This is a genomic window from Olegusella sp. (assembly GCF_057238325.1).
Window position 1 is genome coordinate 1 of record NZ_DBHHGF010000007.1, and the last position, 115,343, is coordinate 115,343.

The window sequence follows — 115,343 nt, forward strand, 5'->3', positions numbered from 1 at the left end:
TGCCTCGACAAGCATTCGATATTCGGCCTGAAAAGGCAACAACTAGAAGATAGGAAATCACATGGGTATCGGCAAGAAAGTCTGTGCAGTGGGCTTTTGCTGTGTCGACGTCTATACAGACCTGAAGAAATTTTATCCTACGGGCAACGGTATTGACTGGGGCATTCATCTCGCCCGCATGGGCGTCGAGGTCTCTGCTGTTTCGGTTGTAGGTACTGATGTGTACGGCGAAAAGATGAAAAAGACACTTTCTGCCGAAGGCATTGATATCTCCCATTTGCGCACAGAAGTTGGGGATACCTGCATTATGCTCATGGGTCTTAAAAATGGCACTGATCGTGTACATCTTGAAGAGGTCGAAGGGGTCATGGCGGACTACAAGCTTACCGAGGAAGAGTTTGAGTTTGTTAAACGCCATGACCTGCTTCATACGGATCTTTTTGGAAATGTACTTGACCATCTAAAGGCATGGCATGACGCAGGTGTTGAGATAGTGATGGACTTCTCCGTTTTCTCACGCGATCCGGAGTATCACTGCGAGGATTATTTCCCTTATGTAGATTACGTTTTTATGAGTTATGACGGCCCTCTTGAGCCCACTCAGGAATGGCTTGCCTATGTGCATTCTTTTGGTCCTAAAATTGTCACCGCCACACGCGGCGAAGATGGTTCTGTGAGCTACGATGGTAAGAATTATTATGAGCATGGCATTATTCCTTGTGAGGTTGTAAACACAGTTGGTGCTGGGGACTCTTATATTGCTGGTTTTACCTATGGACTCCTTAATGGAGAAGATATCCCTCATTGTCAGCGTCGAGGTGCGGAGCTTTCCAGCAAAATAATTACCAAGTTTGAGCCCTATTAGGAGGCGGGCTATGATTGTTGACTCCTACGTTCATCCGCTTTGTTATAACGCGATCTATAACGAGAGAGAGTTTTCGTTCTACAAACGTAATTTTGGGATGGGCCTCATGGGTCCTATGGACTATGATGAAATTTTTGCCGAGATGGACTGTGGGAACATAGACAAAAACTTCCTCATGCCGCTTGATGTGACAACTACTTGTGGTGGATGGTTTGCTACCAATGAACAATGCGCCAAGATTGTCTCTGACTATCCCGACCGCTTTATTAATTTTGCGAGTGTTGATCCGCACAGGGACGATGCTGTAGTGGTTTTAGAGCATGCATTTTCTCAATTGCGTGCTCGAGGTGCTCATTTTCATCCTGCTAAGCAAAGATTTCATGCTGCCGATGCATGCATGGATCCCATTTACGACTTATGTGAACAACTAGATAAACCCATCTACTTTGATGCGGGTCTTTCCTGGGAGCCCAGCGCTCCTATGGAGCCAAATCACCCGCTCTCCATTGAGCTTGCTCTTATGCAGCATCCTCGAATTAAGTTTTGCCTTGCTCATTTTGCATGGCCCTGGGTAAGAGAGATGGTTGCACTGATGATTAAGTATCCCAATGCTTATACCGATACATCGGTTCTCTATCTTGACTCCCCAGAAGAGTCCATGCAACGACTCTTCCAAGTTGATATGGGTCCCTTGTGGTTCCAGCGCAGTTTTATGAATCAGGTCCTATTCGCCTCAAACACCCCGCGTTTCCGTGCTTTCAAAATTAAACGTGGCATTGAGAGACTCGGCCTTCCCGATGATGCGCTTGAAGCGATTCTTGGTGGCAATGCGCTCAGGTTCATTGGAGAGGAGGCGTAGGTGATGGTTAAGCTTGATACGCTGTACTACTTATCTCATAAGGTATGTCAGTTCATCAACATAACTGATGATGTTCATGCCATAGTCGAGGATTCTGGTGTGAAAGACGGATTGGTAGCAGTTATCACGGCTCATACTACCTGTGGCATCATCGTTAACGAAGGCTTATCTTGTGTTGAGAAAGATATTTCAACCATGCTGGAGAATCTAGTTCCACTCAATGCGCCCTATGCGCATGCACACTTTCTGCCAAGCTATGGTGCTACGGGTAACAATTCTCAAGGTCATCTCAAATCAACGCTTGTTGGGAATAGTTGTATGTTCCCCCTTATTAATGGCAAGATTGTTTGTGGTGGCGCCCAAGATATCTATCTCGCTGAGTTTGATGGGCCTCAAAAACGAAAGGTATTTGTAGAGGTAATTGGCGAAAAATAATGCTCAACAATATTTATTACTCTTGCTGTCAGCTACAAAAAACGTTTATAAACGATAATGCGGAAGTATTTAAGAAGCTTTGCAATCACAGTGCAATAGCAATAACTGAGTTTTCGTTTGGGATGTAGTGCCTAGACACAGGTGGAGCGTTATAGTTTCCGGCGCTGATAGAGCCCTGCATCCTCAAAACCGAGACGTCGGTAGTAGGCGCGGGTGCCTACTGAGCTAATGACGTTGATACTGCTGTAGCCTGCGCTGTGGGCAATGTCGCACACGCGTTCAACCAGCTGACGGCCCAAGCCTTTGTGCTGAGTAGCAACATCCGCTTGACCAAGGCGTACTGCTTGACCGTAGACGTGTACCTCACGAATCATTGCTTGTCCTGGTGCGACAGGTAGCTCATCTGCTCTGACATCGGCATTCCCATCACAAAGGAGTTTCCACTTAGGAAGAGACAGACGGCAAAAACCTGCAATTCGGCCCTCGGGGGTAACCCACTGCAAAAAGTGTTCGTTTGTAGCGACGGTTTCATAGGTAAAATCATCCAGCACGAGTTCAGCAAAGTTAATCTTGTCCAGGGAGATTTCTCTAAAACGAATTTCTCGCACGAGACCCGCCCTGCCTGCATTTCGGATCTCGTTTTCCACCATCTGGCGCAGGTTGGTATGCTTGTTTCCCACAAGAATGTCATCGGCACTAATGTCACGAATCATACGAGAAATGCGAATGTAGGGCGGTGTTGCAAGGACATCACTCACGAGCACATCAACAAGCTCTTCTCGACTATACGGACCCCATGAGCCATCCCTGAAATGCTCTACCAGCTGTGTTCCTTCTACCAGCGCACAGGGGTAAAGCTTTATTTCGTCAGGCAAAAAATTGGAATTATTTACAAAGGTTTGAAAGTCCTGCTTGTCTGATTCGGGTGTGGATCCCAACAAATTTACCATCAGATGCGCATGAATTTTGAAACCAAAAAGCCTAATAAGGTTAAAGGCCCGGTAAATCTGTTCCAAGCTGGTGTAACGCTGATTGGCGTTCAGTATGGCTTGCCGGGTGCTCTGTATGCCCATCTGAATCTTCGTGCAGCCCATCTGACGAAAAAGTGTGAGATTTTGCGGGGTAATGGTATCGGGGCGTGTTTCGATAACAAGTCCTACCACCCGATGTTGTGCACGTTCATTGCGTAGTTGTTCGGCTAAAAGCTCATTCATCTGTGCACTCATATACTTTGAAGCACTTTGATGAGCCTCACTTTTTTGATATAAATCATGAAACGCGTCATTGAAGCTTTTCTTGCCTTGATTAACTAAAACTTGCTGTGTCTCTACAAATTGGCTGAGTTGAGCAGGACTATTCTCAAGACCTAACTTACGGTAGTGGTCATAGCGTTGGCGTAAGGTTTCTTTGGCGATAGGCCAGTCGTTAAGAGCGCGGAATAGCTCGCGAATAAACCAAATTTGATAAGCGCGCGGATAGTCGCTCCAGGTTCCACCGAGCACAATGAGTTCGATTTTATCGATGGAATGTCCCATTTGCGATAGTGCGCGTAAACGAGCGGCAACCTGCAGATAGGGGTCAAAAAAGTTATGCTCTGCGCGTTGGCAGGCAGGCTCGTTGGCAAGATAACTTTTGGGCATGCGCAGGTCGCAGGGGCAGTATAAGCAATTGCTCGAGCAAGTTTGAGGGCGCGTAATAACGGTGATGGTCGCAACCCCTGACCCCGTGCGATGAGGCTTCATCTGGATGGTACGAATAAGGCGCTTTTCAAGCGTACTATCAATATTCCAGCGTGCCCAGCGCTCAGGGTTCTCTTGCTTTATTTTTTGATAAAAAGGCAAGATGAAGCGCTTCGAGAGATGTTTTTCGTTGCTGCGCACGCCGCGGTTATGTTTGCGCCACAGAGCATCTAACTCAGACCGCGTTAACGCATCATCCGTGCGCTCTGCTGGCAGCGCACGTAGGTGTTCAAGTATGTCCAGCAAGAGTTCTTCCATGCGTCTCTCCCGTACTTCAGTCTGTTTAGGATGCAATTATAAGCAAGGCAAGATAAACGCAAATTTCGCGCTAGCATGTACCGTACAGTGGATTTGAAAGTTTAGTTTTAATCTGGGGCGGGGATGTGACAGTGAATATCGAAATTGCGCGACGGCTGAACCGCTTAAATACAGAGTTTTACCAGGCTCAGGCTGCTTCATTTTCACAAACGCGCCAGGCGCCTTGGCAGGGGTGGGAAAGAATCGTCGAGTTTGCTGGTATATCTTCTTGTGACTCGCGGACGTTATCCGTGTTGGATGTGGCGTGTGGCAATTTGCGCTTTGGGGATTTTCTTGCGCATACATTAAAGCCCTCCTGCGTGTCTGCAAAAAGTACTGATGTGGTACAAGCTCATATCCCCGTTGCATACTATGCGGTAGACAACTGTATATCCCTTGCACGTCGTAGCGCTTTTTTGCTTCCTTGGGATGTTGAATTTACACACATAGATCTTGTTGAAGAGCTTATAAGCAAGAATACGTCTGGTTTGCTGGATGCAAACTTTCCAGCCGTTGATTTGTCACTTTGTTTTGGGTTTATGCACCACGTGCCCACCCATGCCGCTCGAATTACCCTGATTCGAGAGTTGCTTGGAGCTACGCGTCCAGGTGGCAGCTGTGCGCTCTCATTTTGGCAGTTTATGAATAATCCTAAGCTTGCGAGTCGTGCTCAAGAAACTACTGACGAGGCGTTGGACAAACTGGGTATGGCGAAGGCTGATTTAGAACCTAACGATTTTTTGTTGGGATGGCAGGAGCGTTCTGATGTCTGGCGCTATTGTCATCATTTTGATGTGGCAGAAATTGACGCACTTGTGGATGCTTCTTCTGATCTTGCGGAACTACAAGAGTGTTTTTCAGCTGACGGACATACAGGAAACCTCAATACTTACTTGGTATTTCGAAAGAAGAAACTCTCGTAAGACTCTGGCAGGATTGAATGGTGTGATTACGGTTGCTGCACCGCTCCCCATTCTTGTTTTGGCTATCAGTTTTGCATTGCGATAAGCTGGGATGGACTGGTGGTAGGTGAGGGGGCATGATGTATTGCACAAACTGTGGTGCTCTGCTTGATGAGCAAGCAAAGTTCTGTCCTAACTGTGGCACACGGGTGGCCGTTGATTTTGCTGTTCAGGCTGTGGCAAATCCTGTCAACCCTGCGTCTAAGCCCGCCACGTCCAATGACCTTACTCAACCTTTGTCTAGCGACGAAAGCAAGCAAATGCTTGAGGATAATCGCAAAGCTTTCGCTGCTCAAGAAGCGGTAGACGGGCTGGATGATTCAGGTCTTTTTGTAGATAACACAAGCTTGGATGAGACCTTTTTGACGGCGGATAATGCGCCGACAGAGTATGTACCTGTGGCAGCCAATGCTCCCGTCTCTCCTGTGGTAGCTCGTCAAGCTGCGAATCCGCGTCGTGACCGAAACACGATTATTGCGGCAGTGGCTATAGGTGTGATTGTGCTTGCTACCTGCGCTGTGCTGGCGATTGTATTTTGGCCTAGCGAAAAGTCCGATGGGGGCGTAGTTCAGCCTCCCGTGGAAAAACCTGCTCCTGCTGCACCAAAGACCGATGCTAATGATTCAAAAACTGAGACGCCTGAAATAAAAACTGATACAAAGAAAGACGAGCCTCAGGTGCCCGCCGTCGATTACTACAAGAAACTGAGTGAAATCTATATAAGCATCGGTGGATATGATGATGCAGTTAGGATTTGCTCGAGTGATTTTAACGAAAACTATCTCAAGCCTGACATGAACAAGCGCAATGAGCTTGCAAATTCTGCTGCCACCATTGAGGCAGATTTGATCCAGATGAAAAATGATATAGCGGCATTGGCTGTGCCTAGTGACTCGCCCTATAACGATGATTTTAAGAATATGACTACGCTTGCGGAGGATTTGTACCAGCGTATTCATGTTATAAATCGTGCGTGGTCAAAGGCGAATTCCTACGGTGCCAATTCCAAAGATCACGATGATGAAATTAAAGATGTGCTCAAGTCAGTTTATGACTCTAGTAACAAAAATAAATACTTTGAGGAGTTCAACGCGCTGTATCCCAAGGCGCAACCGACAAAGAAATAAAGAAAGAACCTAGGTAAAAATTTGGCCTGAGTTTAGCGTGAGCTTGGAGTGGGTTTAGAGCGGCCCTAGCGTGTGTAGCCATCGTGAGTACGAGTTGTCTGGAGATTTTTGAGGTATGTTGCGAATTCAGGTGAGGTGTCTGAATTGCCCGAACGCCAAGCCTTGTGGTCGATAATTTTGCTTGGTGTCGTTTGACCTTCTGCAGCAAAATATGCATCGATATAGGCAATGAGCTGGTCAACTGCCACAAGTTGGGCTTCTGGATATTCTTCGCCATGAGTGCTGATGTGTACCATTTCAATGCCAATTGAATACGAATTCATGCCATAGTCTGAAGCCCAAGAACCAATGGGCTGGGCCCCCGCTTTGTCATCACGGCTTTCGTCTGTGGTGCCAAAATGCTCGTTATGTCCTGTGTCGCTAAACCCTGCATGATGCGCAATGCGGTCAAGTGGGACGCATTGGATGATGGAGCCGTCTTTGTTGACAACAAAATGTGCTGCAACGAGGTTGCCACTGGCTGCCCAAGAATTCACGACCCCAGCTGCATCGGTGTCGGTTTCAGTGTCGTGCATCACGATATAGAGTTGGCTGGAGATGGGCTTTGGACCATGGTCAAACGCGCTACGGAAGTCTTCGCTGATGTTGAGTTTTGCACGGAGTTCTGTAGCGCTCGGAACGGCGGGAGAAGGTGCAGTCTGGGCCATGGAGCCCTGTGCTTGCGGTGTGCCGCTTGTAGCTGTTGAGTCATCGGGTGTTTTATGCACGGTGCCGCACCCGATGATAGTGCTGGCAATTGAGATGCTGAGAAGGCAAATAAGGACTGGGTGAAACCAAGAGGTTCTTCTTGTAAAGGGCATGGGCGTACTTTCAGTTGCGGGTTTGCGCTCTGCGATTTTGATGCGTTACCAACTCATCAAAGATTTTAGACCTCGTAGACTACGCCTACAATTGAACATGGTTGCAGCAAGATTGCCCTATTTTAAAATCAACGAAAGGAGATGGCGTGGTTGCGACAAATCTCACGCGGCTTCTCCGGGAATTCGTAAATGTACGCGATGGGCGAGCTAGTTACCAAGTGATTCGTCGCCGCGTGCAGGCTGGCGCGCGAATTGATGGACCCCATCTGTGCTTGTTAATTGTGGCGATGCTGATAGCGTCGGTGGGTCTTAATATGGATTCAACCGAAGCAGTTGTTGGTGCCATGCTTATCTGTCCATTGATGGGTTCAGTTATGGGTTTTGCCTATGCGGTGGCGACCGCTGACTCGCGTATGTTGCGTGAGCTGCTGTTTGGTTTTGTGGTGCAGGTGATTATTTGCCTGATTACGTCAACTTTGTACTTCGTGATCTCTCCTATCTCAAATGAGACTTCTGAGCTGCTGACTAATTCCAATCCAAATATCTGGGATGTGCTGATTGCTTTGGCGGGAGGTTTTGCGGGTGGACTTGGAATTTCGCGCAATCAAGAACCGAGTACGTTGCTTTCGGGTGTGGCTGTAGCGACTGCGCTAATGCCGCCTTTATGTGCTGCTGGCTATGGCATTGCGATGGCAAAGTTCACGCTATTTGCTGGCGCTTTTTATGAGTTTCTGCTGAATGTGGTGTTTATTGCGGTGTCGGCCCAGCTGGTAATGATGTTGTTGAAAGTTCCCCTCAAACGAGATTTAAATGGGGACGAAGCGGTGAGTACTGCAGAGAACGAAGCGGCAATGCACAGGTCAATGGTGTTGCGTCGGCGCGTAGCGATTGGCACGGTAATCTTTCTTATCCCTTGTGTGCTACTGACGGTTCATGCGGTAAATGAGACGATGACACAAAACTCGGGTGAGGCATTTATTGTGCAAGATAGTTATGAGGTAAAACAGACAACGCTGGAGTTGGAGGCCATTTGTCCAGGCTTTGTGTCATATAGGGTTGGTGCGGTTAATGCGTATGACAGCAAATCAGGCGCACTATCTCAGCGTTTGGTTGCGACTCTCAAGACAACGGATGAGTTGGATAGTTTTAAGAAATCTGAGATAAGAGGCTTGGTGCACGTGCATATCAAGCAACTTGATGAGTTGCGATTTGAGGTTGAGGCGAAAGACGGGGAGGCTGCAACTGTTACAGATGCACCCTCAGAGGCTGATGTTGCAAAACCCAATGATGTGGCCTCAGTTCCTTCATCAACAGTCGGCAGCTCAGCCACAAAATGATTCCCAATCTTTTTACAAAATAGGGGTAGTCGGCTGGGCCGGCCACCCCTATTCGCTCTAAATGACGATATGCGCCATTGCCTAGTTTTTAGCAAGTGATGTTTTTGCAGGTAGATTAGCTGAAATACAAGGCAGGCGTTTCCCCGGGTTTTGACGTGCCTTAGGCTGTATGCAAAGCCGCTGGTAGATGGCTGTACTGTGGAGAATATATATCAAATATTAAATAAAAATGACTGCTAAATGGCGCACATCGAACGTTAGAGCGAATAGGGGTCATTAAAGCTCAGGAATGTGGCTTAGTGAGTGAGGCAAAAGAGGACCTAAGTAGGACCGAAGCTGATTTAGATGATAGGGCTGAAACTACTTCTGGTTTGAGTGGCGTGAGTGGAGCAGAATTGGATAGGAAGGTTGAAGCTGTCTTAGATAGAACAGGGTTACCTAAGACAGGCGGTAGCGATGGGAGATGGGCCAAGGATGATCGCTGGCGACAAGACAATTGTCAGCAACAATGGTCGGGTCTTCCTCATCCTCCGGAATCAGCCACACATATTTGAATTCAGCACAAAATGTTTGGCATGTATCCCGCAAATGCCTAGAACCCTTGCCTTCAAGTGGTGCAATAACGTTAGCAAGGTAAATGCCTTGACTCGTCAAATGCTGATGTATTAGTTGTGCGCCTTCAGTCGTTCCAAGAGGACCTAGCGGATGTTTTCCACTAAAGGCATCGTTAACTATTAAGTCAAAACTTCGATTACAGCTCCTCAGCCATACCCAGCCATCATCACAAATGAGCTCGGGTGCGTTATTGGGAAATTCCTCCAGGAGCTCATTAAGAAAAAAATGTTCACGCGCAATCTTGGTAATTGCTGGGTCAATTTCTACAACTACTGTATGCAAACATGGGCAATGCGCAACCAACCATTTGGGAAAGGAGTATCCGCCGCCACCAATAACCACAGCAGTTGGTTTGAGCTCTGAAGAAATCTGGCATGAGCAATCCGAAGGAGACACTTGGTTGAGATAGGGAGAAGAGCAGTGCCCAGAGTTTAAAAGGGACTGACGATCTGCATCATTTTCCGACTGATCTTTACGTTTAGTGACGCATGAGTCCCCAGTTAGATTCAAAATATCGACAATTTCCGCAAAATACTTGTGATAAATGCAAGCTAGCTCCCAGCGCAATTCAGGATCCACATAGCCCACTGACTGGTATTTCCCTCGCACATTTAGCAGGCGCACGGTTGTTCCATCATCATCTTGCGAATCAAATACCAGCGCTGGCCCAAATTTGGTTCGCCACCACAACCAAACCCCACGCTTTTTCAGTAACCATGGCAGACGCAGGATGAATATATCCAACGCGCTCACAACCACAATCAATGCCACAAGCAGCGCCGGCATACAAATTCACCCCCAGAGAAATTGTGAGTATATAAAGATATGCGGTATACTACACGCTTGCAAACACATCGCAAACGCGGTGGTCGCACCCACGGAGGTTAAACATGATACTTGGTATGGGCGTTCCCGAGCTACTTTTGATTCTCATTGTCGCATTGGTTATCTTTGGGCCCAAGAACCTTCCGAAACTTGGTTCTGCACTAGGCAAGACCGTCAAAAATGTCCGCGAGGGCATGGAAGAGGGCGAAAGCTCTGAGGCTGATGCCGAAAAGACTGACGACAAGGATACTAAGGATACCGAGTAAGATATCGGCGGTCAGCCGTCGTGTATGTGCAACTGCTCGGTTGAGGCCGAGCGGCTGCGTTTTGCTCTGTTGAGCTTTATTCCCGTGGTAATCATAAAATATCAGCTAGTACCACCCATTTCGACACATAGAAGGCAGCACATGGCAAAGACTGAGATGACGCTCACCCCCGAGGGCCGCAACAAGCTGGTTGAGGAGCTCGAGTATCGCGAGGGCGACAAGAACACCGAGATCATCGAGGCAATCAAGGAGGCTCGCGCACAGGGAGACCTTTCCGAGAACGCTGAGTATGACGCCGCCAAGGAAGAGCAGGCCAAAAATGCTGCTCGTATCAACGAGATTCGTCAGATTCTTTCGACTGCCCGCGTGGTTGAGATTGGTGCTGGCGAGTTGTCTGTGTCGCTGGGCTGCACGGTTGAGCTCGAGGATTCCAAGGGCAAAAAGACCTCTTTCACCATCGTTGGTACTACCGAGACCAACTCCCTTGAGAATAAGATTTCCAACGAATCCCCTGTTGGTGCAGCTAGTATGGGTCACCTTGTGGGTGACAAGATTAGCTATGTTACCCCCTCCGGTAAGACACGTGATCTTACCATTACCAACATTAGTCGCTAACACATCGACGCATCTTCACGCGCTGGCAGCTCATAGACCTGGGCTGACAGCGCGTTATATACTGCATTAAAGGTAAAGCCAAGGCCTTTGACCTGCATAAATACCACGCAGGTGGGCCTTTATTTTTACGAGAGGAACGCTCACATGGCAGAGCAGGACGCCACCACCGAACAGGCCGCCCCATCCGTAAACGACGAGAGAGCTCAACGCCGCGCACGACGTCAGGCTCTTCTTGATCAGGGTATCAATCCTTATCCTATTCAAAGTCATATCACTGCACATGCTGCTGAGCTTGAGGAGCGTTACGTCGACCTTGAAGATGGTAGCGATACGGATGACGTTGTAACCCTTGGCGGTCGCGTTCGAGCAAAGCGTGGACAAGGTAAAGTTTCCTTCATCGTGATTGAGGATTGCACTGGTCAAATGCAGCTATTTTGCCGCATTAATGTGCTAGGCGAGGATAAGTGGGGCATCCTTGACATGCTCGACTTAGGCGATGTAATCGAGGCTACTGGCACCGTTGTGCGTACCCGTCGTGGTCAGCTCTCTGTCTCGCCGACCAACATCACGATTCTTTCCAAGGCTTGCCGTCCGTTGCCCGAGAAGTTCCACGGTCTTACTGACAAAGAAGTTCGCTATCGTCAGCGCTATGTAGACCTTATCATGAACCCCGGGGTAAAGGATGTTTTTGTCAAGCGTTCGCGCATCCTGTCTGCCTTCCGCAGCTATATGTTGGAGCAGGGCTATCTTGAGGTTGAGACTCCCATCTTGCAGGAAACCCTCGGCGGCGCTAACGCTCGTCCTTTTACCACACATTTCAATGCGCTTGATCAGGAAGTCTACCTGCGCATTGCTACCGAGCTCCACCTCAAGCGCCTCATTGTAGGTGGTATGGAGCGCGTCTGGGAGATGGGTCGCCAGTTCCGCAATGAAGGCATGGACCTCACCCACAACCCTGAGTTCACCAGTATGGAGGCCTACTGCGCTTATAGCGATCTTGAGGGGATGAAGCGTCTCGCGGAAGGCTTCATTAAGGCGGGCAACGCCGCTGTCAACGAGAGTGAGCAAATTCCCTACGGTGATTACACCATCGATCTTTCAGGTGAGTGGCGATCTGCTCCCATGAATGAACTTGTCTCCGAACGCGTGGGCGAGCAGGTCAGCATTGACACACCCATTGAACACTTGCGTGAGCTTCTTGAGAAAAATAGTCTCGAATGGGAGCCAAACTGGGGTGCCGGTAAGCTCATCTTTACTCTTTATGATGAGCTCTGCGAAAGCCAGATTGTCAATCCAACCTTTGTCTGTGATTATCCCGTTGAGGTCTCACCGCTGGCAAAGCGCAAAGATGATGATCCGCGTTTGACCGACCGTTTTGAGCTGGTGATTGCTGGTCACGAGTATGCCAACGCTTTCTCCGAGCTCAATGACCCCATTGATCAGGAAAGTCGCTTCCAGGCGCAGGTGGCGGCAAAAGCCGCGGGTGATGATGAGGCCATGGAGTACGATTACGACTACGTGCGTGCGCTCGAGTATGGCATGCCCCCTGCGGGTGGTATTGGCATTGGTATCGACCGTACGGTTATGCTTTTGACCAATCAGCCTTCGATTCGTGACGTGCTTCTCTTCCCGCATATGAAGCCAGAGAATCGTTAAATTGCCGCAACAGCGCAGCACAGTAGCCTTGTCTGCTCTGCGCTCGCGTTTATACTTAAGCAAAACTAGGAACCTTGTAGCTACCACAAAACGTTAGCTGCAGGGTTCCAAAGTAAAAGGGGGAAGTATGGCAGACAAACTTGAGAGCGGACTGACTCGCGAGCAGGCGTTTGACCTGCTTAAGCAGTACAACGAAGATGAATATCATATTTTGCATGGCCAGCAGGTCGAGGCCCTGATGCGCTATTACGCCGAGAAGTACGATCCTGAAAATGTTGATTTCTGGGGTCAGGTTGGTTTGCTTCATGACCTTGATTGGGAGAAGTGGCAAGACGATATGCTCCACACAATCAAGACGGCCGAGTTGCTTGCCGAGGCCGGTGCTAATCCCGCGTTAGCGCACTCTATTCAGACTCACAACTATGACATTAATCCTGAGTTGCCCGCACCCGAGCTCAAAATGGAACGGGTGCTCTACGCAGTTGACGAGCTAAGCGGTTTGATTAATGCGTGTATCCGCATGCGTCCTTCGGGTTCTGTGACTGATTTTGAAGTGAAGAGTCTCAAGAAGAAATTTAAGAACAAAAAGTTTGCCGCTGGTTGCGATCGTGATGTTATCGCATACGGTGCCGAGCTCAACGACATTACACTCGATGAGCTGTTTGCCAGCGTCATTGCAGCCGAGCAGGAGCTTGTAGAAACTAGCGAGGCCTTTAACTAGGCAGCCAGAATGCACGTATATGGTTGCTAGTATGTGCTGCGTTGCTTTACTACGAAGCGGAATTAAAGACGGACGTCAGGGATGGCGCCCGTCTTTTTGATACAAAGTGCAGAGCAGTGTTTATTCAGCTGCTTATGTGGGTAAACGTGAACAGACTACCAGTAAGAAGCTGACGCTACCATCACGGCAGCATGGCGTTGCGAATGGCGGCGCAGAAGGGCAGTGTGAGCATGTTCGAAAAATTTACCGATCGAGCTCGGAAAGTTATGAGCCTCGCCCAAGACGAAGCTCAACGTCTGGGCAAAATGTATGTTGGCACGGAGCATTTGCTGCTCGCGCTGATTAAAGAGGGCGATGGCATTGCGGCCAAGGCTCTTGCGTCACTAGATGTGACCTATGAGGAAACTTTGGCAACTATTCGTCAGATTTCTAGCGAGGATTTGCAGCCAGGTTCCGGTGGACACATTCCCTTTACCCCGCGTGCCAAGCGCGTGCTAGAAAATGCCTATCGCGAAACCATGGCACACGGACAGACGTATATTGCAACTGAGCATCTCTTGCTGGGTATCGTGAGCGAGGGTGACGGTATTGCGATGATCGCGTTGGGTCGTATGGGTATTTCGGCTGATGCTGTGCGCAATGCAGTGGCAGAGCTCGTTAACAAAGACAAACCTCACGAGTCGCATCATCAGTCTGCTCCCGTGAGTTTTGGACAAATGTTTGCAGGTCAGCGTTCCGATGAGGACGACGATGATTCACTGCTGGAGCGCTTTGGTCGCAATCTTACCAAGCTCGCTGCAGAAGGCAAGCTTGATCCCGTGATTGGTCGCGATCGCGAGACCGAGCGTGTGATGCAGGTACTAGCTCGTCGTCAAAAGAATAATCCTCTTATTTTGGGTGACCCTGGTGTTGGCAAGACTGCTGTCGTTGAAGGTTTAGCTCAGTTAGTTGCTGCGGGCAACGTGCCTGATATTTTGCGTGGCAAGCAAATCTGGACACTTGATATGGCGGCCATGGTTGCAGGCTCAAAATACCGCGGTGAGTTTGAAGATCGCCTCAAGAAGGTCATTGCTGAGGTGGAGTCTTCCGATGATGTAATCTTGTTTATTGATGAGATTCACACAGTGCTGGGCGCTGGTTCAGCTGAGGGATCGATGGATGCAGCGTCCATCATGAAACCGCCTCTGTCACGTGGCGAAATTCAGGTTATTGGTGCCACCACTGCGGAGGAATACCGCAAGCACATTGAGAAGGACTCTGCTTTTGAACGTCGCTTCCAGCCTGTCTACATTGGTGAGCCGAGTATTGCTGATACGTTGGAGATCCTTTCTGGTCTGCGCAGCAGTTATGAAAAACATCATCACGTGCGCTATACGGAGAGTGCCCTCAAAGCTGCGGTAACCTTGTCCGATCGTTATATCCAAGATCGTTTTTTGCCAGACAAGGCGATTGATGTTATTGACGAGGCGGGAGCTCGTACTCGTGTTCACAAGATGTCGTTACCGCCCGAGCTTGCGCGCGTTGATGAAGAGCTAACGCAGCTTGCCGCAAAAAAAGATGAGGCAGCAGATGCGCAGGAGTACGAGGAGGCTGCTCGTCTGCGTGATGAAGAAAAAAGTCTCACTGCCAAGCGCGATCAGCTTGAGGAAGAGTGGCGTGCAAAGCAAGCACTCAATGTGGTGACGGTGGACGAGCAAGCCATCGCTGATGTCGTATCGGATATCACGGGTGTGCCTGTATCCAATCTCACTGAGGCAGAAGCCGCAAAGCTCTTGCGTTGTGAGGATGCCTTGCATCAACGCGTTATTGGTCAGGACGAGGCAATTAGTGCTGTGAGTCGCGCGATTCGTCGTTCACGCTCGCCGCTCAAGGATCCCCGCAGGCCTGGCGGTTCGTTCATCTTCCTTGGCCCTTCGGGTGTAGGTAAGACTGAGTTGGCAAAATCACTCGCCGAGTTTCTCTTTGGCAGCGAAGATGCGCTGATTTCCTTTGACATGAGCGAGTTTATGGAGAAGCATACAGTTTCCAAGTTGGTTGGTGCTCCTCCTGGATATGTAGGCTATGACGAAGGTGGCGAGCTTACCAAAGCAGTGCGCCGTCGTCCATATTCGGTTGTGCTTTTCGATGAGATTGAAAAAGCCCATCCTGACGTCTTTAATGTTTTGCTTCAAATCCTTGATGAAGGTCGTCTAACCGATGGACAAGGGCGTCACGTAGACTTTTCCAATACTGTTATCATCATGACCTCTAACATTGGCGCACGCGAGATTGCTCATACGTCTCCAATGGGCTTTACGAGCCAAGGTGACGATGGACTGTCAGATAAAGAAATTCGCAGCCGCGTGGAAGGTGAGCTCAAGAAGCTTTTCCGTCCTGAATTCCTCAATCGCGTTGACGAAATTGTGGTCTTCAAATCGCTCACGAGCGAGCAATTACGTCAGATTGTTGAGTTGATGGTTGGTGATTTGCGCAGGCGTCTGGTGGGACAGGGTATGTCCATTGAGCTGAGCGATGCAGCGGCTGATTTTGTAGCAGCTAAGGGTACGGACAAGATTTATGGTGCTCGTCCTCTACGTCGTGCGATTCAGACGCTCATCGAAGATCCTTTGGCTGAGGCTTTGCTACAGGGCAATTATGGCGCAGGCGACATTATTTGCGTCGATACTGCCGAGGTTGACGGCGAAGAGAAAGTGGTCTTTTCTAAGCGTCAGGGGGAGATTCCTAAGTTTGAAGAAAGAGTCCACCTAGACGCGCCGCGCGCCCGTGAACGCTGGAATTTAGGCGCGGGCAGTGATGCTGCGAGTCGTACACCTGTAAACGGAGGTAGCCTCGAAGGTTCGGCTGGGTAAGTACTTTTGTGTAAAGCAAAACTAGGGACCTTGGTTTTGCCAGGTCCCTTTTTTGTGGCATGTCATGTATCTGGACAAATCGGCATACGAGAAAACGTGGTATCGACCTGCTTCCATGCCACTCCGTCTGCCAAACGTCACAAACTGTTTCAATTAACATCGTTGCGCTTGCCAAAGACCACGCATTCTTTCAAGCAGCGCAGTTCTGCTTATCAAGTGCTCATCATCCCCATGCGAAAAGGGTTCCTAATTCATCATCTCGTCTGAAAAGGGTTCCTAAAGCATCACAGACGAAAAAATTACCTGCGCATTTGTAGCCCTAAAAGAGAATTAGGAACCCTTTTCGTTATCTGAGAAGAATTAGGAACCTTTTTTGAGTGGAAGACCCCGCAACGATGACCCCTCTTCGCTCTCACGTACGATATACGCCAATTCATAGGTAGTTTTGTTTAATTATTACTACATTTCTTTTGATGTCAGCCCAACTACCAGTGCTTTTATGAATACAAAAAGTCAGGACAAAACCCGGGAAAACACCTGTCTTAAAAATCAGTGCATCTACCAGCATAAATGCTGCAATACAAATTTCAACGAATGGCGCATATCGTGCGTGAGAGCGAAGAGGGGTACAAGAAGGTTAAATGCCACAAGCCACAGATTGTTTCATGCGTCCTTTAGGTTTGTTTGGCACTTGGGGATGATTCAACGCGTTCCTGCTTGTCAAACGTCAAAATTTGAATAGATTTCGATAGATGGTTCATGTTTCGAACTTCGAGAAAAAATGACCTGCCCATTTACGCTTACTTACCTCGAAACTTGAACCATTTGTGGTTTGCGTTCTACTTATACTCGATGGGCAGGGTTCCCAAGCACAAGCGACGGCGTGGGCGGCTCTCAATACCTCCCTTATGCAGTAACCAACAGGTCTCCAAGCGCAAGCGATGGCATGGGCGACTCTTTCTGTAACCGCACGATCTGCGTGCATGAATTGCGTGGGGAAGGCTCCGGCACAAGGACGGCCGCCCTCACACCTTCATGACGGATTGTTCGCGGATCAGCTTCACCTGGCGACGATCCCTCTTGAGGGTACGGCTCGCCTCTCTCAGCTGGTCGCGAACCGTGTCGGGGGCCGTGCCGCCATACGTGGTGCGAGCGGAGACGATCCCTTCGGGATCCAACTCGCCCACAATGTCGTTGCCAAAGAGCGGCGAGGCCGTGCGAAACTCTTCGAGGGTGAGGTCTTCGAGGGCCTTCCCGCTCTTTTCACAATACAGAACGAGCTGGCCAACGACCTCGTGGGCCTTTCGGAAGGGCATGCCGCGCTTCGCCAGGTAGTCGGCAACGTCGGTCGCGGCGGTGAAGCCAAGCCCGGCCTCCGTGCGCATGGCGTCGGCATGGACCTCCCATGTGTCGATCATGCCCTCGACGCAGATCATGCAGTCGCGCAGCGTGTCGGCGGCATCGATGGCGCCCTCCTTGCACTCCTGCAGATCCTTGTTGTATGCAAGCGGCAAGGCCTTCATGGTGACGAGAAGGCCCACCAGGTCGCCCACGACTCGACCCATCTTTCCTCGCGTGAGCTCGGCAAAGTCCGGGTTCTTCTTCTGTGGCATGATCGAGCTGCCGGTGGAATAGGAGTCCGAGAGGGTGATGAAGCCAAACTCCGTGGTGCCCCAGACCACGATTTCCTCGCACAAACGGGAGAGGTGCATCATCGAGACCGAGCAGGCGTACTCAAGGTCAAGGAGGAAGTCGCGATCGGAGACGGCATCCATTGAGTTGGGGATCGGATGGTCGAAGCCAAGAAGCTCGCTCGTGCGATGCCGATCGAGCGGATAGGTGGTGCCGGCGAGCGCGGCGGCACCCAGCGGATTGGCATCCGCAGCGACGAAGGCATTGTGGAGGCGCTTGAAATCGCGCGTGAACATCCAGAAGTATGCGAGCAGGTGGTGCGAGAAGAGCACTGGCTGGGCGTGCTGCATGTGGGTGTAGCCCGGCATGACAACACCCATGTTCTTGCGTGCGGCACGCGTGACCACGCGGCGCAGCGAGAAGTTTTCGGCCATAAGGTCGACGAGCAGGTTCTTTGCGAGCAGACGGGTGTCGGCAGCGACCTGGTCGTTGCGTGAGCGACCGGTGTGGAGACGCGCGCCCGCGATGCCAACGTCCTCGATCAGCTCGCCCTCGACAGCCATGTGGATGTCTTCGTCCTCCGCTCCGTAGCGAAAGCGCTTCTGCCTGATCTGGTTTTCTATCTCAAGCAGACCCACCTCGATGCGCTCGAAGTCTCCACGACTGATGATACCCCGCTCAGAGAGCATGCGGGCATGGGCGATCGACCCATGGATGTCCTCGCGATACATGCGTTTGTCGATGGGCAGGGACGCACCGAATCGCATCGTGAACTCGTCGACGCTCTGCTCGAACCTGCCTGACCACAGTGCCATGTGCTCTCCTCGTCCAAACATTCCTGAAGCCGAGGGACAGCCCCTGTGAGAGCTGTCCGAAAGCGTCTGTCCATTCTATCCTAGAACTGTTCAAAGTCGTGTCCCTCGGCGGCGCGGCGCGCACCCGGCCCCTGCTTCCTGGACCACGTCTTGCTCTGAAGGCTGTGAAGCTCAATGAAGCCATGGGAGCTGGCGCGGTCGAAGGTATCGCCCTCGCTGTAGGTAGCCAGACCATAGTCGTAGATGGCGTAATCGCTCCTGCGGCCAACGACGGTGAGGCTGCCCTTGTACAGCTTGGCGCGAACCTCGCCCGTCACGAATTCCTGCGTGGACTCCACGAAGGCGTCGAGGGCCTCCTTGAGCTGCGAGAACCACAGGCCGTCGTAGACGAGCGTGGCCCAGCGCTGGTCGATCTGATGCTTGAAGTGCTGGGTGTCGCGGTCGAGGCAGAGCTGCTCAAGGGCCTGATGCACCCTTATGAGGGCAAGCGACGCGGGGCACTCGTAGCACTCGTGGCTCTTGATGCCGACGAGGCGATTCTCGACCATGTCGATGCGGCCAAAGCCATGCTTGCCGCAGATCTCGTTTACCTTGATGATGAGCGGCAGGTACTTCATCCTCTCGCCGTTGACGGAAACGGGCACACCCCTCTCGAAGCCGATGGTGAGATACTTGGGCTCGTCGGGGGCGTCCTTGGGATCGACCGTCATGGTCCAGATGTCTGCAGGAGGCTCGTTCCACGGGTCCTCAAGCACTCCGCACTCGATGGCACGCCCCCAGAGGTTGTCATCGATGGAGTAGGGCTTGGCGGCAGTGGTGGGAACAGGGACGTTGTGCTCGGAGGCCCACGCCATCTCCTGCTCGCGCGTCAGCAGGTCCCACTCGCGGACGGGGGCGATGATCTCGATCTCGGGGTCGAGGGCGTGGATGCAGGTTTCGAAGCGCACCTGGTCGTTGCCCTTGCCCGTACAGCCATGGGCGATGTAGCGTGCGCCATGCTTGTGCGCATAATCGACGAGGTACTTGGCGATCATGGGGCGAGACAGCGCGGAGAGCAACGGGTAGGTGTTCTCGTACAGGGCGTTGGCCTGGACGGCCTTCTTGAGGATGCGGCTGGCATAGGGTTTGCGCAGGTCGACAGCATCAGAGTAGATCGCGTCCATGTCGAGGGCCTTCTGCTTGACCCACTCGAGGTCCTCTGCGTCTTGGCCGACGTTCGCGCAGATGGCGATGACGTCGAGGTCCCTCTCCAACTGGAGCCACTTGACCATAACCGACGTGTCGAGGCCGCCCGAATATGCGAGGACGACCCTTTCCTTGGTGGAAGCTGCTGCTGCACTCATGCTCTTCTCCCCTCACACGAGTTGGTAGACGGAGTCACTGCCGCATCCGCGGCAAGAAAAAGCCCGGTCATGCCGGGCGTCGACTGGCTTGATTTCCTGTGGCTCTCTCTTAGCTAACCAGAAGGTACGCACGGCATGCGGGCGAGGTACGTCGATTCTGGCGTCGGAGGCCGAGCATAGCTACGACGATGCTTCCCCTCATGTCTGCCCCCTCCCTACGTGTGTGGCGACTGTGCCGTCCTAGTGTATTGGTATGAGACTTTACCTCTGACGTATGCACTCTCGCGGATATTACTTCTTTTGGAAACAAAAACGCTGTATCTGGGGAGCGGGAAAACTCGATGTGGGGAGATTGTGTGCATGAGGCCGCGTGATGTCTCGCGTAAGGCTCCGGCTGGTTCCATCGGACATCTCTCTCCAATGAACTCAAAGCGCACAGTGCTAGTGCTAGGTTCCGGCTGGTTCCATCGAACATCTCTCCAGAGATGGGCGGGGCGTCGCCTGGTCAATTTTGTGCCAAAAGAGAATCAGGAACCCAATTCAGTAGCCCTAAAAGAGAATGAGGAACCCTTTCGTATGGGATAACCGTTCCTGCTGCTTATCAAAAGCCAAAATTTAGATAAATTTCGATAGATGGTTCATCTTTCTGCTTCTTCTTCCCTAGATGGTTCATGTTTCGAACTTCGAGAAAATCTGACCTGATTTGCAATTTCAAGGATGCTTTTTGAACCCTTAGTAATGAGAGTACTTTTGAACCCTTTAGTGATGAGAGTGCTGTGATGTATACGTTTACAAGCAAAAACCCTGCGAATAATGGGGAATTTAGACGCAGGGCTTTTATATATACGCAGTGTTAGGATGCGCTGGTTTAGCGGGAAGATTGACCAATCATCCACAGGTTCTTGGAGATGGTAGCGACATACTCGTCCATTGCATTAGAGACCAGTACGTTACCCTCCTCTTCTGCAGTGGTCTTAACATCCATAACATCTGCGAGAATTGTCTGATAGTCAGCCTTAACGGTCTCGAATGCTTCGGGAACGCTAATGAAATCAGACTCGCGCTCAACAATGTGTGAAGCGTCGAGAAACTCGCTCATGGTTGAAAGAGGCTTGCCGCCATTCATCAAAATGGTTTCAGCGACCTCATCAACTGCTTCATTTGCCTGATCGTAATACTCCTCAAGTTTGGCATGGACTTGGAAGAAGGCGTGACCCTTTACGTACCAGTGGAGATTTTGAATCTTGCGATGCGCAACTGCCCAATCAGCAAGAAGAGTATTAAGTTTGTCGTTCAGCATGATGATTCCTTTCTTGCAGCTCAATGGCACGTTTAGTGCTTATGAACGGCTGCTTCTCTGTTGTTCTTTGGCGAGACAAGAGGTGCAAATACCGCGGAGTGTCAACTCAAATGAACTCAACTGACCCGGGAGATTTTTTGCCAACAGACTCTGAATCTCCTCCACGTGAGGGGAGTTCACGTCAAAAATCTTCCCGCAGCGAACACAGGTAAAGTGTTGATGAGCAGTGGTATGCCCATCAAAGTGGGTACTCCCATCACTTACATTCACCGTACAAATATCGCCGTTTTCCGCAAGTTGCACGAGGTTACGATAGACTGTTCCGAGACTAATATTGGGAAACTCAGCCTGTACCCCCTGGTACACATCCTGCGCAGTTGGATGATCGTGGCTCTTTATCACAAAAGCTCGAATTGCCTCACGCTGCTTGCTATATCTCATCTCAACTCCTCTCCGATAATAAGTAGTAACAGTTACTGATAAGTGTTATACCCCGAATAGAGGAGAAGATTAATAGGAAGCGTTCTCACTATAGTTTCTCCATAAATAGGAATGTTTACTGTTTATATCTGGGTTGAGATAGAGAAGATATCTGGGTTGAGATGAAGAAGAAAAAATACCGTGACAAGAAAACGAGAAAGAGGAGGAGAAACGAGAAAGACGAGGAGAATACTGTTAGAGACGCGCGACCGCCTTATACTGGTAAGGGTAAGGGTACAGGACAGAATCGACGCAGCCCGTCTTCGCATATGGAGGTAATGCATGGACATACTCGCGCCAGCTGATAACGAAAAAACTACCGCCGAGCGTTTTGAGGAAGCAATACGCCAAGCTGCTCCTGGCACAGCTCTTCGCCATGCGCTTGACATGATTATTGCCGCTCATCTTGGTGCACTTATCTGTATCGGTGACGTGGAAAATGTTATCGCTGCTGGCGATGATGGCTTTAAACTTGATATCTCGTTTACGGCAAACCGTCTCTTTGAACTCTCAAAGATGGACGGCGCCATCGTAGTGGACAAGGATCTCACAAGGATTTTGCGTGCCAATTATCACCTCAATCCCGATCCGTCTCTCCCAACATCCGAGACAGGCATGCGTCACCGCACGGCCGCGCGTATGAGCTTATTGACCAAGGCGCTGGTGATTTCTGTGTCTCAGCGTCGTCAGGTTGTCAACTTTTTTATCGATGGCCGCGGCACTCAAATGCGCACTGTTCCCGAGTTGATGGGTATGGTCAACCAGCTGCTGGTTTCGATGCAAAATACTCGTATGCAGCTTGATCATGGTCTGCTTCGCCTGACAACGCTTGAGCTTGATGATTACGTCACGATACGTGATGTTACTGACGTTCTCTACCTCTTTGAAGTGCTGATGACCGAGTCGCAGGAACTTAGCGGTGTGATCATGGAGCTTGGCTCGGAGGGACGCACCATTGCGATGCAGCGTGACGAGTTTGTGGGCGACATGGACGAGACGTACACGCTGATGATTCGTGACTATGCAGCTGATTCTACTGAGGAAAACGCCCGCGCAATACGTCGCGCTTTCCATGAGATGCGCAATGGAGAAATGCGTTCTGCAAAGACAGTCGCCGCGGCTTTGGGCTTTGAAGATCGTAGCGAAGATTCACCGCTTACGCCTTTGGGCCTGCGCACACTGAGTAATGTTTCGGTTGTGCGTGATGGGGTAGCTGACAAGCTGGTCAATGAGTATGGATCACTGCGTCGCTTGATTGACGCTATTGCAGCGCATCCCGAACATGTTGGTGATTTGGGTGTTCGCAATCCTAATATCTTGCTTGATACGCTGCAGCGTATGCAAGGGAACCGTGTATGAGTTACTGCGATGAGCTTTGCCGTCAGGACGTGCAGGTCGCAAACGCTGCACAGGCGCAGTGCCAAGGCGATTGCAACGCTGATAGGTCTACCTGTGCAATCATCGTTGCGGGAGGTCTAGGTCAGCGCTTTGGTAACCCTGCAGGCAAGCAGTACGTATCGCTGGCTGGTATGCCCGTCTTGTGTTGGTCGGTCCTTGCGGCTGACCGCGCCGCTTCGGTACGCGCACTTGTTGTTGTGGTACCCGAAGGATATATTACACAGACCCAACAGCTCATCGAAGATACGCTGACTCTCATCCATCCCATTTGCTATGTCGCGGGCGGGGCGACTCGTCAGGAGTCGGTTACACATGGCCTGAGCCGTGTTCCTACTAATTGCAAACTGATTGCAGTGCATGATGGGGCACGACCACTTGCGCGGCCTGAGGCATTCGAGGCCTGCATTGACCAGCTGCAGCGAGATGCTACGCTTGCTGGTGCGATTGCTGCCAGCCCTTCAATTGATACGCTCAAGCTTGTGGAGGGAACAACGGTTATCTCGACTCCTGACAGAAGCTTTTATTGGTGCGCTCAAACGCCTCAAATTTTTCATCGGACTGCTCTGCTTGAGGCATATCGCTTGGCAGCACAGGAGGGATTTGTAGGCACCGATGACGCATCCCTTGTTGAGCGACAAGGTGGGCGTGTTGCGTGTGTAAACTGCGGAAATAACAACCTCAAAGTGACGCTTCCCGAAGATGCGCTTTTGGCAGAGGCACTACTTGAGCAGCGCTTGTCACAAGAAGGTTGTGGCTTTTAAGGGAATCGGGCTGGCTTGACGTCGGCTTTGAAAGGACAGTATATGCGTATTGGACATGGCTTTGATGTGCATGCTTTTGCTGATGCTGCGGCAGGACGTCCCTGTATTTTGGGTGGCGTTACAGTGGAGTCTGACCGTGGACTTGCAGGACACTCAGATGCCGATGTATTAACGCATGCCCTGATGGATGCCCTGCTTGGCGCTGCTCGCATCGAGGGCGCCGGCGATATTGGACAGATGTTTCCCGATAACGACCCTGCATATAAAGATGCAGACTCGATTGTGCTGCTCCAACGCGTATGCGCTCTGCTTTGCGACAATGGCTGGCAGATTATGGACGCAGACTGTACGGTTGCTGCCCAAGCGCCGCGCCTGGCGCCTTATCGTCAGACGATGCGCGAACGTCTAGCTACTGCGATGCATCTGGATTTGCAGCAGGTAGGCGTCAAGGCTACCACGACCGAGCACCTGGGTTTTGTGGGCCGAGGTGAAGGAATTGCCGCATGGGCTGTGGTTTTGCTTGAAGAAAAGCAGGTCTTGAATCCGCCTGTTACACAGGCGCGTTAAAATCAGCACACACGACTACTATCGAGGAGTTTTTATGCTCGTCTACAACAGCCAAAATCACCGTAAAGAAGGACTCAAGACTATCGAGCCTGGCAAGCTGCGCATGTATGTTTGTGGTCCTACTGTCTACGATCAGATTCATATTGGTAATGGCCGCACATTTCTTGCTTTTGACGTGATTCGTCGCTATCTCACCTACAAAGGCTACGAAGTTACTTTTGCGCAGAATCTTACTGATGTGGATGACAAGATTATTAATCGGGCAAATGAGCAGGGCCGCACTGCTGCTGAGGTTGCTGAGGAATATTCTTGCGCCTTTATCGAGCAGATGCATCGTTTAGGCGTGCTCGATCCGGATATTCGTCCCCGTGCAACGCGTGAGGTTGCCGCCATGCAGGACATGATTTCAACCTTGATCGAAGGCGGTCATGCCTACGCGGTCGAATCGGGAGATGTGTATTTCTCTGTACGAAGTGACGATCGCTATGGCGTTGTATCTGGTCGCAACATCGATCAACTGCAGGTGGGAGCGCGTGTCGAGGAAAATACCGACAAGCGTGATCCTTTGGATTTTGCACTGTGGAAAGCCGCAAAACCGGGTGAGCCCTCATGGCCATCGCCTTGGGGTGAGGGTCGTCCAGGTTGGCATACCGAATGCTGTGCAATGATTCATCATTACTTGGGCACGCCTATCGATATTCACGGTGGCGGTGCAGACCTCGTGTTCCCGCATCACGAAAACGAGACTGCTCAGGCGTATTGCGCTTGGGGTCAACCCTTGGCAAATACTTGGATGCATACGGGCATGCTGCGCGTTGAGGGCGAAAAAATGTCCAAGAGCTTGGGCAATTTCTACACGCTCAAGGAAGTTTTGGACAAGTATCCCGCAGGCGCAGTGCGTCTATTGATGTTGCAAACTCACTACCGCTCGCCGTTGGACTTTTCTTTTGAGCGCTTGGATGGTGCTGTAGGTACGCTTGAGCGCTTGCAGACTTGCGTTAAAAATCTACGTTGGGCAGCACAGAATGCTCCTCAGGATGGTACGTTGACCCAGCAAGATCGCGCTCTTGGTGCTGCTATTGATGAGGCTCATGGCGAATTTGTCACCCAAATGGATGATGACTTTAACACTGCTGGTGGTTTAGCGGCAATCTTTGCGCTGGTTACAGCCGCAAATAGCTATCTTGATGCTGCGGGTGCTGAGATTTCGACTGCACTGGCGCTGCGTGCTTCCGATGCCATTATCGAGCTTGCCGAGGTGTTGGGTATCGAGCTTTCCCGCGATGAAGAAGAGCTACCTGCAGGTCTCATCGATCTTGCACGTGAGCAGGCGGGCTATGTTGGTGATTCTGCGACTGAGGCAGCTGAAGCGCTGCTGGCTGCTCGCCAAGTTGCACGTGCTCAGAAAAACTGGGGTACCGCTGATGCTATTCGCGATGGTATTGCCGCGCTCGGACTAGCAGTTGAAGACACAGCAGCTGGCGCTCGTCTTCGCACAAAGAATTAATCGACTCTCTGGCGTTATACGCTTAGAGGTGGGGTGTAGATTTTGAATAACAAGCAGCCAAGAAAAGCCGCTGGTCATAGCTCGTCTCGTCCGAACAAGCAGAACGATTCGCGGCGTGGCAATATGCGCAATGCTAGTGGCAGACGTCCCAATGAGCATCGTGGTGACAATCGTCATGCAAGTGCGCGCCGCCCTAGTGAGCGTCGTTCAGGTGCAGACTATATCGAGGGCCGTCGTGCTTGCGCTGAAGCGCTTGAAGCGGGGGTTCCTCTGAAACGGGCGTTGGTTGCTACAGGCGATGCGTCATTAGGAAGTCTTGTCAAGCGATTGTCGGCTGCAGGCATTCCTGTTGAGGAAGTCTCGCGCGACCGCCTGGATGTGGTGTCATCACATGGTGCACATCAGGGCATCGCTTGTCAGGTGGCGCCTTATCGTTATGCCTCATTGTCCGATGTGATTGAACGCGCAGGCGATGGGGACGCTCTTATCGTGGTGCTAGATCATGTCACTGACCAGGGAAATCTTGGCGCTATTGTCCGATCTGCCGAAGTGGTGGGAGCTGCTGGTGTCATCATCCCTAAGGTGCGCGCGGCTGGTGTAGGTGTTGGTGCATATAAAACCTCTGCTGGTGCTGTTATGCATATTCCCGTAGTACAGGTAGCCAATCTGCCTGCAGTGCTCGATAAACTTAAAGAAGTGGGTTTTTGGGCCTGTGCTGCAACCGAACATGCTGAGGATAGTGTGTGGTCGGCTCCTATGGGAGGACGTCTTGCGTTAGTTATGGGATCTGAGGGCAACGGTGTATCCCGTCTCGTGATGGAGCACTGTGATTTTGGCTGCAAATTGCCTCAGCGTGGACATATTGAGTCGCTTAACGTAGCGCAGGCAGCAACTGTGATGTGCTACGAGTGGCTTCGCCGTGTTTCGGAGGCTGAGTAGCGTGGCAAGAAAAGCCCTGCTTGTTGTTGATGGCTACAACGTGTTACGTGCAACTCCCCGCTACGAAGATTTGATAGATGAGGATGACCATCCTGTATACATGTCTGCTGGCGGTAGCGGGCGTGCGTCGGGTGGCGGCTCGATTGACATCGACCCTTTTGAGCGTGCACGTGAAGCTTTGCTTGCCGATGTTGCTGCGTATGCACAGGGTAGCTACGAGGCTGTGATTGTGTATGACGGTGCGCAAAATCTCTCACCCGAACGCCCCATAATGAAGGCTGCTGGTATCAAAATTGTATTTTCCGAGCAAGGTGAAAGTGCTGATTCGGTTATCGAGCGCTATTGCTCACAGGCGCGTCGGGCGGGCAGAGATGTGGCGCTGGTGACTTCCGATAGAGCAATTCGTTCGACGGCTGGGCTAGGGCCCTATGCATCGTCAGTTACCAAGATTTCGAGCGCTCTGCTTGTACAAGAAATGGAACGCGTTGATCATGAAGTTGCGCGTGAACTCGACGCGCGTACGCACGCTCGTATGACTGTTGAAGACCGCTTGGACCCTGAAACGCGTGCCAAACTTAATGCCTTACTCGGTCGCGAGTAGTGTTGTCGCCACTGCTTTCGTGGTTTCCAGGCGCAGTAGTCGTAGGCGGTTCAATAGCGTCGCACGTTCCCGCAAACGGTTCGAAGTGCTGCAATTTTCACAAACGGTTCAATACCGTCGCTCTGCTTCCACAAAAGCACTGCTCACTTTTTTGCTGCGGGTGCTTATTGAACCCTCTGCGAATAAAAGGATGCATTGTGAACCCGTTGTCTTCCATTTAATGCAGACGGTTCAAAAGCGTACCAAGTGCGCGGGAAAAGGCCAGGTAAAAATTGGCGCAAGGGCGCTTTATGAACCCGATGTGGGAAAAGGGTGCATTGTGAACCCGATGCAAGCAAAAGGGTGCTTATTGAACCGTCTGCGAGGAGGGCACAGGCAAAAGGATGCATATTGAACCGCCTGCGGTATGGATTGCCTACTAGGGCACCGTACCAAAAGCGCTATGCCACAATAAGTTGAGCACCTCCATTTTCAGCTGCAGCAGCAATGAGGTCAGCAGGGTCTGCTTCCGTAACGATAGCATCGACATCGCTGACATCTCCAAAACGTAGTAGCCCTGTTGCACCGAGCTTGCTGGAGTCCATCAAAATATAGGTCTTGTCTGCACAGTGGCAGAACGCCTCCTTGAGGGCGGCCATTGCTTGGTTGTTTGTCATAAACCCACGTTGGGGAACAAAGGAAGTAGGACACACAAAAGCAATATCGGGGCGTAGCGAATCGAGCGAGCGTAAAGTAAGAGGGCCGCTGACGTAGCGGTGCCCTTTGCGCAGCAGCCCACCGCATCTTTTGCATCCCAGTTGATGGGGGTGGCTGACGTAGCGGTGCCCTTTGCGCAGCAGCCCACCAAGAAAAATCACATCAGCTGCAGGCATTGAGCGGTCCACCAAATCTGCAACACTGAGATCATTGGTGACCACAGTCAGATCCTTGTGATTGTTCAATGCACGTACAAGTTCAATCGCAGTGGTACCAGAATCAAGCAAAATTGAGCTCCCATTGGGTACGAGCTGTGCCGCTCGGAGAGCAATGCGACGTTTTGCTTCGGCATTAATGTTGATGCGTTGCTCCTGTACTGAAGTGGTTACGGTTTTTGAAAGGGCAACTGCCCCTCCATGTGTGCGCTTGAGACGTCCATCGTGGCTCAGCGCATCAAGATCCCCACGAATAGTCACGCGCGAAACACCAAATAGTTCCGCAAGCTGATCAACGCGAACCTTTCCTTTTTGCTCGATAGTATTCATGATTTCGGCGCGACGGTCTTCGACGAAAGAAAGCCTAGTAGGCGTTGTGTTTTTCGCTAGGTGCTCTGTCATGTGCTTTCCTCTTTACAAGTATGAAGAAGATATGCTTTCGCTTTGCTTTCTCAAAATAAGTTTATAACTTTTCTTTTATTGCATTAAGACAAAAAACTCAGGCAAATCATTCCGCGGTATATAAAAGAAAGCAAATACCTATCAGAGCATTTCAAATATGGCTAAATTAGGCTATATACCTGCATAAATACAGTCAAAAATTAAAAACAAAACATCGTAGAATGGGCTTAGCTCTTAAGAGAAAAGCAATGGTTTTGCTTGTCTATTTCATAAATAAGAAAGCAGATCTTGCGATAGCGAAAGTATAAAGCAAGCTCATTTCGAAAAAGAAAGGTACCCCATGTTTGTTGATACCAAGCAAATGTTGCTCGAGGCACAATCTGGTCATTATGCAGTTGGTGCGTTTAATGTCGAAAATCTCGAGTTTGTTATGGCGGTTGTAGCAGCAGCAGAGGAGATGCACTCACCAGTTATCATGCAGACCACGCCTGGCTCTGTGAAATATGCGAGCCTTGATTACTTTGTTGCCATGGTGCGTACTGCTGCTGAGGCTGCAAGTGTTCCTGTTGCGCTGCATCTTGATCACGGGGATGGCTTTGATCGCTGTGCCCAAGCAATTCGCGCTGGTTATACCTCGGTTATGATTGATGGCAGCCACGTTCCCTTTGAGGACAACATTGCTTTGACTGCTTCTGTTACTAGGATTGCTCAAGCAATCCAGCTTCCTGTTGAAGCAGAACTCGGCAAAGTCGGCGGCAAGGAAGATGATGGTCCCATGGTTGCGGGCGAGAATCCTTATACCGATCCCGACGAGGCTGAGGAGTTTGTTGCGCGCACCCATTGCACAAGCCTTGCGGTAGGGGTGGGTACGGCACATGGTGTTTATCAAGGCATCCCACATATTGAGCAAGATGTGCTCAAGGCCATTCGCAGCCGTTTGGAGATCCCCCTAGTTTTGCACGGCACCTCTGGCGTACCTGATGATCAAGTTGCTGAGGCCATTCAAAACGGCATCTGCAAAGTGAACTATGCTACCGAACTTCGCCAAGCTTACTCCAAAGGCTTTATGGATTACATGGCTACCAATCCAGCCAATTTCGATCCCAAAAAGCCTGCAGCTCCTGGTATGGAAAACATCAAAGCAGTTGTTATGAGTCATATGGACAACTTAGGCTCCACCAACAAAGCGTAGTGTTTGGTGAAGTTATTGCGCGTAGTGCTTGGTGAAGTCCTTGTGCATAGTGTTTTGCGTAGTCCTTACATAGCAACTCGCGCAGCTCTTACGTTGTAAAGAAAACATGAGCCTTGAGCCCTGCGTAATAAAGAAAAGCTCCAATGCAGAAGCATTGGAGCTTTTGGCACGCGACCGCAGAATGGGGGGGAATTATTCCGCGGACACGAGGGTGCCTCACATCATCGGTCGTGCGCTACCGAGCAACCGCACATACTAACGCATCGTCTACTCTACAGGAACAAGTGCGCCACCGATATAGGTTGCATCAAGCGTCATATCTGGATTAAGCGCGATGAAATCAGCATTGCGACCAGGCATGATAAAGCCAACCTTGTGATCTACGCGTGTTGCGCGAGCGGGGACTTCGGATGCCATGCGAATAGCTTGTTCAGCTGTCACCAAATTCCAGTCATATAGATTTTTAACTACATCAATAAGACGAGCCACGCTACCGGCCAAACTACCAGCATTATGGCCTTCAGTGAGATAGCAGGCACCGCCGCGCATTTCAACGGGTAGGCCACCGCTCATATAGTGGCCTTCTGGTAGGCCTCCACAACTCAAGCAGTCGGTAATAAGAGGCGTATGCTGCCAGCCCTTGGTTTCAATCAGCACCTTGATAGAGACAGGGTTCACATGCTTACCGTCACCAATGACCTCGGCAAAAGTATCCGGAGTGGTCATTGCCGCACCTACAACGCCTGGCTCGCGGTGGTGTAGACCTCGCATTCCGTTGTAGGTATGCAAGAAGGTTGTGCAACCCGCATCAACAGCTTGGAGACATTGTTCGTGCGTCGCGTCAGAATGACCGATAGCACAGGTGACGCCTTCGGCAGATAGGCGAGAGATATACTCAACTGAACCCTCACGTTCGGGAGCAAGGCCGCTGCGGACAATAAGACCCTGCGCCTTTTCTTGCCAATCGGCAAAAATCTCGTATTGAGGATCAATAAGATAGTCGGGATTTTGAGCACCTACGTGCTTCATGGTAAAGAAAGGCCCCTCGAGGAAGATGCCAGCAATGCGTGCACCCAAGAAGTTGGTGTCTCGCTTGTGATTGGCTTCGGCAATGGCGGCCACCTCGCGACCGATGGTTTCTACAGGGTTGGTAAAAGTGGTTGGGCACCAAGCCGTCGTACCAAACTTTGCCAAGCCAAGACCGGATTCGTTGATACCATCAGGATCTATATCAGTTGTTGCGTGACCATAAAAACCATGGATATGGATGTCCACAAGACCAGGAGCGATCCACTTGCCCGTCTTGTCCAAAATTTCGCACGCAGGCTTCTCGTAAGTAAAGTTGCCAAATTTGCCTTCAACCACGGGCAAATAACCAGGCCCCACCAGCCTTCCTGCCAACACAAACTTATCAGCGTAAATGGCATAAGTACTCATAACGCCTCATTTCTGTCTCACCAGAGACTAGGGAATTAGTTACATCCACACTAGGGTAAAAGACCCGCGGCTCCGATGCGAGAGCCGAAGCAACGCGGGTCTGCAAACGGTATAAGAGCAAGTTGCTTAGGACTCAAACGGATGAATGCTCACGCCTTTCACGACACGGTTGACAGTGCCAGTAGGGGAAGGTGTATCAGGAGTATTGCCAACCTTGATTGAGGTGTTGAGTGCAACGGTCTGTGCAAACAAGATGTAGGGCAGTCCCAGATATAACTCAGGCATGAGATGGTCGTCTTCGAAGTCAAAAGACTCGCCTGCGTAGTTTGCTTTGCTTTGCTGCTGGATGGCAACAGTGTGTTGCGCGATGTCGTCGCCACCAATCTCGTTGAGAATATCGAGATCATACTGACGGGTGTAAGGTTCGGAGCTGACAAAGTCAAAGACCAATGTTTTTTCGTTAACAAAGGATTTGGGTCCGTGACGATAGCCCATAGAAGTATCAAACGAGGTTGCAATTTTTCCAGCGGTTAGCTCCAAAATCTTGAGCTGGGCTTCACGAGTCATTGCACCAAGCGCACCAGAGCCTAGGTAGGTAATGCGAGTAAAGTCGCCCTCAAGCCAACTGCAAATCTCATCTTCACGCTCGATAACCTCACGACCCATCTTGGCAGCCTGCGCAATCCAAGCAGCCTTGTCCTCATAAGAGGCGGTATCAAAAATCAGGGCAGCAAGCAAAGTCATGCAGCTGTAGCTGCCAGTCATTGCAAAACCCCGGTCGTTGGCGCGAGGAATCAGCAGCGTGAGACCGTCGCTACGTTCTGCAAACTGTACGGCAAGCTTGCCATCAGGTGCGCAGGTGATATTGAGGTAGAGGATGTTCTCAACAACCTGACCAGCACGCTCAATCGCTGCCAGGCTTTCGGGGCTGTTGCCACTACGGGCAAATGAGACAAGCACCGTAGGGTCCTCAGGGCGCAGGAAATCGCGAGGTGCAGAAACAATATCAGTGGTTGCCAATGCTTGGAAGATGAATTTATCGTTGTCACCCTGACGACGCAAATAAGGGACAAGGGTATCACCTGCATAAGCAGAAGTTCCGGCACCTGCAAAGATAACATGAGTGTGACGGTCTCCACCTAGAGTCTTTGCTCTGGCAACAAATTTAGTAATAGCCTCAATGTTGTTGTCATAAATGGAGAGCGTGTCTTCCCACAGTTCGGGCTGTTGCACAATTTCTTGAGTCGTGATGTCGGCCCCGAGAGCGATGAGCTCATCAATCGATTTTTTGTACATGTAAATCACGCTTCCTTTAATCCAGCAAAGCTGGCTATTTTTTCTGTCTTAGGGATTAGGGAGAGGACAAGCAAAACCAAGATTTGTATCGCTTTGAAATCTCAACAACGATTTTGTTTAGCCCGATTTTTGCTTAGCCTCTGAAATGAGTAATGCGGTATTTGAATTGATCAGCACGGGCAACGCTACGGGTAAATTCAATGGGTACGTTCTTCTCATTAAAAGTGATTCGTACGAGCTTTAAAATTGCCGATCCTTCAGGGATGTCTAGGTAGATAGCTGCATCCGAACGAGCAATGCTTGCACTAAAGTCCTCTTGAGCCAGGCGAATTGTCTGGTGGTATTCTTGCTCCATTACTTCGTACAACGCCCTTGTAGAGACCTCATCGTAGCTCAGGCCTATAAACTGTGTTGCAGGCAGATACGTGCGTTCCAGCATCATGGGGATACCATCAGCCAACCTTAGGCGCTGGAGCTGATAGATGTGCTCTCCTAGGCGGAGACCAAGCTTTTCTGCAACCTGCTTGGGCGCCTCTGCCAGCTTGAATTCCAAGATTTTGGTTTGAGGATTACGGCCAGCGCGACGCATCTGGTCGGTGAAGCTGTACGTAGCAGAGAGATTGGTTACCTCAGTTTCGGAATGAGCAACAAAGGTGCCACGCCCGTGCACACGTGTTACCAAGCCTAAGGCCTCAAGTTCGCCCATTGCTTGACGCACTGTTGTGCGAGATAAACCGTAACGTAGGGAAAGCTCACGTTCAGAAGGAAGAAGGTCGCCAGGTTCCAAATCGTTTTCAATCTTCTCTTTGAGGATATCAACTAATTGGTCATAAAGAGGCTGTTTGCGAGAGGCGATAGTCACCTTTCTCCTCCTTTCAAGTGGGCTATGTACAAGTAATAGCAAAAATATTTCGACATGGGTTCAAGAAAAAAGGGGACGCACGAACAAGATATGCTCGTGCGTCCTGCGGGGACGTGCTAGGAAAGCCTAGCCCCAAATGCTTGGCCAGAGGCCAAAGGGACCAGCGCCCAAGATGCCGATGATGAGCACGAGCACGATACCCTTCATAGGCGTGAAGTTCTTCTTGGAGAACAAGTAATAAAGCAGCATAACGATTGCCATTGGGACAAGCTTGGGGCAAATGCTGTCAAGAATGTTTGCAATGTCAATGTTGACGGGGGATTCCACCATCTCCATATAGGTAACTTCGCTCATGCCATTGCCAAGATCAACAGCGCCTGCAGTGGCGGGGTTGCCGTTTGCATCGGTACCAGAGAGGGGATTGCCATCCTTGTCATTCATACCAGAGAGCGTGACACCCTTATCGTTGGTCTTGATGACCTCGAAGTTTGCTACCTCGTCGTTAGCAACGGTTGCGGTGTGCGCAACATATGCTTGAGTGGTGCCATTGGGGATAACAGCATTGATTTGAGTGCCGCCCATGGTGACGGTAAGGCAGCCAACTACAAAAACACCGAGGATGGAAGCCGCGCGGGTGAAGGCCTGCATATTTGCCATGAGGCTATCGAGTGCGGACATGCCCATCTTGTAGGACCAGTTCATCAAACCAAAGCGCAGAGCAAACTGAACCAAGTTAAAGATGATGAGGAAGAGAATAGGACCAAAGACATTGTCGCTAATGGCCATATTGGAGCAAATGCCTGCCGTAATGGGCACAAGAGTCATCCAGAACAAAGCGTCGCCAATGCCACCAAGAGGACCCATAAGAGAAACGTGGACCGCACGGATGGTGGGGATGTCAACCTTCTTTTGTTCCATGGACAGGATGAGGCCCATGGCAAAGGTGACGAGGAATGGGTGGATGTTGAAGAACTCCATGTTGTGAGTCATTGAGGTGGACAGATCATCCTTGTCCGTGTGAATCTTCTCGAGACCAGGAAGAATGGAGTACAGCCAACCAGCCGCCTGCATACGCTCGTAGTTGAAGGAAGCCTGTAGGAAGCAGGAGCGCCAAGCCATCTTGTTTAGGGTCTTCTGATCAAGATCGGGAGCCTGTTCAAGGTTCTTATAGCTGGTGAGTTCCTCATTAGATGCCATCTTCGTCACCTCCGTCAGAGATTGCAGCACCCTTGAGTTCGGTGTTCTGCTGGTAGTCCCAGTAAGCAATACCAAAGCCGATGAGTGCGAGGATGAGCAGGGCGGGGGTTGCGAGGGTAGAGATGCCCGAGACAATCAGTGCCATGCCAAAGCCCAAGAAGTAGAAGCCCCACATGTCGCGGTTCATCATAAACTTCAACAGGATTGCAAAGCCAACAAAACGCATCATGCCACCAGCTGCGGAGAGACCAGCGGAGAGCCAAGCGGGGATTGCGTCGACAACAGCCTGGCCCATTGTGGCACCACCAATAAAGAACAAGGTGACAACGATGCCAAAGATGAGGCCAAGTAGACCCATTGCAAGGTAGTTGATCCTCTCGATGCCCTTGGGGTTGGCATCGGCTGCATACTGGTCGGCTTTGCTCATCAACGGGGACATAAGAGTAAAGATCAGGGTAACGCCGTACTGGCCGAGCAGGGAGAACGGAATTGCAGTAGCAACTGCGATGTTCGGCTCAAGATGAAGAGAAATGGCAAGAACGGTAGCCATAATGCCGCCGACAACTGCATTGGGGGGATGTGCGCCACCGATGGGCATATTGCCGATGGTCATCAGTTGGTAAGTGCCACCAACAATCAGACCAGTTTGAAGATCGCCAAGGATGAGACCGATAACCATGCCAGTCACGAGTGGCTGATACAGCGACTCGAGGAAGCTGAACTGGTCAATTGCTGCGATGAACGTAACAATGAAGACCAGAATGACTTGCAAAGCTGAGTATTCCATCCCTACCTCCCTTTCCTGTGCTAACAAATTGACAAAGTTTGTAGCGCATGTTCATATGCCTGTCGGGGCCCTCGTCAGGCAGAATGACCAAAATAAGTTGTGCACAAGAGCCAACGTGCGGCTAAGTGCAAAAAGCTGTTCGTAAGGCTTGCTTACTTAATGGCAGCCCAGGTGGTATCAAATCTCAAAAAATGTTCGCCATGGGAAATAAGGTTTTGTGATATACGCGCGAGATTGTGTGTGTACGCGATGTGTATGGACGCTGTATGCATGCGGTGCCAATAGACATCACGTATGGCGCAGTGTGTATGGACACAATGCGGTAAGGAGAAGCTTGTAATGATCGCAGCGGTCACACTTAATACTTCAATTGATAAGGCGTATACCCTCGAGGCGCCTATAAGCGTGGGAGAGGTGCAGCGTGTTGCGACGTGTATTGATACTGCAGGTGGAAAGGGGCTTAATGCTGCGCGCTCCGTGCATACATGTGGCGAAAAAGTTATTGCGACAGGGTTTGTAGGGGGTAACAACGGACGCTTGCTTTGTGAGTTGCTTGCGGCAGATGGGGTAGAAGAAGACTTCGTTCGTGTTGAGGCAGAGACTCGTTGCTGTATTAATATTCTTGAGCCTAATATGCGTTCAACCGAGTTTCTCGAGCCTGGGCGTTCTATAAATGTTGCTGAGCTTGAACGCTTAAAAGAGAAACTTCGCGAAATTGCTGCAAAATGCAATGTCATATCATTTTCGGGTTCAGCTCCCGCTGGGGTTGCGGATGACGTGTATGCCGTACTAGTGCGTATTGTGCGCAAAATGGGTGCGCGTGCGGTTTTGGATACCTCAGGGAACTATTTGGTGCGCGGTATTGAAGGGAAGCCCTTCTTGATTAAACCAAACACCGATGAAATTGCAGCTATTTTGGGTCACAAGCCCTGCTCGCTTGACGAGGTGGTTGCAGCTGCGCGCGAGTTACATGCACGAGGAATAGAAGAGGTTGTAGTGTCGTTGGGTTCTCGCGGAGCAGTGATGTGTTCTGATGAGGGCGTGTTTAAGGGTACTCCGCCTGCTATCGAGCTAGTAAACCCGGTGGGTTCTGGTGATACGATGATTGGTGCGTTTGATGTTGCTATTGCACGGGGGGACGTGCCATCCGAACAGCTGCGATTTGCGATGGCCTGCGCTACGGCAAACTGCCTTACGCCCGAGACGGGGCATTTTGAGCTTGCCGTGGCTATGGAGCTGGCAAAGCAAACTCAGATTGAACGTCTTGCGTAGTTTTTCTTGGAATATGGACTCTTCGTTATATCGAGCAACGCGCTGGGGCGGCTTATGGCATAATGTGCGACGCAAGCCAGCATGGCTCAATGGCAGAGCAACGGTTTTGTAAACCGTGGGTTGGGGGTTCGACTCCCTCTGCTGGCTCCAGAAAACACAAGGTCAGGGTTTCGGCTCTGGCCTTTTTTCATGCTGTGAACGATAGCAGCCTTTAGCTGCAGACGGTTTCCAATGTATCCTTCTGCGTGCATCCTTTTCCCGCGCTCTCCCCACAGGCGGTTCACAATGCACCCTTTCGCCCACACCTTTTCCCACATCGGGTTCAATATGCGCCCTTTTACTCACATCGGGTTCAATAAGCATCCTTGTGCCAATTTTTACCTGCCCTTTTCTTGTGCACTTGGTACGGTCTTGAACCCTCTGTGGAAAAATGGCTACAACGGGTTCAAGAAGCACCTTTTAGCCCATATCGGGTTCACAATGCGCCCTTGTAGAAATTTTTATCTGGGATTTCTCGAGCCATTTGGTACGGTTTTGAACCGCCTGTATTAAATGGAAGACAACGGGTTCAAGAAACACCTTTTTGCTTGCAGAGGGTTCATAAAGCACCCGCAGTAAAAAATTGAGCAGGGCTTTGGGGGTACTTTTGCCATCCTCTACGAGGATCCAGTGACGCGTGTGAAGCGTTTACGAGGGCTGGAGGCGTTTTGCATCTGCCGCAGGGGGCTTGGGACCTCGATGTTATTGCGGGTGCCTGCAGAAAGAAGCTTTGTGAACTGCTTGTGAAAGAAATATCTCTATATCCAGATAGGGAACCAACGCCTAGAAGCCTAATGTCTTGGAAGATAAAACTGCAGCTCAAAAGCAATCTTACGAGCATTCATATATCTATGTTGCAATCCCAGCATGGCTCCAATCATCCTATATGGAAACGCCCGGCACCGTGGAATGGATATTTTTTGTTTGACAAGAAAAGCATTGAACCGTAGTATTTCTTCCGCTAACGTGATTAATGCATTCGTGCAAGCACGGAGGCAATTGAAAACGGAATGGGGATGTGGCACAGCGGCAACTGCGGCGGACTGTAAATCCGCTCCCTCTGGGTTCCTTGGTTCGAGTCCAAGCATCCCCACCATACCTGCCCGTGTAGCTCAGTCGGTAGAGCACTTCGTTGGTAACGAAGAGGTCACCGGTTCGAATCCGGTCGCGGGCTCCATTTTCAAGTGGCAATGCCGGTGTAGCTCAGCTGGTTAGAGCACGCGGCTCATACCCGCGATGTCACTGGTTCGAATCCAGTCACCGGTACCAGAGTTCAAGCGGTGGTTTTCTCCCGCCGCATGACATAGGCAGGTCAGGTTTTAGAAGGGCGGCCAAAAGGCTGTTTCCCGAAGGAGGATGGCAATGGCCAAGGAGAAGTTCGATCGTAGTAAGCCACACGTAAACATCGGTACCATCGGTCACGTTGACCACGGTAAGACGACCACCACGGCCGCCATCACCAAGGTCCTCTCCCTCAAGGGCTGGGCTAAGTTTGAGGCCTTCGATCAGATCGACAAGGCTCCCGAGGAGCGCGAGCGTGGTATCACCATTTCTGTTGCTCACGTTGAGTACCAGACCGAGAGCCGTCACTATGCCCACGTTGACTGCCCTGGCCACGCTGACTACATCAAGAACATGATTTCTGGTGCTGCTCAGATGGACGGTGCAATCCTCGTCATCGCAGCAACCGACGGCCCCATGGCTCAGACTCGTGAGCACATCCTGCTCGCCCGTCAGGTCGGCGTTCCTTACATCATCGTCTTCCTGAACAAGTGCGACATGGTTGACGACGACGAGCTCATCGAGCTCGTTGAGATGGAGACACGTGACCTCCTCTCCGAGTATGACTTCCCCGGAGACGATCTGCCCATCGTCCGTGGTTCTGCTCTCAAGGCTCTTGAGTCCACCAGCACCGATCCCGATGCTCCTGAGTACAAGTGCATCTGGGAGCTCATGGATGCAGTCGATTCCTACATCCCCACGCCTGCTCGTGACAACGAGAAGCCCTTCCTGATGGCTATTGAGGACGTCATGACCATTTCTGGTCGTGGTACCGTTGCTACCGGTCGTGTCGAGCGCGGCGAGCTCAAGCTCAACGAGCCTGTTGAGATCGTTGGTATCAAGGAGACCCAGAAGTCTGTTGCTACTGGCATCGAGATGTTCCGCAAGACCATGGACTTCTGCGAGGCTGGCGACAACGTCGGTATCCTGCTCCGTGGTGTTAAGCGCGAGGACATCGAGCGCGGTCAGGTCCTCTGCAAGCCCGGCAGCGTTACTCCTCACCACGCATTCACCGGTGAGATCTACGTTCTGACCAAGGACGAGGGTGGCCGTCACACGCCGTTCTTCTCTGGCTACCGTCCTCAGTTCTACTTCCGTACCACCGACGTCACGGGCGACATCCAGGAGCTCACCGACGCCAACGGCACCAAGGTTGAGATGGCTATGCCTGGCGACCACGTCACCATCAAGGCTGACCTGATTCACCCCATCGCTATGGAGCCCGGCCTCAAGTTCGCTATCCGCGAGGGCGGCCACACCGTCGGCGACGGTCGTGTTTCCACCATCATCGACTAGTACTTTTGTAGATAGTCGCAACCCGGCATCCCAGTGGTGCCGGGTTTTTTTGTGCCAGAGTGGGAAAGCAGATCTATCCGTAGGAAGCAGATCTTAGGGAAGTGGATTTATCCGTAGGAAAGCAGATCTATCTAGGACCCAAAATTTTCCGCGTAAGAGTTCGGCTTAAACCTCATGTGGCCCCCTACAAGGGCATCTGGGCACCTCCAAGCTTTGATAATTCTGTGATGTATGCAAGCAGAGTAATCATTTCTTGACAAAATGCTGCATAAGCTGCTAATGTTTTCAACCGCGTCACTAACGAGTCACGTTTGTGGCTTTGTAATAGGAGGAGTTATGCGTACACTGGTTACTCTCGCCTGCACCGAGTGCAAGCGTCGCAACTACACCACCAAGAAGAACAAGTCGAACAACCCTGATCGTCTTGAGATGAAGAAGTATTGCCCGTGGTGCTACAAGCATACCCTTCACAGGGAGACCCGCTAAAATAGGGTCATACATAGGCCAGTAGTTCAGTTGGTAGAGCGACGGTCTCCAAAACCGTATGTCGAGGGTTCGAGTCCTTCCTGGCCTGCCAGAAACACCACCGGCTATCACCCCTTGGGTGCTAGCCGGTTTGCATGATAAAGACGAAGTTTTACCCATGAGAGCCCGGAAGAGGTTCGCGAATGTCGAACAAGGATCGTAACAAGAGAAGCGCCCGTAAAGCCCGCGCCGCAGAGCGTGAGAGGGTTGCCGAGGCTCAGGCTGCGGCAAGCACCGAGGAGCCCAAGGCAAAGCAGCATCTTGCCAAGTCTTCGTCTTCCAAGGCTGCAAAACCCGCCAAAGCGAAAAAGACCGGTTTCTTTGGTCGTATTCGCAATTACTTTGCCGATGTCAAGTCTGAGATGCATCGCGTTACTTGGCCTTCTAAGGACGAGCTACGCAATTGGTCTCTCGGCGTTATCGTTGCACTAGTCATCTTTGGTATTTGCGTCTGGCTTGTTGATATGGGCTTTGTCTCCATATTGGTTGGCTTTACAGGTCTGAGGGGGTAGTCATGGCAAAGCGTTGGTATGTCGTTCACACCTATTCAGGCTACGAAAACAAAGTCAAAACTGACCTTGAGCATCGTATTGATACCTACAACATGAGGGATCAGATTGTTGATATCCAGATTCCTATGGAGGAGGTTACCAAGCTTAAGGAAGGTGGCGAGCGTATCACCAAGGACGAGAAGGTCTTTCCTGGCTATGTCCTTGTGCGTATGGAGATTGATGACAACACGTGGGCTGTTGTCCGCAATACTCCTGGCGTAACGGGTTTTGCTGGCATTGGCGGCAAGCCTACACCCTTGCGCCGTAGCGAGTACGACAAGATTATGCGCCGCGTCAATCCTCGCAGCGATTCTTCTGCTCCCGCCAAGATTACGACCACCGACATTGAGGTGGGTCAATCCATCCACGTTGTCTCTGGTCCTTTGGCTGATTTTGACGGTACAGTTTCTGAGATTATGCCTGAGTCTGGCAAGATCAAGGTAATGCTTACTATCTTTGGTCGCGAGACGCCCGTCGAGCTCACCATGGATCAGGTTGCTTCGATTAATTAGTAGTTTGGCTTCAATGCGGGTCCGACATCGGTGAGGATTGCTTCTCGGACCCGTTTGCAGATAGCAAGTTCGAGACTTATACAGGAGGCATCCAATGCCCAAGAAGAAGGTTACACACTTTATTAAGCTCCAGATTCCTGCTGGTCAGGCAAACCCTGCACCTCCCGTAGGCCCTGCTCTGGGTGCTGCTCAGGTCAACATTATGCAGTTCTGCCAGGCATTTAATGCACAGACCAAGGACAAGATGGGCGACGTTGTCCCCGTTGAGATTACTGTTTATGAGGATCGCACCTTTGAGTTTGTTCTCAAGACTCCCCCCGCAGCCTTCCTCATCAAGAAGGAGCTTGGTCTCAAGAGCGCATCGGCTGTGCCTCAGCGCGACAAGGTTGGTCAGCTCACCGATGAGCAGGTCACCAAGATCGCTGAGATCAAGATGCCCGACCTCAATGCAAATGACATTGAGGCGGCAAAGAAGATTGTCGCTGGTACCGCTCGTTCCATGGGTGTTACTATCGCTGAGTAGTTCTGCTTGTTAGTTTGTAGTTTTCTCGCATGCGGATTCGCCGCAAAGCGAGCGTAGATGTGGGAGGGCACGCCGCCCGTTGACCACAAGGAGGAACAATGGCAAAGCACGGAAAGAAGTACAACGAGGCCGCAGCAAAGCTCGATCAGAGCAAGCTGTATACCCCCATGCAGGCGATGGAGCTTGTGAAAGAGCTTTCTGTCGCAAAGTTTGATGAGACTGTTGATGTTGCAATCCGTCTGGGCGTTGACACCCGTAAGGCCGACCAGAACGTTCGTGGCTCCATCAGTCTTCCTAACGGCACTGGTAAGACCGTTCGCGTTGCTGTTTTTGCTGAGGGCGAAAAAGCCCGTGAGGCTCAGGAGGCCGGCGCTGATATCGTCGGTGCTGATGACCTTGTTGCTGAGGTTCAAAAGGGCAACATCGATTTTGATGCTGTTATTGCTACCCCCAACATGATGGGTAAAGTCGGTCGTCTTGGTCGTATCCTTGGCCCCCGCGGCCTGATGCCCAACCCCAAGCTTGGCACCGTTACTATGGACGTTGCAAAGATGGTGGGTGAGCTCAAGGCCGGTCGTGTTGAGTACCGTGCAGACCGTTATGGCATCTGCCACGTTGCTATGGGTAAGGTTTCCTTTGATGCCTCCAAGCTTGCAGAGAACTATGGCGCTCTTCTCACCGAGCTCCTGCGCGTGAAGCCCTCTTCTGCAAAGGGTCGTTATGTCAAGTCCGTTGTGGTCTCTTCTACCATGGGACCTGGCGTCAAGATTGACTCTTCCATCACGCGCGACTTCCTCGAGGCCTAAGTCTCAGCTTCGTATTTGCGTCTATTACAACCCCACAGCTTTTAGGGCTGTGGGATTGTTTTTTATGCCCAAGAAAACGGTATATGTTGCGGTGGCCTTAGCGGGTAGATGCCGGGAGCATGATGTTGATGTGGTACACATCGCCCTCAAAGTTGGTGACCACAGTGCCTTCATGGCGCTGTACGAGAGCGACGAGCGCTTTGGCATCTGATTCGGGAATAACGCGATTGCCAGGGAGCTGATAGCCTTCAAGATGCATTATTGCCATACCTGCACGCTGGCGCAAATCAAACTTTATGGCGCGTCTCTCTGGATTTGTAACTGCACTCGTGGCTGCAAGTGCATCATCGAGCAGAGCGGCAACCAGCTGATTGAGGTCGGCAGGGGAGAAGTCTGCAAGTGTCGTACCATCTGCGACACAGGTAAATGTGATATCCGCATGTTCGGCAAGAAGTGATTTTTGAGACAAAATAACGTCGAGAATTTCGTTACCCGTCAAAACGTGCGTGTCGTACACCTTAATCTCGTGAGCTACCTCGCGCAGCAGTTCGCGATTGATGCCAGCTTGGGATTCTGCAAGGAGTCTCAGTATATGATGCCGCATTGCGTGAGTCTTTGCATTAATAGCCGCAACGGTGTCGCGAGAAAGACGCCATTGACGCTCTTGTTCGCCCATGAGTTGATTTACAAGAGCAACTTCGGTTTGCAGGCGGCTTACATAGAGCAGCTGATATTCCATAAGCATGGTAAAAATGCAGGTTAAACCATGAATGATGCGATAAAAAACAATCCAGTGAACTGGTGTCATGATGAGTTCAAGGTACTTGTTGGCAACATCAAAACCAATAACCATCAGTAGCACCACAACACTCATCGCCAGCATGGAATGGTCAGCTATGGGCGAAAGGCCTTCATCTTCAATGTCACGAACAAACACAAGGTAACTAAGGCCATATACCACGATTGTGGTAACAAGTGTCACCATCAGATGGCTCACAATTGAAGGCGGCATAATTCCAACGGTGCGCATGATGAGAAAGAAAAAGTTCTCGGCTCCCGAAGCGATATTTTGCATCGTGTAGCCCATCGTGCAGCAAAAGATAGCAGTTGACGTCGAGGTGTCCCAAATAACCCTCGTGATGAGAATACTAAGCACTAAGAGTGCACTGAAGAGAATCTCTTGTGAAAGAATGGTTTCTTGTGAGTCAGCCGTAAGCTGAGGAAAAGCTACCGCGCCTATCCAAGTACCGATAGCAATGGCAATAACGCTCAACAACGCGATGCCAATCGCACGTAGGCGTGCATGGCCGCGAAGAGGAAGTTTGCGCGCAAACAGCCACACCGCATAGGCCAGCTGCCCGATGGTGGTGAAGGTTTGCACAAAGAGAGCAGCACTATCTAGGATAAGCGGAGGTGTCAAAAAGCTAGGTAGCGGGCCCATTATGCTATGCTGCCTAGATAGGTGGCGATAGTGGCAAGTGCTGCTTTGCGTTTGCCACGGCTAAGGTATAGTAGACTGCCATCAACCATCTCAAGCTTGTAGCCTGAGATATGACGTATCATAGACATGTTTACTAACTCACTGGCAGAAGTGCGCACAAAAGGAGCTCCCAGAGCCGTGAGCTTTTCTTCTACCTCACCGAGCGTACCGCGAGAAACAACGATGGTGCCATCGGTTAGGTGAAATGACAGTTTGTGGTTGCTAATTTCTACCCACGCCAGCGTATTGACCGCAATAATGCGAATGCCATCATGAGTCTGCACAGTCAGCGTACTTTGCGTATTGCGTGTAACAATGCGCATTGCACGATCAACGCAGAGAGAAAAATCGCCATACGAAGACGACTTGACGATAAAGCCTACGGCATTTACGGCGTAGCCATGGATGGCAAATTGGGCAAGATTAGTCACAAAAATGAGGGGCGTACTGCCATCTACCTCGCGTAAAGCCTCGGCAGCCTCCATGCCCGTTTCTCCAGGCAAATCAATATCCATAAAGATGAGGTCAGCCCTATGCGCAGCGGGCTCAAAGGCCATCGCGGACTCTAGATGGGTAATTGCAAAATGTAGTTGGTGCTCATGGGCATAACGCAATAAATAACCCCGCAGGGCATCAGCCTCCATAGCGGAGTCTTCAATGATAAGTACGCGCACAATCTGATTCATAGTACCCCCGCCCAAAGTGTACCACGGCGCTTCGGATTGTCTGTTAATGACAGATTGCGCCATGCTGCGTGCAACCTACGCCAGAGACCCAGCCAATCTTGGTGGCTGTCATAGTCTAGAGGTGAAGTAGTCGGCCGAGGAGGGATTCCATGGCGTACGAGCACATCATTGCAAAAATGACCATTGAAGAAAAATGCGCGCTCCTGTCAGGCGCCACCGCATTCAAGACCCGTGAGATGAAAAAATATGGCATTCCTGCTATGCAATTTTCGGATGGCCCTCACGGCCTGCGTCTGCAAGGGGAGGGCGCCAACCATTTGGGCATTGGTGGATCGTTGCCAGCAACCTGTTTTCCCACGACTGCCACGGTTGCCAATAGCTGGAACCCTGAAGCTGGCGAGCGTTTAGGAAAGGCTCTTGGCGAGGAGTGTCTTGCCGAGAAGGTCGACGTATTGCTTGGCCCTGGCCTCTGCATCAAGCGCAGTCCGTTGTGTGGCCGCAATTTTGAGTACTTCTCCGAAGACCCTTACCTTTCGGGCAAGATGGCTGCTGGCTATGTGCGAGGCATTCAGTCCCAAGGCGTTTCGGCCTGTCCCAAGCACTATGCCGTTAACTCGCAGGAGACTCGTCGTCAGGCATCCGACTCGGTACTTGATGAGCGTACCCTGCGCGAGATTTATGTTCGCGCCTTTGAGATTGTGGTTAAAGAAAGCAACCCCGGCTGCCTCATGAGCAGCTACAACCTCGTCAATGGCACCTACGCCAACGACAACGAGCATCTGCTTAATGAGCTGCTTCGCAAGGAGTGGGGTTACAAGGGTGCGGTGGTAACTGACTGGGGTGGCTCCAACAATCACGCTGCAGGTGTGCGCGCAGGTTCCCATTTTGAGATGCCCAATCCTGGCCTGTCGTCTGTGCGTGACCTTATCACGGCAGTTGAGCGTGGCGAGCTTTCAGAAGAGCTGCTCGACCAGCGCGTGGAAGAGTCGCTTGGCCTCATTCTGCCAACCACTGCAGCTACTCAGGCTGCAGGCAATGACTTTGATCAGGCTGCGCACCATGCTATTGCACGTGATATTGCCGCAGAGTCTATCGTGCTGCTCAAGAATGAGACAGCTGGGGATGGCTCAGCAATCTTGCCGCTTGCATCTGGCACGCGTGTTGCTTTGGTAGGCGATTTTGCAGGCACTCCGCGCTATCAGGGTGCAGGCTCCTCGCTGGTTAATCCCACAAGCCTTGATACGCTGCTGGATTGCATTGAGGGTAGCGGTCTTGCCCTTGCGGGATATGAGCCTGGCTTTGAGCGCCATGGCGGAGACAATCCTGCTAAAGCCGCAGCTGCCATTGAGCTTGCACAAAAGGCTGACGTTGTTCTGATGTGCATGGGGCTTGATGAGCAGGCTGAGTCTGAGGGTGCTGACCGTCTTTCCATGCGCGTCAATCAAAACCAGATTAATCTTTTGCAGCAGATTGCAGAGGTTAACACGCAGATTGTGGTTGTTTTCTCAGGTGGTAGCTCGGTTGAAAGCGAGTGGGCGAGCAACGCATGCGCGTTGGTATATGCCTGTCTCGGTGGCCAGGCTGGTGCTGCTGCCGTACTCGATGTTATCTGTGGTCGCGTGTGTCCCTCGGGTAAGCTCTCCGAGACTTGGGCCAAGAGTCTGGCCGATACTCCCACTGCAAAGACCTTCCCCTCGCAGGAGGTTAATGCTGAGTATCGCGAAGGCCTGTATGTGGGCTATCGCTATTACCAGACAGCTGGCGTACCCGTTGCCTTCCCCTTTGGTTTTGGTCTGTCCTATACAAGCTTTGAGTATTCTGACCTTACGCTTTCAGGCCACAAGGCAACGCTCACCGTCAAAAATACTGGCGCCGTTGCAGGGGCTGAGGTAGTTGAAGCCTATGTTGCAAAGCCTGACGCACAGATTTTCCGTCCTGCTCAGGAGCTCAAAGGCTTTGCCAAGCTCTTCTTGGAGCCTGGTGAATCTCAGGAGGCCATCATCGACCTCGATGACCATGCCTTTGAGTACTTCAATGACAAAACCAATGCATGGGAGTGCGAGGGCGGAGCGTATGAGCTGCGCATTGGAGCCTCCAGTGAGGATATTCGCCTGACAGCTATCGTTACGCTCCAAGGCAGTGGAGCGGTGAATCCCTATGAGGGTCTTACGCTTCCGGCTTATGAGACTGGCAAAGTTGCCTCGGTAGATGATGCACAGTTTGAAGCTTTGCTCGGCCACCCCGTGCCCTCCATGAAAGCCAAAATTGACCGCAACATGTGCTTCTGCGACTTCATTCACACACGCAGTCCTCTGCTGTGGCTCATCTGGGCCGTGCTTTCAGCTCTCAAAAAGTCTGGCGAGAAGAAGGGCACGCCCAACCTCAACGTTTTGTTCATCTGGAATATGCCACTTCGTGCACTAGCCAAAAACGCAGGCGTGGTGTTCTCAATGGCAGCGGTGGATGGTCTCGTCATGGAAGCTAAGGGCTTCTGGATTATTGGCCTTGCGCGCATGTTTGTGGGCATCATTGCCAACCTTATCCAAAACTCCTTGCAGGCAAAGAGGCTCGATCAGCTCAATGCTTAGGACTCAGGTTATAGACGTTTTATCTATATGTATGACAAAGAAGGGGACAGATTATGGCTTTTAAAGAGTGGGCAGACCAACATCAGGCGCTCTGGGAGTTTATTAAGTTCAACATCCTTTCCAATGTTTCAACTATCGCGCGCTTTGCGTTTGGTTGGATTGGTACGGCGGTCTTTGTAAATGCCCTTGCCATGATACAGCCCTTTAGCTTCCTTATCTTTAATTACACAGCTGCAAGCTCTAATGGCTTGGGTGGGTTTTTGACCTTCCTTATTGCCGAGACGGTGGCACAGCTTGTTAACTTCTTTGTTCAGATGAAGTTTGTCTTCAAGAGCGATGCTGCTTTTTCTGAGTCGGGTCCCAAGTACGCCGTACTGGCCATTCTCATCATCGTGGTCAATCTTGTGTTACCCGGCCACCTTACCAACTTCTTTGTAGGCAGCATGGGAATGTCTTCTGAGCTTGCCGCAACCTTGGTTTCTGTGGTCAACACGCTGTTGGCTGTGGTTGTGAGCTTCCCTCTGCTCAAGTTCTGGATTGCTCCCGAAAGCAAGTAAGGGAGATAGCTGCCAAAGCGTGCGAGCAGGTGCAAACTACGCCATGTTTTCGACCGATTGCGCCAAGCTTCGAGGTCGGCACTTTGGGCATTTAGAGTGGTAGTAAGCAAGACTGCGCATAGGTCTCTCTGGGGTTAGATGGCTTGTGTGCGCTGTAAAAAGGGCGGTATGCGCTAGAAGCTAGCGCTGGTCGCAAAAGCCGCTAGTGCGGTAGAGATTGAAGAAGGGGGTAAGAGGATGCTAGGCATCAACATGGAAGATGTCATCACGGTGCTCAATTCCGTTATGACCCAGCTGATCATTGTTGGCGTTGCGCTCGTTGTGGCGATTCTGGTGACCATCTTTACCAGCAAGAAACGTATTGTCAAAAAGGGCACGAGGCGTCTTGTTCATTCCGTCACGTGGCTTGTTGCCATTACTGCCATCGTGATTGCTTTCCAGCAGATGATGTTTGGGCCGCTGCAGACGCTGCTCAACAATGCTTCTGGTTCTGGCCAGCTGAGCCAGGAGAGCATTACGCAGGCAAAGGACCTTGCAACCGATATTGAAGAAGAGGGCATCGTTCTTCTTGAGAACAAAGACGCAGTCCTTCCTCTGCAGAACACCAAGGTTAACGTCTTTGGTTGGAGCTCCACCAACCCTATTTATGGTGGTACTGGTTCTGGCTCCATGAATGCCAACTATGAGACCACCTCTATTTTGCAGGGTCTCACCGAGGCAGGCATCGAGTACAACACCGAGCTCAGCGATTTCTATACGGCATATCGTTCTACTCGTCCTGTCATCGGTATGGTCAATCAGGAGTGGACGCTTCCCGAGCCTCCTGCAGCTACTTACACCGATGAGATGATGGCAAGCGCCAAAAAGTACTCCGACACTGCTGTTGTTGTCATTGGCCGTTCTGGCGGCGAGGGTGCAGACCTTCCTCACAAGATGGGCAACATTCCTGTGAAGGGACCCCAGACTGCAAAAGAGATTGCATCTGACCTAGAGAACTCTGGTTTCATGGGTTCTGTCGAGACCGTGTATCACAACAACTCGGCTGACTACGATGACTTCACCGCTGATCAGGGCTACCTTGAGCTTTCCAAGACCGAAAGCGACATGCTTGACCTCGTGTGCGCAAACTTTGACAACGTTGTCGTAGTTTATAACGGCGCAAACAACCTCAACATGAGCTTTGTTGAGAATCACCCTCAGATCAAGGGCCTCCTCTGGGCTCCTCCTGCAGGTCAGACAGGTTTCTCTGCTCTTGGCTCCATCCTCACCGGTAAGGTCAATCCTTCCGGCAAGACCGCAGATACCTTTGTCCGTGACTTTACCCAGACTCCTTGGTACAACAATATCGGCAGTTTCAAGTATGACAACACCAAGGAGCTCAACGCAAAGCCCAGTCCCAATGATGGTGTCGTAAGCTTCGTTGACTACGTTGAGGGCATCTATGTTGGCTATCGTTACTACGAGACTGCAGCTACTGAGGGCGCAATCGACTATGACAAGCTGGTTCAGTACCCCTTTGGTCATGGCCTGTCCTACACGACCTTTGAGCAGAAGATGGGCGATGTCACCTATGCAGATGACGGCACCATCAGATTTGACGTAACCGTTATCAACACGGGTAAAGTTGCTGGTAAGGACGTCGTTGAGGTTTATTACAACCCGCCTTATACCGATGGTGGTATCGAGAAGGCAAGCGCCAATCTCGTTGAGTTTGCCAAGACCGATACCCTTGAGCCTGGTGCATCTCAGACCATCTCTATCGCTTTTGACGATGATGACATGGCCTCTTACGACTACCTCAACGCCAAGGCATACGTGCTTGAGAAGGGCGACTACATCGTCTCCATCAACAGCGACTCTCACAGCATCATTGACCAGAAGACAGTCAATGTTCCTGAGACCATCACCTACAACACGGCAGACAACACCCACAATGGCGACGAGACCGTTGCAACCAACATCTTTGATGATGCAAACGGTGGCGTTACCTACCTGAGTCGTGCTGGTCACTTTGCCAACTACGCTGAGGCAACCGCAGCTCCCACCAACTTCACCATGTCTGATGAGGTGAAGGCAAGCTTCTACACCAACACCAACTACACTCCTGAGGACAACGAAGACGTTGAGATGCCTACCACGGGCGCCAAGAACGGCATGTCTCTCTATGAGCTGTATGGCAAGGACTATGAGGACGCTGCTTGGGACACCCTGCTTGACGAGCTGACCTATGACGAGATGACCAACCTCGTTGGTATGGCTGGCTATGGCAATGCAGCCGTTGCCTCCATCAACAAGCCTCTTCAGGCTGACGTTGACGGTCCCGCTGCGCTGAACAACAACTTCACCGGTGTTGGTTCCATCGGCTTCCCTGCTTCCACCGCTGTTGCCAATACCTTCAACAAGCAGCTTGCTCTTGAGTACGGCAAGATGATTGGCAAGATGGCACAGGAGATGAACGTCACTGGTTGGTACGCACCTGCTCTGAACGTTCACCGTTCTCCTTACGCTGGTCGTAACTTCGAGTACTTCTCTGAGGATCCTCTGCTTTCTGGTTCCATGGCAGGCCAGCAGATTGCTGGTGCTAAGGAGCTGGGCGTGTATGGCTTCATCAAGCACTACGCAGTCAACGATCAGGAGACCAACCGTAACTCCATGCTCTGCACCTGGTCTAACGAGCAGGCTCTGCGTGAGATTTACACCAAGGGCTTCGAGATTACTGTCAAGGACGGCGGCGCAACCGCAGCAATGAGTGCCTTTAACTACATTGGCAACCGTTATGCTGGTGCGCATCCCGCGCTGCTCCAGACCCTTCTGCGCGACGAGTGGGGCTTCCGCGGCTTCGTGCTGACCGACTACTTTGGTGGTTATGGTTATCAGCTTGCTGATATGGAGATTCGCAACGGTGGTGACGCAATGCTCGCAACCACTGACACAGGCTTCAACTTGATTACCGACAAGAGCGCTTCTACCGTTTCTGCTCTGCGCACGGCTTCCCACAACATCCTCTACACCGCAGTCAACAGCTACGTGTATGAGAATGGTCAGCCCCCGACGCCGACCCCCACTTGGGCCTACATCTTCTACGGTGTTGCTGGCGTTGTCTGCGCAGCCGCAGTTGCTGGTGTGGTCCGCGCATTCATGAAACGCGAAGAGGCATAAGCTCTCCGTTTGTTCGCAGCGCTTCTAGGCTCTACCACAAAGGCTCATGGCATCTTTGGTGCCGTGGGCCTTTTTATGGACGACTGCCAGCCTGATGCCGCTGCTGCCAAATTTGAATTTTCTTGGAAGCACGCGCTGCACCTTGACGTGGATGCTTGTGCGTGCAAGAATGACTAACGGTAAAAAGCACGTCCGCTGCCAGAGACAGCCGGTGCCGCAAGGCTTAAAGGGGAGACCCGCCTGCCGAGGTGGTCATTAGAATGCACTTTCTAAGACCCCGCCTGGCACGCCAGGTGGGGTCTTAGCGCATGCAGGGCCCGCCAGCACCGGCGGCGCGTGCCCGATTGCATGCAAGGGAGGTGTAACTAATGCCAGCTCAGTCCAACAAGGACATGTTCGAGAAGATCAAGGCTGATGTTGAGGCTTCTGAAGGCCTGTTTGTCATTGATTATCGCGGACTGTCCGTCAAGCAGACCCAGCAGTTGCGTCGTAGCCTCACCGAGGTGGGCGCACACATGAAGGTCTACAAGAACAACATTGTCAGGATTGCTCTCGAAGAGGCAGGTCAGCCCGACATCAGCGAGTCGCTGCAGGGTACCTGCGCATATGTTTTCTTTGATAAGGATCCTGTCGACACCGCAAAAGCTTTGAAGGAGCAGGCCCAGAAGCTCGGAAAGATCGAGTTTATCAGCGCTATTGCTGATGGTCAGGCTCTTGATGCTGAGGGTGCCAAGGCTTACGCAGAACTGCCTGGTCGTGATGAACTTATCGCTAAGCTCGTTTACGTTATCGGTAGCCCGCTGTCCGGTATTGCCCAGGTCGCTGCAGGTCCCGCAAGAGGTCTTGCTACTGTCCTTCAGGCTATCGCCGATCAGAAGGACGCTGCATAGCTCGTACGATTGCACGTCGCGTACAAAGCGCATTTGTTGCTAACCAGGGCACCTGCGTGCCCGACATAAAAGGAGAAATGACATGGCTGTCACCAAGGAAGAGATCATTGAGGCCCTGAAGGAGATGCCCGCCCTCGAGCTTTCTGAGCTGGTTCACGAGCTGGAGGACGTATTTGGCGTTTCCGCAGCTGCTCCCGTTGCTGTTGCTGCTGCTCCCGCAGCTGGCGCTGCCGCTCCCGCTGAAGAGGAGAAGACCAACTTTGACGTTGAGCTTACCGCTTTCGGCGACAACAAGATTGCTGTCATCAAGGTTGTCCGCAAGCTCACCGGCCTTGGTCTGAAGGAGGCAAAGGAGAAGGTTGAGTCCGCTCCCGCAGTCCTGCTCGAGGGTGCTAACAAGGACGACGCCGAGGCTGCCAAGAAGGAGCTTGAGGAGTCTGGTGCTACCGTCACCCTGAAGTAAATTTGTCCTTTTGGCAAATTGCTTTTGTTGGTGAAAGCTAGTGGTTTAAACCGCTACGACTTCACAGATAAAAGAGTCTGGGATTCGTCTCGGGCTCTTTTTTGTTATGGGTCATCAACTTGGTCCTACGCGTTCTTTACGTAGGGCAAGGTGTGCCCAACGCAAATGCAAACCGCAAATGGTTCATGTTTCGGAGTGAGTAAGCACAAAGGGCAGGTCAATTTTTTCTAAAGTCCGAGAAACGAACCATCTGTATAAAGGAGAGGCAAGCCAAGCAAACGAGGAGTGGCAAAACAGGCAAACTAACGACACATCGCCTCCACAGTTTACCTGCAAAAACGCCCTTCTAGTATTTTTATCCAATAAAGTCAAGCAAATTCTTGACGAAAGAGGAACTCTTCGGTACTTTATTAGATTGCGAAAAGTGCCATCTTTTACTCTTTTAAGGAGGATACGCCTGGTGTCTACCGCAAAGTCTTCCCAGCACCTGCAGTCCGAGCGTAGCAGGGTTAGCTTCAGTAAGATTCCCGCGTCTATGGAGCTGCCTAACCTCATCGCAGTTCAGAAGGAGTCGTTCGAGCGTTTCATGGGCGATGGTATCGCCGAATCGCTCTCTGAGTTCTCTCCGATTGAGAACTCTGCGGGCACAATGGAGGTCACCTTTGGCGACCACCAGTTTGGTGACGCTCCGGCAACTATTGCCGAGTGCCGTGCCAAGGATATTACCTATCAGGCACCTCTTTTTGTAGATGTGCGCTTCCTCAACAAAGAATCTGGCGAGATTAAAGAGCAGCTCGTCTTCATGGGTGACTTCCCCCTGATGACCGAGCGTGGTACTTTTGTCATCAATGGCACCGAGCGCGTCGTTGTCTCTCAGCTCGTCCGCTCGCCTGGTGTCTACTTCTCTCATGAGGTTGACAATGGCATGGACGTACACCACGTGCAGTTTATTCCTGCTCGCGGCGCATGGCTGGAGTTTGAGATTGACAAGCACGGTCACTTGGTGGTTTCTATCGACCGCAAGCGCCGTCAGTCTGCAACTGTCTTCCTGCGTGCGTTGGGCATCGCGGAGGATGATGACGAGATTTTGAACCTGTTGGGCGATTCTAACGTTGTCCGCAGCACTCTTGAGCGCGACGTCTCTACCAATCGCAATGATGCTCTGCTTGAGATCTATCGTCGTCAGCGCCCCGGTGAGCCTCCTACAGTTGACTCCGCTCGCTCGCTGATTGATGGCCTTTTCTTCAACAACCAGCGCTATGACCTTGCTCGCGTTGGTCGTTACAAGATCAACAAGAAGCTTGGTCTTGATGGCGATTCTCGCGTTATTACTGCAGAGGACATCATTACTGCCCTCAGGTACCTGCTTGCACTGCATGCAGGTGAAGCAGATCACAAACTTGATGATATTGATCACTTTGGCAACCGTCGCGTTCGCACCGTTGGCGAGCTTGTGCAAAACCAATTCCGTATCGGTATGAGCCGTATGGAGCGCGTCATTCGTGAGCGCATGGCTAGCCAGGACCCCAATGACATTACACCTCAGTCGCTGATCAACATCCGTCCCATTGTGGCAGCTATCAAGGAGTTCTATGGTTCTTCTCAGCTGTCGCAGTTTATGGACCAAAATAACCCGCTGTCAGGTCTAACTCACAAGCGTCGTCTGTCGGCTCTAGGACCTGGTGGTCTTGCAGGCCACAAGTCTGGCTCCAGCCGTCGTACCAATGTTCCGACCGCTGTCCGCGACGTTCACAACTCGCACTATTCTCGTATGTGCCCCATCGAGACGCCCGAAGGCCCCAACATTGGTCTGATTGGCTCGCTCGCTCTGTATGCACATGTCAATGAGTATGGTTTTATCGAGGCTCCTTATCGTCGTGTTGTTGATGGCAAGGTTACCGACGAGATTGACTGGATGACGGCAGATGAGGAAGAGAATCACAAGATTGTTCCCGCTGACGTTCCCACCGATCCCAAGACTGGCCGCTTTGTTGCGGTGCACTCTAACGGTGAGCTGTACGAGCCCGATGCGGTAGTTGCTCGTACCCGCAACTTTGACGGCTCCTTTGGCGCGCCCGAGCAGGTGCCTGTCGAGGAGATTGACTACATGGATGTTTCGCCGCGTCAGATGCTTTCTGTCGCAGCAAACCTCATTCCTTTCTTGGAGCATGACGACGCAAAGCGTACCCTGATGGGTGCAAATATGCAGCGTCAGGCTGTGCCTTTGCTGCGCACCACTGCTCCTTTTGTCGGTACTGGTCTTGAGCGCCGTGCTGCTAAAGACTCTGGCGAGCTGGTTGTTGCTGAGCACGCTGGCACCGTTGTTGAGGTCGATGCTTCTCACGTAGTGGTTGATACCGCTCAGGGTCCCGAGACCTACGAGCTGCCTAAGTATCAGCGCTCCAATCAGTCCACATGCATCAATCACCGCCCTGTCGTTCAGGTGGGTCAGCAGGTTAAGGCAGGCGAGGCTCTTTCTGATGGTCCTTCTATCGACCATGGTGAGCTGGCGCTGGGTGCTAACCTTACGGTTGCCTATATGCCTTGGGAAGGCTACAACTATGAGGACGGCATCATTGTTTCTGAGCGTGTTGTCCGTGAAGACCTGCTGACTTCGGTTAACATTTCTCGTCACGAAATTGATGCACGCGATACCAAGCTCGGTCCCGAGGAAATCACCCGCGAGATCCCCAACCTTTCTGAGGACATGCTTGCCAATCTCGATGATGATGGCATCATTCGCATTGGCGCTGAGGTCCGTCCTGGCGATATTTTGGTGGGCAAGGTTACCCCCAAGGGTGAGACTGCACTGACCGCCGAGGAGCGCTTGCTTCGCGCTATCTTTGGTGCTAAAGCTCACGATGTCCGCGATACCTCGCTCAAAATGCCCCACGGCGCTTATGGTCGTGTTGTCGATGTGGTGCGCTTTAGCCGTGAGGCTGGCGATGATCTCCCGCCTGGAGTCAACGAGCTCGTCCGTGTCTTTGTTGCTCAGCGTCGCAAGATTCAGCAGGGCGACAAGATTTCTGGTCGTCACGGCAACAAGGGTGTTGTCTGCAATGTCTTGCCTGTAGAGGATATGCCCTACATGGCAGATGGTACGCCTGTTGATGTCTTGCTTGACCCCTTGGGCGTTCCTTCTCGTATGAATGTTGGTCAGTTGCTCGAGTGCCACCTTGGCTGGGCTGCAGCTCAGGGTTGGGATCTTGAGAACGCTGATTCTGACAAGGTTGTTGACGGCCCCCTCTATCTCTCTACGCCTGTCTTTGATGGCGCATCCGATATTGAGGTTGCCGAGGCTCAGCACCGCGCCAACGTCAATATCATGAACAAAGCCAAGCGCGTTTATGGCGAGCACATGGACGCTGCAGATGCCGAAGATTTGGCCTTTATCCCGCAGCTCAACAACATGGGTAAAATGCCTCTCTACGATGGTCGTACGGGCGAGAAGTTCAAGAGCCCCATTACGGTAGGCACCTCTTATATCCTCAAGCTAGGCCACATGGTAGACGACAAGATTCACGCCCGTTCTACTGGTCCATACAGCTTGGTTACCCAGCAACCTCTGGGTGGCAAGGCTCAGTTTGGTGGTCAGCGCTTTGGTGAGATGGAGGTTTGGGCACTGTACGCTTACGGTGCAGCAAATGTCTTGCGTGAGATTCTCACCGTTAAGTCCGACGATACCAATGGTCGTGTCAAGACTTACGAGTCCATCGTCAAGGGCGAAAACATTCCTGACGCTGGCATTCCCGAGTCCTTCAAGGTTTTGGTGAAGGAGATCCGCTCTTTGGCTCTCAACATCGAACCTATTACCTATAAGAAGCAGGCACCAAGCACCCCGGTTTCCGCCGAGGATCAGGTCAAGTCTGTTGTAGATAGCTTTGCTTCTGCAAACAGCACCGATGACCTCATTGGTGCTCCCGCCGCGGAGCCCGTTATGGCCTCCAACAGCATCGACGATAAGGAGTAGCGAACGTGGCAGATTTCGATACGCCCGATTTCGACGCGATCAGGATCTCCCTTGCCTCTGCAGACCAGGTACGTAGCTGGTCTCATGGTGAGGTAAAGAAGCCAGAGACCATCAACTATCGCACGCTCAAGCCCGAGAAGGACGGTCTTTTCTGTGAGAAGATCTTTGGTCCTGTTAAGGACTGGGAGTGCGCCTGCGGCAAATACAAGGGCATCCGTTTTAAGGGTATTACCTGCGAGCGTTGCGGCGTGGAGGTTACTACCTCCAAAGTTCGTCGCGAGCGCATGGGTCACATCGAGCTTGCAGCTCCTGTGTCTCATATCTGGTATTTCAAGAGCCCCGCGTCCTTCCCCTTGGCTCGTCTTCTCGACGTTAAGAGCAAGGATTTGGAAAACATCCTCTACTTTGCCAGCTATGTGATTACCGAGGTTGATACCGAGGCTCGTGAGGCTGATGCAGAGGATCTTAAAGAAGAGCTGGCTGCTGACCTCGAAGAGCTCGATGCCGAGCGTGACGACGAGATTGCTCGTCTTATCGCTCAGGGCGAGGCAACAGATGATGAGTTCAGCGATGTCGAGCCTCTTTCTGCCGAGGAGGTCAAGGCGGGATGCGCCGACCTTGAGGCTGAGTATGAGGACGAAAAGAAACTTCGTCGCGAGGCATACGACAAGTTCATGCAGCTGGAGCCCCGTGAGCTTATCTCTGATGAGTCGCTCTTCTCTGAGATGAAGCATTACTACTCCATCTACTTCAAGGGAGGCATGGGTGCTGAGGCTGTTCGCGAACTTTTGCGCAACGTTGACCTTGGTACTGAGGCCGAGGAGCTGCGTGCCATCATTGCTGATGAGAATTCTCAAAAGCAAAAGAAGGATCGCGCTGTCAAGCGTCTGGAGATTGTCGATGCCTTCCTCAAGGGTGGTAACGATCCTGCAGACATGATCCTCGACGTTATCCCCGTTATCCCACCTGATCTGCGTCCTATGGTTCAGCTTGACGGCGGTCGCTTTGCTGCATCCGACCTCAACGATTTGTATCGTCGAGTTATCAACCGCAACAATCGCCTCAAGCGTCTGTTGGACCTCGACGCTCCCGCCATCATTGTCAACAATGAGAAGCGCATGCTTCAGGAGTCCGTTGACGCACTCTTTGACAATGGTCGTCGTGGTCGTCCCGTCTCTGGCCGCGGTGGCCGTCCTCTTAAGTCTCTTGCCGAAGCACTTAGGGGCAAGCAGGGTCGCTTCCGTCAGAACCTGCTGGGCAAGCGTGTTGACTACTCTGGCCGTTCGGTCATCGTTGTTGACCCTCAGCTCAAACTACACCAGTGCGGTCTGCCTTCTACCATGGCGCTTGAGTTGTTCAAGCCCTTTGTCATGCGTCGTCTAGTTGAGCTTAACCGCGTTGAAAATATCAAGGGCGCAAAGCGTGCCATCGATCGTAGTGAGTCCATCGTTTGGGACGTACTTGACGAGGTCATTAAAGACCGTCTTGTCCTGCTTAACCGTGCACCAACTCTGCACCGTCTGTCCATCCAGGCTTTCGAGCCCGTCTTGGTGGAGGGCAAAGCAATTCACCTGCACCCGCTAGTCTGCGCACCTTTTAACGCCGACTTCGACGGCGACCAGATGTCTGTCCATGTGCCTCTGTCGACTCAGGCACAGGCTGAGGCTCGCGTCTTGATGCTGTCCTCTAACAACCTGCGCTCACCTGCATCTGGTAAGGTGCTGACCGTTCCTTCTCAGGATATGGTCTTTGGTGTGTACTATCTCACCACCTCAGACGAGCTGCCCGAGGGCGAGCGTCCCCATGTCTATGCCAACTTTGAGGATGTCTTGGCTGCCTATGATGGCAATCCCGAGATGGATCTGCACCGACCCATCGTGGTGCGCATTGATGCCGCGGATGCCAATATCGAGGAGGGCGACAAGGAGATCTTCCGTGTCATGACCTCCAAGAAGAGCTATGAGGAATATGACGTCAGCGAACATGCTGAGCGTTTTGAGACAACGGTTGGTCGTGTTGTCTTCAACCGTCAGTGCCTGCCGCCTGATTATCCTTATATGAACTACAAGATGGCAAAGGGCGACATCTCTGCTTTGGTTAACGATTGCTGCGATCGCTATAGCACCGCTGCTGTTGAGCCAATCCTGGATGCCATTAAGGCCACTGGTTTCCACTACGCAACTCGCGCTGGTTTGACTATTTCCGTTTGGGATGCCGTTATTCCTGATGATAAGCCCGAGGTTTTGGCTGAGACTCAGGAGCGCGTCAACACTATTAATGAGCGCTATGAGGACGGTTTTTTGACCGAGCTCGAGCGACATAATGAGGTTGTCAATGCTTGGACGGCTTGTACGGAACAGCTGGGTACCGAGATGCTTGAGGGCTTCTCTGGTGACAATCCCATCTACATGATGGCTGATTCCGGCGCTCGAGGCTCAAAAACACAGCTGCGCCAGCTTGCTGGTATGCGAGGCCTGATGGCAGATATGTCTGGTGAGACAATCGACCTGCCCATTAAGTCCAATTTTCGTGAGGGTCTGGAACCCCTAGAGTACTTCATTTCTACCTACGGTGCTCGTAAGGGTCTTGTTGACACCGCATCCCATACCTCTGACTCTGGTTACTTGACTCGTCGTTTGATTGACGTCGCTCAGGATGTTATTGTTCGCGAGGAGGACTGCGGCACTGATGAGGCAGTTTCTTATGACCTCATCAAGCCGGGCGAGAGTGCCGTTGACACCGACCTTGTTGGCCGTTGTGTACTCAATGACATCGTTGCCGCTGATACTGGCGAGGTTATTGTTGCTAGTGGCGAATATGTCGAGTCTGTCGATCAGCTCCAGCGTATGTATGACTCTGGCCTGCGCAAGGTTGAGCTCCGCGCTCTGCTTACCTGCAAGTCTAAGTATGGTGTTTGCCAGAAATGCTATGGCTGGGACCTTTCCACCCGTCGTCCCGTCAATATTGGTACAGCAGTTGGTATCATCGCTGCTCAGTCCATTGGTGAGCCTGGTACTCAGCTGACCATGCGTACGATTCACTCCGGTGGCGTTGCCGGTGCTGACGATATTACGCAGGGTCTTCCTACGGTTGCCCGTATGTTTGACGTTGTTGGCAATGTCAACGAGAAAATTCTGGGTCGTGAGGCCGACTTGGCTCCGTACTCTGGCCGCCTGCGCATTACGCCCGAGCAGACCGAATACCTTATCCAGTTATTGGATCTTGATGATGAGACCCGTGTGCTGGAGGAGTGGCGTGTGCCTGCTTCTGTCCGCTTCATGCCTGGCATGGAGGACGGCGTGGCCGTACGTGCTGGTGATCAGATTACTCGCGGCTTTGTCAACTTCCGCAAGCTTCGTGGCCTCACCGATATCGAGGCGACGATGCACACCTTTGTCAAGTCGGTCAAGGATGTCTATACCTCTCAGGGTGTAGATTTGAACGACAAGCATATTGAGGTTATTGCCCGTCAGATGCTGCGTCGCGTCCGCGTTACTAACCCTGGTAGCTCTACTTACTTGCTGGGTCAGTACGTTGATCGCTACGAGTTCGCTGATACCGTACGCAACATTACCCTTGCTGGTGGCGTCGCACCTGAGGCCGAGCCTGTTATTTTGGGTACGCTCAAGGTTGCAAGTACTGTGGATAGCTGGCTGTCCGCCGCATCTTTCTCGCGCACCGCAGGCATTCTGACTGAGGTTGCTATCGAGGGTGCTACCGACCACCTGCTGGATCTCAAGTCCAATGTCATCATTGGTAAGCGTATTCCTGCAGGTACTGGCCTTGCCGCTTATAACGATGTCGAGCTTACCTATCATGGTCAAAAGATCGATGGACCCACCTCTCCCATGGCTAATAGTCTGCCGGAGTGGGCTCCCGATACTCTCAAGGGTATCGAGGAGAAGTTGCCCAAGCAGCTCGATTGGGTGGGCGATGATTACGGCTATGGCGGTGTCTTCTCCAAGAATGGCCGCACGCTTTCTAGCGAGGATGCCAAGCTGTATCTCTACGATGATCTGGGTGTGTCGCAGCGCTGGACCAACAAGTTCTCCGAGGTGGGTATTGAGACCGTTGGTGATTTGATTGGCAAAAACGAGGATGACCTGCTGCACATTGATGGCATCGGCGCCAAGGCTATCGAGGAGCTACGTGAGGGTCTTGAGGCCCGCGGCCTGCTTTATATCCTGGAGCCCGATGAGGACGAGGCTGACAGCGAGGATCTCTCTCAGTTGTTCAACATGGTTTTCTCGCCTGATGCTGATGTGATGTTGGGTACTGCTGCACCTGCCACCCCAGGCGTTCTTTCCCAGGAGGATTTGATTGGCGGCAGTAGCAGCGACCAGGGTGATGAGGAAGTCATCAACGAGGATCTTGGTTCTCTGCACGACCTTCTCTCTCAGGTTGAACGCCGTGAGGATGAAGAGTAAGGCAGATCTGTTTGCCTACTAGGTGAGATTTATAGGCTTCGAGCCTTGTGTGAGGCGCCTCCCATTTCTTGGATACGAGAAGTGGGAGGTTTTTCATGCGAAACGACTAAGGCTGAGATGCGACGAGGACATGAGACGAATGGCTTGCCCAGAGCGCTAGGGGATACTCCTTCAATCAACACAGCTTTGCCTGTCAAACGCCACATTCTGTTTCAAGCGGCATCGTTCTGCTTGCCAAACGCCACGCATCATTTCAAATAACGCAGCTCTACATGCCAAACGCCACATACTCTTTCAATCAACACAGCTTTGTTTGCCAAAAGCCACACATCTCTTCAATCAGCATCGTTCTGCTTGTCAAAAGCCACGTTTCGTTTCAAACAACACGGCTTTGCTTGTCAAAAGCCACGTTCTGTTTCAGAAAAAATGTCAAAAGCCACAGATCTCTTCAATGGCCTTCACGTTTGCGCAGGTAAATTTTTTGGACATGAAGAGATATGTGGCTTTTGGCTAAAAAAGTGAAGTAGAACGTGGCGTTTGGCATTTGGTATGAAACGTAGTGTGGCTTTTGGTACCCAGCATGAAATGGAACGTGGCTTTTGGTGCCTAGTATGATTCGGAGTATTGCCATCGGCCAAACTGAACCTTTTAAACAAGCTGGATCTTTTAAACAAGCAAAACCCTGCCGCCCAGGAATAGATGGGAAAGCAGAACCTACGATGGGAAAGCAAAACCTACAGCTTGTGGAAGCTCGATGGAAGAAGTATACGCCCGGGTGCGTGGCTTTTTGACAACAGCGAGATATCAGCGTAGATTTACACCTTGCGTCAATCCAGGGATGGGGGTGCTGCCCTGCCCTTGAATAAAAACGGCGGCGTATACCACGCCAGCCTAGCAGATTTCGATTGGGTACGAAGGAGAGAGCTTTGCCTACAATCAACCAGCTCGTCCGTCAGGGTCGCGTACAGCAGCATGCTAAGTCCAAGAACGCTGCCCTCCAGCACAACCCCCAGAAGCGCGGCGTTTGCACCCGTGTCTTCACCACCACCCCCAAAAAGCCTAACTCGGCACTTCGTAAGGTGGCTCGTGTCCGTCTTGTCAACGGCATCGAGGTTACGGCTTATATCCCCGGTGAGGGTCACAACCTCCAGGAGCACTCTATCGTGCTAATCCGTGGTGGCCGTGTTCGCGACCTTCCTGGTGTCCGCTACAAGATTGTCCGCGGCGCTTACGACTGCGCAGCTGTTCAGAACCGCAAGAAGGCTCGTTCTCGCTATGGCGCAAAGCGCGCAAAGTAGTTCCGAACCCTCGGCTAGGATCGCGTTATGCATCCAGCCACCTATTAGCATTCGTTTCGTCGCTTAGGAGATTCACATGCCGCGTCGTGCAGCAGCTATTCGTCGTGAGGTTCAGCCTGACGCCGTTTACAACAACCGTCTCGTTACTCAGCTGATCAACAAGGTTCTTCTTGATGGCAAGAAGGCCACTGCTGAGCGCATCGTCTATGGTGCATTTAATCTGGTCCAGGAGAAGACCGGCGAGGATGCCCTTGCAGTCTTCAAGAAGGCTATGGACAACATTCGCCCGACCCTTGAGGTTAAGCCCAAGCGTGTTGGTGGCGCTACCTATCAGGTGCCTATGGAGGTTAACTCCCGCCGCGCAACCACCCTTGCTATCCGCTGGATGGTCAATTTCAGCCGTGCTCGCAAGGAGAAGACCATGGCAGAGCGCCTAGCCTCCGAAATTATCGATGCCTCCAATGGCGTTGGCGCTTCCGTTAAGCGTCGCGAGGACCTCTTCAAGATGGCAGAGGCTAACCGCGCCTTCTCGCACTATCGCTTCTAATCCGCGTCGAGAAGATACTGAGGAGCATTTTTATGGCTAAAAGCAAATATAGCCTCGAGCAGTTGCGCAACATCGGCATCATGGCGCACATCGACGCAGGTAAGACCACCACTACCGAGCGTATTTTGTACTACACGGGCAAGACCCACAAGATTGGCGAGGTCCACGAGGGTGCTGCAACCATGGACTGGATGGCGCAGGAGCAGGAGCGTGGCGTAACCATTACCTCCGCTGCAACTACGTGCTTCTGGAAAGATCACGTCATCCAGATCATCGACACCCCAGGTCACGTTGACTTTACTGCCGAGGTCGAGCGTTCTCTGCGTGTTCTCGACGGTGCTGTTGCTGTCTTTGACGCTGTCGCAGGCGTTCAGCCTCAGTCCGAGACCGTTTGGCGTCAGGCTTCCAACTACGGCGTTCCCCGCATTGCTTTCATCAATAAGTTTGACCGCGTGGGTGCCGACTTCTTCCATGCTATCGATACCATGAAGGAGCGCTTGGGCGCTAATGCAGTTGCAGCTCAGATTCCTATGGGTTCTGAGTCCAACTTCTGGGGCATCATCGACCTGGTCACCATGGAGGCATGGGACTTCAAGGAAGATGCCAAGGGCATGATTTATCCTGAGGTTATGGATGCCATCCCCGAGGAGTTTGTCGAGCTGGCAAATGAGAAGCGCGAAGAGCTGCTTGATGCCGCTTCCAACTACTCCGACGAGCTTATGGAAGCAGTCCTCATGGAAGAGGACATCGACGTTGACATGCTCAAGGCTGCTCTGCGTAAGGGTATCTTGGCAAATGACTTGAACCTTGTTTTTGTTGGCTCTGCTTACAAAAACAAGGGTATTCAGGAGCTGCTCGACGCTGTTGTCGACTACCTGCCCAGCCCGCTTGATATCGCTGCGACTGAGGGCACCAACCCCAAGACTGGCGAGGTCGAGCAGCGCAAAGCTGATTTCAAGGAGCCCTTTGCAGCTCTGGCGTTCAAGATTATGACCGACCCTTACGTCGGCAAGCTGACCTACTTCCGCGTGTACTCTGGTCGTGCCGATGCAGGTAGCTATGTCTACAACGTCAACAAGGACAGCCGTGAGCGTTTGGGTCGCATCCTTGAGATGAATGCAAACGACCGTGTTGACCGCGAGGAGTGCTCTGCTGGCGACATCGTTGCATGCGTTGGCTTCAAGAACACCACCACCGGTGACACTCTCTGCGACGAGAAGCACCCCATCGTGCTTGAGTCCATTGAGTTTGCAAAGCCTGTTATCGACGTTGCCGTTGAGCCCAAGAGCAAGGCCGAGCAGGAGAAGATGGGCGTTGGCCTGCAAAAGCTGGCCGAAGAGGACCCGACCTTCCAGGTTCACACCGACCATGAGACCGGTCAGACCATCATTGCCGGTATGGGTGAGCTGCACCTCGAGATCATTGTTGACCGTCTCCGTCGTGAGTTCAAGGTCGACTGCAACGTTGGTAAGCCCCAGGTTGCTTATCGTGAGACTGCAGGACATGAAGTCAAGCATATCCAGGGTAAGTTTGTCCGCCAGTCCGGTGGTCGTGGTCAGTACGGTGACGCCATCATCGATATGGAGCCCAACGAGGAGGGTAAGGGTTACGAGTTTATCGACGCTACTGTCGGTGGCTCTATCCCCAAGGAGTACATCCCCTCTGTTGACAAGGGCATCCAGGAAGCTCTGGAGAGCGGCGTAATCGCTGGCTACCCTGTTCAGGACATCAAGGTTACCTTGGTTGACGGTTCCTACCACGAGGTCGACTCCTCTGAGGCAGCCTTCAAGATTGCTGGCTCTATGGCTATTAAGAAGGCCTTGCAGCAGTCCGATCCTGTTTTGCTCGAGCCCGTTGAGCGCGTTGACGTCGAAACCCCCGAGCAGTACATGGGCGACGTCATGGGTAACCTCTCTTCCCGCCGCGGCAAGATTGAGGGCATGGAAGACCGCAGCAATGTCAAGGTCATTCGTGCCAAGGTGCCTCTGGGCGAGATGTTTGGTTATGCTACCGACCTGCGTTCTCAGACGCAGGGCCGAGCAAGTTACACCATGCAGTTCGACAGCTATGAGCCCGTCCCCAAGAGCATCAAGGACGAAATCATCGCCAAGAACGGCGGCACCGCTTCTTAAGTCAACGACCGAGCATAAAGCTCACCGATGGAGGTACCAAAAGTGTCAAGCCAGAAGATTAGGATCCGCCTCAAGGGCTACGATCACGAGGTCGTCGACCAGTCCGCCAAGCTTATTGTCGAGACCGCTCAGAAGACCGGCGCAAAGGTTGCAGGCCCTATCCCCCTGCCTACCGAGCGCAATCTCTACACCGTCATTCGTTCGCCGCACAAGGACAAGGACAGCCGTGAGCAGTTTGAGATGCTCACCCACAAGCGTCTGATCGACATCGTCGATCCTGGTGCGTCTACGGTTGATTCGCTGATGCGTCTCGACCTTCCCGCAGGCGTCGACATCGAGATCAAGCTCTAAGCAGAGCAGACCTCGCGTCTAGCAAGCAAGTTTCAGCCCTGTCTTCCTTTGGGAGGCGGGGCTTTTCTTGTACGCAGGGGAGAAGGTGGGCGGTTGAGGAAACGCGGCATCCAGATGAGGAGTAAGCACCGCTGACGGAATGTATAGGCAAAACCCAGCAAAAGCGCGCTGCTGCCCACGTATGATGGGAAATTGACCAAGAGCGTTGGGGATGCTTTTGCCATCTCGAAAATCCGTGAGGGGGAGCTATGTACGACGTCGCCATCATTGGCTGCGGTGTTATTGGCGCCGCATGTGCATATGAGTTGTCGCACTACGACCAAAGCGTTGTAATTTTGGAAGCAAAAAACGACGTCGCAGCAGGTACAACAAAAGCTAATAGTGCCATCCTACATGCAGGTTATGATCCCGCCCCTGATACATGGATGGGTAAGTTGAATGTTCGTGGCGTAAGGCTTGCGCGTGATATTTGTCAGCGTCTTGATGTTGGCTACAAGCAATGTGGCAGCCTTGTTGTTGCATTTAGTGAAGCAGATCTTCCCACTCTCGAGGCTCTCTATCAGCGCGGTCTCGCCAATGGTGTGCCAGGTATTGAGCTAGTGGATGCGGCGCGCGCACATGAGCTAGAGCCTGAGTTATCCGATGCAGTGGTCGGTGCTCTTTGGGCCCCTACTGCCGCCATTGTCAATCCGTGGGAGTTTGCCCTTGCTATGGCAGAAGTTGCTGTGCGCAATGGTGCTGAACTGCGCCTTCGTGCTCAGGTGACCGCCGCCACACGTACGTCTGCTGGTACGTTTGAGCTTACTGTGCCCCAAGGTATTGTCAGCGCTCGCACCGTTATTAATGCCGCTGGTGTTGCAGCTGGTCAGGTTCATAATCTTATTGCGACCCCAAGCTTTCACATTACGCCAACGCGTGGCCAGTACCACCTGCTGGATCACAGCTCGGCAGGCATTGTTCGCCATGTTGTCTTCCAGTGTCCCAACGAGCGCGGCAAAGGTGTGCTGGTGGCGCCTACGGTACACGGCAACGTAATAGTTGGTCCTGATGCAGAGCCTCTGCCCGACGACCAAGCAGACAATACCGCCTGCACAGCGGCAGGTCAGGACTTTGTTGCACAGCAAGCCCTGCTTTCCATACCAAAGCTCAATCTCCGCGATAACATCCGCAACTTTGCAGGCATTCGTGCCAATGTTGATTCTGGCGACTTTATCATTGGGGAAGCCCCTGATGTCCCAGGCTGGTTTGACCTTGCAGGTATGAAAAGCCCTGGTCTTAGTTGCGCTCCCGCAGTTGCCGAAGTTGCAAGTGACTGGCTAGCCGATTGCGGTATCCGTGGTGCAAAAAAACAAGACTATCAAGATGGCCGCACTCATATTCGTTTTGTTGAGCATACGCCTGATGAGCGCGCGCGGCTAGTTGCCCAGGATCCCGCTTATGGCCGCATAATTTGCCGTTGCGAAACGGTAACCGAGGCAGAAATCATCCAAGCCCTTCACGAGGAAATTCCAGCCACAACGATTGATGGTGTTAAACGTCGTGCTGGTACGGGCATGGGTCGCTGCCAAGGAGGCTTCTGCGGGCCGCGCATTCTTGAGCTCATCTGCCGAGAATTGGGCATGAGTCCATTGGAGGTTTTGCAAGACGAGGACGGCTCGTATGTCTTGGATTCTTTGGCAAAGGGAGGGGAGTGATGGCCATGCAAACACAGACAAACATACAGCACAATACTCCCTATGAGCTGATTGTTGTTGGCGGCGGCCCTGCCGGTCTTGCTGCTGCAAATGCTGCATGGCAAGCAGGATTGCGTCGCGTGCTTATCGTCGAGAGAGATCGCGAGCTGGGTGGCATCCTCAATCAATGCATTCACAACGGTTTTGGCCTACATCGCTTTGGTGACCAGCTGACTGGTCCTGAATATGCCGAGCGTTACGAGAATATGGTGTCAGAAACGGGCGTTGAAGTTGCCCTCGACACAATGGTTCTCTCAGTTGAGCCCGCGGCTATACCTACTTTGGATGCGGGAGAAAAACCCCTCCATCACGTTCATCTTATCTCTCAGGCTGAGGGTTATCGTGTTCTTGCCACTCAGGCAATTATCCTTGCAATGGGCTGCCGTGAACGTACTCGTGGAGCTATAGGCATTCCTGGCACACGCCCCGCGGGTATTTATACTGCTGGTACTGCTCAACGCTATATCAATATGGAGGGCTTTCTTGTTGGCAAGCGAGCAATTATTTTAGGCTCAGGGGATATAGGTCTGATTATGGCGCGACGTATGAGTCTTGAAGGTGCACATGTTGCAGCGGTTGTTGAGCTCATGCCCTATTCAGGGGGTTTATCACGCAATATTGTGCAGTGCTTGGACGATTTTGGTATTCCGCTGCTGCTTGCACATACCATCGTAGATATTCGTGGTCACAACCGTGTTGAACAAGTTGTTGTCGCAGAGGTTGGTCCCGATAACAAACCAGTGGCAGGTACCGAGCAGACCTTCGATGTGGATACGGTCTTACTTTCCGTCGGTTTGCTTCCCGAAAATGAGCTTACGCGCCAAGCGAATATTCCGCTAGACCCCCGCACGCGTGGTGCCATCGTATTTGAGGACATGCAAACCCAGGTGCCAGGTATTTTTGCTTGTGGAAATGTTGTTCAGGTGCATGATCTTGTTGACTTTGTTAGCCAAGAAGCAGAGCTTGCTGGGATAGCAGCAGCTCACTTTGTGCAAGAGGCAAACGATGAGGATGTAATAGCGCCTGTGGTGGATCTTGTGCCTGGCGATGGTATCTCATATGTTTTGCCGCAGCGCATCCGTGTCAGGGAAGGACAAACAGTAGATCTGTCCTTCCGCGTACACAAGCCGATGGGTCGCAGTCAGGTATATTTGCATAGTGAAACTACCGAAATAAAGACATTCCGTCGTCAGCGTATGGTACCAGGAGAGATGGAACATGTTAAGCTGCGTACAGCAGATCTTGTCGCATTCACCGCAGGAACCCTAAAACTTTCAGCTCGGGAAATAGGTGAATAGTTATGACAAATGTATTACATGGATCTCATCGCGCCGTTATATTAACCAAAGCAAGGGGTGACCAGTCATGACAGAAGTAATCTGCACGTGCTGCCCTCAGGGTTGTCACCTGCAAGTTGACGAGGAAAATGGATATGCCGTTACTGGTAACGGTTGTAAACGTGGTGCCGTCTATGGCCCGCAGGAACTGCAACATCCGGTACGTATTGTGACTTCAACGGTTGCGATTGCCCATGCGGCTCATCCTACGTTACCCGTGAAAACTTCAGCTGAGGTGCCCAAAGAGTGCATGAAAGATATTGTTGCAGCACTCCGTGAAGCAGAGGTTTGCTCTCCAGTTCATATGGGCGATGTGGTGCTTGCCAATGTCTGCAACACGGGTGTCGATGTTGTTGCGACGCGGTCAATGTAGTGCTAGAGAAATATCATGGATAAGGCATGTATATTTCCTTTACTGGGTACAGCATTTGAACCTGGGCATTGCGAGGAAACCGTTGAGCAGTATTTGCTTGAAGGACATCACGAATGTCATTGTATTGCAGAGTCAGAACTTAATTTTTTGCGCGGCTTTGAGAAGCCGACAATGCTAGAGCTTCAAATGCTTACACAATCCTCTGACCCATCAGTAAGGCTTTGTGCCCAATATTTTCATGCTTTTTCTTTACTTTTTGACAACAAAATAGCAGAGTCACATACTGTCTTTCTCGATATTGAGCGTGGTGCTGCGCAGTATAAGGTAAATGGCAGCTACGATGTTTCCACGCATTTTGGCAAAATGTATGCATTTGTGGCGCAGTCCGCGCAAATTACTACACACCTTGATTTACTAGGAGTTCGTAGTTTTCAACCGCTTCGTGCGCTTTGTAGCTTGCCAATACCATTTCAGATGTATTCAGGCTATTGCGCGGCTTATGCAGCGCATGTCGAGCAGCGCTATGAATATGCATTAGGTATTGTGGACTCGTTCCTTGCTTTGGCGGAACAAGAATATCCTATTGCTGAGGCATACTTACATATGCTTGCTGCGATTGAGTACATTTGCTTACATAAAGTAAATGATGCTCGCCGTGAATTTGAACGTACCGTTGAGCTGATATTACCTGATAGATTAATTTCGATTCCGTCGATATATCATAGCATGTTATCTGGTCTGGTAGAGGTGTGTATGCGTGATACATACCCTGATGAATATCGCCAAATAGTTGACGCATCTTCACGTTATTACACTGTAAGAAAAAAGCTCATGAAAATGTATATGGTAAACGTACCTGAATTTGGACTTAGTGCCGTTGAGTGGTCTATTGCCACACTAGCATCACGCGGTTGGAAGAATGCAGACATTGCATCTTATATGGGTGTTTCATTAGGTACAGTCAAACGTGTTTTATCGATTGTATTCAATAAATTAGGTGTAACTAAGCGCAGTCAACTTAGAGCAATGCTAAGTAGTTAGTAGTAATTTCATATTTTGATAAGGGTCAAAAAATTATAGAAGAAAATATAGCCATTTTTTTAATAAAACGGCCATGTTTTTTTTTTTCAATGCCTTAAAGTACTTCTTTATAAAGTACTTCTTTACTTACATAAGGAGATTTGTGCAAGTGTGTCGGATCGTGTCGCAGTAAGCCTGTACGAAAAAGAGACTATATATTAAATTCTCAGGTGGTGCTCAAAGTGAAAAAGACCAGAATCGTACAAATCCTAGGCGTCCTTTTCCTTATCTTTGTTTGCTGGGTTATTGGGTCGCTACATTCTGCAGATACATTAGCTTGGGCCAAACAAGATGATACCAATGTAACTCTAAGCGCAGTGCTGGATGATGGCATAAGTATTATCATAGAGGGATCGAGAGATATATTGCCTGAGGGTACTACCGTTAAGGCACGTAATCTTGATGAGCAGGAATCGCTTACGGCGATTGCAAATAGCATCGGTGCCAACGAGATAGATATAAGTAGTCTCAAAATAATTGAAGTATCATTACTCGATGTCCAGGGACAAAAAATTCAGCCTAGCAGTTCTGTTACCCTTACTTTCTCCCAAATGGGATTAAAAAACGATGCCGCATTTGTTTGGCGTGTAAGTAAAAATAGCGATGGTAGTTATAAAACTGAAAAAGTACCCACTAAAGAAGCCAATGCAAATAAGCTTATTGTCGAGACTGACCAACTTTCAACCTTTGCGGTTGCGTCTAAGCTAGATGTCAAAACTTCCGCAGAAGATACTAGTGATGACACAGATTCCCTTTCACAGAACAATACTTCACATGAAGATGCCATAGGGGAAAACCCTGATCATCTTGCTGCGCCAGAGAAAGCAGCTCAGATTGCTATCGATGAGAATATTTTGCCAGAAACTGATTTTGGAAATCCTCTCGCGATTATACCTAAAATGTTCTCTCGCTATACATCTGCTCTAGCAAGAGAAGGGACGACTTCGAGTGGCCCAGTAATTGGAGTAGATCATCCAGAAAATCCTGGCGATGCCATGCTCTTCAAATCAGTTGAGCCAGTTGCTGGGATGGTTAATACTTGGGATGTAACCCTTCGTATTGAAGGTAAAGACAATCCCAAGACAAGCGATATCGTCTTAGTTATTGACCGTTCTGGTAGTATGCGAGACCACGGTCGTATGTCGAGTGCTAAGGCAGCAGCTCGTGATCTTATTGCGGCTTTGCTTCCTAGTGAATATACACGTATCGCTGTTGTATCTTATGCGTCTGATGTTTCGGTTAATCAAGGACTTACTAACAATACTAGTAGTCTTACATATGCTATTAATAATCTGTCTGCTACTGGTGGTACTTTTACACAGGCCGGCATTAGGCAGGCAGAAGCGCTATTAGACAATTCTTCCGCAGATTACAAACATATTGTGTTGCTCTCTGACGGCGAGCCAACATTTAGCTACAGAATTGATAGGCCTCAAAACTATCTGCAGCGGGTTGGTGACCACTATGAGACAAGTACTGCAGTCCCTGAAGATGCATTTCTTTATCCACGTAGAGTGGGAAATGGCAATAGTATTTATACTTATATGGGATGGGGCAAGAATTATTACAACCATGGTAATAGCACTATTGCAGAAGCAGGTTTTGCCAAGGATGATGGCTATGTTATGTGGACCATTGCACTGGAAGCCGGTGCAACAGGCGATAGAATCCTTAGCGATATAGCGTCGCCTGATAAGGCGTATGTTGCAACCCCTGATCAATTACAGGAGATATTCCAAGCGATTGCAGGAAAGATAAATAGTGCCGTTAAAGACGCTTCGGTCTCTGATCCGATGGGCACAGGCTTTGTTATTCCTATTGGAAGCGTAAGTGATATTCAAGCGACACAAGGAGAAGCAACCTACGATACTGCAACGAGAAAGATTAACTGGAATATTGGAACGTTGACTAAGCCCATAACTACTGGGTCAGATATCAAGTATGCCGAGATACATTATCGAGTAGAGATCGATGACGGCATACTTAATGCTCAAGGTGAGGATGGAAATTATTCAACTAATGGTAATGCAACAGTGAAATATACTGATGCAGCAGGCGATGAACAGGAGAAAGTATTCCCTGTTCCGAAGGTGGACCCCATTCTATTAATCATTGAAAAGCATCTTTATGATAAGAATGGCAATGAAGTTACAAACAGTGATGACCAAGTATTTTCCATTCGCATAACTAGTGATCGAGGATATGACAAAACTTATCAGCTCAAGGCTGGAGAGCGTAAGGTTATGACCAATATCCGCCTTGAAGATATCTATACAGTAGAGGAAGTGGGATACCCAGCAGGTAAGAGTGCAGCTGATTATCTAAGTGAATGCAATATATATAATGCTGCAACTAATACTTTTAAGATTCGTCAGAGTTCTCCTGATTCACCGGTTTCCATTACCAATCGTGAGATTCCTACGCTCACACTCAAAAAGCAAGTGACAGGAACGCTTGGAGATAAGACAAAAAAGTTTAACTTCAATCTATCTATCAAACGAGACTCTACAACTATCCTTGACGCTGTGCAGATTAGCCTTGCAGATGGTGAGTCTAAAAACATCAAAGAAGTCCTGCCAGCTGGTGTAGTTTTGCAGCCCAAGGATAAAATAGTTATCACGGAAACTTCAGGAGATGGTTACAATATCACCTACACCATTGATAACGGATCTATACAAGATGGTACGGGTGCAACAGCCACATTTTCCCTTCTAGGTGATACAACAGTATCATTTAAAAACGAGAAAATGGACGTACCTCTGACAGGCTTAACAAGCCTAACTGGTAATTCAGTTTTGCCACAGGTCATCGCACTTGGAGGAGCAATCTCGATACTATCCGTTGTTATTACGCGTTATCGTGGTTTGAAACGGGAGGAGTGATGCCCCAGCATATTGCAGCTCATGACCCCACCAGTCAGCCCATCACAGATATGGTTAAGCAAGAAAAAAGTAATCCATCTTTAGTTGCTGAATTGATTTTACTGGCTCTTAAGTTGGCATTTGTCGTGGGTTTTGTTGCCATGGTGTTCTTGTTTCTCTTTGGTATCGTACAGGCTCCTGATGAAAGTATGGCTCCGGCACTACGTGAAGGCGATTTAGTTGTGTTTTATCGCCTGCAGAAAGACTATATAGCGGGAGATGTAGTGGTGGTACATGATGGGCAACAAACAGAGCTGCGACGGGTTATTGCGGTAGCAGGCGATGTGGTAGATTTTTCGGAAGATGGCTTGGTAATTAATGGCTATCGTCAGAGTGAAAAAAGGATCTACGTCGAAACCTTGCCATTTTCAAAAGGTATTAGCTACCCAGTGACGGTAGATAAAGGACAGGTCTTTGTAATGGGTGACAATCGTCCTGAGTCAAAGGATAGCAGGCTATACGGTCCGGTCGAGATTGACTCGGGTACTGAAGGCGAGGTAATGACGGTCATTCGAAGAAGAAATTTTTGAGGACCGTTTACATAGATGGGTAGGACGCGCGATGTCGCGCTTCATGGAAGGGAATAAAAATGAAGGAACAGAGAAAGATCGCAGGTATCGCGCTTGCTGCCTTACTTGCTTTATCGCTTACCCCCGTGAGCGCTCATGCAATTACTGCTGTTGATATTCCTAATGTCGAAAAAACACTTAATTCTAATCCTGGCACCAAAGTAACTGCCACATTTAAGTTTGAAGCTACGCCAGTTGCATTGAGTACTGGCCACGGTAATGAAAAGACATATATGGATGGTCCCGATGTCACCATTAATGACATCACACTTACTGACGCTACAAGCACCGAAAATAATAATGGCTCTACCAGTATTGTTTTTAGCAAAAATGGCAAGACTGGCGAAGCTGCCTTTCCTCATGCAGGTATATATGCTTGGACGATTAAAGAGACGCCAAATACCTATAACGGTATAGGTACGGTTGATTATGACTCTCAGGTATATACGCTCATTGTTTCAATGGGCAATGGCGGCGATAACCCAACATATGAGTCTGTAGTGGTCGTGAAAGGTGAAGCAACAAGCGTAACGAACGACAATAAGGAAAGCGGTGGCACAATTCCTTTTGTGAATAAATACACCAAGAAGACCAATGATGATCCTGCTAAGAATGTAGACCTAAAAATTGATAAGAAGGTCACAGGCAATCAGGGCGATAAGACCAAGATGTTTGACTTCACCATCACCTTTACCGCACCCGACGTTCTGCCTAACGGTAAAGATGCTGCTACCGTACTCGATGACATTACCGCGGCGGTTGCCAATGGTGCCGAGGTGACCCCTCAGGCAGCAAGTGGTACCACACGCACCTTTACCTTTAAGGCACACAACGCTTCTGATGTGACCTTCCAGGGCATACTTGAGGGTACCACCTATACTATTTCTGAAACTGCAGTAGATGGTTATACCCAGTCATATAGTGCGGTTGCAAATGGTCAGACTTCTCAAGAACAAGCTAATTTGCTTATTGGTGAAAATGAAAATAAAGGTACGATGACCAATACGTACGACGACGTGACTCCTACTGGTCTTGTGCTCAACAATCTTCCCTTCATTTTGATGGGCAGCGTGGCAATTGCTGGCGTAGTGCTCTATGGTGCTGCAAAGAGGAAGCTTGAGCAGTAAATGAATCAGCAGCTACCCCGTCGGCTGGCGCGCGGTGTCATTCGACTTACAAATTGGTTGGTCGATGGGGTAGTACTCTCTGTTTTGATGCTGGTACTTTGTTTTACAGTATATGCGGTACTAGACAACAATCGAGTGGTAACGCAGGCAGATAGCGAGCAATACGAGTCATATCGTCCAAAATCAAACGATGATCCAAGTTTTGATGAGTTGGTCGCCGCAAATTCGGATGTGTTGGGGTGGTTGACCTTATATGGGACGGGGATCGATTATCCTCTTGTCCAAGGTACAAACAATAGTGAGTATCTTAATGTCAACCCTATGGGAAAGTTTGCCCTATCAGGTACCCTTTTCTTGGACTTTCGCTGCAAACGGGATTTCTCTGCACCAAGTACAATTATCTTTGGGCACCACATGGAAAATTCTCTTATGTTTGGGGACCTAGATAAGTATGGAGACGCTGCATACTTTAACAAGCATCGTTTTGGAAACATTTATTTTGGCGGCAAAAATCATGGTGTAGAAGTATGCGCCTATTTGCTTGTGGATGCTTACGACAAGGTGGTTTATAGCACTACGGTAGGAGTTTCTCCAGCTACAGAAGAGTTTCTCGCCTATCTCAAGAAAGCAGCAAAGTACTGGACTGATGGAACTCTAAGTAGTGATGATCACATACTTGTGTTGTCTACCTGCGGATCAGGTACCAATGATCGTCATGTTGTTATCGCAAAGATTGTGGATAGAACGTTTGACAATTCTTACATCGAAAAAAGCGTAGAGCGTAGTTTGAGCGGAACAGTTGGTAAGGGGCTTGCCCTCTGGGCAAAAATTGGCTTGGGACTTTTGGTATTTCTGCTACTTGCGTGGGTCGTAGGCGCTCCCACACGTAAGCGAGATAAAAAGATCCGTTAGACAAGAGAGGATGAACTGTCATGAAAATCAGAGTAAAGAAAAAAGCGCTCAGCTCTGTTTTTGCTATGCAGCTATTTGTCCTGTGCCTGACGATGTTAGCGATTTCCCCCGCGACAAAGGCATATGCCGATGGTTCAAGCGAGCCGTTAACAATACGTCAAAGTGTTACGACAAAAGGAAATGTGCCTGAAGATTTGGACTTAGCTTTCAACTATGAGTTGATTGCGGAGGAGAATGCGCCGCTACCTATCAATTGTTCAGGTTCTTCTTGCGTCTTTGAACTGTCTGGCAATCAAAGCAAAACATTTACCTTGACAGTAGATGACACACAGACGGGCTCAGATGTCCTAATCTTTCCAAAGACAGGGGTATATATCTATCAGATACGTTGTACAACTGAGCCTTTTGAGGGCAAGGGCATTTTGAGTGTCGATAACGATGTGTATCGTATTCGTGTTGCTGTCGAAAATGATGGGGATGCAGGTCTACGAGTAGGCTGGGTCGAGATTAAAGACGAAAAAGGGGAGAAACCCGAAAGTATTGTTTATACCCATTCCTACGAAGGTGTAGAGCAGCCTAAAAAACCTGGTAAACGTCTTAGCATCTTTGGCATAAAGCTACCTCAGACAGGCGATGCTGTATGGGGACTTATCCAAATGAGTGCTACGATTTGCGCTGTTGGTGTGGTGCTCATCGTAATTGGTGTTGTAGGCCGTCGTCGCAAACGTAATCAAAAATAGCTTTTTATACCCAAAAATTGCGCTTACAGTAGTTAGGCCCTACCGTTCGCATGGGAGCTAAGATCGAGCGTATGGCGTATTTTCTATAATGAAAATACGCCATACATATTTGACTAAGCACCTGTCACGAGGGGACTGTCATGTCTGATTTGCGCTACGTCATTGCTCTAGATCAAGGAACGACTTCTAGTCGTAGTATTGTTTTTGACCAAAATCAGCAGGTAGTTGGCGTGGCACAGCGTGAGCTTACGCAATTTTTTCCTGAAGAAGGCTGGGTTGAGCATGACCCCAGTGAAATCTGGGCAAGTCAGATTGGCACGATGAACGAAGCTGTTGCGGTGTCGGGTATTGACCCCTCCTGTATTGCTGCAGTTGGTATCACCAATCAGCGTGAGACAACCGTTATTTGGGATCGCGCGACCGGGGAACCTATCTACGATGCTATCGTCTGGCAATGCCGTCGCACGGCGGGAATTGTTGATGAATTAATGTGCCAACCAGGCATGAAAGCGCATATCCGCGCCACAACGGGTCTGCTTCCTGACGCCTATTTTTCTGCAACCAAAATCCGTTGGATCCTTGACCATGTTTCTGGTGCTCAGTCGCGCGCCGAGCGTGGTGAGCTTGCCTTTGGCACTATTGATTCTTGGCTGGTTTGGAAGCTTACGGGCGGCGCGGCTCATATTACTGATGTGACTAATGCCAGTCGTACCATGCTCTATGACATCCACCGCCTTGACTGGGACGATGCAATTTTGCGTGCCCTTGATATTCCGCGCGCGCTACTGCCCGAGGTGCGTTCCAACAGCGAAATTTACGGTTACACCGATTTCATGGGTCAGCGAATTCCTGTTGCAGGCATGGCTGGCGACCAGCAGGCAGCGCTATTTGGTCAAGCTTGTTTTGATGTAGGTGATGCAAAGTGCACCTATGGTACCGGCTGTTTTTTGTTGATGAATACAGGTGACAAGGTTATAACCAGTGAAAATGGTCTACTTTCTACTATTGCCTGCCAGATTGATGGCAAGACAAGCTATGCGCTTGAAGGATCGGTATTTGTGGGTGGGTCATTGATTCAATGGCTGCGCGATGGCCTTGGCATTATTCGCAACAGCTCCGATACAGGCAAACGTGCTGCAAACGTGCCTGACACGGGCGGCGTATATTTGGTGCCAGCCTTTACTGGTCTTGGAGCGCCATGGTGGGATATGTATGCGCGCGGCACAATAGTCGGCATTACGCGTGGTACGACTGCAGACCATATCATTCGCGCAGCTGATGAGGCTATTGCGTATCAGGTTGCTGACTTAGTACGTGCGATGGAGGCTGATACAGACTCGCCGCTGACTGCGCTCCGCGTTGATGGAGGAGCTACTCGCGATGCATTTCTCATGCAGTTCCAGTCTGATATTTTGGGCAAGCAGGCCCTGCGCCCACGCATCCTTGAGACAACGGCACTAGGTGCTGCTTGTTTAGCGGGGCTTGCCACAGGCGTGTGGGATGGCCTTGATGACATCAAACAACGATGGAGCTTGGGTCATCGCTTTGATCCGGCGATGGATGCAGCGCACGCGCAACAGCTGGTCGATGGATGGCATCGTGCTGTAGACCGTAGCCGCGGATGGATTCAACCTGCATAGACGTCTAGGTTATACCCTCGGCATATCTGGTTTGTTGTACCACATCAAAGTGCTGTGGCAAGTAACTAAAGCTATTCGGTTACCACTGCTGTGCCCGAGACGGTTACCATGAGCATACTGCCGTCCTCGCCGAGAGCTTCATAGTCATAGCGCGCGCCAACAACAGCATTGGCGCCCATTGCAAGGGCGCGCTCATTCAGTTCGGCAAGAGCGGTTTCACGTGCCTCAATAAGTTCTTCTTCATAGCCTGTAACGCGACCTCCAATAAAGTTGCGGAAGCCTGCAGCAAAATCACGTGCAAAATTAATGCCTGCAATAACCTCCCCAAAAACAAGGCCCTTGTACTCTTTAATGCAATGTCCCTCGATGCTGGGTGTTGTGGTGATAATCATGGCAATCTCCTTCTCGTGCTTACTTTAATAAATTGTATTTTATGGGAAAGGTTTTCCACGTATGCGAACTTTACTTTTCTGCATGAGTTTGCAGGCGTAGTGATTTAACTTTCGCAGGATAATATCGACCATTAGCGGAATATGTAATGAGAAACGATACAATTATTCCGAATTTCATTAGACTCATAGCTAAGCTTCGCAGCGAAGATGAATACTCTTTTGAATGAGAACTTACAAAGGAGAAAGAAGCTTCATCATGAGCATTCAGATAAAAACTAGCGATGATTCAATGACGGAAAGTAAATGCTATTTTGAGAGCAACGGCAAATGGCCTAAGTGGACAAAATTCCTTGACTATTTTTCACGGGTTTGGCTCGTAGCAATACTTGCCTATTTAGTGGCTTTTCTTTGGCTATTGGTGGAGTTTTCACAAGGTAAAAATTCTATAGTACTAGCATTTCATTTTTTGATAGGCATTTGCCTTTTGACACCGTGGTTTGGCATCTCACGCGAGCTTTTTCATATTTTTTCGGCTATCACTGATAATGGAACTCCCTTTACAAGAGGTATCGTAAAGAGCTTATACCGTATGAGTCTCTTTCTTTTTGCTTTGCCGATCATTCAAATATTGGTGCAAATAGTGGTCGGAAGGCTGATACATGGACATATTCCTCTTTTTACTGTTTCGCTGGGATATGGGGGGATGCCAGACCTCAATGACTTATTTTATTCAGAAGCAGCCCAGCCAGCTATTGTGATTGGTATTGCATCGTTTTTGGTACCTGGAGTTGTTGCCATCCTTGCGAAGGTATTCTCCTATGGATGTGAATTACAAGATGAAGCAGACTATACCGTGTAGGGAGATTAGTGTATATGTTGGAAACTGCCTGAGTAGTATAACTATGTCCATTATTCTTCATGTAGATGACCTGTTGCGAAAAAAGGGCTGTACGGTACAAGAACTCGCTGATGCAGTAGGAATCTCGCGTGTCAACATGTCCCATATCAAAACAGGAGATATTCGTGCTCTGCGTCTTACCACATTAGATGGTATCTGCGACTTCTTTGATTGTCAGCCCGGCGATGTGCTTGAACACACTCTCGACGATATCGACTAGTTTTGCTGCACCGTTATTTTGTCAGCTGGCCTGCATTTTAGGCGGTCTATATTGTTAGCTGACTCCGCTCATTGTTCGCATAATTTTGTGTTTTCTGCTGGCACAGCGCTATGTCTACGTCACCCTCCACTGTTCTTCATGCGTATTGGCTTCTTTTTCATTGCGGTCTCAAAAAATGATTCGCATTCGCTATCACGTCCGAAAAAAAGGTTCCTAATTCATCATCACGTCCGAAAAGGGTTCATTTTTCACTTTTTGCTCTACAAAACGCCTGATAAATTTAACGTCGAAAAAGAAATAGGAACCAAATTGGATTGCGACGGTGGTTTTATGAACCTTTTTCAGGATGGCAGCAGCAGTGTTGTCGGACGGATGATGTGTAGTGGAAGAGGATACCTCTCTTAATACTGAGAGTTCTAAGATGTTGGAGCCAAGGGATTAAGTGTGTCTCTTTGGATATAGCTAGCCTTAGGGAACTTATAAGAAGCAAGATAAGAAGAGCCGTAATGTGCGGGGGCAAGAAAGGTCTAGCAGCACATACTAAATAAGAGATTTAAATTGATGAAGACAATCCTTGTAGTTACTATTGGCGTATTTCGTGCAGAAGAATGTATCAAAATATAACAAAACAATTACTGAACTCATCAAATCTTTGTCACTAACTTTTCCAAATCCTACACAATAGAAGAAAGATAGAAACAGAAAAGTTTAAAAAGAGCCGTTTACCGACAAAAATAAGCCACTTCCGATATGTATTATATTTTAACAAAACAATACAATACAAAAAATGTATCTTATATATATTAACCGTGCCTACGACGGGAGATTTTCAGGACGAAGAAAGGATCGATCATGATGTTCTGGATTGAGTTCGCAGTGCTCCTAGTCATTATTTTTTGGGGCATCAAAGTTGGAGGTGTATTTCTAACACTTGCGGGAGGCATTGGTGTTTTTATTTTTACCTTTATCTTTAAGGCTCCCATTGCTGATCCTCCTCTTGTTGTACTACGCATTATTCTTTGTGTCGTACTTGCCGGTGGAGCAATGCAGGCGGCGGGCGGTATTGAATATCTTGTTGCACTTGCTGAGAGGATCCTTCGTAAGCATCCCAAGTCGATTACAATTTTTGCACCTCTTGTTTCTTGGGTTTTTGTTTTTTGCTGCGGCACTGGTCATATAATCTGGAGTCTCCTGCCTATCATCAATGAAATCGCAATCGAAAACGATGTTCGTCCAGAGCGGCCAATTGCAGCTTCCATTGTTTCAAGTCAAAATGCTATCTGTGCAACCCCGCTTTCTGCTGCGACAGCTGCTCTCATTGGATTTCTTGCTGAATACGCAAGCATCAATCTCATAAGCCTTTTGCTCGTAATTATTCCTGCCACTCTTTGCGGATCTGTCGCAGCTGGTATCTTTATGTACCGGAAAGGTAGGGAGCTGGCTGATGATCCCGAATTCAGGCGCCGTGTTGCTGCAGGTGAATTTGCGCATGAAGAGACCAAAGGCAACAAGGAGAAAGCAATTGACTTCTCTCATTTTACTAGGGGAGCAAAGCTGTCCGTAGGTGTATTCATTGCTGGAATGATTGTTATTGTTTTGCTCGGTACTATTCCTGCACTTCGTCCTATGCTTGTCGATGGCACTATCCTTGGCATGACTGACATTATTCAAATATTCATGCTTATGGCTGCGGCTGTTATTTGCTTGACGATGGATGCAAAACCAGAGGACATTATGAAAACCCAGGTGTTCCAGTCTGGTGTATTTGCAGCTGTTGTTGTCATCGGTTTATGCTGGGTTGTCAATATCTTTATCGGCGCCCAAGCGACCTATCTTACAGATGTAATTTCTAAGTTTACCGATCAATATCCCTGGATTTTCATCATTGCTTGCTATCTTGTTGCCAATATTACCACTTCACAGGGTTCCACCACTGCCATAGTCATTCCACTTGGCATTGCTCTTGGTATCAGTGTACCCATGCTTGTCGCCGGATGGGTACTTGTGGGGTCTCACTTCCTAATTCCTGCAGCTTCTGAAACCCTTGCCGCACCATCTTTTGATACTGCCGGGACCACTAAAGTTATGAGTTTTACGCTTCCTTCAATCGTGATGGCACTTGTTGATTGTGGCGTAGCTTTCCTCCTTGGTTCCGTGATACTTTAGCGGGTTTTCGGACCTTATGGCTTAGCGCTGTAAGGTCCCGTTGAAAGGGGCCGCTCATGAAATTTACGCTTATGAGTTACCATTATCTGCGTTATCCTTTGCGCGCTTACCTTGATAAGATGGAGCGGCTGCCGCTTGATGGACTCGACCTTTACTGCGTAGCTCCACAACTAAATCCTTTTGACTACCGGCTTGGAGATCTCATCCAGCTTGATCGTGATATCAAAGCTCGCCATCTCACTCCGTATGTTCTCACTGCTGAAAACTGTGCTTATCCCGTGAACTTGGCAACCTCGAATACAGTTACTTGGGAGTCAACAGTTCGCTACTACCAGCGACTTATTGATACAGCTGCTTTCTTGGATGCACCAAATATTCAGGTTTGTCCGGGATCCAGTTATTTTGATGATGATGTAGCTGCAGGGTGGGATAGGCAGGTTAAAGCGTTTCAACAGCTTACAACCTACGCAAGACGCAAGGGAGTAAATATCTTCCTTGAGACTTGTAAAACCACCACTACAAATTTAATCGTAACAAGCAAAGAGCTAGCTCGTTTCATCGCAGATGTAGGAGCAGATAATCTACTGGGTCTTTCCGACACCGATCAAATGGCGCTTGCGGGTGAGACTATTGACGACTACATAGATAACCTGGGTAATCGTTATGGATTTGTTCATTTTTCCGATAGTGATCACACAATACCTGGCACAGGAAATCTTCCCATGAAAAAGTATTACGAAGCACTCATTCGCCGTGATTATCACGGTTGGATTTCATCTGAGCTTTGCAGTAGGGATTACTACCGTAATCCTGATATGGCAACTGACTTGTATATCAATTACTTAAGATCTACCTTGGGGGCATGGTCATGAAGTTTATTCCTATGACACTGCACTATCTTCGCTACAGTACAAAAAAATGGCTTGACAAATTTGAACAATCACCTTTTGATTCTTTTGACCTATATATGAGCGCCCCTCAGCTCAATGCCTTTGACTATCCATTAGGAGATTTGATTGAGCTGGATCGTGAATTGCGTCGCCGTAAACTTTCCGTATACTCAATCACACCTGAGAATTGTACTTATCCATGTAACTTTGGCACGCAAAATCGCGAGACGCGTGAGTCATCATTACGCTATTATCAGCGCGTCATTGATACGGCACAATATCTTGGATGCCCAAATGTTCAAATTTCTACAGGGTTTGGCTACTTCGATGCTCCCGCAGAGGAGGCGTGGAGTCACGTCCAAGATAGTTTGGTGCTTCTTACTGAGTATGCTAAGCGCAAGAATATCTGTTTATTTCTTGAGGAAAATAAAAATACGACTACTCAGGTTCTCGTATATGCAAGCGACGTTGCAAAGATGCTTGCCGAAGTAAATGCTGACAATTTGACAGGCATGCTTGATACTGACCAGATGGTTTTCTCAGGTGAAACAATTGAAGACTATTTTCAAGCTCTTGGTAAAAAGATGGGCTACGTACACTTTGTCGATCGCGCTCATCTTGTTCCTGGCGATGGTGATTACAACCTTGAGAAGATATACAAAGACCTTAAGCGTAATGGCTATGACGGCGTGTGCTGTTTCGAGATAATGGATCGGCGTTATTTTCAAGATCCTGACGCTGCAATTGATGGATGTATTGAGTGGCTTAAAAAGAATACCGATGAATACAAGGATTATACAGGCGAATAATAATTAAATGAGAGCGACGATATGTTTTTCGATCCAATCGAGACTGACATGTCATGTCACTAGACTGCAAGGGCAAAGCGATCAGCCACACAGAGTTGCTGAGAAATACTTCGATAGAGGTCGCTATCATTGGAAACGACGCTATCGAGCTTGAGCAAGGGATGTCCCTTTTCGACATTAAGGTAACGAGATTCAGCATAATCAGCCAGTTTGATACTTACCAATTTAGAAGACGAGGTGTAGTGAATTCCATGTGAGGCAAGTACCGCATAGAGCGAAGCATCAGTGAGATCCTCGTTGAGTAGAAAGAGATAATCCTCTGAGAAATGTGAGGTTTCAAGTGAGACGGGTACGCCATCGGCATACCTGATGCGTGCAAGCAATAACACGCGTTCTCCATCCTTGAGTCTGAGTTGTTCTTGGTCGTAAGGAGTGGCATCTGTGAGCTCAAGCTTAATCGTTCGAGCGCCGGGTTTCATGCCCTGAAGCTTACACATCTCGCTGAAGGTTGTAACACCCGAAATTGAGCGGCTAAGCTTCTTGCTTGCGACGTAGGTTCCCTTTCCGGGATAGCGTTCAAGAAGTGGGCTTAATGAATCGTGCTCAAGTGCCTTGCGAACTGTAACACGGCTAAGCCTGTGGCGGCTGCTCAGCTCGTGCTCAGTGGGCAGGCGGGAACCTGGGGGATATACCCCGGAGCGTATATCTTTCTCGAGGGCGTGCGCAAGCTGGATATAGAGAGGGATTGAGGAGGACTTGTCGAGCGTATAAGACATTATTTTCCTTTATTACAAGACAAATTATCAATGTGATAGTACCTGATTATTAAAGCAACTATACGATGAAAGAGGGTTCACATGTGGACAACAGACGTTTTTGGTACTGAGAAGCCCATTATTGCCCTGCTCCATCTTGATGAGCTTCCGGGAGATCCTGCCTTTGGCGGGAGTATTGATAAGGTTGTAGAGCATGCAATCTACGATCTTAAAGCATTACAGGATGGTGGTGCAGATGGTATTCTTATCGCCAATGAATTCAGTTTGCCTTATCAGCCTATACCTGACATCGCTGTGATATCAGCTATGGGTTATATCATTGGCTGTCTTACGTCAGACCTTCGAGTTCCATACGGTGTCAATGTTGTCAAGAATCCCCTGGCAACAATCGACCTTGCAGCAGCAACTGGAGCGAGTTTTGCACGTAGCGCTTTTTCCGGTGCATACATGGGTGAATACGGCTTATACGTCTCAAATAATGGCGAGGCGGTGCGACATCGCAAGGCTCTCGGCGCAACTGATGTCAGACTTTTCTTCAAGGTTAATCCCGAAGCTGATACCTATCTCGTAAACCGCGATATCCAAGATGTTGCCAGATCAATTATGAGTGGAGGATTTGCTGACGCTCTTTGTGTTTCAGGGTCAGGAGCAGGGAAGGAGCCCAATGACGCTAATCTGCGCCTCGTTCATGAAGTTGCCCAAGCAAATGGTATTCCTGTTTTTTGTAATACAGGCGCTCGGGTCGACAACATAGCCCAGAAACTTCGTATTTGCGATGGAGTATGCGTTGGCAGTTCGTTTAAGAAAGACGGAAAACCTCGCGCTCGTGTGGATATTCGTAGAGTCGAAGAGTTTGTACGTGCTGCCAATAGTGTCAGGTAGGCGATGCAAAATGATTCCGGATTACTACCTAGGAATAGATATAGGTACTCATTCATCTCGTGGAATCCTGCTTGACAAACGCTTCGAAGTTGCCGCCGATGTCTCCTGTCCACACGGTATGGAAAACCCTCATCCTGGGTGGTTTGAACATGATGCCAAGAAAGTATGGTGGCATGACTTTTGCTGGCTTACGCATGAGATTATAGATAGAGCGAAGATTGCCCCTGCTCAAATTGCTTGCATAGGGCTTTCGGCACTTGGTACCGATTGCGTACCTGTCGATGAACACTGCGAACCTTTGCGTCCAGCCATCCTTTATGGTATTGATGCGCGAGCCTTAGAGGAGCAAGAACTTCTGACAAGTGAATATGGTTCTAAACGAGTACAGGAACTTTTTGGGCACCAACTTTCTTCTGGCGATACAGCGACCAAGATTTACTGGATTGCACGACATGAGCCGGACGTCTATGCACGAACCTATAAATTTCTTACAGGCAGTTCATTTATTTGCGCGCGGCTAACAGGAAAGTATGTTATAGATCGATCACTTGCCGAAGGTTCGTTTCGTCCTATTTACCGAATGTTGAGCGGCGAAATTGATGCTGATGAATGTCGTAGATACTGCAGGTTAGATCAAATTGCTACTCCAATGAACTCAACAGACATCGCAGGAAAAGTTACTGCTAGAGCTGCGGATGAAACAGGGCTTGTAGAAGGAACGCCTGTAATCTGTGGCACAGGCGATTCAGCTGCGGAGGGGGTGAGCTGCGGCCTTGTGACTCCTGGAACCCTCTTTGTGCAGTATGGCTCGACAATGTATTACTACTACTGTATTGACCGTCCAGCAATGAACTTCGTCTCCCAGACAAACCTTGGGACGCTGCGTGGCGGAAGAATCTTTACGGTGCCAGGTACTTTTAGTCTCGGTGATGGTACAAATGCTGCAGGTACACTTACGGAATGGGTTCGCAAGACGTTTTATGGCAAAGAGCTTGCTGCTGAGGCGGCAGGTGGTCCAAGTGTTTGGGACGTAATGCAGCGTGAAGCTGCGGTGGTACCTGCGGGAAGTCGCGGTCTAATGATGTTGCCTTATATCTATGGTGAGAGAAGTCCTTTGCAGGATCCTGATGCATTAGGCATGTATTTTGGACTCAAGGGGGGCCATGGTCGTGCCGAGTGCAATCGCGCTGCGCTTGAAGCGGTTGGCTATTCAACGCTGCAACACCTACAACTCTTTGAAGAAATGGGATTACCCACCAGTCAAGTTATTGTTGCCGGAGGTGGGACAAAAAACATAACTTGGATGCATATTATTGCTGACGTTATTGGTCTTCCTGTACATATGCCGCATGCACATGCGTGCTCTGCCTATGGTGATGCGCTTATGGCAGCTATAGGGATAGGTGCGATTAGAAACTTTGAGGCAATCCGAGACATTATTCCTGAAGGTACAGTTATTGAGCCGAACGAGGGAAACCATACGCTTTATAAGCAGCTCTTCCCGATCTTTTTACGCCTCTACCATGACAACAAAAAAAGTATGCATGAACTCGCGCATATATGCTCAGATCTTTAGAAATGAGGAACTATGGTTATTGACATGCATGTGAGGCCAGCACTATTTTCGTTGATCTGCGCAGATAAAGAACGTTTTGAGCGGCGTTGTAACGAAATGAATTTTCACCTTATGAGCCCTACAGCACCTGATTTGCTGCGCGCGCAATATAAGCTAGCTGATCTTGATCATGTAGTGCTCCTCGGCGAGGACACAAGTGCAGACAGTGGATTTACAGCGATTGGGAATGAGGAAATAAAACGAATCGTTGATGCGGAAGATGATGATTTTTATATTGGTTTTGCCGCGGTTGACCCTCGCTATGAGGATGCTGCGGAGAGATTAGAAGATGCTTTCGAGCGGTTGAGTCTGCGCGGGTTATACATCAACTGTGCAAAATTGCGTATATTTCCCAGTGATGCACGTCTTGAGCCGCTTTATCGAGTATGTGCACACCTCAGAAAGCCAGTCATATTTCAGGCGGGTCTTTCACTCGAAGCACATGCTGTCTCTCACTACTGTAAACCAATTAACTTTGAAGAAGTCGCTCTTGCCCACCCGACGGTTAAAATGTGTCTTTCGCATCTCGGCTGGCCGTGGGTGGAAGAAACTGCAGCATTACTAATAAAACTACCTAACCTTTATGCAGATACTGCGCTGATGTGTATGGGTAGCCCCGCTGAGTTTTTTGAAAAAATATTTCGACAAGATTTTGGTCGATGGTGGCTTGACCACGACTTGGCTAACAAAATTATGTTTGGATCTGATTCCCCAAGGGTCCGCCCTGTGCGTAGTAAGCGTGGGCTAGACGTCCTTGACATGGATGCGCGAACACGTAGGAAATTATACGGTGAGAATGCGGCTGCGTTTTTAGGGCTGTAGGAGGCTTGCGATGAAGTATGTACTACGTGAAGTAAGTATTCGTGCCACAAGAGAATTTGAGTTTATACAAATCAGTAATGCGGTGCGGAAGTGCGTGGTTGAGTCAGGAATTACTAATGGGGTTGCCTTTGTAATTACCGAGCATACCACAACGGGCATCACGATTAATGAGGGGTTGCCCTGTGTGGAGAACGATATTATGGACATACTCGATGGTATTGCTCCAGCAGACTACTCCTATAGCCACGATCATTACCTTTCAAGCTACGGCACAATTGGCGGAAATGCTCCAGGTCATATTAAGTCGCTTCTCACAGGCAACCACTGTGTGCTGCCCGTCATTGAAGGAGAACCCGTGCTGGGACATGCCGCAGATATTTACTTTGCAGAATATGATGGGATCAAGGACCGTCACTACCTAGTTTATGTGATGGGGGAATAGCAATGACACTCAGGACTCTTGCACTGGCAGATAATTGTATTGATGTGTACTACAAACTCGATCGTTACTATCTTACGGGTAATAGTATTGATTTTGCGATCAACTATCATCAACTCGGTGGCGATGTGACTGAAATGACTGTTCTTGGCAACGACCCTTTTGCGTTAGCTATGGAAACTAGACTTGCGGAGATGGGCTTGCCTTTGCGAGTTATTGCACATATTGATAAGCCAACCGGCATGGCAACTATGGATCTCGTAGGTAACGATCGAAAACATCTGCACTTCTCAGGCAATGTAATGGAAGACATTGAGTTTTCAGCTGATGACTTTGAGTTTATAAAGGGCTTCGACATTGTATATGCAGAACGTTGGGCAAAGATTGAACGCTTTGTTGCTGATATCAAAATGCCTAATCAGAAGTGGGTGTATGACTTTTCATTTCGCCTTGAACAGAAAAGCAACAGTGATATCCTTCCCTATCTCGATTACACATTCTGCTCGTATGAGAGAGATGATAGTTATATTCGAGATTACCTTGTGCGCACTCAGGCGCAAGGTCCGAAGTGTGCGGTGGCAATGTTGGGGGAGTATGGCAGTCTTGCGTATGATGGCGCGATATTCCATAAGGTGGAGGCAACGAAGGTGCAGGTTGTCAACACAGTTGGTGCTGGCGATTCCTACATTGCTGCGTTCATTTTTGGTATAAGCCTCGGTGAAAGCATTGATACGTGTATGGAGCGCGGTCGCGACAGAGCAACACAAGTTATCCAAACATTTAAACCGTATCTTTAGATGGTTATAAGCTGTAGCTGCGAATATGGAAGAAAATTTATAGCACTTCAGTGTTTCGGTCGAGCTGCTGTAAACAGGATCTCCTTTATGGGGTGACTTTCAAATGTGTGGAGATAGATGATCGATGTCTAGACAATATATAAATCTAAATGTATTTAATAGTATTATTGTAATATAATACAAAATACTTCAAATAGCTTATTACGTGTCAGGTAGTACCAGCACAGAATTGGAGAAGGGGAGTACCATGCAATACAAACCCGATCAGATTGCTACAATCGTTGAAGCGATCCTTGTGGATAAGAAAGACAAGGGTGGCATTAAAAATATCTATTTTGTTGGCTGCGGTGGTTCACTTGGTGCTCTCTATCCTGCGAAGACGTTTATTGAGCAGGAAAGCACAGGTCTTCGTAGTGCCTGGATTAGTAGTAATGAGTTTAATCACAGTATTCCGAAGGATTTTGGGATAAACTCGGTCATTCTACTCGCTTGTCATAAAGGAAATACACCCGAGACCATCGCGGCGGCGAAGCTTGGCAGGGAAAAGGGTGCTGCGGTTATTGTACTCACTTGGCTTGAAGAGTCTGAGATTGTACCCTTTGGTGATTATATTGTGCGCTATGCCTTTGATGGAAGCCCCGACCATCTTGCTGGTGATATTGATTATTCTGGCGAGAAGACACTCTGTGCCCTTACCATTGCAGTCGAGTTGGTAAAACAAACTGAAGACTACGCTCATTACGATGAATACTGCCAAGGTCTTTCAATGATTGACAGTATCATTAGAAACGCTCGCGTCAATGTTGTCCAGCGTGCAAAAGCCTTTGCCAAGTCTTATCGAGACGAATCAGTTATCTATACTATGGGTAGCGGTGCCGCATATGGTGCTGCCTATATGGAGAGCATCTGCATTTTCATGGAAATGCAATGGCTTGATTCCTCTAGCATCCATACAGGCGAGTATTTTCACGGTCCCTTTGAGATTACAGATAACAATCGAGTCTTTATGGTGCAGATCAATGAGGGCTCAACCCGTGCTCTTGATGAGCGTGCTCTCAATTTCCTTCGGAAGTATGGTAAGAAGATCGAAGTTCTAGATGCAAAAGAGCTCGGTCTTTCAATTATCGATGCGTCAGTTGTCGATTACTTCAATCATTCTTTGTTCAACAATGTGTATCCAATCTATAACCATGAACTTGCTGAGCTGCGCCAACATCCCTTGTCGGTGCGTCGTTATATGTGGAAAGTTGAGTACTAGGCTATAATAGAGGCCTTTGTCGCGAGAGGTCTAGAGGATGAATCCCTACAAGATCATTGCAATAGGCGATAATGTGTGTGACAAGTATTTGTCACGAGGCAAGATGTATCCGGGAGGGCAGTGCGTTAATACGTGCGTATATGCTCGAATGAATAACACCGAATCAGCGTACTTAGGGAAATTTGGTAGTGACAATGTTGCTGAGATTGTCGAGAGCACACTATCTGATCTTGGAATCGATAGCAGCAGGAGTCGCCATTTCAAAGGCGAAAACGGCTTTGCGCTGGTTACACTTAAAGATAACGATCGCGTTTTCTTAGGTTCAAATAAAGGTGGTATTGCTAGGGAGCATCCGTTTGACTTCACAGAGGATGATCTAATTTATATTAGCAAGTTTGATTTGATTTATACCAACCTTAATAGCTATATCGAGGCTGATCTTCCGCTTCTTATGTCTACCGCTGTCCCTATTGCTTATGATTTTTCAACACGTTGGACAGATGATTATCTGCGCGAAGTTGGACAATACATTACCGTAGCTATCCTGTCATGTGCTCACTTAAGTGATAAGGACCGCGAGCGAGAGATGAGAAAAGCACAGAAGTCAGGTATTTCTATAGTATTAGGAACAGTTGGAGAGAAGGGTTCCTACGTACTATATGATAACGAGCTCCTTTTTGTCGATGCTGTACATTCCGATTGTGTGCTCGATACCATGGGCGCAGGCGATTCATATTTTACGGCGTTTCTTTGTACAATGCTTGCCAACTCGTGTGAAGGTCAAATTGTTTTTGGCACCCATGCCAATATGATGCGCCGGCTGAAACAGGCAATGGATGTGGGAGCATCGTTTGCTGCGACAACAGTTAGTATGGAAGGTGCGTTTGGGCATGGTGTGCCGATTCAGGGGCGTGTCACACTGTAGTTGTTTAAAGAGGGACTATGGTATCGATAGCCTGAGAGGTGAAAAGACCTATAACCAAAACTACATTTGATGTCACTGGCTATAGCAGTGGTGCAAGGTGCTGCTAAGATCGCGGGGATACAAAAAAATCACACGTAGAGATTGTGGAGACGCCCGGCACAGTGTACACTAACAAGGCTGTGAATCTAGGGGATTGCTGTCTCGAGTATGACTCGTTTGGTGTGCTGACCGAATAAGTGCAGTTGAAGGCAGATACCTAGTGAAGCAGTTCCACACAGGATGTGGTCCGCTGGGGAGGATACGGCAGCGCAGGAAGGGCCTGCGATGTGGCGGTCCCAGGAGCTTAAGTCTCCGAGGTCCCATGACCACCGAGGGTAAGGAAAGAGCATGGTCAACACTATTATTGGCCGCAAGCTCGGTATGACACAGGTTTGGGATGACAACGACAACGTTGTTCCCGTTACCGTTGTTCAGGCCGGGCCCTGCGTGGTGTCGCAGGTAAAGACGAAGGCAAATGACGGCTATGACGCCGTTCAGATTGGCTTCGGTGACATCAGCGCAAAGCACGTCAACAAGCCGCTTGCTGGTCACTTCACCGCAGCTGGTGTCGAGCCTATGCGCTACCTGCGCGAGGTTCGTGTTGCCGAAGGTGAAGAACACACCACTGGTGACAAGGTTACCGTTGCAGACTTTGCAGAGGTCAAGGCAGTAGACGTTATCGGCACCTCTAAGGGTAAAGGATTCCAGGGTACCATTAAGCGCTGGAACTTTGGTCGTGGCCCCATGACTCACGGTTCGCGCAACCAGCGTCGTCCGGGTTCTATTGGTCAGTGTGCGTATCCCGCTCGTGTTCGCAAGGGTCTGCACATGGCTGGTCACATGGGTGACGAGCGCGTTACGGTCAAGAACCTCAAGCTTGTCCGCATTGATGCCGAGCAAAACCTGATGCTCATCAAGGGTGCTGTTCCCGGCGGCAAGAACGCCATCGTCCAGGTCCGCATGGCCTAAGGAGTACCACATGTCCAATATTCAGATGATCAACGTCGAAGGCGCAGCGGCTGGCGAGGTCGAGCTCTCTTCTGACGTCTTCGGCATTGAGCCGAACATCCCGGTGGTGCACCGCGCGGTCGTCGCCTACGAGGCATGCCTGCGTCAGGGCACTCATTCCACTAAGAATCGCCACGAAGTTTCTGGTGGCGGCGTCAAGCCTTTCCGTCAGAAGGGTACCGGCCGCGCACGTCAGGGCACCATTCGCGCTGGTCAGTTCCGCCACGGCGGCATCATCTTTGGGCCTACGCCCCACCTCCACGAGCTGCGCGTCAACTCCAAGGAGGTCAAGCTTGCTATGCGTTCCGTGCTTTCTGGCAAGCTGGCTGACGGCGAGCTCATTGTGGTTGACAAGCTCGCTCTTGAGCCTAAGACCAAAAATGCCGCTGCTATGCTCAAGGCTCTAAACCTCGAGGGCAAGCGCGTCACCATCGTTGTCGATGACGACGATGTCGATACCTACCTTGCATTCCGCAACCTCCCTGGCGTCTCCATTGTTGCCAACTCGGAGGCAAATGTGCGCAACCTCATCGATAACGCAGCCCTCGTCATGAGCGAGGACTCCGCTAAGTACTTTGGGGAGGTGCTTGCATAATGAAGTCCGCCTATGATGTCATCATTCGCCCGGTCGTAACCGAGCGTTCGTTCGATAAGATGGAGCAGGGTAAGTACACCTTTGAGGTGGCTCGTACCGCTCCCAAGGAGGAGATCGCGGAGGCTGTTGAGCAGCTCTTCGGTGTTCATGTCACCAAGGTCAACACTGCTTGGGTCAAGTCCAAGAACAAGCGTGTTCGCTACCAGGTTGGTTCTACCCGTACCTGGAAGAAGGCTATCGTCACCCTCGCCGCTGGCGAGCAGATTGAGGTCTTCGCAAACCAGCAGGCTGCTGCTGAGGAGTAGTGCCCACACCCACACGCAGCGCACTTTTGCGTGTGGGTTATTGTGCCGTCAAGGATAGATACGCGCGGCACCGTGGTAAGGCTGTAGACACAAGTTTGCAGCAAGAATGTCCGGTGTCATTCACCGGAGCCGCTATCGGGCTCCATCCCGAGGTGGATGGCCAACGGAGAAGAAGGGAATTGGGAATGGCTGTAAGGCACCTCAAGCCCACGAGCGCCGGTAGGCGTTGGCAGACGATTTCGGACTTTGCCGAGATCACCACCGACACCCCCGAAAAGTCGCTCTTGGAGCCCCTGCCCAAGAAGGCAGGTCGTAACAACAATGGTCGCATCACCACCCGTCACCAGGGTGGCGGCAACAAGCGCAAGTATCGTCGTATTGATTTCAAGCGCTGCAAGGATGATGTACCGGCCAAGGTCGCTACCATCGAGTACGATCCCAACCGCTCTGCTCGTATTGCACTGCTTCACTATGTCGATGGCGCCAAGACCTACATCCTCGCACCCGAGGGCCTCTCGGTAGGCGACAAGGTCATCTCTGGTACCAAGGATATCGACATCAAGCCGGGCAACGCTATGCCGCTGTCCGAGATCCCCGTCGGCACCTTTGTGCACGCCGTGGAGTTCCAGCCTGGTAAGGGTGCAGCAATCGCTCGTTCTGCAGGCACTTCCGTCCAGCTCATGGGCAAGGACAATGGTTATGCCGTCCTGCGCATGCCCTCCTCCGAGCTGCGTCGTGTTCTGCTTACCTGCCGTGCCACCATCGGCATCGTTGGCAATGCAGAGCATAGCAACATCGTTGTCGGTAAGGCTGGCCGCTCTCGCTGGGCAGGCGTCCGTCCGACAGTTCGTGGTACGGTCATGAACCCTGTTGACCACCCACACGGCGGTGGCGAGGGCAAAAACCACACCTCTGGTCGTCCTTCCGTCTCGCCTTGGGGCAAGCCATCCAAGGGCGCAAAGACGCGCGATCCGAAGAAGGCAAGCAACCGCCTCATCATTCGTCGTCGTCGTTCCAAGTAGTGCAGAGTAGGAGTTTTCAAAATGAGCAGAAGCCTCAAGAAGGGCCCGTTCGTAGAGACTCGCCTCCTCGCTCGTGTGGCGGCAATGAACGAGTCCGGCAAGAAAGACGTCATCAAGACTTGGTCGCGTTCCAGCACCATCTTCCCCGAGATGGTTGGTCACACGATCGCTGTTCACGATGGTCGCAAGCACGTGCCCGTCTACGTCACCGAGTCCATGGTTGGTCACAAGCTGGGCGAGTTTAGCCCGACTCGCACCTTCCGTGGTCACAAGGCCAAATAGAAGGGCAGGGGAGACACATGGCAAACACTGATACCATCGTGGTCGAGATTTCCGCGACCGCAAAGTACGTCCGCATGGCACCCCGCAAGGTCCGCATGGTCGTCGACCAGATTCGTGGCAAGCAGGTCGATCGCGCGCTCGAGCAGCTCGCCTTCACCTCTCGTGCTGCCGCAGAACCTGTCGCAAAGACCCTGCGCTCTGCGATTGCCAATGCTGAGAACAACAATGGCCTGCGTGCCAACAATCTCTACGTCAAGTATGCCTACGTTGACGAGGGCCCCACGCTTAAGCGAATTCGTCCCCGTGCAAAGGGCAGCGCTTCTCGTATCAACAAGCGCACGAGCCATATCACTGTCACCGTCGCACCTCGGAAGGAGGCGTAGGAAATGGGTCAGAAGGTTCAGCCGACCGGCTTCCGCCTCGGCATCACCGAGCAGTGGCACTCCCGCTGGTACGCCGATAAGGACTACGCCAGCAAGCTTGGCAATGACCTCGCTATCCGCAAGTTCCTCGAGAAGAAACTTGCACGTGCAGCTCTCTCCCGCGTCGAAATTGAGCGTGCTGGTGAGAAGGTAAAGGTCACCATCTTTACTGGCCGTCCTGGCATCGTTATTGGCAAGAAGGGCGCTGAGATTGACACTCTGCGCACCCAGCTTGAGGACATTGCCAAGGTTGGCAAGGGCAACGTTAACGTTGATGTTATCGAGGTTCGTCGCCCCGAGCTTGACGCACAGCTTGTTGCTCAGTCCATTGCCGATCAGCTTGAGGGTCGTATCGCCTTCCGTCGTGCAATGCGCAAGGCTGTTCAGTCCGCTCGCAAATCTGGCGCACAGGGCATTCGTATTCAGTGCTCTGGCCGTCTGAATGGCGCCGAGATGGGTCGCCGTGAGTGGTACCGCGAGGGTCGCGTGCCCCTGCATACCCTTCGTGCAACCATTGGTTTTGGTCAGGCAACTGCCCGTACCACCATGGGTGCCTGCGGCATTAAGGTCTGGATTTACAAGGGTGAGCGTCTTGCTGGCCAGCCTATCCCAACTCCCGAGCTCGAGGGTTCTAGCCGTCCTCGCCGCGGTCGTAATGAGAGGAGGGGTCGCTAATGCTGGCGCCTAAGCGTATTCGTCACCGCAAGGTTCAGCGTGGTTCTATGAAGGGCCAGGCAAAAGGCAATACTAAGGTCTATTTTGGCGATTTTGGTCTTCAGGCTCTTGAGCGCGATTGGATTACCAACCGTCAGATCGAGGCTGCTCGTATCGCTATGACCCGTTACATGAAGCGTGGCGGTAAGGTCTGGATTACCATCTTCCCCGACAAGCCCATCACCAAGAAGCCCGCTGAGACTCGTATGGGTAAGGGTAAGGGTAACCCTGAGGACTGGGTCGCTGTTGTTAAGCCCGGTCGTATTATGTTCGAGATTGGTGGCGTGAGCGAGGAGATTGCTCGCGAGGCTCTGCGTCTTGCACAGCACAAGCTGCCTATCAAGACTAAGATCGTGTCCCGCGCCGACTTTGGCGAGGAGGAGTAGCCATTATGAAGTACAAGGATATTCAGGCGCTCTCTGATGCTGAGCTGGCTCAGAAGCTGGACGAGGGTCGCGCGGAGCTTTTTAATCTCCGCTTCCAGATGGCTACTAGCCAGCTGGACAATACGGCTCGCGTAACGCTTGTCAAGCGCGATATTGCTCGCGTTCAGACCGAGATGCGTGCACGTCAGATCGCAGCGGACGCCGCTGCCAAGAACTAGACCGGAGAAAGATATGGCAGATACCGAAATCAGGAACGCGCGAAAGCTTCGCACCGGTGAGGTTGTCTCGATCTCTGGTGACAAGACCATCGCAGTTCAGATCACCTACCGTAAGCACCACCCCAAGTACGGCAAGATGATGACCATTAGCAAGAAGCTCCATTGCCATGATGAGAAAAACGAGTGTGGCCTTGGCGACACCGTCCGCGTCATGGAGACCCGTCCGCTGTCCAGGACCAAGCGCTGGCGCGTAGTGGAGATCGTGGAGCGCGCCAAGTAACGTAAGGTCACGTGTCAACCCTGCAGGCGTTGCTTGCAGGGAGGCAAGTACGGAGGAATGCAATGATTCAGATGGAGTCCATGCTTACCGTCGCTGACAACAGTGGCGCTAGGCGTGTCAAGTGCATCAAGGTCCTGGGCGGCTCCAAGCGCCGTTACGCAGGCATTGGTGACGTCATCATGTGCGCCGTCCAGGAGGCGACGCCCAATGGTGCAATCAAGAAGGGCGACGTTGTACGCTGCGTAGTTGTGCGTACGGTCAAAGAGACCCGTCGTAAAGATGGCAGCTACATCCGTTTCGACCAGAACGCTTGCGTTGTTGTCGATAAGGAAGGCGAGCCTAAGGGCACACGTATCTTTGGGCCTGTTGCTCGTGAGCTGCGCGAGAAGCACTACATGAAGATCGTCTCGCTCGCACCCGAGACGCTGTAAGGAGGCGGACAAGACATGCCTAAGATGAACATCCGCAAGGGTGATACGGTCGAGGTCCTGTCCGGCAAGGACAAGGGCACTCGCGGCGAAGTCCTGCGCGCCATGCCTGCAGAGGGCAAGGTCGTTGTTGAGGGCGTTGCTGTTGCCAAGCGTCACACCAAGCCCAACCAGCTCAATCAGCAGGGTGGCATCATTGAGAAGCCCATGCCTATCGATGTTAGCAACGTTGCTTTGATTGACCCCGAGACCGACAAGCCGACCCGTGTGGGCTATCGCTTCACTGAGGATGGCAAGAAGGTTCGCTACGCCAAGAAGTCCGGAGCTGAGCTCTAAGCTTTTCTTGTGCTGCCAGTGGTTTTGTGCGCCCGGCAAGCGGGGAATTTGTTTGATATGACCCGACTCCTCTCGCAGGGGTCGGGTTTTTTGTTGTGTAATACGCGCAGCAAAAAGCGATGTGTAGAGGCCTGACCCTTTGCAGGCCTGATCTATTCTTTTATGGCATAGATTGAGCGATTGAGTAGTTTTGTTCTGCTTGAGCGTTTGCTGAAGGTTCTGGAGCTGTCGTTTTATCAAATTGAATGAAATGTCTCTGTAATTTCAAGGGAACATTTTAACCGTACGTGAGCCTATTGGGGAAATATATGTTTCCGGGATGTACAGGCATATACATTAAGTAAGCTTTATCTTACTTCGTTGCAACCTCAGCTTGCAACAGAAATAGTGCATATCAATCTACCTGTTCGTATTTAAGAAACTGCAGCTAGACGGGGAGCGTTGCAACCTCAGGTTGCAACGAGGGTTGACTTTTTGCAAAGCAAATAATTTGGAAAACGAGAGAAATGTGACCTACATCTTCCTCACCTCATAAACTTAAGTTCAACTATTGATAGAGTTGCAAAGTGTCGAACCGTATTTACCGAGGTGATTCTTGTGAAATCGTTCTTGTATGTAGGCGTGTTGGATGGCAAAATATTTCTAGCTATGCACATTAAGCTCGTAGAAAGAGCTTGGGCAAAAGGTATCGAGACATCGGTACAAAGAGAGGCGTGAAACATGTTTAGAAACGTACACAAAAGCAAAACCTCTTTACTTTGTCGAGCGACAACGCTCTTTATGAGCTTGCTACTTTGCACGTCATTGGTGCCTGCACCAGCATTGGCACGCGTCCCTGAGGATGACGGGGAAGTAGCTACTGTCTCGCAGCCCACAGACAATGCGGCAACCGTAGAGTCTACCAATGACGCTGCTGCCGAAACGGAACCTAAGGACGCCGCAGGTGATCAAGATGCGGCTTCCTCAGATAAGCAGAACGCTGCCCCCGTAGCCGCTGACTCTGCGGAGCCTACCGACAAGGCTGCCACCCCTGAGCCTGCCCGCGCCCCTGCAGCGGATGGTGACTTGTATGTAGACGCTGATGGCGGCAGTGATGATGCCGATGGCTCTGCAGCAACTCCTCTGAAAAATCTTCCAACAGCTGTTGCAAAAGCAAAGTCGGGTAATACCATTCATCTTAAGGGTAGCTTTATCCTTGACACGTCAGTTACCATTCCTGCAGGCGTGACGCTCGATATCTATGGCGATACTAATATTACTGGCAAGGGGAATAACGGCATTACCCTTGCAAGTGGCGCTACTCTCAAGGGTAGTAATGGTGTGCTTACCATGACAGGATTTGCCAAAGCTCTAACTGCTCAAAAGAATTCTCTCATTACTGATGGTACGTATAACTTTAAAAACAATGCTCAGGGTAGTAGTAATGGAATTAGCCTTGAAGGCACCATTAAAGGAAGCTCTGGCAAAGATAAGCTGAAGATTACAGCAAACGATAAAGACAACACCAACTTTTTTACTGGGGCTACTCATTTTGAGAACTGCACGATTAACGTTACCTCTCAAAAGAGGACTTGGTCTGATGGTAAGGATCTCACTCTTATCAATTCATCCTTCACCTACAATGGCTTTGGTATGAGTTTTTATGTCAATAAGCTCACGATGAACAATTCGGAGCTTACTGCTAATAACACTACAAGTTATGGCGGAACTGGTTTGACAATCCAGGCATCCGGCACAATCTCTAATTCAACCGTTAACATTAATGCGGGAAGTACAGCTGGATTTTCTGTTGGTGGAACCGGTACTAAATTACTGGTTGAGAACTCAACAATTAAATTTACTAACAACGGTGTTGGTGGTTTGAATGTCAACACTGGTGAAGTGTACTTTAAAGACTCTACCCTCGAGGGCAACGGAAAACAAAGCGGTGCTCTTTTTGGTGCACAGCAAAATGGATATATTGAGTTTGATGAGAACTCTCGTGTAGAGTCACCTGCCAAATCCAATGGTGATACAGGTGCCGGGCAAACCGAGACAAATTATGTTGTTGTGGGCGGTTCGCATAAAGTCAAATACGAACCAAATTACAACAGCAGTTCAGGAAGCACGATACCTAATAACGGTACTGACAACGGCAATGAAAAGCTCATGCTGTTCACGCTAACCGATCCCAGTATCAATACGCTTTCCCCTCTTAATAAAAATGGTGAGACATATACCTACCAAGTAGCCAATGCTTCTAGTGATGGTCAAAAACATGTGTGGGTACCCGAAGCTAAGGTCACCTTTAAGCTTAATAATGCGGATGCAACGTTTGCTGATGACACTACTGCTGATAAGAAAATTTCTACTATCCGTGGATACGAGCCCGACGCAGTAACTGGCAATACGAATCCTGGAACCCCGACCGATAAGAATGGCATCCAATTCCTCGGCTGGTACTATAAGGATTCCGCTGGCACCGAGCATGCATTTAAGTACGGTGATAAGGTTTCGACCAACCTTGAGGTCTATGCAAAGTGGGATGCAAAGACGGTCATTTACCACAACGGTGATGGTGAGAGCTATATCCAAACTCTGGATAGTTCTGCAACAAGTGCACAGGCACTCTCATATGATGAGGTAGTTAAGGGTAATAAGAAGTTTGCACGCGATGGCAAGGACTTCATTAGCTGGTCGACTGCTGAAAACGGCGGCGAGGAAGTTGCCGCTGGTAGCGAACTGGGCTTCAAAGAAGGCATGACGCAGATTGATTTGTATGCACAGTGGAATGCTCAAAAATACACAGTGTCTTTTTCTGCCAATGGCGGAAAATTCTCTGATGATTCAGTATTCAAGAAGAATCCTGACGTTTTTGAGATAAAGCAGGATGCAGATGGCGGAGATGTTGCCGTTATAAAGCAGACCGCTGAGTACGGTCAGACCTTACATGACATCCTCGGGTCGTTTGACTACAACAAGATAAAACCTGATACAAAGGCCAAGAAAGCCCATGAGGTACTTGCCGATAATGCCTATTGGAATGAAAGTGCATCGGGCAAGGGCGAAGATCGTCGATTTGACGATACGTCGCTGTGGGTTTTCTCGACTCCTGGTTATAATCCCACGCTTACCAAGGATGTTACCTACTACCTCAAGTGGAAGACCGACCCTGCAGTTCAGGAAATTAAGCAGGACTTGACTCTTGATGGTGATATGTGGTCTATCAGCGAGGAGACGAGTTCAAAGCTGCAACACATTCGTCCTGATAAAGAAACCTTCTCTATTACGGGGCAGATTGACGCGCAACCCATTCAAGAGCAGATGAAGAAAACGGAAGCGCTCTTTCCTGATGCAGCAAATGAGCCTGACAAGATTATGCTCGACCAACTTAAGTCCAACTTCACTGCAACCTTTACCATGCCCGACGGTGTAAAGGTCACTGACAACCCCAAGATTATTGCAACCGGTTTGGGTGACTGCTTTACTTTGGGTGATGTTACGCAGGTTGGTAATACTATTACCGTGAAGTTTAATCTGAAGGGTGGTATTAGTACCTACAAAGAGCTGCAGGATGCAGTCGCCTCAGTAGGCAAAGATGACACACAGACTGGCATTCTCAAGCAGATGCGTCGGGCTATTGATTCTCAGGTTACTCCTGCCAAAATTAAAATCACGATTGATGGTTTCACACTGGATGGTAATAAAGTTACTGAAGATGGCAAGCTCTTCCATATGGATGGCAAGGTCATGGGCAACTTCTCTTCTTATGCTACTCATAACACTACAACCAAGAAGTTTGTATTTGGTTGGAATGCAAAGCAGGCAACGGAAGGTAACGACGAGGCTGGTCAGGGTACGACCGTCAATGATGCAAAGCCGGCAGCTAATGGCACTATTAGCTACACCGTTGCCGCAGTGCTTCCTGCCAATGCCACGCTTCCTGGCGACATTCTGATTAATAAAAACACAACCAATAGTTCTACTTATGGCGTACTTCCTGGTCAGAAAGTTGATGTGACAGGCGCCTTGAATGTCAAGGCAATCAAGGATCAAATGGTGGGTATTGAAACTCAGTACCCCAATGTTGAGCACAACAAGATTGATGTAGATATTCGTAACTTTGGTTTTGTGGCGAAGTTTACGGTTCCTAACGAGATGAAGCTCCCTGAACTTACTAAGGACGATTTAAAGCTTGAGAACTTCGGTGGCTTCAAGATCGTTGACGCAAAGGTCGAAGGCAACACCGTTGTTGTCAAGATGGACTTGGCTGATGAAATTGCAACTTATGACCAGTTGGAGAATGCTGTTGACTCTGCGGGCGATCCAAACGGTTGGATGAAGGTTGTAGTTCCGAGCGTCAAGGTTAAATCTAGCGCTGGTGAGGGCAAGCAACTGACTGTTACCGGTACGGTTGAAGGCAACTTTGACGCAACTGCTACTTCGCAAAACTCTGGCAAGAATCGTCGTTTCCTTTTTACCTGGAAGGCTGAGCAATGGGCAGACGGTAAAGATAGTGTTGCTACCGATGATAAGGTCATCCAAGCTACGCTTGAGACTCCCGCTACGGTTACGCAGGATCTTCCCGGCGACATTCGTATTGGTGACGAGACCGAGCATGAGGTGGTATATCCCACCAAGCCTAGCGCCACGCTTGATTATGCTGGTTGGCTCAACAAGCAGAGCATTCAAGAGCAGATGAGCAATATCGAGAAGCTCTATCCGAATGTAACGGATTACTCCAAACTTGCAGTTGATGTGCCTAACTGCACCTTTACGGCTACGTTCACTATTCCGGATGGTTTGACTTTACCCAGTACGGTTAAGGCTACCGCCAAGGACTTCGGCCCTTATTTTTCTATTACCAATACCAAGGTGAGCTCTGACGGCAAGACCGTTACTGTTACGATGAAACTTGATACCACCAACATCAGTACTTATGCTGACTTGCAGAAAGCTGTCCAGCAGGCAGGGGATGCTGACGGCTGGATGAAGGTCATTATTCCTGGCGTAAAGGTTAATGCTGACGCCAAGAACGGTACACGTCTCACGGTAGTGGGTACAGTTGCAGGCGATATGCAGGCGACGGCTACTTCTGAAGGTGGCACAACCAAAGCCTTTAGATTCCATTGGGACGGTGAGCAGTGGGCAGACGGTAAGGACGCAACGGCTCCTGCTGATGACATCAGCATTCGCTTTACGGTGGAGGTTAAGGCGAATTCTACTAAGCCTGATAATCCAGACAAACCTGATAAGCCCAATAAGCCCAACAAGCCTAGCAAACCAGATAATGGCAAAAAGATCACCAAGAAAGTGACGAAGAAAGCTGTTCGCAAGGTTCTACCTCAGACAAGCGACCTGCTCCTGCCCGTGGGCGGCGTTGCGGTAGCTGGCATAGTAATCGTTGCTGCGGCAATTATTCTGCGTAAGCGTAATAAGTAACAGCTGAGTGCGGTTCTACTTGGCCTAGTATGCGTCACAACAAAGCAGTTGGTAGGGAAGAAGTTCCCGCCAGCTGCTTTTCTTCTTTATAGGTCATCAAAAGCCCTGTCTATTTCATATCATGCACTAACAGCTACCTAACGGTAAAAGCAGCGCCTTGAGATACGTATCGTGTAAAACCGCACCCTGAAGCATTTGCAAAATTTTTGCCTGCAAACGTGGAAAACTGCCTCATACTGCTACTTTTTATTATGTGTCGAACTGATAGACAGCATATTTGCCAGCTAGTTAAAATCTTTAGCCCAGAAGAGCCGCATTTATTCGCTGTTCTATTAAAAATGCTTCCATTGGGCTAAAAGTTTTAACTGTCTCAAGGATGTACATCTCTTCTTCATCGATGTATTCCTTTCCCATGACGTCATCTTCTCTTGCTACATCCTTTTCAATAGATGGTTCATTCTTCGAACTTGGGAGAAATCTGACCTGCGCGTTTACGCTTGCCTTCTTCGAAGAATGAACCATCTGTGGGCGCAGTGCTCGAAAAACGAACCGTTTGCGTTTAGAAGTTGTGACCGCCATAGTCGAGCTGCGACTGTCATAACTGTAAACAATGTGTGTACTCCAAGCAGGAAAAACTTCTACTGGAAATCTCTTGCCCAAGAGGCTATCCTTACTATTTGCGTGACTATGCTCGGGGGAGGATTCTGTCCCGACTCGATATGGTGACGAATAGGCTCCTGGGTGCCAGCCCAGGTGGTGCGAGGCGGTCCCCGCACGTAAACCTCCACGCTCGACTTTGAAGGAGCAGTACATGGCAAAGCAGGAAAAAGGCGTAGCTATTGCAAACGCCTCCGAGCCCCCGCGTCTCAAGCAGTATTACCTAGATACCGTGCGCGATGAACTCAACAAGCAGTTCAACTACAAGAGCGTCATGCAGATTCCCAAGATTGAGAAGATTGTCGTCAACATGGGTGTTGGCGAGGCAGCTACCGACTCCAAGGCAATTGACGGCGCTGTTTCTGACCTCCGTGCAATCACCGGCCAGCAGCCTCTTGTTACCCATGCCCGCAAGTCCATTGCTACCTTCCACCTGCGTGCAGGTATGCCCATTGGCGCCAAGGTAACTCTGCGTGGCGATCGTATGTGGGAGTTTTTTGACCGTCTCATTGCCATCGCTATCCCTCGTATCCGTGACTTCCGCGGTATGTCTCCCAAGTCTTTTGATGGACACGGCAACTACTCCATGGGTGTCACCGAGCAGGTGATCTTCCCTGAGATTGACTTCGATAAAATCGACCATACCCGTGGCATGGATATCACCATTGTCACCACTGCACCCAACAACGAGGAAGCTAAGGCACTTCTTTCTGCTTTCCACTTCCCGTTTAAGGCTGAGTAGCAAACTAGGCATCGATGCCGCTATCTCCAAAGTGAGGGGTAGCGGTGGTATTTCGTAGAGGAGGATTTGTGGCTAAGACATCGATGATCGTCAAGGCGAACCGCACGCCGAAGTTCTCGACGCGCAAGCAGGACCGTTGCCAGCGTTGTGGGCGACCCCACTCCGTGTATCGCAAGTTCGGCCTGTGTCGTGAGTGCTTCCGCGAGCTGGCGCTCAAAGGCGAGCTTCCTGGCGTCCGCAAGGCAAGCTGGTAGGACACAGGGCACTGTCGTGGAGGCATCTTTCCCACGGGGTTAGATGAACCACACGTGCAGATTCATCACGAACAAAGGAGAAGGATCAATGAAGGTTACCGATCCCATCGCAGATATGTTGACACGTATCCGCAACGCGAGCAATGCAGGCAAGGACGAGGTGTCCATGCCTTCTAGCAAGGTTCTCGCTGAGATCGCCCGTGTTATTTGCGAGGAGGGCTATATCGAGTCGTACAGCATCGAGGACACCAAGCCTCAAAAGACGCTGCACATCGTGCTCAAGTATGGCCCCAAGCGCACCCGCACGATTCGCGGCATTCGCCGTGTTTCCAAGCTTGGTTTGCGCATTTATAGCAAGGCTGCCGATCTACCCCGCGTTTTGGGTGGCCTCGGCATTGCCGTCATCTCCACGTCCAAGGGCATGATGTGCGACCGCGACGCCCGCAAGCTGGGTCTCGGCGGCGAGGTCATCGCCTACGTCTGGTAGACCCTAGGAATCGATAGGAGGAGACAATGTCTCGTATTGGTAAGCAGCCTGTCATGATTCCTGCTGGAGTCACCGTGACAGTTGATGGTACCCACGTTAGCGTCGAGGGCCCCAAGGGCAAACTCGAGCGCGACTTCTCTCATCTCATCTCTATCGCAGAGGTTGAAGCAAGCGATGAGATGCCCCTGCACCTTGAGGTTACTCGCAATGATGAGACTCAGGATTCCAACGCCCAGCAGGGCCTGTGCCGTACGCTCCTGCACAATATGGTGGTTGGCGTGTCCGAGGGCTTTGTAAAGAAGCTCGAGCTCACCGGTGTTGGTTACCGTGTTGCTCTTAAGGGCAGCACGCTCGACCTTTCGCTCGGCTATTCTCACCCCGTGCTCTATCCTGCACCCGACAACATCACCTTTGAGTGTCCCGACAACACCCACATTCTGGTTAAGGGTATTTCCAAGGAGCAGGTTGGTCAGGTTGCAGCTGAGATTCGCGCCAAGCGTCCTCCCGAGCCTTACAAGGGCAAGGGTATTCACTATGAAGGTGAGCATATCCGCAGGAAGCTCGGCAAGGCTGCTAAGTAAGCTTTGCTTCGCATAACAAGACCACTACCCCGTTAGGTAGTGGCGCGGAAAAGGAGAAGGAATGAACAAGCAGCAGGCCAAGCGGGCCGGACTGAAGCGCCGCGAGCGCCGTGTCCGCTCCAAGATTTTCGGTACGGCAGAGGCTCCTCGTCTCACCGTTCACCGCACCAATGCTCATATTTACGCTCAGGTTGTTGACGATGCAGATGCAAAGACCATCTGCTCTGCTTCGACGCTGTCCGCAGAGTTCCGTGCCACAGGCAAGATTGGCTCCAACAAGGAGGCAGCTGAGTTTGTTGGCAAGCTTATCGGTGAGCGTGCGCTCGCCGCAGGCGTGACCGCAGTCAAGTTTGACCGCGGCGGCCGCATCTATCATGGCCGTGTCAAGGCTCTCGCAGATGGCGCCCGCGCAGCGGGCCTGAAGTTCTAGGAGGAATGTAATGCCACGTGATCGTAAGCGCCAGCAGGACTCCGACCTTCAGGAGCGCGTCGTCTACATCCACCGCGTCTCCAAGGTCGTCAAGGGTGGTAGGCGTATGTCCCTCGTCGCCCTGGTAGTCGTCGGTGATGGCAAGGGCAACGTAGGCCTCGGACAGGGTAAATCCACCGAAGTGCCTCTGGCTATTAGCAAGGGCGTTGAAGACGCCAAGAAGAACATGTTCCACGTGCCTCTGACTGATGAGGGCTCTATTCCTCATGCTGTCGAGGGCCACTACGGCGCTGGCCGCGTTTTGGTTAAGCCCGCAGTTCCTGGTACCGGTGTTATCGCCGGTGGCCCCGTCCGTCCTCTCTTTGAGGCTGTGGGCATCAAGAATGTCATCGCTAAGTCTCTTGGTACTGACAACGCACTCAACATCATCAAGGCCGCTGCAGAGGGCCTCAAGGAGCTCGAGAGCCCCGAGGCTACCGCAGAGCGCCGCGGTCTCTCCGTCAAGGAGATGTTTGCCGGGAAGGAGGCATAAGCGATGGCTGAAAAGACCATTACCGTCAAGCTCGTACGCAGCGCCGTCGCCTCCGTCAAGAAGGATCAGACGGCTACCTGCAAGGCCATGGGCCTGCGCAAGATTAACGACGTCGCGGTTCTGCCCGACAATCCGTCTGTTCGAGGCATGATCTTCAAGGTCAAGCACCTCGTCGACGTTAAAGAGAACTAGGAGTTACCCAATGCAGCTCACAGATCTCCGCCCTGCAGAGGGCGCGAAAAAGGCGCGTAAGCGCATCGGCCGCGGCAATAGCTCTGGTCATGGCACCACCGCTGGTCGTGGCTCCAAGGGTCAGCTTTCCCGCTCTGGTGGCGGCAAGGGTGCCGGCTTTGAGGGCGGTCAGCAGCCGCTCGCAATGCGTCTGCCCAAGCTCCCTGGTTTTACCAATCACAACCGTGTTGAGTACGCCCCCGTCAACGTTGCTCGTCTTGAGGCTCTTTATGAGTCTGGCGAGACAGTTGATGCCGAGAGTCTTATGGTTAAGGGCGTTATCAAGCACGACTATGTGCCTGTGAAGGTCCTCGGCGACGGTGAGCTCACCAAGAGCCTTACTGTCAAAGTTGACAAGGTCTCCGCCTCTGCCAAGGCAAAGATCGAGGCGGCCGGAGGAAAGGTCGAGGCAGCGTGCTAAAGGCGATCCAAAACGCGCTTCGTATCCCCGAGCTTAGGGGCAAGATTGCGATTACCGTCGCAATCCTTGCCCTCTACCGCTTTGGGGCGTATCTGCCTGTTCCTGGAGTTCCTTTCTCCGCTATGCTCGCAGCTTATAAAAATGCAGCTGCAGGTAGCGGCGCGCTTACAGTGCTCAATCTCTTCTCAGGTGGCGCACTGTCGCGCGTTTCTGTCTTCAGCTTGGGCATCATGCCCTACATCACCGCGCAGATTATTCTGCAGATGATGCAGGCAGTTATCCCTTCGCTGGGAGCACTGGCGCGTGAAGGTGAGTCTGGTCAGCGCAAGATTACGCAGTACACGCGCTACCTTACAGTTGTTCTTTCTCTTATCTCTGCTATTGCCTACCTATTCCTCTTCAAGAGCCCTACGTATGGGATGGATTTCTCCCAGATGGGCATCCCTTCTCTGCTTGAGGACTTTATTGTCGTCTTTACGCTGGTTATTGGTGCGCTCATCATTATGTGGTTGGGCGAGGTTATTACTCAGCGCGGCATCGGCAATGGCATGTCCCTCATTATCTTTGCCAACATCATGGCAGGACTTCCTACCGCCATCATTCAGTCTGTTGTTGCCGAGGGCAATATCTTGGTGACTATTCTGACGGTGGCTGTAGTTGCGGCGGTTATTCCCGTTATCGTGTATATCGAGCGCGGTCAGCGTCGTATTCCTGTGCAGTATGCCAAACGCGTTGTTGGTCGCAGGATGATGGGTGGTCAGTCTACCTACCTGCCCATTAAAGTTAACACTGCAGGCGTTGTGCCAATCATCTTTGCTTCGGCAATTTTGTATTTGCCCGCTCAGCTTGCGGTATTCTTCCCTGGCGTGGGTTGGGTGCAGGCTTTTGCTAATGCAGTCTCTACTGGCTGGATTAACTGGATTTTGTCAGTTGTCTTCATCGTGTTCTTTGCATATTTCTACACTGCAATGGTGTTTAATCCCGATGAAACAGCAGATCAGCTGCGCAAAGCTGGTGGCTTTATTCCTGGCGTGCGTCCTGGCAAGGCTACGGCTGACTATATCAAATCGACCCTCGATCACATTACGCTGCCTGGTGCCATCTTTATGGCAGCACTGGCTGTAGTGCCTTCGATTGTGTTCTCTTTCACCAATAACAACCTAATTCAGAGTTTTGGCGGTACGTCGATTCTGATTATGGTTGGCGTTGCGATGGATACGATTGCGTCCCTGGAATCTCAGCTCAAGATGCATAACTATGACGGGTTCTTCAAGTAGGCCGATCGCTTACGTAGTACAACTAATGTCCGTGCAAGTGCCTCTCCTTTGCGGGAGGCATTTTTTTCATGTAAACCTTCTTCTTCTCGGGGTTCTCGTACATTGCCTCTCCTTTGCGGGAGGCACTTTTTTTCATGTAAACCTTCGGTATCAAGTACCGTTTACAGAGACAGAGTAAATTAGCAGGAGAAATTCTTACGTAAGTGTCGATAATAGAGTGGTGCAACTTAATGAATAGAGGTGTTATGAAGCCGTTTTCTTTCTCGTTTGTCTTTGACGAAAAACTTTTTTGTGAATACAGGGTTCATAGGTCAGCACCTCTGACTCGTTTTTATGGATCTCTGCTTGTAGTGCTGGCACTTCCTTTGTTTGCACTGTTCCTGCTGATTTCCCTAGAAGGAAACTTCGACATCGAAACTGCCTTGATCCTGTTGTTTTTGCTGGTGCTGACCCTCATTGGCGCAGCCTTTGCTATTACAGGAGTCAATCCTCTGATGGGAAAACCTTCCTCATCGGTAGTCTTTGAGTATTTTAGTCAACATTCAGGTGGTTCAGATAATCGTCCATGGACGTTTCAGTCCTTTGTGACGCTCGATAACGAAGGAATTACCATCGGATCGGGTCCGCGTGGTTCTCAACAGGCTATGTCTGTGCAAAAGAAAAACTGGAGTGAGTGGTCTAAGGTAGTACGCAGCAAGTCGGCGATTATCGTGCTTTCAAAAACCCAAATGGGCCCCAGTGTTCGCTGGTTATTTGGCGCTGAGGCTATGCTTGTGTATGACAGCAAGCGTAATGAATTTGAGGATGCTGTAATTCCGCTCTCTGAGCTTGGACATAATGGTTTGCCCAGTGCAGAAGAGTTGCTTTCGTACTTGAATAAGCAGATACACTAAGTAAAAAATAATTGAAGCAAAATAGGTGTTTAGGCTTTTTCAGTAAAAATAGGCGTTCAGCCTCTCTCAGCAAATGGTGCAAATGGTTCAAGTCTTAGGGACACAAGCACAGATGGTTCAAGTTTCGAAGTAAGCGAGCAAAAAAGCGCAGGTCAGATTTTCTCGAAGTTCGAAGAATGAACCATCTGTTTGGGGAGGAGACCATCTGTTCGAAGAATGAACCATCTATCGAAATTTTTAGCCCGTAAATAACCTTCGCGACATGCTTCAGCTTTGTATAACATGCAAAAAGTTTAGTGGTGAGTCTACATGCCCCTGCATCTTGCTTGCACGTCGCATTCACACTCACTTATAACACGCATTAGAGGGTACGGTACCTTTTTTCGATATGATCCCGCTCTTCACGAATGGCCCTCTGTTTTTGCCGTCCCTCCTCAAGAAGAGCCTCCATACGATCGATTGTGCGCATAACACCGTATTGCAGATCTTCACCATCATAATGTGCGCATTGCAAAAGTTCTGGCATTGCTGCTTCATAGGTATCCAAAAGAGAGAGGTTGCATAAGGCAAGTGCTTGAAAATCTGCAAGGCGCTGCTCGTACATGGCATTTTGATGGGCAAGCGTACGCTCGCGTTGCTCAAGCTCAAGAAGTTGTGTGCAATATATTTATTGCAGCTTTCTTTTGGCTAGGAGATGTGTCAGAGTCTTCGGGATTTGTCCTCGTGACGGCATAATTCTTTTTATCGCCCATACGGGACATCCCAATCTGTAATATCAACAACGTTTAATGTTCCGAGGTTGTCTTGGGTAAAACGGGTACGGCCTTTGTTAGCTTCAAGGTAGCCCTTTACGATAAGTGTGTCATAGACATGATCAACCCAGCGCTCAATATCTTGTCGTGTAAGCCCTGTATCGGATACAAATTCATTGCCCGAAATTGAGTACCAATAATGATCAGTGCCCTCGCGAAAAAAACTTATCTCTTTTTTGAGTGTACGTGTTGAGGCAGAGTAAATCCAATTGACCTCCACGCAATACCCGTTGCCATCAGGAGCCTTCCAAGAGCCGCTATCTATATAAATATCAATATTGTTATCATCTTGTGAATACCGGATAGTTAGCCACAGTCCCCATGATTCATAAAGCTCACCAGCAAAAAGAGTGTCCATTTTATCTCCCGTATAACTCCAGTAACGATAGTTATCGGAGATAAAGTCAATACCACTGCCTTGCACCTCAAACTCTACAGGAACAACAATGCCACCTCTTCCTGGCAGGGCTAGGTGGGGTCGACAGGTTGGCCCCTCTCGGAGAAGTTCGTCGTAGATGTTGTGTACAGAAGCTTCATGCCAAACGATAAGTACCATACAGAGTCCCATGATGATGGTTCCTATGCGCAAGAGCCTATGTTTGCGGTCTGTAGACTTGCTGCTATATGTATCACTCATGTGTATCACCGTTTGTCTTTGTTACTGCCAGAAAGGCTAAGCTAAAACGTCACTCATGCTTCGGGTAACTCGTTTTTCCCACTCTTGAGAGCATCAAGGAAACAAAAAGTATCTGCTAGCTCCTCTTCGCAGCGTTTCATGATCTCTACTTTCTCAGACGTGGTATGGTCAACGTAGGTAGTTGTGATTGTGGGAGGTTCATAAGGATTTGGAATACCAGTCGCTTTGGCAATGCTAGGTCCATACACTCTTACTCTGCCTTTAATGTTGGCAGCAACGTCATTGTCACTTACAAGATTTTGATAGAGCTGATCAACCACATTGTCGTATCCACCGTTGTTTTCCAAGAACTTATCTGCACGGGTATAGACATAGTTATCTAGGTCCGTGTAGTACTGGTGGGCTGCGGCTTGATAAGAGGTTGAGTATTTAAATGCTGCCGTGGTTATGTTGTTAGCATCAAGGTCAGATTTGTAGTCATCTATACGCAGGGAGACGTATCTGTTGTTCTCACTGATAAGTACACAGTCGCCCATCCATCCTGCATATTGAGCGCACTCGCTAGCTCCACCAGAAAACATCAGATCAACTGACGAGGGCTCGCCTCTTCTTACACGATATTCCGTAGCAGCGGTAATGCATTGGTGAGCAAAGTCTGCATACGATTCGCCTTCATCATTTTTATGCTGATCGTCAATTGTTTTTCTGAGAGTTTCATAATCATCATCACTTAGACCAAGGAATTTGGTGAAGTAGCTCTTTTCAGTGGCTATCTGATGTCTGTTTGATTCATGGGTTGGATGGGGATTCGGTACGTTGCCTACGATGCTTCCTGCCGTCAAGTTCCACGCCATGTTATCATAGACCATGGATCCCATAAGCTTTAGCCATGCCCAGTCAATAAAACTCTGATCTTTTTCGGGATACTTCTCATAAAGCCTTACATAGACCTCCCACATAATTTCAGGCGTATTCACTCTTTTTTTAAAACCATACTGCGCATATTGCATCTTGATAAAGTCAGTCTTCGAGATACCCAGTTTGTCTGCCACCTTCCAGTCTTTGTAGCGGGCAGCAGCTGTTGTAGTCCAATTAAGGTTGCCATAGCCATCACCGGCAAGACAGCTTGTGACTGATTGGTTTGCGGCGCGAAGTACTTGCAAGGCCGCATTTGAGTTTGCGTAATACCCACTAGACGCATCTGCGTATGCTTAAATCTGTGAGATTACCTTGTGCAGTTCATTGATGATGCGTTGGTTTGTCTCAATCATTGTCCAATAGCTTGCAATGGTTTTTCCACATCAAAGCCAGAGGCTGCAACATCGGCGATTTGTTGGTGATATCTATTGTTGATACTTTGAAGTTCGTCAATTCTTTGTTGAGCCTCATCTGTATCGGCAATACCTGGTGATGTCTCGGGCAGCGCTGACAGCGCAGTTAAGTTCTGGGTATTGTCATTTTGCAATGCCTCAAATACGTTATGTTGTGCCTTGGCAAGAGGAATGCGCAGCGTGGCGATTCTTTCACGGATAGCTCGATATGCCTCGCTTTTGAGGTTTGAGTCATCCAGAGTATTTTCAAGTGTGATAATCTGTTGTTCACAGGAAGATTTGCTACCTTCAAGCGCAGTGTTTTCGGTGTTTATGGCACATATGAGACGATCTTTTTCTATCCTCATGCGCCCAGTCCCTTCTGCCTAAGGCTTCTTTTGCTCTCTTATGAACCGATGCCTAACAGCTTATTTGCGATGGTGTTGTCAGTCTGCGAAAAAGTAAGACCAGTTGTCGTGATAGCCCGTGCGTCTGAATAGATCAGGACAGTCCATGTGTGCAAAGCATCGTGAACTGAAGAGGCAATCGAATCATGGAGTTCATTTCCTTCAGTTCCGCTCGAAAAGCTCGCAAACGTTTGGGTTGAAAAAGAGCGGTAACCCTCAACACTAGCCCTGAGGCGGGTTGACTGGTTAACGGTAGAGTTTGGGTCGGAGACAATCTCATTGTCTAACATAGGCTCTCCTTGTCATCTTGCAGTCCGTAACAATAATATGTGCTGCAAAAAGAAGCCATGTTCAGTATCCAGACTACATCATCCTTCTTCTGTGTTACAAGAAGAACGATCATCTTTTGCATCTGCCTGTGTCAGTCGCAAGAGCCTTGCATATTTTTCATCACATTCGTCTAATTCAGCTCTCATACGAGTAAGCTGATCGGCACAATCACCCAAATGCTCGCTGCATAGTTCGATGGCTTGAAAGACGCCGGAGTTTGCGGTCCGCATATCGCTTGTGCTAAAGACATCCCAATGACAGCTGACAATATCCTCTAACGCTTCCAGCTCATCCGCAGCTCTTTTTACGGCAGCCTGCAAACTCTCCTTACGGCGCTCGAGAGGCGCTCGCTCATCCTTCCACTGCTCTACAATTACATTTTCCGGTGTCTGCATCAGTTTCTTGCTCCTAGGAGAGCCGATGCAAGCTTTGCATCGGCGTCGTCAAAGGCTACGCCTATGGTTTCGATCGTGTTTGCATCTCGAATTATTGAAACGATGTACTGACTGAGGGCTGAGGCATACCCAGTGCCACAGGCATCGTGGTCTGATGGGGGAGTGCCGTCGGCACATCCAATTGCATCTTGAGCGGCATAAGATGTATAGTCACTGAGCTTCGACAGAAGTGTCAGTCGCTTTTGCTGTGCATCTTCTAGGTTTGATTGAATGCTGTCATTTTGAGGTGTCATACTCTACTCCTCTCTTTCTGGACAGAGTGCATCAAGGGTGGCTGGACCATAGCGAGCGATAATGTCTGCAATTTTTTTGAGGGCATCTATGTAGGATGCATCGTCGTAGTAGGCAAATGAGTGTCCATACTGCACCTCGGGGTAATCGTTCTTAATATTGGCCCGAAGAGTTTGCAGGATTTTTTGTTCGCGATCTCCATCGCACCAAGCATTTGCAGCTAAACCAGCCCTAAGCAGGCAATATAGCGGTTCTTCGCGCACCCCCACTGTTTGTTTAGCCATGTTGGTATCAGCCAAATATAGCCCTCGACGATCAACAGCAATCCCCGTAAAGTTTCCACTGACATAGCGATTGAACTCCCAGCCGAAAATATCATCCCAACCCTTAAAGGAAAAGCCAAGCGGGAAAAGAACGTCTCCAAGTAGTGACTTTACAAGTTGTGTGCGCTGCTCACGACTGAGGCTAAGGTTAACCTCTGAAATTTCTGGCGGCAGCGGCTCCTTTATAGTTTGTGCAGCGATTTGCGCTGCTGCTTTTTTGGCACACTCTTCTTGATACAACGCATATTCTTCATCTGTCATACGGGCATCCATAAGCTCGTTGAGCATAGCAAAGCCTACACCCTCAATCATGAATATGAGCTTGTCAATCGCATGAGGAAAGTCCTCATCGCCGTCGTACCAAACCCATTCTCCTTCTGAGGGGCGTGCCCAAGGACAGTGGTTTCTTACAAATTTAAGTACCAAGCCAGGCGTCTTAATGGGTCCGCGTTGTTGACATGAGATATCGTATTGAGCACAAATCATATCCCTATTCTGTTCGTGCTGTATAACAATGGTTTGTTTCACACCCTCAACGGTTCGGATAAATCCTATTTCAAGACTATCCTTAAAACCTACCGTAAAGCCAAAGGGGGCAAGATACGCACCCACCTTTTGCTCTATCATTGCAATTTTTTTGCTTTCATCTCTTACCATGATGACCTCTCACAGCGTTTTGAAGGGTCTGAGAGTTCCTATCTGTGACTACAGTCAAGTGGTCTACTCGTACCTTACATTTCTCTTTCCGGACAAAGTGCATCAAGGGTGGCTGGACCATAGCGAGCGATAATGTCTGCAATTTTTTTGAGGGCATCTATGTAGGACTCATCATCGTAGTAGGTAAATGCGTCTCCATATCGATCCTCGGGGTAGTCGTTTTTCATATTTGTCCGAAGAGTCTTTCTAATCTCTAATGCACGTTCTCCATCGCACCAAGCATTTGCACCTAAAACCACGTCTAAAAGGCAGTGTCCTGGCTCCTCGCGCACTCCCGCTGTTTGTTTAGCCATGTTGGTATCAGCCAAATACATCCCTCGACGATCAAAAACAAGTCCTGTAAAGTTTCCACTGACATAACGGTTAAATCTCCAGTCAGAAACATCATCCCAGCCCTCAAAGGAAAAGCCAAGCGGGAAAAGAACGTCTCCAAGTAGTGACTTTACAAGCTGTGTGCGCTGCTCCCGACTGAGACTAAGGTTGACCTCTGAAATCTTTGGCGCCAGCGGTTCCTCTGCAGGTTTTTCAGCGATTTCTGCCGCGGCTTCTTTGGCGCGCTTCTCTCGATACAACGCATATTCTTCATCTGTCATACGGGCGTCCATGAGTTCATCAAGTATAGTGAAGCCTACACCCTCAATCATAAATACGAGCTTGTCAATCGCGTGAGGAAAGTCCTCATCGCCGTCGTACCAAACCCATTCTCCTTCTGAGGGGCGTGCCCAAGGACAGTGGTTTTTTACGAAATCTAGTTCTAAACGAGGGGTAATGGGTCCGTGTCGGCATGAGATATCGTATTGAGCACGAATCTTGTCCCCATATCGCGTGTGCTGTACAAAAATGGTTTGTTTTACACCTTCGACAGTTCGGATAAACTCTATGCACATACCGTCTTTAAAACCTACCGTAAAGCCAAAGGGAGCAAGATACGCACCCACCTTTTGCTCTATCATTGCAATTTTTTTGCTTTCATTTCTAATCATAAGTTTTCCTCTCGTGCTGTCTTGGCAGCGTTTGCTCGCACGGTACGCCAAACAAAAGTGCAAAGGCTTCTGCACCCGCAGCGATAGCTGCGGGATCATCAGCAGCACCAACGCCAGAAAGATCGTCAGCAAATAAAACAAATGCCAAAAGAAGAAGTCCTACGCCAGCAATCGTGGAATCTGTAGTGACAGACACTTTTTCCCATACAGGTTCTTTTTCCCATACAGGTTCTGTTTCTGGAACAGGAACAATAATGGGTTGGGGGTCAAGCTGTTCATTTTTTACCGAGGTGTAGTAAAACATTCCCGGAGCTTCGCCATAGCTACGGTAGCGATAGATTTTACTCGGATCTGTAAGAGATGGAATATCTAGATGTTCATCTATTTTTAGGGTGTTACCATAGCTTGCTTCAAAATCGTCTGCGTTATCAGAAGGCCGCTTAAGGTCTGGTGTCCAGTGAGATACATATCCCTCAAGCTGCGAGAGTCCCTTTGCATAGTTGGGAGCTCCTGGTGCATATGAACCAGGTTTGATCTCATATATTTCTGCCGTTTTTCCATTGAAGTACACAAGGTCAGCCCAGCCGCATGGTCCATTTCCATAGAAGGAGGCTCCAGGTATGCAATATTCTGCTACCACATTACCAGGATGTCTGAGCACGAAATAAACTTGCAAAAGTTCATGTGCTTCTTTGCCTTCTTCCCAAGGAAATAGGGCGGAAGGTACGAGTGGTGACATACCGTCAAGATCAAAAAGTGTTAGGGGTGTATTCCTGCAATACACATACTCATTGAGTGAGGACGGTAAAAATGACAATCCCTTGTAGACATCTCTACTAACAAAGCGCCCCACAGTCGGGTCGTACTCACGTGCTTGAGCATGGTATGTCTTTGCTGTTGTGTCCCACCTATATCCCGCAAAGCCAAAAGGTTGTGTGACCGCTGGTGTATCTCCAACAGTTTTACTCAAACATCCGAACTCGTCGTAGGCATATCCTGTCATTTTCCCATTAGGGTAGACATAGTCCAAGACACTGCCAAGTCCATC

At 50.0% G+C, this 115,343-nt stretch carries 110 protein-coding genes and 5 tRNA genes (1 of these 115 running past the window's edge); 87 read left to right on the forward strand and 28 right to left on the reverse strand.

Translation table 11 applies throughout. From position 1 onward, the window contains the following. Positions 1-61: 61 nt before the first annotated feature. From frlD to ACO5JD_RS06035, 3 genes are read left to right on the forward strand one after another with little or no spacing between them, the layout of a single operon-like run. The gene (gene frlD, locus ACO5JD_RS06025) at positions 62-865 is read left to right on the forward strand and encodes a fructoselysine 6-kinase (protein ID WP_484988423.1); all 804 of its coding nucleotides are present in this window, start codon (positions 62-64) and stop codon (positions 863-865) included. A 10-nt stretch (positions 866-875) separates the two neighbouring features. Further along, the gene (locus ACO5JD_RS06030) at positions 876-1,724 is read left to right on the forward strand and encodes an amidohydrolase family protein (RefSeq protein WP_484988425.1); all 849 of its coding nucleotides are present in this window, start codon (positions 876-878) and stop codon (positions 1,722-1,724) included. A gap of 3 nt (positions 1,725-1,727) precedes the next feature. Further along, complete coding sequence (locus tag ACO5JD_RS06035) at positions 1,728-2,159, forward strand: secondary thiamine-phosphate synthase enzyme YjbQ (protein ID WP_484988587.1); 432 nt, start codon at positions 1,728-1,730, stop codon at positions 2,157-2,159. Between the two features lie 149 nt (positions 2,160-2,308). On the opposite strand, the gene ACO5JD_RS06040 is transcribed toward ACO5JD_RS06035, so the two are convergent. Next, on the reverse strand, positions 2,309-4,156 hold the full coding sequence (locus tag ACO5JD_RS06040; RefSeq protein ID WP_484988427.1) for a tRNA uridine(34) 5-carboxymethylaminomethyl modification radical SAM/GNAT enzyme Elp3: 1,848 nt from the start codon (positions 4,154-4,156) through the stop codon (positions 2,309-2,311). Positions 4,157-4,281: 125 nt separating this feature from the next. Between ACO5JD_RS06040 and ACO5JD_RS06045 the strand changes: the two genes are divergently transcribed. Together ACO5JD_RS06045 and ACO5JD_RS06050 are read left to right on the forward strand one after the other, a co-directional pair. Further along, positions 4,282-5,118 (forward strand): class I SAM-dependent methyltransferase, encoded by an 837-nt coding sequence (locus ACO5JD_RS06045; protein WP_484988429.1) that lies wholly within the window; start codon positions 4,282-4,284, stop codon positions 5,116-5,118. Between the two features lie 116 nt (positions 5,119-5,234). Continuing rightward, positions 5,235-6,284: a zinc ribbon domain-containing protein gene (locus tag ACO5JD_RS06050; protein WP_484988431.1), complete on the forward strand. Its 1,050-nt coding sequence runs from the start codon at positions 5,235-5,237 to the stop codon at positions 6,282-6,284. Between the two features lie 65 nt (positions 6,285-6,349). On the opposite strand, the gene ACO5JD_RS06055 is transcribed toward ACO5JD_RS06050, so the two are convergent. Continuing rightward, entirely contained in the window at positions 6,350-7,051 is a 702-nt protein-coding gene (locus ACO5JD_RS06055; protein WP_484988433.1) for an N-acetylmuramoyl-L-alanine amidase, read from the reverse strand. A gap of 239 nt (positions 7,052-7,290) precedes the next feature. Between ACO5JD_RS06055 and ACO5JD_RS06060 the strand changes: the two genes are divergently transcribed. After that, positions 7,291-8,481 carry a DUF389 domain-containing protein gene (locus tag ACO5JD_RS06060; protein ID WP_484988435.1) on the forward strand — a complete coding sequence of 397 codons (1,191 nt, stop codon included), beginning with the start codon at positions 7,291-7,293 and terminating at the stop codon, positions 8,479-8,481. Positions 8,482-8,919: 438 nt separating this feature from the next. On the opposite strand, the gene ACO5JD_RS06065 is transcribed toward ACO5JD_RS06060, so the two are convergent. Continuing rightward, the gene (locus tag ACO5JD_RS06065; RefSeq protein WP_484988437.1) at positions 8,920-9,882 is read right to left on the reverse strand and encodes a spermidine synthase; all 963 of its coding nucleotides are present in this window, start codon (positions 9,880-9,882) and stop codon (positions 8,920-8,922) included. Positions 9,883-9,986: 104 nt separating this feature from the next. Between ACO5JD_RS06065 and tatA the strand changes: the two genes are divergently transcribed. From tatA to ACO5JD_RS06090, 5 genes are all read left to right on the forward strand, one after another. Beyond that, complete coding sequence (gene tatA, locus ACO5JD_RS06070; protein ID WP_298579160.1) at positions 9,987-10,187, forward strand: twin-arginine translocase TatA/TatE family subunit; 201 nt, start codon at positions 9,987-9,989, stop codon at positions 10,185-10,187. A gap of 141 nt (positions 10,188-10,328) precedes the next feature. Then, complete coding sequence (greA, locus tag ACO5JD_RS06075) at positions 10,329-10,802, forward strand: transcription elongation factor GreA (RefSeq protein ID WP_484988439.1); 474 nt, start codon at positions 10,329-10,331, stop codon at positions 10,800-10,802. Between the two features lie 144 nt (positions 10,803-10,946). Beyond that, positions 10,947-12,458, forward strand: coding sequence for a lysine--tRNA ligase (gene lysS, locus ACO5JD_RS06080; protein WP_484988441.1), 1,512 nt, complete (start codon positions 10,947-10,949; stop codon positions 12,456-12,458). 127 nt (positions 12,459-12,585) lie between these two features. After that, positions 12,586-13,179: an HD domain-containing protein gene (locus ACO5JD_RS06085; RefSeq protein WP_484988443.1), complete on the forward strand. Its 594-nt coding sequence runs from the start codon at positions 12,586-12,588 to the stop codon at positions 13,177-13,179. Positions 13,180-13,409: 230 nt separating this feature from the next. Beyond that, positions 13,410-16,028 carry an ATP-dependent Clp protease ATP-binding subunit gene (locus tag ACO5JD_RS06090; RefSeq protein WP_484988589.1) on the forward strand — a complete coding sequence of 873 codons (2,619 nt, stop codon included), beginning with the start codon at positions 13,410-13,412 and terminating at the stop codon, positions 16,026-16,028. A 1,025-nt stretch (positions 16,029-17,053) separates the two neighbouring features. On the opposite strand, the gene argH is transcribed toward ACO5JD_RS06090, so the two are convergent. The 4 genes from argH to ACO5JD_RS06110 form a co-directional block, all read right to left on the reverse strand. Continuing rightward, entirely contained in the window at positions 17,054-18,475 is a 1,422-nt protein-coding gene (gene argH, locus ACO5JD_RS06095) for an argininosuccinate lyase (protein WP_035438663.1), read from the reverse strand. 80 nt (positions 18,476-18,555) lie between these two features. Continuing rightward, a complete protein-coding gene (locus ACO5JD_RS06100; protein ID WP_484988445.1) occupies positions 18,556-19,818 on the reverse strand; it encodes an argininosuccinate synthase in 1,263 nt (420 codons plus the stop codon). A gap of 868 nt (positions 19,819-20,686) precedes the next feature. Continuing rightward, on the reverse strand, positions 20,687-21,118 hold the full coding sequence (locus tag ACO5JD_RS06105; RefSeq protein ID WP_021626301.1) for a Dps family protein: 432 nt from the start codon (positions 21,116-21,118) through the stop codon (positions 20,687-20,689). Between the two features lie 39 nt (positions 21,119-21,157). Continuing rightward, positions 21,158-21,559, reverse strand: a complete 402-nt coding sequence (locus tag ACO5JD_RS06110) for a Fur family transcriptional regulator (protein ID WP_021626300.1) — start codon at positions 21,557-21,559, stop codon at positions 21,158-21,160. A 321-nt stretch (positions 21,560-21,880) separates the two neighbouring features. Between ACO5JD_RS06110 and disA the strand changes: the two genes are divergently transcribed. The 6 genes from disA to ACO5JD_RS06140 are packed head-to-tail and all read left to right on the forward strand — an operon-like array spanning position 21,881 to position 27,371. Next, positions 21,881-22,957: a DNA integrity scanning diadenylate cyclase DisA gene (gene disA / locus ACO5JD_RS06115; RefSeq protein WP_021626299.1), complete on the forward strand. Its 1,077-nt coding sequence runs from the start codon at positions 21,881-21,883 to the stop codon at positions 22,955-22,957. Continuing rightward, positions 22,954-23,757: a 2-C-methyl-D-erythritol 4-phosphate cytidylyltransferase gene (gene ispD / locus ACO5JD_RS06120; RefSeq protein ID WP_484988447.1), complete on the forward strand. Its 804-nt coding sequence runs from the start codon at positions 22,954-22,956 to the stop codon at positions 23,755-23,757. Before disA ends, ispD begins: the two co-directional genes overlap by 4 nt. A gap of 42 nt (positions 23,758-23,799) precedes the next feature. Next, a complete protein-coding gene (gene ispF, locus ACO5JD_RS06125) occupies positions 23,800-24,324 on the forward strand; it encodes a 2-C-methyl-D-erythritol 2,4-cyclodiphosphate synthase (RefSeq protein WP_484988449.1) in 525 nt (174 codons plus the stop codon). Between the two features lie 34 nt (positions 24,325-24,358). Next, positions 24,359-25,831 carry a cysteine--tRNA ligase gene (gene cysS, locus ACO5JD_RS06130; RefSeq protein ID WP_484988451.1) on the forward strand — a complete coding sequence of 491 codons (1,473 nt, stop codon included), beginning with the start codon at positions 24,359-24,361 and terminating at the stop codon, positions 25,829-25,831. Between the two features lie 42 nt (positions 25,832-25,873). Continuing rightward, positions 25,874-26,770: a 23S rRNA (guanosine(2251)-2'-O)-methyltransferase RlmB gene (gene rlmB, locus ACO5JD_RS06135; protein ID WP_484988453.1), complete on the forward strand. Its 897-nt coding sequence runs from the start codon at positions 25,874-25,876 to the stop codon at positions 26,768-26,770. 1 nt (position 26,771) lies between these two features. Next, a complete protein-coding gene (locus ACO5JD_RS06140) occupies positions 26,772-27,371 on the forward strand; it encodes an NYN domain-containing protein (protein WP_484988455.1) in 600 nt (199 codons plus the stop codon). Between the two features lie 440 nt (positions 27,372-27,811). Here ACO5JD_RS06140 and ACO5JD_RS06145 read toward each other — a convergent pair whose 3' ends face one another. Next, positions 27,812-28,684, reverse strand: coding sequence for a DeoR/GlpR family DNA-binding transcription regulator (locus ACO5JD_RS06145; protein WP_484988457.1), 873 nt, complete (start codon positions 28,682-28,684; stop codon positions 27,812-27,814). Positions 28,685-29,024: 340 nt separating this feature from the next. Here ACO5JD_RS06145 and ACO5JD_RS06150 point away from each other — a divergent pair, with 340 nt between their 5' ends. Next, positions 29,025-29,876 carry a class II fructose-bisphosphate aldolase gene (locus ACO5JD_RS06150; protein WP_484988459.1) on the forward strand — a complete coding sequence of 284 codons (852 nt, stop codon included), beginning with the start codon at positions 29,025-29,027 and terminating at the stop codon, positions 29,874-29,876. A 267-nt stretch (positions 29,877-30,143) separates the two neighbouring features. On the opposite strand, the gene nagA is transcribed toward ACO5JD_RS06150, so the two are convergent. The 5 genes from nagA to ACO5JD_RS06175 form a co-directional block, all read right to left on the reverse strand. Beyond that, positions 30,144-31,313, reverse strand: a complete 1,170-nt coding sequence (gene nagA, locus ACO5JD_RS06155; protein ID WP_484988461.1) for an N-acetylglucosamine-6-phosphate deacetylase — start codon at positions 31,311-31,313, stop codon at positions 30,144-30,146. Positions 31,314-31,439: 126 nt separating this feature from the next. Next, positions 31,440-32,609, reverse strand: a complete 1,170-nt coding sequence (locus ACO5JD_RS06160) for an AgaS family sugar isomerase (RefSeq protein WP_484988463.1) — start codon at positions 32,607-32,609, stop codon at positions 31,440-31,442. Positions 32,610-32,742: 133 nt separating this feature from the next. Next, on the reverse strand, positions 32,743-33,471 hold the full coding sequence (locus ACO5JD_RS06165; RefSeq protein ID WP_021626286.1) for a GntR family transcriptional regulator: 729 nt from the start codon (positions 33,469-33,471) through the stop codon (positions 32,743-32,745). A 126-nt stretch (positions 33,472-33,597) separates the two neighbouring features. Further along, positions 33,598-34,668, reverse strand: a complete 1,071-nt coding sequence (locus ACO5JD_RS06170) for a PTS system mannose/fructose/sorbose family transporter subunit IID (RefSeq protein WP_484988465.1) — start codon at positions 34,666-34,668, stop codon at positions 33,598-33,600. Then, positions 34,658-35,455 (reverse strand): PTS mannose/fructose/sorbose/N-acetylgalactosamine transporter subunit IIC, encoded by a 798-nt coding sequence (locus ACO5JD_RS06175; RefSeq protein WP_484988467.1) that lies wholly within the window; start codon positions 35,453-35,455, stop codon positions 34,658-34,660. Before ACO5JD_RS06175 ends, ACO5JD_RS06170 begins: the two co-directional genes overlap by 11 nt. Before the next feature lie 339 nt (positions 35,456-35,794). Here ACO5JD_RS06175 and ACO5JD_RS06180 point away from each other — a divergent pair, with 339 nt between their 5' ends. The 12 genes from ACO5JD_RS06180 to rplA all read left to right on the forward strand — a co-directional run bounded on the left by ACO5JD_RS06180 (position 35,795) and on the right by rplA (position 42,260). Beyond that, positions 35,795-36,727 carry a 1-phosphofructokinase family hexose kinase gene (locus tag ACO5JD_RS06180; RefSeq protein WP_484988469.1) on the forward strand — a complete coding sequence of 311 codons (933 nt, stop codon included), beginning with the start codon at positions 35,795-35,797 and terminating at the stop codon, positions 36,725-36,727. A 75-nt stretch (positions 36,728-36,802) separates the two neighbouring features. Next, positions 36,803-36,877 (forward strand) — tRNA-Thr (locus tag ACO5JD_RS06185). A gap of 901 nt (positions 36,878-37,778) precedes the next feature. Continuing rightward, positions 37,779-37,862: transfer RNA gene (locus ACO5JD_RS06190), tRNA-Tyr, on the forward strand. 5 nt (positions 37,863-37,867) lie between these two features. Continuing rightward, positions 37,868-37,943: transfer RNA gene (locus ACO5JD_RS06195), tRNA-Thr, on the forward strand. 15 nt (positions 37,944-37,958) lie between these two features. Further along, positions 37,959-38,035: transfer RNA gene (locus tag ACO5JD_RS06200), tRNA-Met, on the forward strand. A gap of 93 nt (positions 38,036-38,128) precedes the next feature. Next, complete coding sequence (gene tuf, locus ACO5JD_RS06205) at positions 38,129-39,343, forward strand: elongation factor Tu (RefSeq protein ID WP_021734590.1); 1,215 nt, start codon at positions 38,129-38,131, stop codon at positions 39,341-39,343. 336 nt (positions 39,344-39,679) lie between these two features. Further along, positions 39,680-39,829, forward strand: a complete 150-nt coding sequence (rpmG, locus tag ACO5JD_RS06210; RefSeq protein ID WP_484988471.1) for a 50S ribosomal protein L33 — start codon at positions 39,680-39,682, stop codon at positions 39,827-39,829. 15 nt (positions 39,830-39,844) lie between these two features. Further along, positions 39,845-39,920 (forward strand) — tRNA-Trp (locus ACO5JD_RS06215). Between the two features lie 91 nt (positions 39,921-40,011). After that, on the forward strand, positions 40,012-40,380 hold the full coding sequence (secE, locus tag ACO5JD_RS06220) for a preprotein translocase subunit SecE (protein ID WP_021626275.1): 369 nt from the start codon (positions 40,012-40,014) through the stop codon (positions 40,378-40,380). 2 nt (positions 40,381-40,382) lie between these two features. Beyond that, a complete protein-coding gene (gene nusG / locus ACO5JD_RS06225; protein ID WP_021626274.1) occupies positions 40,383-40,931 on the forward strand; it encodes a transcription termination/antitermination protein NusG in 549 nt (182 codons plus the stop codon). A gap of 94 nt (positions 40,932-41,025) precedes the next feature. Then, positions 41,026-41,454, forward strand: a complete 429-nt coding sequence (rplK, locus tag ACO5JD_RS06230) for a 50S ribosomal protein L11 (RefSeq protein WP_021626273.1) — start codon at positions 41,026-41,028, stop codon at positions 41,452-41,454. A 98-nt stretch (positions 41,455-41,552) separates the two neighbouring features. Beyond that, the gene (gene rplA / locus ACO5JD_RS06235) at positions 41,553-42,260 is read left to right on the forward strand and encodes a 50S ribosomal protein L1 (protein ID WP_484988473.1); all 708 of its coding nucleotides are present in this window, start codon (positions 41,553-41,555) and stop codon (positions 42,258-42,260) included. Positions 42,261-42,357: 97 nt separating this feature from the next. On the opposite strand, the gene ACO5JD_RS06240 is transcribed toward rplA, so the two are convergent. Then, positions 42,358-43,680, reverse strand: coding sequence for an ATP-binding protein (locus tag ACO5JD_RS06240; protein WP_484988475.1), 1,323 nt, complete (start codon positions 43,678-43,680; stop codon positions 42,358-42,360). Positions 43,681-43,700: 20 nt separating this feature from the next. Then, a complete protein-coding gene (locus ACO5JD_RS06245) occupies positions 43,701-44,426 on the reverse strand; it encodes a LytR/AlgR family response regulator transcription factor (RefSeq protein WP_484988477.1) in 726 nt (241 codons plus the stop codon). Positions 44,427-44,575: 149 nt separating this feature from the next. Here ACO5JD_RS06245 and ACO5JD_RS06250 point away from each other — a divergent pair, with 149 nt between their 5' ends. From ACO5JD_RS06250 to glpK, 22 genes are all read left to right on the forward strand, one after another. After that, a complete protein-coding gene (locus ACO5JD_RS06250) occupies positions 44,576-47,014 on the forward strand; it encodes a glycoside hydrolase family 3 C-terminal domain-containing protein (protein WP_484988479.1) in 2,439 nt (812 codons plus the stop codon). A gap of 53 nt (positions 47,015-47,067) precedes the next feature. Continuing rightward, positions 47,068-47,571 (forward strand): PTS cellobiose transporter subunit IIC, encoded by a 504-nt coding sequence (locus ACO5JD_RS06255; protein WP_484988481.1) that lies wholly within the window; start codon positions 47,068-47,070, stop codon positions 47,569-47,571. 237 nt (positions 47,572-47,808) lie between these two features. Further along, on the forward strand, positions 47,809-50,730 hold the full coding sequence (locus tag ACO5JD_RS06260; protein ID WP_484988483.1) for a glycoside hydrolase family 3 protein: 2,922 nt from the start codon (positions 47,809-47,811) through the stop codon (positions 50,728-50,730). A 9-nt stretch (positions 50,731-50,739) separates the two neighbouring features. Then, the gene (locus ACO5JD_RS06265) at positions 50,740-50,907 is read left to right on the forward strand and encodes a hypothetical protein (protein WP_484988485.1); all 168 of its coding nucleotides are present in this window, start codon (positions 50,740-50,742) and stop codon (positions 50,905-50,907) included. 191 nt (positions 50,908-51,098) lie between these two features. Next, entirely contained in the window at positions 51,099-51,620 is a 522-nt protein-coding gene (gene rplJ / locus ACO5JD_RS06270) for a 50S ribosomal protein L10 (RefSeq protein WP_021626916.1), read from the forward strand. A gap of 82 nt (positions 51,621-51,702) precedes the next feature. Continuing rightward, positions 51,703-52,083 carry a 50S ribosomal protein L7/L12 gene (gene rplL, locus ACO5JD_RS06275; RefSeq protein ID WP_484988487.1) on the forward strand — a complete coding sequence of 127 codons (381 nt, stop codon included), beginning with the start codon at positions 51,703-51,705 and terminating at the stop codon, positions 52,081-52,083. Positions 52,084-52,543: 460 nt separating this feature from the next. Then, on the forward strand, positions 52,544-56,053 hold the full coding sequence (gene rpoB, locus ACO5JD_RS06280; protein WP_484988489.1) for a DNA-directed RNA polymerase subunit beta: 3,510 nt from the start codon (positions 52,544-52,546) through the stop codon (positions 56,051-56,053). A gap of 5 nt (positions 56,054-56,058) precedes the next feature. Next, positions 56,059-60,480, forward strand: a complete 4,422-nt coding sequence (locus ACO5JD_RS06285) for a DNA-directed RNA polymerase subunit beta' (protein ID WP_484988491.1) — start codon at positions 56,059-56,061, stop codon at positions 60,478-60,480. Between the two features lie 926 nt (positions 60,481-61,406). After that, complete coding sequence (gene rpsL / locus ACO5JD_RS06290) at positions 61,407-61,778, forward strand: 30S ribosomal protein S12 (RefSeq protein WP_021626910.1); 372 nt, start codon at positions 61,407-61,409, stop codon at positions 61,776-61,778. A gap of 76 nt (positions 61,779-61,854) precedes the next feature. Next, positions 61,855-62,325 carry a 30S ribosomal protein S7 gene (gene rpsG, locus ACO5JD_RS06295; RefSeq protein WP_021626909.1) on the forward strand — a complete coding sequence of 157 codons (471 nt, stop codon included), beginning with the start codon at positions 61,855-61,857 and terminating at the stop codon, positions 62,323-62,325. Between the two features lie 32 nt (positions 62,326-62,357). After that, the gene (gene fusA / locus ACO5JD_RS06300; protein WP_484988493.1) at positions 62,358-64,457 is read left to right on the forward strand and encodes an elongation factor G; all 2,100 of its coding nucleotides are present in this window, start codon (positions 62,358-62,360) and stop codon (positions 64,455-64,457) included. Between the two features lie 42 nt (positions 64,458-64,499). Then, positions 64,500-64,808, forward strand: a complete 309-nt coding sequence (gene rpsJ / locus ACO5JD_RS06305; RefSeq protein ID WP_021734654.1) for a 30S ribosomal protein S10 — start codon at positions 64,500-64,502, stop codon at positions 64,806-64,808. A 248-nt stretch (positions 64,809-65,056) separates the two neighbouring features. Next, complete coding sequence (locus tag ACO5JD_RS06310; protein WP_484988495.1) at positions 65,057-66,502, forward strand: NAD(P)/FAD-dependent oxidoreductase; 1,446 nt, start codon at positions 65,057-65,059, stop codon at positions 66,500-66,502. Continuing rightward, a complete protein-coding gene (locus tag ACO5JD_RS06315; protein ID WP_484988497.1) occupies positions 66,502-67,839 on the forward strand; it encodes an NAD(P)/FAD-dependent oxidoreductase in 1,338 nt (445 codons plus the stop codon). The genes ACO5JD_RS06310 and ACO5JD_RS06315 overlap by 1 nt, the downstream gene beginning before the upstream one ends. A 67-nt stretch (positions 67,840-67,906) precedes the next feature. Next, entirely contained in the window at positions 67,907-68,251 is a 345-nt protein-coding gene (locus tag ACO5JD_RS06320) for a DUF1667 domain-containing protein (RefSeq protein ID WP_484988499.1), read from the forward strand. Between the two features lie 15 nt (positions 68,252-68,266). Further along, entirely contained in the window at positions 68,267-69,292 is a 1,026-nt protein-coding gene (locus ACO5JD_RS06325; RefSeq protein WP_484988501.1) for a helix-turn-helix domain-containing protein, read from the forward strand. A 221-nt stretch (positions 69,293-69,513) separates the two neighbouring features. Then, positions 69,514-72,213 carry a vWA domain-containing protein gene (locus ACO5JD_RS06330; RefSeq protein WP_484988503.1) on the forward strand — a complete coding sequence of 900 codons (2,700 nt, stop codon included), beginning with the start codon at positions 69,514-69,516 and terminating at the stop codon, positions 72,211-72,213. After that, entirely contained in the window at positions 72,213-72,782 is a 570-nt protein-coding gene (gene lepB / locus ACO5JD_RS06335) for a signal peptidase I (RefSeq protein ID WP_484988505.1), read from the forward strand. The genes ACO5JD_RS06330 and lepB overlap by 1 nt, the downstream gene beginning before the upstream one ends. 59 nt (positions 72,783-72,841) lie before the next feature. Beyond that, the gene (locus ACO5JD_RS06340) at positions 72,842-73,948 is read left to right on the forward strand and encodes a DUF7601 domain-containing protein (protein ID WP_484988507.1); all 1,107 of its coding nucleotides are present in this window, start codon (positions 72,842-72,844) and stop codon (positions 73,946-73,948) included. Then, positions 73,949-74,860, forward strand: coding sequence for a class B sortase (gene srtB / locus ACO5JD_RS06345; protein ID WP_484988509.1), 912 nt, complete (start codon positions 73,949-73,951; stop codon positions 74,858-74,860). A 20-nt stretch (positions 74,861-74,880) separates the two neighbouring features. After that, entirely contained in the window at positions 74,881-75,600 is a 720-nt protein-coding gene (locus tag ACO5JD_RS06350) for an LPXTG cell wall anchor domain-containing protein (RefSeq protein WP_484988511.1), read from the forward strand. A 140-nt stretch (positions 75,601-75,740) separates the two neighbouring features. Next, positions 75,741-77,240 carry a glycerol kinase GlpK gene (glpK, locus tag ACO5JD_RS06355; RefSeq protein ID WP_484988513.1) on the forward strand — a complete coding sequence of 500 codons (1,500 nt, stop codon included), beginning with the start codon at positions 75,741-75,743 and terminating at the stop codon, positions 77,238-77,240. A 71-nt stretch (positions 77,241-77,311) separates the two neighbouring features. On the opposite strand, the gene ACO5JD_RS06360 is transcribed toward glpK, so the two are convergent. Beyond that, entirely contained in the window at positions 77,312-77,632 is a 321-nt protein-coding gene (locus ACO5JD_RS06360) for a heavy metal-binding domain-containing protein (protein ID WP_484988515.1), read from the reverse strand. A gap of 256 nt (positions 77,633-77,888) precedes the next feature. On the opposite strand from ACO5JD_RS06360, the gene ACO5JD_RS06365 reads away from it, so the two are divergent. The 5 genes from ACO5JD_RS06365 to ACO5JD_RS06385 all read left to right on the forward strand — a co-directional run bounded on the left by ACO5JD_RS06365 (position 77,889) and on the right by ACO5JD_RS06385 (position 82,615). Further along, entirely contained in the window at positions 77,889-78,491 is a 603-nt protein-coding gene (locus tag ACO5JD_RS06365) for a hypothetical protein (RefSeq protein WP_484988517.1), read from the forward strand. Positions 78,492-78,534: 43 nt separating this feature from the next. After that, positions 78,535-78,750: a helix-turn-helix domain-containing protein gene (locus tag ACO5JD_RS06370; RefSeq protein ID WP_484988519.1), complete on the forward strand. Its 216-nt coding sequence runs from the start codon at positions 78,535-78,537 to the stop codon at positions 78,748-78,750. Between the two features lie 852 nt (positions 78,751-79,602). Then, on the forward strand, positions 79,603-80,916 hold the full coding sequence (locus ACO5JD_RS06375) for an anaerobic C4-dicarboxylate transporter family protein (protein ID WP_484988521.1): 1,314 nt from the start codon (positions 79,603-79,605) through the stop codon (positions 80,914-80,916). Between the two features lie 56 nt (positions 80,917-80,972). Continuing rightward, entirely contained in the window at positions 80,973-81,788 is an 816-nt protein-coding gene (locus tag ACO5JD_RS06380) for a sugar phosphate isomerase/epimerase family protein (protein WP_484988523.1), read from the forward strand. Continuing rightward, positions 81,785-82,615 (forward strand): sugar phosphate isomerase/epimerase family protein, encoded by an 831-nt coding sequence (locus ACO5JD_RS06385; protein ID WP_484988525.1) that lies wholly within the window; start codon positions 81,785-81,787, stop codon positions 82,613-82,615. The genes ACO5JD_RS06380 and ACO5JD_RS06385 overlap by 4 nt, the downstream gene beginning before the upstream one ends. 59 nt (positions 82,616-82,674) lie before the next feature. On the opposite strand, the gene ACO5JD_RS06390 is transcribed toward ACO5JD_RS06385, so the two are convergent. Next, a complete protein-coding gene (locus ACO5JD_RS06390) occupies positions 82,675-83,391 on the reverse strand; it encodes a GntR family transcriptional regulator (RefSeq protein WP_484988527.1) in 717 nt (238 codons plus the stop codon). Positions 83,392-83,472: 81 nt separating this feature from the next. On the opposite strand from ACO5JD_RS06390, the gene ACO5JD_RS06395 reads away from it, so the two are divergent. The 20 genes from ACO5JD_RS06395 to ACO5JD_RS06490 all read left to right on the forward strand — a co-directional run bounded on the left by ACO5JD_RS06395 (position 83,473) and on the right by ACO5JD_RS06490 (position 101,585). After that, a complete protein-coding gene (locus tag ACO5JD_RS06395; protein WP_484988529.1) occupies positions 83,473-84,273 on the forward strand; it encodes a BtpA/SgcQ family protein in 801 nt (266 codons plus the stop codon). Between the two features lie 10 nt (positions 84,274-84,283). Then, the gene (locus ACO5JD_RS06400) at positions 84,284-85,849 is read left to right on the forward strand and encodes an FGGY-family carbohydrate kinase (RefSeq protein ID WP_484988531.1); all 1,566 of its coding nucleotides are present in this window, start codon (positions 84,284-84,286) and stop codon (positions 85,847-85,849) included. A gap of 12 nt (positions 85,850-85,861) precedes the next feature. Next, a complete protein-coding gene (locus ACO5JD_RS06405) occupies positions 85,862-86,710 on the forward strand; it encodes an amidohydrolase family protein (RefSeq protein WP_484988533.1) in 849 nt (282 codons plus the stop codon). Between the two features lie 10 nt (positions 86,711-86,720). Continuing rightward, positions 86,721-87,152: a secondary thiamine-phosphate synthase enzyme YjbQ gene (locus ACO5JD_RS06410; protein ID WP_484988535.1), complete on the forward strand. Its 432-nt coding sequence runs from the start codon at positions 86,721-86,723 to the stop codon at positions 87,150-87,152. A gap of 2 nt (positions 87,153-87,154) precedes the next feature. After that, positions 87,155-87,946 carry a PfkB family carbohydrate kinase gene (locus ACO5JD_RS06415; RefSeq protein WP_484988537.1) on the forward strand — a complete coding sequence of 264 codons (792 nt, stop codon included), beginning with the start codon at positions 87,155-87,157 and terminating at the stop codon, positions 87,944-87,946. Positions 87,947-88,193: 247 nt separating this feature from the next. Continuing rightward, positions 88,194-89,204: a hypothetical protein gene (locus ACO5JD_RS06420; RefSeq protein ID WP_484988539.1), complete on the forward strand. Its 1,011-nt coding sequence runs from the start codon at positions 88,194-88,196 to the stop codon at positions 89,202-89,204. Between the two features lie 37 nt (positions 89,205-89,241). After that, a complete protein-coding gene (locus ACO5JD_RS06425; RefSeq protein ID WP_484988541.1) occupies positions 89,242-90,129 on the forward strand; it encodes a fructoselysine 6-kinase in 888 nt (295 codons plus the stop codon). Positions 90,130-90,516: 387 nt separating this feature from the next. Then, positions 90,517-91,137, forward strand: coding sequence for a 50S ribosomal protein L3 (gene rplC, locus ACO5JD_RS06430; RefSeq protein ID WP_484988543.1), 621 nt, complete (start codon positions 90,517-90,519; stop codon positions 91,135-91,137). 10 nt (positions 91,138-91,147) lie between these two features. Further along, entirely contained in the window at positions 91,148-91,771 is a 624-nt protein-coding gene (rplD, locus tag ACO5JD_RS06435; protein WP_484988545.1) for a 50S ribosomal protein L4, read from the forward strand. After that, on the forward strand, positions 91,771-92,076 hold the full coding sequence (gene rplW, locus ACO5JD_RS06440; RefSeq protein WP_021626893.1) for a 50S ribosomal protein L23: 306 nt from the start codon (positions 91,771-91,773) through the stop codon (positions 92,074-92,076). The genes rplD and rplW overlap by 1 nt, the downstream gene beginning before the upstream one ends. Positions 92,077-92,261: 185 nt before the next feature. Then, positions 92,262-93,098 (forward strand): 50S ribosomal protein L2, encoded by an 837-nt coding sequence (gene rplB, locus ACO5JD_RS06445; RefSeq protein ID WP_484988547.1) that lies wholly within the window; start codon positions 92,262-92,264, stop codon positions 93,096-93,098. A gap of 21 nt (positions 93,099-93,119) precedes the next feature. Next, a complete protein-coding gene (gene rpsS / locus ACO5JD_RS06450; RefSeq protein ID WP_021626891.1) occupies positions 93,120-93,380 on the forward strand; it encodes a 30S ribosomal protein S19 in 261 nt (86 codons plus the stop codon). Between the two features lie 17 nt (positions 93,381-93,397). Next, positions 93,398-93,763 (forward strand): 50S ribosomal protein L22, encoded by a 366-nt coding sequence (rplV, locus tag ACO5JD_RS06455; protein WP_484988549.1) that lies wholly within the window; start codon positions 93,398-93,400, stop codon positions 93,761-93,763. A 3-nt stretch (positions 93,764-93,766) separates the two neighbouring features. Beyond that, positions 93,767-94,477 carry a 30S ribosomal protein S3 gene (gene rpsC / locus ACO5JD_RS06460; RefSeq protein WP_484988551.1) on the forward strand — a complete coding sequence of 237 codons (711 nt, stop codon included), beginning with the start codon at positions 93,767-93,769 and terminating at the stop codon, positions 94,475-94,477. Continuing rightward, the gene (gene rplP, locus ACO5JD_RS06465; RefSeq protein WP_484988553.1) at positions 94,477-94,902 is read left to right on the forward strand and encodes a 50S ribosomal protein L16; all 426 of its coding nucleotides are present in this window, start codon (positions 94,477-94,479) and stop codon (positions 94,900-94,902) included. Before rpsC ends, rplP begins: the two co-directional genes overlap by 1 nt. A gap of 5 nt (positions 94,903-94,907) precedes the next feature. After that, on the forward strand, positions 94,908-95,120 hold the full coding sequence (gene rpmC / locus ACO5JD_RS06470; protein WP_021626887.1) for a 50S ribosomal protein L29: 213 nt from the start codon (positions 94,908-94,910) through the stop codon (positions 95,118-95,120). Between the two features lie 13 nt (positions 95,121-95,133). After that, positions 95,134-95,400 (forward strand): 30S ribosomal protein S17, encoded by a 267-nt coding sequence (gene rpsQ / locus ACO5JD_RS06475; protein ID WP_484988555.1) that lies wholly within the window; start codon positions 95,134-95,136, stop codon positions 95,398-95,400. Positions 95,401-95,462: 62 nt separating this feature from the next. After that, positions 95,463-95,831: a 50S ribosomal protein L14 gene (gene rplN, locus ACO5JD_RS06480; RefSeq protein WP_021734479.1), complete on the forward strand. Its 369-nt coding sequence runs from the start codon at positions 95,463-95,465 to the stop codon at positions 95,829-95,831. 15 nt (positions 95,832-95,846) lie between these two features. Next, positions 95,847-96,164: a 50S ribosomal protein L24 gene (rplX, locus tag ACO5JD_RS06485; protein ID WP_021626884.1), complete on the forward strand. Its 318-nt coding sequence runs from the start codon at positions 95,847-95,849 to the stop codon at positions 96,162-96,164. Between the two features lie 780 nt (positions 96,165-96,944). Then, complete coding sequence (locus ACO5JD_RS06490) at positions 96,945-101,585, forward strand: InlB B-repeat-containing protein (RefSeq protein ID WP_484988557.1); 4,641 nt, start codon at positions 96,945-96,947, stop codon at positions 101,583-101,585. Between the two features lie 297 nt (positions 101,586-101,882). Here the strand turns inward: ACO5JD_RS06490 and ACO5JD_RS06495 are convergent, their stop codons facing one another. Continuing rightward, positions 101,883-102,107, reverse strand: a complete 225-nt coding sequence (locus ACO5JD_RS06495) for a hypothetical protein (RefSeq protein WP_484988559.1) — start codon at positions 102,105-102,107, stop codon at positions 101,883-101,885. Positions 102,108-102,396: 289 nt separating this feature from the next. Here ACO5JD_RS06495 and rplE point away from each other — a divergent pair, with 289 nt between their 5' ends. The 10 genes from rplE (at position 102,397) to ACO5JD_RS06545 (ending at position 108,090) form a co-directional block, all read left to right on the forward strand. Continuing rightward, the gene (gene rplE, locus ACO5JD_RS06500; RefSeq protein WP_484988561.1) at positions 102,397-102,984 is read left to right on the forward strand and encodes a 50S ribosomal protein L5; all 588 of its coding nucleotides are present in this window, start codon (positions 102,397-102,399) and stop codon (positions 102,982-102,984) included. 68 nt (positions 102,985-103,052) lie between these two features. Continuing rightward, positions 103,053-103,238 (forward strand): type Z 30S ribosomal protein S14, encoded by a 186-nt coding sequence (locus ACO5JD_RS06505; protein ID WP_021626879.1) that lies wholly within the window; start codon positions 103,053-103,055, stop codon positions 103,236-103,238. Positions 103,239-103,326: 88 nt separating this feature from the next. Next, on the forward strand, positions 103,327-103,725 hold the full coding sequence (rpsH, locus tag ACO5JD_RS06510) for a 30S ribosomal protein S8 (protein WP_484988563.1): 399 nt from the start codon (positions 103,327-103,329) through the stop codon (positions 103,723-103,725). Between the two features lie 26 nt (positions 103,726-103,751). After that, positions 103,752-104,306: a 50S ribosomal protein L6 gene (gene rplF, locus ACO5JD_RS06515; RefSeq protein ID WP_021626877.1), complete on the forward strand. Its 555-nt coding sequence runs from the start codon at positions 103,752-103,754 to the stop codon at positions 104,304-104,306. A 61-nt stretch (positions 104,307-104,367) separates the two neighbouring features. Continuing rightward, positions 104,368-104,736: a 50S ribosomal protein L18 gene (gene rplR, locus ACO5JD_RS06520; protein WP_021626876.1), complete on the forward strand. Its 369-nt coding sequence runs from the start codon at positions 104,368-104,370 to the stop codon at positions 104,734-104,736. Positions 104,737-104,746: 10 nt separating this feature from the next. After that, positions 104,747-105,268 carry a 30S ribosomal protein S5 gene (gene rpsE, locus ACO5JD_RS06525; RefSeq protein WP_484922016.1) on the forward strand — a complete coding sequence of 174 codons (522 nt, stop codon included), beginning with the start codon at positions 104,747-104,749 and terminating at the stop codon, positions 105,266-105,268. A gap of 3 nt (positions 105,269-105,271) precedes the next feature. Beyond that, entirely contained in the window at positions 105,272-105,460 is a 189-nt protein-coding gene (rpmD, locus tag ACO5JD_RS06530; RefSeq protein WP_021626874.1) for a 50S ribosomal protein L30, read from the forward strand. 10 nt (positions 105,461-105,470) lie between these two features. After that, the gene (gene rplO, locus ACO5JD_RS06535) at positions 105,471-105,920 is read left to right on the forward strand and encodes a 50S ribosomal protein L15 (protein WP_021626873.1); all 450 of its coding nucleotides are present in this window, start codon (positions 105,471-105,473) and stop codon (positions 105,918-105,920) included. Next, a complete protein-coding gene (secY, locus tag ACO5JD_RS06540) occupies positions 105,914-107,197 on the forward strand; it encodes a preprotein translocase subunit SecY (RefSeq protein WP_021626872.1) in 1,284 nt (427 codons plus the stop codon). Before rplO ends, secY begins: the two co-directional genes overlap by 7 nt. Before the next feature lie 245 nt (positions 107,198-107,442). After that, a complete protein-coding gene (locus tag ACO5JD_RS06545) occupies positions 107,443-108,090 on the forward strand; it encodes a hypothetical protein (protein ID WP_484988565.1) in 648 nt (215 codons plus the stop codon). Between the two features lie 361 nt (positions 108,091-108,451). On the opposite strand, the gene ACO5JD_RS06550 is transcribed toward ACO5JD_RS06545, so the two are convergent. The 10 genes from ACO5JD_RS06550 to ACO5JD_RS06595 form a co-directional block, all read right to left on the reverse strand. Next, positions 108,452-108,694, reverse strand: coding sequence for a hypothetical protein (locus tag ACO5JD_RS06550; protein ID WP_484988567.1), 243 nt, complete (start codon positions 108,692-108,694; stop codon positions 108,452-108,454). 137 nt (positions 108,695-108,831) lie between these two features. Beyond that, positions 108,832-109,539 (reverse strand): hypothetical protein, encoded by a 708-nt coding sequence (locus tag ACO5JD_RS06555; RefSeq protein ID WP_484988569.1) that lies wholly within the window; start codon positions 109,537-109,539, stop codon positions 108,832-108,834. Between the two features lie 53 nt (positions 109,540-109,592). Next, positions 109,593-110,702, reverse strand: a complete 1,110-nt coding sequence (locus tag ACO5JD_RS06560; protein WP_484988571.1) for a hypothetical protein — start codon at positions 110,700-110,702, stop codon at positions 109,593-109,595. A gap of 104 nt (positions 110,703-110,806) precedes the next feature. Next, positions 110,807-111,217 (reverse strand): hypothetical protein, encoded by a 411-nt coding sequence (locus ACO5JD_RS06565; RefSeq protein WP_484988573.1) that lies wholly within the window; start codon positions 111,215-111,217, stop codon positions 110,807-110,809. Positions 111,218-111,255: 38 nt separating this feature from the next. Then, positions 111,256-111,546, reverse strand: a complete 291-nt coding sequence (locus tag ACO5JD_RS06570) for a hypothetical protein (RefSeq protein ID WP_484988575.1) — start codon at positions 111,544-111,546, stop codon at positions 111,256-111,258. 78 nt (positions 111,547-111,624) lie between these two features. Next, positions 111,625-111,981: a hypothetical protein gene (locus tag ACO5JD_RS06575; RefSeq protein WP_484988577.1), complete on the reverse strand. Its 357-nt coding sequence runs from the start codon at positions 111,979-111,981 to the stop codon at positions 111,625-111,627. Continuing rightward, positions 111,981-112,274, reverse strand: coding sequence for a hypothetical protein (locus tag ACO5JD_RS06580; RefSeq protein ID WP_484988579.1), 294 nt, complete (start codon positions 112,272-112,274; stop codon positions 111,981-111,983). Before ACO5JD_RS06580 ends, ACO5JD_RS06575 begins: the two co-directional genes overlap by 1 nt. A 3-nt stretch (positions 112,275-112,277) precedes the next feature. After that, the gene (locus tag ACO5JD_RS06585; RefSeq protein WP_484988581.1) at positions 112,278-113,222 is read right to left on the reverse strand and encodes a hypothetical protein; all 945 of its coding nucleotides are present in this window, start codon (positions 113,220-113,222) and stop codon (positions 112,278-112,280) included. A 104-nt stretch (positions 113,223-113,326) separates the two neighbouring features. Then, positions 113,327-114,295: a hypothetical protein gene (locus ACO5JD_RS06590; protein ID WP_484988583.1), complete on the reverse strand. Its 969-nt coding sequence runs from the start codon at positions 114,293-114,295 to the stop codon at positions 113,327-113,329. After that, on the reverse strand, positions 114,288-115,343 hold the 3' portion of the coding sequence (locus ACO5JD_RS06595; protein WP_484988585.1) for a DUF6531 domain-containing protein. It continues 4,290 nt past the right edge of the window; only the last 1,056 of its 5,346 coding nucleotides appear in the window; the start codon falls outside the window, past its right edge — the gene reads right to left on this strand; it ends in the stop codon at positions 114,288-114,290. Before ACO5JD_RS06595 ends, ACO5JD_RS06590 begins: the two co-directional genes overlap by 8 nt.

Excerpts from the sequence above, each read along its gene's own strand:
- ACO5JD_RS06415 (WP_484988537.1), top strand. The coding sequence starts at position 87,155 with ATGACACTCAGGACTCTTGCACTGGCAGATAATTGTATTGATGTGTAC.
- ACO5JD_RS06495 (WP_484988559.1), bottom strand. The coding sequence starts at position 102,107 with ATGGTTCATTCTTCGAAGAAGGCAAGCGTAAACGCGCAGGTCAGATTT.
- ispD (WP_484988447.1), top strand. The coding sequence starts at position 22,954 with ATGAGTTACTGCGATGAGCTTTGCCGTCAGGACGTGCAGGTCGCAAAC.
- disA (WP_021626299.1), top strand. The coding sequence starts at position 21,881 with ATGGACATACTCGCGCCAGCTGATAACGAAAAAACTACCGCCGAGCGT.
- rpsC (WP_484988551.1), top strand. The coding sequence starts at position 93,767 with ATGGGTCAGAAGGTTCAGCCGACCGGCTTCCGCCTCGGCATCACCGAG.
- rplV (WP_484988549.1), top strand. The coding sequence starts at position 93,398 with ATGGCAAACACTGATACCATCGTGGTCGAGATTTCCGCGACCGCAAAG.
- ACO5JD_RS06350 (WP_484988511.1), top strand. The coding sequence starts at position 74,881 with ATGAAAATCAGAGTAAAGAAAAAAGCGCTCAGCTCTGTTTTTGCTATG.
- lysS (WP_484988441.1), top strand. The coding sequence starts at position 10,947 with ATGGCAGAGCAGGACGCCACCACCGAACAGGCCGCCCCATCCGTAAAC.
- rplC (WP_484988543.1), top strand. The coding sequence starts at position 90,517 with ATGGTCAACACTATTATTGGCCGCAAGCTCGGTATGACACAGGTTTGG.
- rpsG (WP_021626909.1), top strand. The coding sequence starts at position 61,855 with ATGCCGCGTCGTGCAGCAGCTATTCGTCGTGAGGTTCAGCCTGACGCC.
- rpsS (WP_021626891.1), top strand. The coding sequence starts at position 93,120 with ATGAGCAGAAGCCTCAAGAAGGGCCCGTTCGTAGAGACTCGCCTCCTC.
- ACO5JD_RS06105 (WP_021626301.1), bottom strand. The coding sequence starts at position 21,118 with ATGCTGAACGACAAACTTAATACTCTTCTTGCTGATTGGGCAGTTGCG.
- ACO5JD_RS06570 (WP_484988575.1), bottom strand. The coding sequence starts at position 111,546 with ATGTTAGACAATGAGATTGTCTCCGACCCAAACTCTACCGTTAACCAG.
- rpsH (WP_484988563.1), top strand. The coding sequence starts at position 103,327 with ATGAAGGTTACCGATCCCATCGCAGATATGTTGACACGTATCCGCAAC.
- fusA (WP_484988493.1), top strand. The coding sequence starts at position 62,358 with ATGGCTAAAAGCAAATATAGCCTCGAGCAGTTGCGCAACATCGGCATC.
- ACO5JD_RS06320 (WP_484988499.1), top strand. The coding sequence starts at position 67,907 with ATGACAGAAGTAATCTGCACGTGCTGCCCTCAGGGTTGTCACCTGCAA.
- rpsQ (WP_484988555.1), top strand. The coding sequence starts at position 95,134 with ATGGCAGATACCGAAATCAGGAACGCGCGAAAGCTTCGCACCGGTGAG.
- ACO5JD_RS06040 (WP_484988427.1), bottom strand. The coding sequence starts at position 4,156 with ATGGAAGAACTCTTGCTGGACATACTTGAACACCTACGTGCGCTGCCA.
- ACO5JD_RS06175 (WP_484988467.1), bottom strand. The coding sequence starts at position 35,455 with ATGGAATACTCAGCTTTGCAAGTCATTCTGGTCTTCATTGTTACGTTC.
- ACO5JD_RS06550 (WP_484988567.1), bottom strand. The coding sequence starts at position 108,694 with ATGTACGAGCAGCGCCTTGCAGATTTTCAAGCACTTGCCTTATGCAAC.
- ACO5JD_RS06170 (WP_484988465.1), bottom strand. The coding sequence starts at position 34,668 with ATGGCATCTAATGAGGAACTCACCAGCTATAAGAACCTTGAACAGGCT.
- ACO5JD_RS06065 (WP_484988437.1), bottom strand. The coding sequence starts at position 9,882 with ATGCCGGCGCTGCTTGTGGCATTGATTGTGGTTGTGAGCGCGTTGGAT.
- ACO5JD_RS06400 (WP_484988531.1), top strand. The coding sequence starts at position 84,284 with ATGATTCCGGATTACTACCTAGGAATAGATATAGGTACTCATTCATCT.
- ACO5JD_RS06315 (WP_484988497.1), top strand. The coding sequence starts at position 66,502 with ATGGCCATGCAAACACAGACAAACATACAGCACAATACTCCCTATGAG.
- rplL (WP_484988487.1), top strand. The coding sequence starts at position 51,703 with ATGGCTGTCACCAAGGAAGAGATCATTGAGGCCCTGAAGGAGATGCCC.
- rplR (WP_021626876.1), top strand. The coding sequence starts at position 104,368 with ATGAACAAGCAGCAGGCCAAGCGGGCCGGACTGAAGCGCCGCGAGCGC.
- ACO5JD_RS06145 (WP_484988457.1), bottom strand. The coding sequence starts at position 28,684 with ATGACAGAGCACCTAGCGAAAAACACAACGCCTACTAGGCTTTCTTTC.
- ACO5JD_RS06250 (WP_484988479.1), top strand. The coding sequence starts at position 44,576 with ATGGCGTACGAGCACATCATTGCAAAAATGACCATTGAAGAAAAATGC.
- ACO5JD_RS06580 (WP_484988579.1), bottom strand. The coding sequence starts at position 112,274 with ATGACACCTCAAAATGACAGCATTCAATCAAACCTAGAAGATGCACAG.
- ACO5JD_RS06545 (WP_484988565.1), top strand. The coding sequence starts at position 107,443 with ATGAAGCCGTTTTCTTTCTCGTTTGTCTTTGACGAAAAACTTTTTTGT.
- ACO5JD_RS06410 (WP_484988535.1), top strand. The coding sequence starts at position 86,721 with ATGAAGTATGTACTACGTGAAGTAAGTATTCGTGCCACAAGAGAATTT.
- ACO5JD_RS06375 (WP_484988521.1), top strand. The coding sequence starts at position 79,603 with ATGATGTTCTGGATTGAGTTCGCAGTGCTCCTAGTCATTATTTTTTGG.
- ACO5JD_RS06325 (WP_484988501.1), top strand. The coding sequence starts at position 68,267 with ATGGATAAGGCATGTATATTTCCTTTACTGGGTACAGCATTTGAACCT.
- rplB (WP_484988547.1), top strand. The coding sequence starts at position 92,262 with ATGGCTGTAAGGCACCTCAAGCCCACGAGCGCCGGTAGGCGTTGGCAG.
- rplJ (WP_021626916.1), top strand. The coding sequence starts at position 51,099 with ATGCCAGCTCAGTCCAACAAGGACATGTTCGAGAAGATCAAGGCTGAT.
- rplD (WP_484988545.1), top strand. The coding sequence starts at position 91,148 with ATGTCCAATATTCAGATGATCAACGTCGAAGGCGCAGCGGCTGGCGAG.
- rplE (WP_484988561.1), top strand. The coding sequence starts at position 102,397 with ATGGCAAAGCAGGAAAAAGGCGTAGCTATTGCAAACGCCTCCGAGCCC.
- rplW (WP_021626893.1), top strand. The coding sequence starts at position 91,771 with ATGAAGTCCGCCTATGATGTCATCATTCGCCCGGTCGTAACCGAGCGT.
- ispF (WP_484988449.1), top strand. The coding sequence starts at position 23,800 with ATGCGTATTGGACATGGCTTTGATGTGCATGCTTTTGCTGATGCTGCG.
- ACO5JD_RS06395 (WP_484988529.1), top strand. The coding sequence starts at position 83,473 with ATGTGGACAACAGACGTTTTTGGTACTGAGAAGCCCATTATTGCCCTG.
- ACO5JD_RS06030 (WP_484988425.1), top strand. The coding sequence starts at position 876 with ATGATTGTTGACTCCTACGTTCATCCGCTTTGTTATAACGCGATCTAT.
- glpK (WP_484988513.1), top strand. The coding sequence starts at position 75,741 with ATGTCTGATTTGCGCTACGTCATTGCTCTAGATCAAGGAACGACTTCT.
- ACO5JD_RS06360 (WP_484988515.1), bottom strand. The coding sequence starts at position 77,632 with ATGATTATCACCACAACACCCAGCATCGAGGGACATTGCATTAAAGAG.
- nusG (WP_021626274.1), top strand. The coding sequence starts at position 40,383 with ATGGCAAAGCGTTGGTATGTCGTTCACACCTATTCAGGCTACGAAAAC.
- nagA (WP_484988461.1), bottom strand. The coding sequence starts at position 31,313 with ATGAGTACTTATGCCATTTACGCTGATAAGTTTGTGTTGGCAGGAAGG.
- ACO5JD_RS06310 (WP_484988495.1), top strand. The coding sequence starts at position 65,057 with ATGTACGACGTCGCCATCATTGGCTGCGGTGTTATTGGCGCCGCATGT.
- lepB (WP_484988505.1), top strand. The coding sequence starts at position 72,213 with ATGCCCCAGCATATTGCAGCTCATGACCCCACCAGTCAGCCCATCACA.
- ACO5JD_RS06425 (WP_484988541.1), top strand. The coding sequence starts at position 89,242 with ATGAATCCCTACAAGATCATTGCAATAGGCGATAATGTGTGTGACAAG.
- greA (WP_484988439.1), top strand. The coding sequence starts at position 10,329 with ATGGCAAAGACTGAGATGACGCTCACCCCCGAGGGCCGCAACAAGCTG.
- ACO5JD_RS06555 (WP_484988569.1), bottom strand. The coding sequence starts at position 109,539 with ATGAGTGATACATATAGCAGCAAGTCTACAGACCGCAAACATAGGCTC.
- argH (WP_035438663.1), bottom strand. The coding sequence starts at position 18,475 with ATGGCACTGTGGTCAGGCAGGTTCGAGCAGAGCGTCGACGAGTTCACG.
- ACO5JD_RS06390 (WP_484988527.1), bottom strand. The coding sequence starts at position 83,391 with ATGTCTTATACGCTCGACAAGTCCTCCTCAATCCCTCTCTATATCCAG.
- ACO5JD_RS06380 (WP_484988523.1), top strand. The coding sequence starts at position 80,973 with ATGAAATTTACGCTTATGAGTTACCATTATCTGCGTTATCCTTTGCGC.
- ACO5JD_RS06050 (WP_484988431.1), top strand. The coding sequence starts at position 5,235 with ATGATGTATTGCACAAACTGTGGTGCTCTGCTTGATGAGCAAGCAAAG.
- ACO5JD_RS06180 (WP_484988469.1), top strand. The coding sequence starts at position 35,795 with ATGATCGCAGCGGTCACACTTAATACTTCAATTGATAAGGCGTATACC.
- ACO5JD_RS06090 (WP_484988589.1), top strand. The coding sequence starts at position 13,410 with ATGTTCGAAAAATTTACCGATCGAGCTCGGAAAGTTATGAGCCTCGCC.
- rplX (WP_021626884.1), top strand. The coding sequence starts at position 95,847 with ATGCCTAAGATGAACATCCGCAAGGGTGATACGGTCGAGGTCCTGTCC.
- rplP (WP_484988553.1), top strand. The coding sequence starts at position 94,477 with ATGCTGGCGCCTAAGCGTATTCGTCACCGCAAGGTTCAGCGTGGTTCT.
- rplK (WP_021626273.1), top strand. The coding sequence starts at position 41,026 with ATGCCCAAGAAGAAGGTTACACACTTTATTAAGCTCCAGATTCCTGCT.
- ACO5JD_RS06340 (WP_484988507.1), top strand. The coding sequence starts at position 72,842 with ATGAAGGAACAGAGAAAGATCGCAGGTATCGCGCTTGCTGCCTTACTT.
- cysS (WP_484988451.1), top strand. The coding sequence starts at position 24,359 with ATGCTCGTCTACAACAGCCAAAATCACCGTAAAGAAGGACTCAAGACT.
- rpmG (WP_484988471.1), top strand. The coding sequence starts at position 39,680 with ATGCGTACACTGGTTACTCTCGCCTGCACCGAGTGCAAGCGTCGCAAC.
- ACO5JD_RS06405 (WP_484988533.1), top strand. The coding sequence starts at position 85,862 with ATGGTTATTGACATGCATGTGAGGCCAGCACTATTTTCGTTGATCTGC.
- ACO5JD_RS06585 (WP_484988581.1), bottom strand. The coding sequence starts at position 113,222 with ATGATAGAGCAAAAGGTGGGTGCGTATCTTGCCCCCTTTGGCTTTACG.
- ACO5JD_RS06385 (WP_484988525.1), top strand. The coding sequence starts at position 81,785 with ATGAAGTTTATTCCTATGACACTGCACTATCTTCGCTACAGTACAAAA.
- ACO5JD_RS06420 (WP_484988539.1), top strand. The coding sequence starts at position 88,194 with ATGCAATACAAACCCGATCAGATTGCTACAATCGTTGAAGCGATCCTT.
- ACO5JD_RS06100 (WP_484988445.1), bottom strand. The coding sequence starts at position 19,818 with ATGAGTGCAGCAGCAGCTTCCACCAAGGAAAGGGTCGTCCTCGCATAT.
- ACO5JD_RS06035 (WP_484988587.1), top strand. The coding sequence starts at position 1,728 with ATGGTTAAGCTTGATACGCTGTACTACTTATCTCATAAGGTATGTCAG.
- ACO5JD_RS06590 (WP_484988583.1), bottom strand. The coding sequence starts at position 114,295 with ATGATTAGAAATGAAAGCAAAAAAATTGCAATGATAGAGCAAAAGGTG.
- ACO5JD_RS06255 (WP_484988481.1), top strand. The coding sequence starts at position 47,068 with ATGGCTTTTAAAGAGTGGGCAGACCAACATCAGGCGCTCTGGGAGTTT.
- rpmD (WP_021626874.1), top strand. The coding sequence starts at position 105,272 with ATGGCTGAAAAGACCATTACCGTCAAGCTCGTACGCAGCGCCGTCGCC.
- ACO5JD_RS06245 (WP_484988477.1), bottom strand. The coding sequence starts at position 44,426 with ATGAATCAGATTGTGCGCGTACTTATCATTGAAGACTCCGCTATGGAG.
- ACO5JD_RS06160 (WP_484988463.1), bottom strand. The coding sequence starts at position 32,609 with ATGTACAAAAAATCGATTGATGAGCTCATCGCTCTCGGGGCCGACATC.
- srtB (WP_484988509.1), top strand. The coding sequence starts at position 73,949 with ATGAATCAGCAGCTACCCCGTCGGCTGGCGCGCGGTGTCATTCGACTT.
- secE (WP_021626275.1), top strand. The coding sequence starts at position 40,012 with ATGTCGAACAAGGATCGTAACAAGAGAAGCGCCCGTAAAGCCCGCGCC.
- ACO5JD_RS06260 (WP_484988483.1), top strand. The coding sequence starts at position 47,809 with ATGCTAGGCATCAACATGGAAGATGTCATCACGGTGCTCAATTCCGTT.
- rplA (WP_484988473.1), top strand. The coding sequence starts at position 41,553 with ATGGCAAAGCACGGAAAGAAGTACAACGAGGCCGCAGCAAAGCTCGAT.
- rplO (WP_021626873.1), top strand. The coding sequence starts at position 105,471 with ATGCAGCTCACAGATCTCCGCCCTGCAGAGGGCGCGAAAAAGGCGCGT.
- rplF (WP_021626877.1), top strand. The coding sequence starts at position 103,752 with ATGTCTCGTATTGGTAAGCAGCCTGTCATGATTCCTGCTGGAGTCACC.
- tatA (WP_298579160.1), top strand. The coding sequence starts at position 9,987 with ATGATACTTGGTATGGGCGTTCCCGAGCTACTTTTGATTCTCATTGTC.
- tuf (WP_021734590.1), top strand. The coding sequence starts at position 38,129 with ATGGCCAAGGAGAAGTTCGATCGTAGTAAGCCACACGTAAACATCGGT.
- frlD (WP_484988423.1), top strand. The coding sequence starts at position 62 with ATGGGTATCGGCAAGAAAGTCTGTGCAGTGGGCTTTTGCTGTGTCGAC.
- ACO5JD_RS06490 (WP_484988557.1), top strand. The coding sequence starts at position 96,945 with ATGAGCTTGCTACTTTGCACGTCATTGGTGCCTGCACCAGCATTGGCA.
- ACO5JD_RS06365 (WP_484988517.1), top strand. The coding sequence starts at position 77,889 with ATGAGCATTCAGATAAAAACTAGCGATGATTCAATGACGGAAAGTAAA.
- ACO5JD_RS06565 (WP_484988573.1), bottom strand. The coding sequence starts at position 111,217 with ATGAGGATAGAAAAAGATCGTCTCATATGTGCCATAAACACCGAAAAC.
- ACO5JD_RS06150 (WP_484988459.1), top strand. The coding sequence starts at position 29,025 with ATGTTTGTTGATACCAAGCAAATGTTGCTCGAGGCACAATCTGGTCAT.
- ACO5JD_RS06110 (WP_021626300.1), bottom strand. The coding sequence starts at position 21,559 with ATGAGATATAGCAAGCAGCGTGAGGCAATTCGAGCTTTTGTGATAAAG.
- rplN (WP_021734479.1), top strand. The coding sequence starts at position 95,463 with ATGATTCAGATGGAGTCCATGCTTACCGTCGCTGACAACAGTGGCGCT.
- ACO5JD_RS06085 (WP_484988443.1), top strand. The coding sequence starts at position 12,586 with ATGGCAGACAAACTTGAGAGCGGACTGACTCGCGAGCAGGCGTTTGAC.
- rpmC (WP_021626887.1), top strand. The coding sequence starts at position 94,908 with ATGAAGTACAAGGATATTCAGGCGCTCTCTGATGCTGAGCTGGCTCAG.
- rpsE (WP_484922016.1), top strand. The coding sequence starts at position 104,747 with ATGCCACGTGATCGTAAGCGCCAGCAGGACTCCGACCTTCAGGAGCGC.
- ACO5JD_RS06575 (WP_484988577.1), bottom strand. The coding sequence starts at position 111,981 with ATGCAGACACCGGAAAATGTAATTGTAGAGCAGTGGAAGGATGAGCGA.
- ACO5JD_RS06370 (WP_484988519.1), top strand. The coding sequence starts at position 78,535 with ATGTCCATTATTCTTCATGTAGATGACCTGTTGCGAAAAAAGGGCTGT.